At 61.1% G+C, this 115,343-nt stretch carries 95 protein-coding genes, 3 tRNA genes, 3 rRNA genes and 1 pseudogene (2 of these 102 only partly in view); 62 read left to right on the top strand and 40 right to left on the bottom strand.

Going from position 1 to position 115,343, the window contains the following annotated elements; all coding sequences use genetic code 11:
- The 5 genes from OH764_RS11030 to rrf all read left to right on the top strand — a co-directional run.
- A 16S ribosomal RNA gene (locus tag OH764_RS11030) occupies positions 1–1,454 on the top strand; it begins 79 nt to the left of the window's first position.
- Positions 1,455–1,529: 75 nt separating this feature from the next.
- Positions 1,530–1,606, top strand: a tRNA-Ile gene (locus OH764_RS11025).
- Positions 1,607–1,660: 54 nt separating this feature from the next.
- Positions 1,661–1,736, top strand: a tRNA-Ala gene (locus OH764_RS11020).
- 302 nt (positions 1,737–2,038) lie between these two features.
- A 23S ribosomal RNA gene (locus tag OH764_RS11015) occupies positions 2,039–4,917 on the top strand.
- 238 nt (positions 4,918–5,155) lie between these two features.
- Positions 5,156–5,269 (top strand): 5S ribosomal RNA (gene rrf, locus OH764_RS11010).
- The 16S, 23S and 5S rRNA genes sit together here with 2 tRNA genes alongside, the layout of an rRNA operon.
- Positions 5,270–5,369: 100 nt before the next feature.
- On the opposite strand, the pseudogene OH764_RS11005 reads toward rrf, so the two are convergent.
- Both OH764_RS11005 and OH764_RS11000 read right to left on the bottom strand, forming a co-directional pair.
- Positions 5,370–5,600: pseudogene (locus tag OH764_RS11005) on the bottom strand (lipocalin family protein); the annotation flags it as partial.
- Positions 5,601–6,006: 406 nt separating this feature from the next.
- Complete coding sequence (locus tag OH764_RS11000; RefSeq protein WP_498846827.1) at positions 6,007–6,906, bottom strand: LysR family transcriptional regulator; 900 nt, start codon at positions 6,904–6,906, stop codon at positions 6,007–6,009.
- A gap of 110 nt (positions 6,907–7,016) precedes the next feature.
- Here OH764_RS11000 and OH764_RS10995 point away from each other — a divergent pair, with 110 nt between their 5' ends.
- From OH764_RS10995 to OH764_RS10975, 5 genes are all read left to right on the top strand, one after another.
- Entirely contained in the window at positions 7,017–8,435 is a 1,419-nt protein-coding gene (locus OH764_RS10995) for an aldehyde dehydrogenase family protein (protein WP_498846826.1), read from the top strand.
- Positions 8,436–8,803: 368 nt separating this feature from the next.
- The gene (locus tag OH764_RS10990) at positions 8,804–9,859 is read left to right on the top strand and encodes a sensor histidine kinase (protein WP_498846825.1); all 1,056 of its coding nucleotides are present in this window, start codon (positions 8,804–8,806) and stop codon (positions 9,857–9,859) included.
- A gap of 337 nt (positions 9,860–10,196) precedes the next feature.
- Positions 10,197–10,580 (top strand): BON domain-containing protein, encoded by a 384-nt coding sequence (locus OH764_RS10985; RefSeq protein WP_498846824.1) that lies wholly within the window; start codon positions 10,197–10,199, stop codon positions 10,578–10,580.
- A gap of 117 nt (positions 10,581–10,697) precedes the next feature.
- The gene (locus OH764_RS10980; protein ID WP_498846823.1) at positions 10,698–11,141 is read left to right on the top strand and encodes a DUF3331 domain-containing protein; all 444 of its coding nucleotides are present in this window, start codon (positions 10,698–10,700) and stop codon (positions 11,139–11,141) included.
- 95 nt (positions 11,142–11,236) lie between these two features.
- Positions 11,237–12,415, top strand: coding sequence for an MFS transporter (locus OH764_RS10975; RefSeq protein WP_498846822.1), 1,179 nt, complete (start codon positions 11,237–11,239; stop codon positions 12,413–12,415).
- 27 nt (positions 12,416–12,442) lie between these two features.
- Here the strand turns inward: OH764_RS10975 and OH764_RS10970 are convergent, their stop codons facing one another.
- Complete coding sequence (locus OH764_RS10970; protein ID WP_498846821.1) at positions 12,443–13,831, bottom strand: aminotransferase-like domain-containing protein; 1,389 nt, start codon at positions 13,829–13,831, stop codon at positions 12,443–12,445.
- Between the two features lie 162 nt (positions 13,832–13,993).
- Between OH764_RS10970 and OH764_RS10965 the strand changes: the two genes are divergently transcribed.
- The 3 genes from OH764_RS10965 to OH764_RS10955 all read left to right on the top strand — a co-directional run bounded on the left by OH764_RS10965 (position 13,994) and on the right by OH764_RS10955 (position 17,497).
- Positions 13,994–15,280 (top strand): hydroxymethylglutaryl-CoA reductase, encoded by a 1,287-nt coding sequence (locus tag OH764_RS10965; protein WP_498846820.1) that lies wholly within the window; start codon positions 13,994–13,996, stop codon positions 15,278–15,280.
- 337 nt (positions 15,281–15,617) lie between these two features.
- The gene (locus OH764_RS10960) at positions 15,618–16,118 is read left to right on the top strand and encodes a hypothetical protein (protein WP_498846819.1); all 501 of its coding nucleotides are present in this window, start codon (positions 15,618–15,620) and stop codon (positions 16,116–16,118) included.
- A complete protein-coding gene (locus OH764_RS10955; protein ID WP_020070062.1) occupies positions 16,118–17,497 on the top strand; it encodes a tripartite tricarboxylate transporter permease in 1,380 nt (459 codons plus the stop codon). The genes OH764_RS10960 and OH764_RS10955 overlap by 1 nt, the downstream gene beginning before the upstream one ends.
- A gap of 541 nt (positions 17,498–18,038) precedes the next feature.
- Here OH764_RS10955 and OH764_RS10950 read toward each other — a convergent pair.
- Positions 18,039–19,238 carry a cytochrome P450 gene (locus OH764_RS10950; RefSeq protein WP_498846818.1) on the bottom strand — a complete coding sequence of 400 codons (1,200 nt, stop codon included), beginning with the start codon at positions 19,236–19,238 and terminating at the stop codon, positions 18,039–18,041.
- A 320-nt stretch (positions 19,239–19,558) separates the two neighbouring features.
- On the opposite strand from OH764_RS10950, the gene OH764_RS10945 reads away from it, so the two are divergent.
- The 3 genes from OH764_RS10945 to OH764_RS10935 all read left to right on the top strand — a co-directional run bounded on the left by OH764_RS10945 (position 19,559) and on the right by OH764_RS10935 (position 21,615).
- Positions 19,559–19,900: a DUF4148 domain-containing protein gene (locus OH764_RS10945; protein WP_498846817.1), complete on the top strand. Its 342-nt coding sequence runs from the start codon at positions 19,559–19,561 to the stop codon at positions 19,898–19,900.
- Between the two features lie 151 nt (positions 19,901–20,051).
- A complete protein-coding gene (locus OH764_RS10940) occupies positions 20,052–21,083 on the top strand; it encodes an alpha/beta fold hydrolase (RefSeq protein WP_498846816.1) in 1,032 nt (343 codons plus the stop codon).
- Between the two features lie 22 nt (positions 21,084–21,105).
- Positions 21,106–21,615 carry a cytochrome P460 family protein gene (locus tag OH764_RS10935; RefSeq protein WP_498846815.1) on the top strand — a complete coding sequence of 170 codons (510 nt, stop codon included), beginning with the start codon at positions 21,106–21,108 and terminating at the stop codon, positions 21,613–21,615.
- Between the two features lie 133 nt (positions 21,616–21,748).
- Here OH764_RS10935 and OH764_RS10930 read toward each other — a convergent pair whose 3' ends face one another.
- On the bottom strand, positions 21,749–22,717 hold the full coding sequence (locus OH764_RS10930) for a LysR family transcriptional regulator (RefSeq protein WP_498846814.1): 969 nt from the start codon (positions 22,715–22,717) through the stop codon (positions 21,749–21,751).
- A gap of 160 nt (positions 22,718–22,877) precedes the next feature.
- On the opposite strand from OH764_RS10930, the gene OH764_RS10925 reads away from it, so the two are divergent.
- The 4 genes from OH764_RS10925 to OH764_RS10910 all read left to right on the top strand — a co-directional run bounded on the left by OH764_RS10925 (position 22,878) and on the right by OH764_RS10910 (position 27,231).
- On the top strand, positions 22,878–24,167 hold the full coding sequence (locus OH764_RS10925; RefSeq protein WP_498846813.1) for an MFS transporter: 1,290 nt from the start codon (positions 22,878–22,880) through the stop codon (positions 24,165–24,167).
- A 117-nt stretch (positions 24,168–24,284) separates the two neighbouring features.
- Positions 24,285–25,793: a M81 family metallopeptidase gene (locus OH764_RS10920; protein WP_498846812.1), complete on the top strand. Its 1,509-nt coding sequence runs from the start codon at positions 24,285–24,287 to the stop codon at positions 25,791–25,793.
- 239 nt (positions 25,794–26,032) lie between these two features.
- The gene (locus OH764_RS10915; RefSeq protein ID WP_498846811.1) at positions 26,033–26,368 is read left to right on the top strand and encodes a DUF4148 domain-containing protein; all 336 of its coding nucleotides are present in this window, start codon (positions 26,033–26,035) and stop codon (positions 26,366–26,368) included.
- Between the two features lie 83 nt (positions 26,369–26,451).
- On the top strand, positions 26,452–27,231 hold the full coding sequence (locus tag OH764_RS10910) for an alpha/beta fold hydrolase (protein ID WP_498846810.1): 780 nt from the start codon (positions 26,452–26,454) through the stop codon (positions 27,229–27,231).
- A 92-nt stretch (positions 27,232–27,323) separates the two neighbouring features.
- Here the strand turns inward: OH764_RS10910 and OH764_RS10905 are convergent, their stop codons facing one another.
- From OH764_RS10905 to OH764_RS10895, 3 genes are all read right to left on the bottom strand, one after another.
- Complete coding sequence (locus tag OH764_RS10905) at positions 27,324–27,503, bottom strand: hypothetical protein (protein ID WP_498846809.1); 180 nt, start codon at positions 27,501–27,503, stop codon at positions 27,324–27,326.
- A gap of 532 nt (positions 27,504–28,035) precedes the next feature.
- Positions 28,036–30,543, bottom strand: a complete 2,508-nt coding sequence (locus OH764_RS10900) for a two-partner secretion domain-containing protein (RefSeq protein ID WP_498846808.1) — start codon at positions 30,541–30,543, stop codon at positions 28,036–28,038.
- A gap of 513 nt (positions 30,544–31,056) precedes the next feature.
- Positions 31,057–31,656, bottom strand: coding sequence for a LysE family translocator (locus OH764_RS10895; protein WP_498846807.1), 600 nt, complete (start codon positions 31,654–31,656; stop codon positions 31,057–31,059).
- A gap of 105 nt (positions 31,657–31,761) precedes the next feature.
- On the opposite strand from OH764_RS10895, the gene OH764_RS10890 reads away from it, so the two are divergent.
- Positions 31,762–32,628 carry a LysR family transcription regulator gene (locus tag OH764_RS10890; RefSeq protein ID WP_498846806.1) on the top strand — a complete coding sequence of 289 codons (867 nt, stop codon included), beginning with the start codon at positions 31,762–31,764 and terminating at the stop codon, positions 32,626–32,628.
- A gap of 272 nt (positions 32,629–32,900) precedes the next feature.
- Here the strand turns inward: OH764_RS10890 and OH764_RS10885 are convergent, their stop codons facing one another.
- A complete protein-coding gene (locus OH764_RS10885; RefSeq protein WP_498846805.1) occupies positions 32,901–33,851 on the bottom strand; it encodes a LysR family transcriptional regulator in 951 nt (316 codons plus the stop codon).
- Positions 33,852–34,002: 151 nt separating this feature from the next.
- On the opposite strand from OH764_RS10885, the gene OH764_RS10880 reads away from it, so the two are divergent.
- The gene (locus OH764_RS10880; protein ID WP_498846804.1) at positions 34,003–35,067 is read left to right on the top strand and encodes an Ldh family oxidoreductase; all 1,065 of its coding nucleotides are present in this window, start codon (positions 34,003–34,005) and stop codon (positions 35,065–35,067) included.
- A gap of 49 nt (positions 35,068–35,116) precedes the next feature.
- Here OH764_RS10880 and OH764_RS10875 read toward each other — a convergent pair whose 3' ends face one another.
- The 3 genes from OH764_RS10875 to OH764_RS10865 all read right to left on the bottom strand — a co-directional run bounded on the left by OH764_RS10875 (position 35,117) and on the right by OH764_RS10865 (position 38,962).
- Positions 35,117–36,469 carry an MFS transporter gene (locus OH764_RS10875; protein ID WP_498846803.1) on the bottom strand — a complete coding sequence of 451 codons (1,353 nt, stop codon included), beginning with the start codon at positions 36,467–36,469 and terminating at the stop codon, positions 35,117–35,119.
- Between the two features lie 925 nt (positions 36,470–37,394).
- Positions 37,395–38,105 (bottom strand): SDR family NAD(P)-dependent oxidoreductase, encoded by a 711-nt coding sequence (locus tag OH764_RS10870; RefSeq protein ID WP_498846802.1) that lies wholly within the window; start codon positions 38,103–38,105, stop codon positions 37,395–37,397.
- A gap of 104 nt (positions 38,106–38,209) precedes the next feature.
- Positions 38,210–38,962: an SDR family oxidoreductase gene (locus OH764_RS10865; protein WP_498846801.1), complete on the bottom strand. Its 753-nt coding sequence runs from the start codon at positions 38,960–38,962 to the stop codon at positions 38,210–38,212.
- Positions 38,963–39,150: 188 nt separating this feature from the next.
- Between OH764_RS10865 and pdxR the strand changes: the two genes are divergently transcribed.
- The 4 genes from pdxR (at position 39,151) to OH764_RS10845 (ending at position 45,991) form a co-directional block, all read left to right on the top strand.
- A complete protein-coding gene (gene pdxR, locus OH764_RS10860) occupies positions 39,151–40,680 on the top strand; it encodes an aminotransferase-like domain-containing protein (RefSeq protein ID WP_498848806.1) in 1,530 nt (509 codons plus the stop codon).
- Positions 40,681–41,216: 536 nt separating this feature from the next.
- Positions 41,217–43,553, top strand: a complete 2,337-nt coding sequence (locus tag OH764_RS10855; RefSeq protein WP_498846800.1) for a two-partner secretion domain-containing protein — start codon at positions 41,217–41,219, stop codon at positions 43,551–43,553.
- A 498-nt stretch (positions 43,554–44,051) separates the two neighbouring features.
- Complete coding sequence (locus OH764_RS10850; protein WP_498846799.1) at positions 44,052–44,978, top strand: PIG-L deacetylase family protein; 927 nt, start codon at positions 44,052–44,054, stop codon at positions 44,976–44,978.
- Complete coding sequence (locus OH764_RS10845) at positions 44,975–45,991, top strand: glycosyltransferase family 4 protein (protein WP_498846798.1); 1,017 nt, start codon at positions 44,975–44,977, stop codon at positions 45,989–45,991. The genes OH764_RS10850 and OH764_RS10845 overlap by 4 nt, the downstream gene beginning before the upstream one ends.
- Positions 45,992–46,825: 834 nt before the next feature.
- Here the strand turns inward: OH764_RS10845 and OH764_RS10840 are convergent.
- A complete protein-coding gene (locus OH764_RS10840) occupies positions 46,826–47,632 on the bottom strand; it encodes a phytanoyl-CoA dioxygenase family protein (RefSeq protein WP_498846797.1) in 807 nt (268 codons plus the stop codon).
- A 104-nt stretch (positions 47,633–47,736) separates the two neighbouring features.
- Between OH764_RS10840 and OH764_RS10835 the strand changes: the two genes are divergently transcribed.
- From OH764_RS10835 to OH764_RS10820, 4 genes are all read left to right on the top strand, one after another.
- Complete coding sequence (locus OH764_RS10835) at positions 47,737–48,645, top strand: LysR family transcriptional regulator (protein WP_408260921.1); 909 nt, start codon at positions 47,737–47,739, stop codon at positions 48,643–48,645.
- A gap of 564 nt (positions 48,646–49,209) precedes the next feature.
- On the top strand, positions 49,210–49,917 hold the full coding sequence (imuA, locus tag OH764_RS10830) for a translesion DNA synthesis-associated protein ImuA (RefSeq protein WP_027779232.1): 708 nt from the start codon (positions 49,210–49,212) through the stop codon (positions 49,915–49,917).
- Positions 49,847–51,328: a Y-family DNA polymerase gene (locus OH764_RS10825; protein WP_408476030.1), complete on the top strand. Its 1,482-nt coding sequence runs from the start codon at positions 49,847–49,849 to the stop codon at positions 51,326–51,328. Before imuA ends, OH764_RS10825 begins: the two co-directional genes overlap by 71 nt.
- 6 nt (positions 51,329–51,334) lie before the next feature.
- On the top strand, positions 51,335–54,484 hold the full coding sequence (locus OH764_RS10820) for an error-prone DNA polymerase (protein WP_498846796.1): 3,150 nt from the start codon (positions 51,335–51,337) through the stop codon (positions 54,482–54,484).
- 72 nt (positions 54,485–54,556) lie between these two features.
- On the opposite strand, the gene OH764_RS10815 is transcribed toward OH764_RS10820, so the two are convergent.
- Complete coding sequence (locus OH764_RS10815) at positions 54,557–55,477, bottom strand: dTDP-4-dehydrorhamnose reductase family protein (RefSeq protein WP_498846795.1); 921 nt, start codon at positions 55,475–55,477, stop codon at positions 54,557–54,559.
- A gap of 14 nt (positions 55,478–55,491) precedes the next feature.
- A complete protein-coding gene (locus tag OH764_RS10810; protein ID WP_498846794.1) occupies positions 55,492–55,710 on the bottom strand; it encodes a heavy-metal-associated domain-containing protein in 219 nt (72 codons plus the stop codon).
- A gap of 122 nt (positions 55,711–55,832) precedes the next feature.
- On the opposite strand from OH764_RS10810, the gene cueR reads away from it, so the two are divergent.
- The 4 genes from cueR to OH764_RS10790 all read left to right on the top strand — a co-directional run bounded on the left by cueR (position 55,833) and on the right by OH764_RS10790 (position 58,558).
- Positions 55,833–56,285: a Cu(I)-responsive transcriptional regulator gene (cueR, locus tag OH764_RS10805; RefSeq protein WP_498846793.1), complete on the top strand. Its 453-nt coding sequence runs from the start codon at positions 55,833–55,835 to the stop codon at positions 56,283–56,285.
- A gap of 273 nt (positions 56,286–56,558) precedes the next feature.
- Positions 56,559–56,705 (top strand): DUF3563 family protein, encoded by a 147-nt coding sequence (locus OH764_RS10800; RefSeq protein ID WP_020069992.1) that lies wholly within the window; start codon positions 56,559–56,561, stop codon positions 56,703–56,705.
- Positions 56,706–56,925: 220 nt separating this feature from the next.
- Positions 56,926–57,291 carry a hypothetical protein gene (locus OH764_RS10795; protein ID WP_498846792.1) on the top strand — a complete coding sequence of 122 codons (366 nt, stop codon included), beginning with the start codon at positions 56,926–56,928 and terminating at the stop codon, positions 57,289–57,291.
- 229 nt (positions 57,292–57,520) lie between these two features.
- On the top strand, positions 57,521–58,558 hold the full coding sequence (locus OH764_RS10790; protein ID WP_498846791.1) for a type 2 periplasmic-binding domain-containing protein: 1,038 nt from the start codon (positions 57,521–57,523) through the stop codon (positions 58,556–58,558).
- Positions 58,559–58,606: 48 nt separating this feature from the next.
- Here OH764_RS10790 and OH764_RS10785 read toward each other — a convergent pair whose 3' ends face one another.
- Together OH764_RS10785 and OH764_RS10780 are read right to left on the bottom strand one after the other, a co-directional pair.
- Positions 58,607–59,452: a 23S rRNA (adenine(2030)-N(6))-methyltransferase RlmJ gene (locus OH764_RS10785; protein WP_498848805.1), complete on the bottom strand. Its 846-nt coding sequence runs from the start codon at positions 59,450–59,452 to the stop codon at positions 58,607–58,609.
- 272 nt (positions 59,453–59,724) lie between these two features.
- Complete coding sequence (locus tag OH764_RS10780; RefSeq protein WP_498846790.1) at positions 59,725–60,696, bottom strand: potassium channel beta subunit family protein; 972 nt, start codon at positions 60,694–60,696, stop codon at positions 59,725–59,727.
- 243 nt (positions 60,697–60,939) lie between these two features.
- Between OH764_RS10780 and OH764_RS10775 the strand changes: the two genes are divergently transcribed.
- The gene (locus OH764_RS10775) at positions 60,940–61,737 is read left to right on the top strand and encodes a 3-hydroxybutyrate dehydrogenase (protein WP_013587820.1); all 798 of its coding nucleotides are present in this window, start codon (positions 60,940–60,942) and stop codon (positions 61,735–61,737) included.
- A 9-nt stretch (positions 61,738–61,746) separates the two neighbouring features.
- Positions 61,747–62,985 (top strand): DUF3734 domain-containing protein, encoded by a 1,239-nt coding sequence (locus OH764_RS10770; protein WP_498846789.1) that lies wholly within the window; start codon positions 61,747–61,749, stop codon positions 62,983–62,985.
- A 117-nt stretch (positions 62,986–63,102) separates the two neighbouring features.
- On the opposite strand, the gene OH764_RS10765 is transcribed toward OH764_RS10770, so the two are convergent.
- The gene (locus tag OH764_RS10765; protein ID WP_498846788.1) at positions 63,103–64,302 is read right to left on the bottom strand and encodes an amino acid aminotransferase; all 1,200 of its coding nucleotides are present in this window, start codon (positions 64,300–64,302) and stop codon (positions 63,103–63,105) included.
- Between the two features lie 337 nt (positions 64,303–64,639).
- On the opposite strand from OH764_RS10765, the gene uvrB reads away from it, so the two are divergent.
- From uvrB to OH764_RS10740, 5 genes are all read left to right on the top strand, one after another.
- Positions 64,640–66,733 carry an excinuclease ABC subunit UvrB gene (gene uvrB / locus OH764_RS10760; RefSeq protein WP_498846787.1) on the top strand — a complete coding sequence of 698 codons (2,094 nt, stop codon included), beginning with the start codon at positions 64,640–64,642 and terminating at the stop codon, positions 66,731–66,733.
- Between the two features lie 345 nt (positions 66,734–67,078).
- Positions 67,079–67,627: an iron transporter gene (locus OH764_RS10755; protein ID WP_498846786.1), complete on the top strand. Its 549-nt coding sequence runs from the start codon at positions 67,079–67,081 to the stop codon at positions 67,625–67,627.
- 118 nt (positions 67,628–67,745) lie between these two features.
- Complete coding sequence (locus OH764_RS10750) at positions 67,746–68,078, top strand: cupredoxin domain-containing protein (RefSeq protein WP_498846785.1); 333 nt, start codon at positions 67,746–67,748, stop codon at positions 68,076–68,078.
- Between the two features lie 79 nt (positions 68,079–68,157).
- Entirely contained in the window at positions 68,158–69,003 is an 846-nt protein-coding gene (locus OH764_RS10745) for an FTR1 family iron permease (protein ID WP_498846784.1), read from the top strand.
- A complete protein-coding gene (locus tag OH764_RS10740) occupies positions 69,000–70,406 on the top strand; it encodes a 4Fe-4S binding protein (RefSeq protein ID WP_498846783.1) in 1,407 nt (468 codons plus the stop codon). The genes OH764_RS10745 and OH764_RS10740 overlap by 4 nt, the downstream gene beginning before the upstream one ends.
- Positions 70,407–70,703: 297 nt before the next feature.
- On the opposite strand, the gene hemP is transcribed toward OH764_RS10740, so the two are convergent.
- The 4 genes from hemP to OH764_RS10720 form a co-directional block, all read right to left on the bottom strand.
- A complete protein-coding gene (gene hemP, locus OH764_RS10735) occupies positions 70,704–70,970 on the bottom strand; it encodes a hemin uptake protein HemP (protein ID WP_498846782.1) in 267 nt (88 codons plus the stop codon).
- Between the two features lie 229 nt (positions 70,971–71,199).
- Positions 71,200–71,682, bottom strand: coding sequence for an SRPBCC family protein (locus OH764_RS10730; protein WP_498846781.1), 483 nt, complete (start codon positions 71,680–71,682; stop codon positions 71,200–71,202).
- An 85-nt stretch (positions 71,683–71,767) separates the two neighbouring features.
- Positions 71,768–72,166, bottom strand: a complete 399-nt coding sequence (locus OH764_RS10725) for an OsmC family protein (protein ID WP_498846780.1) — start codon at positions 72,164–72,166, stop codon at positions 71,768–71,770.
- 201 nt (positions 72,167–72,367) lie between these two features.
- Complete coding sequence (locus tag OH764_RS10720) at positions 72,368–73,246, bottom strand: pirin family protein (protein ID WP_498846779.1); 879 nt, start codon at positions 73,244–73,246, stop codon at positions 72,368–72,370.
- A gap of 122 nt (positions 73,247–73,368) precedes the next feature.
- Here OH764_RS10720 and OH764_RS10715 point away from each other — a divergent pair, with 122 nt between their 5' ends.
- Positions 73,369–74,364, top strand: coding sequence for a LysR family transcriptional regulator (locus OH764_RS10715; RefSeq protein ID WP_498846778.1), 996 nt, complete (start codon positions 73,369–73,371; stop codon positions 74,362–74,364).
- A gap of 384 nt (positions 74,365–74,748) precedes the next feature.
- On the opposite strand, the gene OH764_RS10710 is transcribed toward OH764_RS10715, so the two are convergent.
- From OH764_RS10710 to OH764_RS10670, 9 genes are all read right to left on the bottom strand, one after another.
- Positions 74,749–75,168: an ExbD/TolR family protein gene (locus OH764_RS10710; protein ID WP_020069974.1), complete on the bottom strand. Its 420-nt coding sequence runs from the start codon at positions 75,166–75,168 to the stop codon at positions 74,749–74,751.
- Positions 75,169–75,196: 28 nt separating this feature from the next.
- A complete protein-coding gene (locus OH764_RS10705; protein ID WP_027779251.1) occupies positions 75,197–75,928 on the bottom strand; it encodes a MotA/TolQ/ExbB proton channel family protein in 732 nt (243 codons plus the stop codon).
- A 26-nt stretch (positions 75,929–75,954) separates the two neighbouring features.
- A complete protein-coding gene (locus OH764_RS10700) occupies positions 75,955–76,692 on the bottom strand; it encodes an energy transducer TonB (RefSeq protein WP_498846777.1) in 738 nt (245 codons plus the stop codon).
- Between the two features lie 289 nt (positions 76,693–76,981).
- Complete coding sequence (locus tag OH764_RS10695) at positions 76,982–77,218, bottom strand: (2Fe-2S)-binding protein (protein WP_020069971.1); 237 nt, start codon at positions 77,216–77,218, stop codon at positions 76,982–76,984.
- Between the two features lie 216 nt (positions 77,219–77,434).
- Entirely contained in the window at positions 77,435–78,319 is an 885-nt protein-coding gene (gene murI, locus OH764_RS10690) for a glutamate racemase (RefSeq protein ID WP_498846776.1), read from the bottom strand.
- A gap of 146 nt (positions 78,320–78,465) precedes the next feature.
- Positions 78,466–78,945, bottom strand: coding sequence for a bacterioferritin (gene bfr, locus OH764_RS10685; protein WP_020069969.1), 480 nt, complete (start codon positions 78,943–78,945; stop codon positions 78,466–78,468).
- 183 nt (positions 78,946–79,128) lie between these two features.
- Positions 79,129–80,652 carry a fumarate hydratase gene (locus OH764_RS10680; RefSeq protein WP_020069968.1) on the bottom strand — a complete coding sequence of 508 codons (1,524 nt, stop codon included), beginning with the start codon at positions 80,650–80,652 and terminating at the stop codon, positions 79,129–79,131.
- A gap of 52 nt (positions 80,653–80,704) precedes the next feature.
- Complete coding sequence (locus OH764_RS10675; protein ID WP_498846775.1) at positions 80,705–81,271, bottom strand: YqhA family protein; 567 nt, start codon at positions 81,269–81,271, stop codon at positions 80,705–80,707.
- 275 nt (positions 81,272–81,546) lie between these two features.
- On the bottom strand, positions 81,547–82,440 hold the full coding sequence (locus OH764_RS10670; protein WP_498846774.1) for a DMT family transporter: 894 nt from the start codon (positions 82,438–82,440) through the stop codon (positions 81,547–81,549).
- A gap of 433 nt (positions 82,441–82,873) precedes the next feature.
- Here OH764_RS10670 and acs point away from each other — a divergent pair, with 433 nt between their 5' ends.
- The 5 genes from acs (at position 82,874) to OH764_RS10645 (ending at position 88,473) form a co-directional block, all read left to right on the top strand.
- Positions 82,874–84,856: an acetate--CoA ligase gene (gene acs, locus OH764_RS10665; RefSeq protein ID WP_498846773.1), complete on the top strand. Its 1,983-nt coding sequence runs from the start codon at positions 82,874–82,876 to the stop codon at positions 84,854–84,856.
- Positions 84,857–84,994: 138 nt separating this feature from the next.
- Positions 84,995–85,426 (top strand): DUF4212 domain-containing protein, encoded by a 432-nt coding sequence (locus tag OH764_RS10660; RefSeq protein WP_498846772.1) that lies wholly within the window; start codon positions 84,995–84,997, stop codon positions 85,424–85,426.
- A complete protein-coding gene (locus OH764_RS10655) occupies positions 85,423–87,441 on the top strand; it encodes a sodium:solute symporter family protein (RefSeq protein WP_498846771.1) in 2,019 nt (672 codons plus the stop codon). The genes OH764_RS10660 and OH764_RS10655 overlap by 4 nt, the downstream gene beginning before the upstream one ends.
- Before the next feature lie 60 nt (positions 87,442–87,501).
- Positions 87,502–87,592, top strand: a tRNA-Ser gene (locus tag OH764_RS10650).
- Between the two features lie 359 nt (positions 87,593–87,951).
- The gene (locus tag OH764_RS10645) at positions 87,952–88,473 is read left to right on the top strand and encodes an abortive infection family protein (protein ID WP_498846770.1); all 522 of its coding nucleotides are present in this window, start codon (positions 87,952–87,954) and stop codon (positions 88,471–88,473) included.
- Positions 88,474–88,592: 119 nt separating this feature from the next.
- Here OH764_RS10645 and OH764_RS10640 read toward each other — a convergent pair.
- Positions 88,593–89,404 (bottom strand): IS5 family transposase gene (locus OH764_RS10640; RefSeq protein ID WP_498846769.1). Its coding sequence is split into 2 segments (ribosomal slippage): positions 88,593–89,065 and positions 89,065–89,404, totalling 813 coding nucleotides; the frame shifts between segments, so codons are not numbered across the junction.
- Positions 89,405–89,791: 387 nt separating this feature from the next.
- On the opposite strand from OH764_RS10640, the gene OH764_RS10635 reads away from it, so the two are divergent.
- The 4 genes from OH764_RS10635 to OH764_RS10620 all read left to right on the top strand — a co-directional run bounded on the left by OH764_RS10635 (position 89,792) and on the right by OH764_RS10620 (position 92,365).
- Positions 89,792–90,121: a hypothetical protein gene (locus tag OH764_RS10635; RefSeq protein WP_498846768.1), complete on the top strand. Its 330-nt coding sequence runs from the start codon at positions 89,792–89,794 to the stop codon at positions 90,119–90,121.
- Entirely contained in the window at positions 90,114–90,668 is a 555-nt protein-coding gene (locus tag OH764_RS10630) for a PAAR domain-containing protein (RefSeq protein ID WP_498846767.1), read from the top strand. The genes OH764_RS10635 and OH764_RS10630 overlap by 8 nt, the downstream gene beginning before the upstream one ends.
- Before the next feature lie 358 nt (positions 90,669–91,026).
- A complete protein-coding gene (locus OH764_RS10625) occupies positions 91,027–91,644 on the top strand; it encodes a type VI secretion system amidase effector protein Tae4 (RefSeq protein ID WP_498846766.1) in 618 nt (205 codons plus the stop codon).
- A gap of 508 nt (positions 91,645–92,152) precedes the next feature.
- Complete coding sequence (locus OH764_RS10620; protein ID WP_498846765.1) at positions 92,153–92,365, top strand: hypothetical protein; 213 nt, start codon at positions 92,153–92,155, stop codon at positions 92,363–92,365.
- Positions 92,366–92,730: 365 nt separating this feature from the next.
- Here OH764_RS10620 and OH764_RS10615 read toward each other — a convergent pair whose 3' ends face one another.
- The 6 genes from OH764_RS10615 to OH764_RS10590 all read right to left on the bottom strand — a co-directional run bounded on the left by OH764_RS10615 (position 92,731) and on the right by OH764_RS10590 (position 99,442).
- Complete coding sequence (locus OH764_RS10615; RefSeq protein ID WP_020069962.1) at positions 92,731–93,558, bottom strand: ABC transporter permease; 828 nt, start codon at positions 93,556–93,558, stop codon at positions 92,731–92,733.
- A 58-nt stretch (positions 93,559–93,616) separates the two neighbouring features.
- Positions 93,617–94,870 (bottom strand): ABC transporter permease, encoded by a 1,254-nt coding sequence (locus tag OH764_RS10610; RefSeq protein ID WP_498848804.1) that lies wholly within the window; start codon positions 94,868–94,870, stop codon positions 93,617–93,619.
- Between the two features lie 37 nt (positions 94,871–94,907).
- Complete coding sequence (locus OH764_RS10605; protein ID WP_498846764.1) at positions 94,908–95,954, bottom strand: ABC transporter substrate-binding protein; 1,047 nt, start codon at positions 95,952–95,954, stop codon at positions 94,908–94,910.
- 1 nt (position 95,955) lies between these two features.
- The gene (locus OH764_RS10600) at positions 95,956–97,137 is read right to left on the bottom strand and encodes an ABC transporter ATP-binding protein (protein WP_408130160.1); all 1,182 of its coding nucleotides are present in this window, start codon (positions 97,135–97,137) and stop codon (positions 95,956–95,958) included.
- A gap of 32 nt (positions 97,138–97,169) precedes the next feature.
- Positions 97,170–98,333: an SRPBCC family protein gene (locus OH764_RS10595; RefSeq protein WP_498846763.1), complete on the bottom strand. Its 1,164-nt coding sequence runs from the start codon at positions 98,331–98,333 to the stop codon at positions 97,170–97,172.
- 182 nt (positions 98,334–98,515) lie between these two features.
- Complete coding sequence (locus OH764_RS10590) at positions 98,516–99,442, bottom strand: LysR family transcriptional regulator (protein ID WP_027779271.1); 927 nt, start codon at positions 99,440–99,442, stop codon at positions 98,516–98,518.
- A gap of 209 nt (positions 99,443–99,651) precedes the next feature.
- On the opposite strand from OH764_RS10590, the gene OH764_RS10585 reads away from it, so the two are divergent.
- From OH764_RS10585 to argE, 4 genes are read left to right on the top strand one after another with little or no spacing between them, the layout of a single operon-like run.
- Complete coding sequence (locus tag OH764_RS10585) at positions 99,652–101,019, top strand: flavin-containing monooxygenase (RefSeq protein WP_498846762.1); 1,368 nt, start codon at positions 99,652–99,654, stop codon at positions 101,017–101,019.
- A gap of 44 nt (positions 101,020–101,063) precedes the next feature.
- Complete coding sequence (locus OH764_RS10580) at positions 101,064–101,501, top strand: RidA family protein (protein WP_498846761.1); 438 nt, start codon at positions 101,064–101,066, stop codon at positions 101,499–101,501.
- Between the two features lie 10 nt (positions 101,502–101,511).
- Positions 101,512–102,189, top strand: coding sequence for a DUF1028 domain-containing protein (locus OH764_RS10575; protein ID WP_498846760.1), 678 nt, complete (start codon positions 101,512–101,514; stop codon positions 102,187–102,189).
- On the top strand, positions 102,182–103,345 hold the full coding sequence (gene argE, locus OH764_RS10570; RefSeq protein ID WP_498846759.1) for an acetylornithine deacetylase: 1,164 nt from the start codon (positions 102,182–102,184) through the stop codon (positions 103,343–103,345). The genes OH764_RS10575 and argE overlap by 8 nt, the downstream gene beginning before the upstream one ends.
- Positions 103,346–103,623: 278 nt before the next feature.
- Here the strand turns inward: argE and OH764_RS10565 are convergent, their stop codons facing one another.
- Together OH764_RS10565 and OH764_RS10560 are read right to left on the bottom strand one after the other, a co-directional pair.
- A complete protein-coding gene (locus tag OH764_RS10565) occupies positions 103,624–104,139 on the bottom strand; it encodes a BLUF domain-containing protein (RefSeq protein ID WP_498846758.1) in 516 nt (171 codons plus the stop codon).
- A gap of 256 nt (positions 104,140–104,395) precedes the next feature.
- Positions 104,396–105,019 (bottom strand): nitroreductase family protein, encoded by a 624-nt coding sequence (locus OH764_RS10560; RefSeq protein ID WP_498846757.1) that lies wholly within the window; start codon positions 105,017–105,019, stop codon positions 104,396–104,398.
- Between the two features lie 302 nt (positions 105,020–105,321).
- Here OH764_RS10560 and OH764_RS10555 point away from each other — a divergent pair, with 302 nt between their 5' ends.
- The 7 genes from OH764_RS10555 to OH764_RS10525 form a co-directional block, all read left to right on the top strand.
- The gene (locus OH764_RS10555) at positions 105,322–105,555 is read left to right on the top strand and encodes an MbtH family protein (RefSeq protein ID WP_498846756.1); all 234 of its coding nucleotides are present in this window, start codon (positions 105,322–105,324) and stop codon (positions 105,553–105,555) included.
- 45 nt (positions 105,556–105,600) lie between these two features.
- Positions 105,601–106,407, top strand: coding sequence for a thioesterase II family protein (locus OH764_RS10550; RefSeq protein WP_498846755.1), 807 nt, complete (start codon positions 105,601–105,603; stop codon positions 106,405–106,407).
- Positions 106,408–106,506: 99 nt separating this feature from the next.
- Positions 106,507–107,943, top strand: coding sequence for a cupin domain-containing protein (locus OH764_RS10545; RefSeq protein ID WP_498846754.1), 1,437 nt, complete (start codon positions 106,507–106,509; stop codon positions 107,941–107,943).
- Positions 107,944–108,155: 212 nt separating this feature from the next.
- The gene (locus OH764_RS10540; protein ID WP_498846753.1) at positions 108,156–109,058 is read left to right on the top strand and encodes a YqcI/YcgG family protein; all 903 of its coding nucleotides are present in this window, start codon (positions 108,156–108,158) and stop codon (positions 109,056–109,058) included.
- Positions 109,059–109,159: 101 nt separating this feature from the next.
- Complete coding sequence (locus OH764_RS10535; protein WP_498846752.1) at positions 109,160–110,806, top strand: cyclic peptide export ABC transporter; 1,647 nt, start codon at positions 109,160–109,162, stop codon at positions 110,804–110,806.
- 17 nt (positions 110,807–110,823) lie between these two features.
- Positions 110,824–111,642 (top strand): ATP-binding cassette domain-containing protein, encoded by an 819-nt coding sequence (locus OH764_RS10530; RefSeq protein WP_498846751.1) that lies wholly within the window; start codon positions 110,824–110,826, stop codon positions 111,640–111,642.
- A gap of 225 nt (positions 111,643–111,867) precedes the next feature.
- Positions 111,868–115,343, top strand: the 5' portion of a protein-coding gene (locus tag OH764_RS10525; RefSeq protein ID WP_498846750.1) for a condensation domain-containing protein. 238 nt of this gene lie beyond the right edge of the window; the window shows 3,476 of its 3,714 coding nt (coding positions 1–3,476); its start codon is at positions 111,868–111,870; its stop codon lies beyond the right edge, outside the window.

The following is a 115,343-nucleotide window of genomic DNA, read 5'->3' as shown; positions in this document are numbered from 1 at the left end:
GCAACCCTGGTGGCGAGTGGCGAACGGGTGAGTAATACATCGGAACGTGTCCTGTAGTGGGGGATAGCCCGGCGAAAGCCGGATTAATACCGCATACGCTCTGCGGAGGAAAGCGGGGGATCCTTCGGGACCTCGCGCTACAGGGGCGGCCGATGGCAGATTAGCTAGTTGGTGGGGTAAAGGCCTACCAAGGCGACGATCTGTAGCTGGTCTGAGAGGACGACCAGCCACACTGGGACTGAGACACGGCCCAGACTCCTACGGGAGGCAGCAGTGGGGAATTTTGGACAATGGGCGCAAGCCTGATCCAGCAATGCCGCGTGTGTGAAGAAGGCCTTCGGGTTGTAAAGCACTTTTGTCCGGAAAGAAAACCTCGTGGTTAATACCCGTGGGGGATGACGGTACCGGAAGAATAAGCACCGGCTAACTACGTGCCAGCAGCCGCGGTAATACGTAGGGTGCAAGCGTTAATCGGAATTACTGGGCGTAAAGCGTGCGCAGGCGGTTCGCTAAGACAGATGTGAAATCCCCGGGCTTAACCTGGGAACTGCATTTGTGACTGGCGGGCTAGAGTATGGCAGAGGGGGGTAGAATTCCACGTGTAGCAGTGAAATGCGTAGAGATGTGGAGGAATACCGATGGCGAAGGCAGCCCCCTGGGCCAATACTGACGCTCATGCACGAAAGCGTGGGGAGCAAACAGGATTAGATACCCTGGTAGTCCACGCCCTAAACGATGTCAACTAGTTGTCGGGTCTTCATTGACTTGGTAACGTAGCTAACGCGTGAAGTTGACCGCCTGGGGAGTACGGTCGCAAGATTAAAACTCAAAGGAATTGACGGGGACCCGCACAAGCGGTGGATGATGTGGATTAATTCGATGCAACGCGAAAAACCTTACCTACCCTTGACATGTATGGAACCCTGCTGAGAGGTGGGGGTGCCCGAAAGGGAGCCATAACACAGGTGCTGCATGGCTGTCGTCAGCTCGTGTCGTGAGATGTTGGGTTAAGTCCCGCAACGAGCGCAACCCTTGTCCCTAGTTGCTACGCAAGAGCACTCCAGGGAGACTGCCGGTGACAAACCGGAGGAAGGTGGGGATGACGTCAAGTCCTCATGGCCCTTATGGGTAGGGCTTCACACGTCATACAATGGTCGGAACAGAGGGTCGCCAACCCGCGAGGGGGAGCCAATCCCAGAAAACCGATCGTAGTCCGGATCGCACTCTGCAACTCGAGTGCGTGAAGCTGGAATCGCTAGTAATCGCGGATCAGCATGCCGCGGTGAATACGTTCCCGGGTCTTGTACACACCGCCCGTCACACCATGGGAGTGGGTTTCACCAGAAGTAGGTAGCCTAACCGCAAGGAGGGCGCTTACCACGGTGGGATTCATGACTGGGGTGAAGTCGTAACAAGGTAGCCGTATCGGAAGGTGCGGCTGGATCACCTCCTTTCTCGAGCTAGACGTGTCAAACGTTGAGCGCTCACGCTTATCGGCTGTAGTAGTAAAGAAACGCAGACAGACTCAGGGGTCTGTAGCTCAGTCGGTTAGAGCACCGTCTTGATAAGGCGGGGGTCGATGGTTCGAATCCATCCAGACCCACCACTGTCTTGTCTGGTGCGCTGGGCGTCTGAATACCTCTGGGGTCACTGTATGACTGGGGGATTAGCTCAGCTGGGAGAGCACCTGCTTTGCAAGCAGGGGGTCGTCGGTTCGATCCCGTCATCCTCCACCAATCCTCAATGCGTAGGGTTCTGTGTCAGGTACACAGAGCGTTGTGCATTGGCGATTGAGCCAGTCAGTAAGGATACGCGGTTACAGCAATCGCGCTATCGGCTGAACGTTCTTTAACAATCAGGAAGAAGTAGTAAAGAGATTCACGAAAGTGTACTTAGAGATGGGTACATGAGTAGGTGAATCAGGGTTGTGATTGTATCGATGTATTTTTAAGTGATCGAAAGATTGCTTTGGAATACGGCGCAACACGAATACTCAACCTGTAACGATTGTGAATCGACAGAGACACACCCGTTATAGGGTCAAGCGAACAAGTGCATGTGGTGGATGCCTTGGCGATCACAGGCGATGAAGGACGCGGTAGCCTGCGAAAAGCTACGGGGAGCTGGCAAACGAGCTTTGATCCGTAGATGTCCGAATGGGGAAACCCACTCCGTATGGAGTATCCATGACTGAATCCATAGGTCATGTGAAGCGAACGCGGTGAACTGAAACATCTAAGTAACCGCAGGAAAAGAAATCAACCGAGATTCCCAGAGTAGTGGCGAGCGAAATGGGAGCAGCCTGTACTCTTTATCTTCATTGTTAGTCGAAGGCTCTGGAAAGTGCCGCCATAGCAGGTGATAGCCCTGTAGACGAAAACAGCGAGGAAGAACTAGGTGTACGACAAGTAGGGCGGGACACGTGAAATCCTGTCTGAAGATGGGGGGACCATCCTCCAAGGCTAAATACTCGTGATCGACCGATAGTGAACCAGTACCGTGAGGGAAAGGCGAAAAGAACCCCGGGAGGGGAGTGAAACAGATCCTGAAACCGCATGCATACAAACAGTCGGAGCCTCGTAAGGGGTGACGGCGTACCTTTTGTATAATGGGTCAGCGACTTACATTCAGTGGCAAGCTTAACCGATTAGGGCAGGCGTAGCGAAAGCGAGTCCGAACAGGGCGTTCAGTCGCTGGGTGTAGACCCGAAACCAGGTGATCTATCCATGGCCAGGATGAAGGTGCGGTAACACGTACTGGAGGTCCGAACCCACTAACGTTGAAAAGTTAGGGGATGAGCTGTGGATAGGGGTGAAAGGCTAAACAAACCTGGAAATAGCTGGTTCTCTCCGAAAACTATTTAGGTAGTGCCTCGTGTATCACCTTCGGGGGTAGAGCACTGTCATGGTTGTGGGGTCCATTGCGGATTACTACGCCATAGCAAACTCCGAATACCGAAGAGTGCAATCACGGGAGACAGACATCGGGTGCTAACGTCCGGTGTCAAGAGGGAAACAACCCAGACCGCCAGCTAAGGTCCCCAAATATGGCTAAGTGGGAAACGAAGTGGGAAGGCTAAAACAGTCAGGAGGTTGGCTTAGAAGCAGCCATCCTTTAAAGAAAGCGTAATAGCTCACTGATCGAGTCGTCCTGCGCGGAAGATGTAACGGGGCTAAGCCATATACCGAAGCTGCGGATGCACATTTATGTGCATGGTAGGAGAGCGTTCCGTAAGCCTGCGAAGGTGCACTGGAAAGTGTGCTGGAGGTATCGGAAGTGCGAATGCTGACATGAGTAGCGATAAAGGGGGTGAAAGGCCCCCTCGCCGTAAGCCCAAGGTTTCCTACGCAACGTTCATCGGCGTAGGGTGAGTCGGCCCCTAAGGCGAGGCAGAAATGCGTAGCTGATGGGAAGCAGGTTAATATTCCTGCACCATTGTTGAATGCGATGGGGGGACGGATCGCGGAAGGTTGTCCGGGTGTTGGAAGTCCCGGTCCTTGCATTGGAGAAGGCGCTTTGGCAAATCCGGGCGCGTAATTCAAGGGTGTGAGGCCAGTCACTTCGGTGACGAAGCAATCGGAAGTGGTTCCAGGAAAAGCCTCTAAGCTTCAGTTCAACAAGACCGTACCGCAAACCGACACAGGTGGGCGAGATGAGTATTCTAAGGCGCTTGAGAGAACTCGGGAGAAGGAACTCGGCAAATTGGTACCGTAACTTCGGGATAAGGTACGCCCCTGTAGCTTGACTGGCCTGCGCCAGGAGGGTGAAGGGGTTGCAATAAACTGGTGGCTGCGACTGTTTAATAAAAACACAGCACTCTGCAAACACGAAAGTGGACGTATAGGGTGTGACGCCTGCCCGGTGCCGGAAGATTAAATGATGGGGTGCAAGCTCCTGATTGAAGTCCCGGTAAACGGCGGCCGTAACTATAACGGTCCTAAGGTAGCGAAATTCCTTGTCGGGTAAGTTCCGACCTGCACGAATGGCGTAACGATGGCCACACTGTCTCCTCCCGAGACTCAGCGAAGTTGAAGTGTTTGTGATGATGCAATCTCCCCGCGGCTAGACGGAAAGACCCCATGAACCTTTACTGTAGCTTTGCATTGGACTTTGAACCGGTCTGTGTAGGATAGGTGGGAGGCTGTGAAGCGTGGACGCCAGTCTGCGTGGAGCCATCCTTGAAATACCACCCTGATCTGTTTGAGGTTCTAACCTTGGTCCGTAATCCGGATCGGGGACAGTGCATGGTAGGCAGTTTGACTGGGGCGGTCTCCTCCCAAAGTGTAACGGAGGAGTACGAAGGTACGCTAGGTACGGTCGGAAATCGTGCTGATAGTGCAATGGCATAAGCGTGCTTAACTGCGAGACCGACAAGTCGAGCAGGTGCGAAAGCAGGTCATAGTGATCCGGTGGTTCTGTATGGAAGGGCCATCGCTCAACGGATAAAAGGTACTCTGGGGATAACAGGCTGATACCGCCCAAGAGTTCATATCGACGGCGGTGTTTGGCACCTCGATGTCGGCTCATCTCATCCTGGGGCTGTAGCCGGTCCCAAGGGTATGGCTGTTCGCCATTTAAAGAGGTACGTGAGCTGGGTTTAAAACGTCGTGAGACAGTTTGGTCCCTATCTGCCGTGGGCGCTGGATATTTGAAGGGGGCTGCTCCTAGTACGAGAGGACCGGAGTGGACGAACCTCTGGTGTACCGGTTGTCACGCCAGTGGCATCGCCGGGTAGCTATGTTCGGAAGAGATAACCGCTGAAAGCATCTAAGCGGGAAACTCGCCTTAAGATGAGATATCCCCGGGGCTTCGAGCCCCTTGAAGGGTCGTTCAAGACCAGGACGTTGATAGGTCAGGTGTGTAAGCGCAGTAATGTGCTCAGCTAACTGATACTAATTGCCCGTAAGGCTTGATCCTATAACAGGTGTGTCTCGACCAGCGTTGGCGCTTCAGCGCCTACACTGGTCCGATCCCCGAAGGGGATGCGCATGAACTCCCAGTGAGTTCGCGCCAGACACCCAGGTTGAGAGATCAGTGTTGTGCCAGAAACAACACAACCCGCACGTGCTGAACGTGCAAAACGAGAGGCATCCTCTCAACTACTTCTTCCCGATTGGCTGTATTGCCCCACCGGCAGTACGGCAACCCGTCAAAGCCTGATGACCATAGCGAGTCGGTCCCACCCCTTCCCATCCCGAACAGGACCGTGAAACGACTCCACGCCGATGATAGTGCGGATTGCCCGTGTGAAAGTAGGTAATCGTCAGGCTCCCCAGCAGCATCAGAAACCCCACCCCAGCAAAGGTGGGGTTTCTGCGTTTACGCGGCCAAAAAACGCGACGATAAAACAGCGAGGCCACCTTACAGCCTCACCGCCTGCCGATCCGCAGCGCGTTCGCATAACCCGTCAGCTCCAGATAAGCCCGCCCGAGATCCGCGCCGTCGCGGCTCACGCGCACCGCGCCTTCCCGGTACACCGCGCCGGTAGACTGCCGCGGGTCCAGTTCCTGATCGTCCATCAGCGGATCGAGTTGCCATGTCAGCGCACCGGTTCGCACCGACATCGACACCAGGTACGACGCGTTCGTACGCGGCGAGCGCCGTGTGTTCATCTGTGGCACTCTGCGAATTCTTGCCAGAAGAGACGCTGCCTAAAAAGCGATTCGCAGCGGCCGTCGGAAAAAACGATCGACGAGCGACCGAACCGATTCAAATATCTGCCAGCCGTGGTCGCGAAACGCTCGCGAGGAGGCTTAGAAACAGTGATCGGTTCACTCAGCGGATCCCCCTCATAGCAACTCGGGCGCCTAACGGTCCTTCAACGGACCCTGACCTCGGAACGATCGTTCCTCCAATGGTTGTATCGCGGCGCCTCCGCTACAGCACATTGCTGCCGTTGGCTTATCCGGCAGGGCAATGCCTCGCGTAGCGACCAAAGACAAGCAATCACACTCCACCAAGCCCAAAAGCCCCACCCCATCCCCGCAAGACCAGATGGCTCCCAACCTATCCGAAATCGCTAACCTCATGAATAAAGTCAATAAGCGCGCGCAGCGCCGGCGGCAGATGGCGGTGACCGGAATAGTAGAGGCATAAGCCCGGCACGGGTCTCACCCATTCATCCAGCACGCGCTCAACACGGCCTTCGGCCAGGTCGTCCGCCACGTACCACTCGGCAAGTTGTGCCAGCCCCACACCTTGTCGTACGGCGTCGCGCATCAGAATGGGCGCATCGAGTACCAATGTGCCCGGCACGTCCATGTTGAACCTCTCGGTTCCCCTGTCGAATTCCCACGGCGACGGCACGCCGCTTGGCAGCCGGGCGCGTATGCACGAATGCTGCAGCAGATCAGCCGGCGACCTGGGCTTAGGATGCCTGATGAAATAATCAGCCGATCCCACTATGGCCATAGGCGTATCGGCTGTTATCGGCACACGGATCATGTCGCCAGGAACGCGCGAACTCGAGCGCAGCCCGGCGTCGAAGCCTTCCGCGATGATGTCCACCAGCCGTCCTTCAGTAACCAGATCGATGGTGATACCGGGGTAGCGGTGCAGAAACCCGACCATAACGGGCTGGAACGTCATGAGCGCCGCGCCAAGAGAACTGTTGATCCGAATGGTTCCCGTCAGCTTGCCCTCGCGCTCGCTCACCGCTGCCATTGCATCCTGGATGTGCGCCACCGCAGGTCTGATCTGCTCTACGAATCGCTGACCGGCCTCTGTCAGGGAGACGCTGCGCGTAGTACGGTGGAAAAGGCGCACGCCTAGTCTTGCCTCCAGGCCCGCCACGGCGTTACTCACGGCCGATGTGGACATGTCCAGATCGAGTGCGGCCGATCGGAAACCTCGCCGTCTCGCCACCGCCAGCACAACCTCGAGTTCGGTCAGACCGCTTCTGTTCATTGTTCTGGTTTCCGCGATAAGTCATCCCTGACTCCCCATATTATCAAATCAATGCGGCGCCCCCAGACTGTCCGTATCCGGGCAGCAGCCGGCGCTTTTGGGGAATCAAAATGTGGAACATCGACAAGGCGTACATAGACGGAACGTTCGTCCCGGTGCACGGTGGCGAAGTTATTGAAACGACCAACCCATCGACGGAGCGGGTCATCGGCACTGCGACGCTGGCTAACCGTGACGACGCCAGGCGCGCAATCGCAGCCGCCCAACGCGCCCAGCAGACGCTCGCGCGCACGAGCAAGGCCGAGCGCATCGACATGCTGATGAGACTGCAGACCGCGGTTCTTGCAAGTACCGAGCGGATCCGTGACGCCACGATCGACGAATACGGCGGTCCCGTCGCGCGCGCCCAATGGGTCAGTGAATACGCGTCGCAGTGCTTCGCCAATACAGCGAAAGCGCTCGACCATTACCCGCTGACACGCCGTGTGGGAGACGCCACTGTGTTCATGGCGCCGGTCGGCGTGGCTGGCCTTATCGCGCCCTGGAACAGCACGGCCGGCACGATTTGCAGCAAGCTGGCGTCGGCGATCGCGGCCGGGTGCGCCTCGGTCATCAAGCCTAGTGAATTGAGTCCCATCCAGACTATGGTGGTCGCCGAAGCGCTGCACGACGCCGACTTGCCTCCGGGTGTTTTCAATATTCTGCTTGGGCGGGGCGCGGACGTCGGCGATGAAATCAGCACCAATCCCGGCGTAGCGAAAATCTCGTTCACCGGCTCGACGCCGACCGGCAAGCTCATCGCCCGTGCCGGCCTCGAAACGATGAAGCGAGTCAGTCTGTCGCTAACCGGCAAATCCGCCTCCGTCTTACTGGACGACGCAGACCTCAACAGTGCAATTCCGCTCGCATTGAACGCCGCCTTCATGAACAACGGCCAGGCGTGCGTGGCCGGTACACGGCTTCTGGTGCCGCGATCGCGCCTTGACGAGGCAATTGAAAAGGTGAAGGCAACGGTCGCAACCATGCGCGTAGGCGATCCGCGCGACCCATCCACTGCCGTCGGGCCGCTTGTCAACCGTGCTCAGTACGATCGCGTGCAGCATTTCATCCGCCGAGGGATCGAGCAAGGCGCTTTGCTGGTGACCGGAGGCGAGGGCCGGCCGGCAGGGCTCGACAAGGGCTATTTCGTGAACCCGACGGTGTTCGCGGGCGTACGCAACGACATGGACATCGCGCGTGAAGAAATCTTCGGTCCGGTGTTGTCAATTCTGGAGTACGAAAATGACGACGACGCCATCCGGATCGCGAACGACTCGATCTACGGTCTTCAGGCGTACGTGTTCTCATCGCAGACTGGGAGGGCGGAGCGCGTCGCCTCGCAACTGGAAGCAGGCACGGTGTTGATCAACCGCATCAAGCCCGAACTTCTCGCGCCGTTCGGTGGGCTGAAGCAGTCCGGATTGGGGCGGGAGTTTGGCGTCTTTGGTCTGGAGGCATTTCTGGAGCCGAAGTCCATCGTCTTGGCGTAGTGAGGCAGAACGGGTAATACCACATATCCTCGCGGCGCCTCCGCAATTGCGTGTCTGGGAATCGCCGCTCTTCGAACAGTTGCGCGCAGTCGCTCGATCCTTCCGGAACGCAGTGCAAAAAACAGCGCGCTAAAGCGCTGCATTCGGCACTACATATCTACCTCACGCCTGTCCGCGAGCACAGCCCGACCCCGCGGACAGGCTTTTCCCAGCATCCAGGTTCATCTCTGCTGCATCGCAAACTTTAAAACTGTAGCGGGTACAGTTAATTGTCTGTAGTCGGTAACTGTACCTTTTAAAAGGGTACAAAACACCTATCATTCGCGCATCCGCTTCCGAACAGAATGAGAGCAACTGGAGAACGAAGAATGATTGCGTATCCGACTCAGTCAGGTAACGCGCTGCTCGAACGGCCGACGCGGGATCGCACGCAATCGGTTCGACATCCGCGGCATTCGGGAGGCCGGCAAGGCCGGGCGCGGCGCGTGGGCGCGGTGCTTCTGTTGGCGGGCCTCAGTGTCTATTGCGCACATCTGGGGGAAACCGTTGCGTGGTCATCGCTGAAAGGCGCCAGCTTGCTGCTGGTCGCAGCGGCCGTCGTCGGAATGAGCCTTGCCGTCGCGGCGACTCTTAAGGCGGCCGAACTGTTGAGCAGACTGCGGCAGCTCACTGCCGCGATCGAAGCAGACACCGGTGAAGGTACAGAAGCCATGTTGTCCGAGGACGGACCGCCGGCGATCGCCAGACTGGTTCGCGCGATCAACGCGGCCGCCCGCTATCGCGCCGGTCGTCAGGCCGAGCTGCTGCAAGTACTCGCTGCCTATGCGCACGATCAGCGCACGCCATTGACACGCATGGGCATGCGCTGCGAACTGCTCGAAGACGCAGTGGTACGCGAAGCATTGCAGCGCGATCTCGCCGAGATGGTCCAACTGGTCGAAGCCAGCGTGTCTTGCGCGAAGATGCAATGCAACGTCGGCGAGCGGACAGAGCGGGTCGATGCGGACAATCTGCTGGGCGCACTAGTTGGCGATTACTGCGACGCCGGGCGCACCGTGGCATTGGAGGGAAGCGTGGGGCGTCCGCTCGTCACCTGTCCGCATGCGCTGCGCCGTGTGCTGATGAACCTGATCGACAACGCGCTTCGGTACGGTGGCGACGCGCGCCTGTGTGTCCGCGTCGAAGCTCGCCAGCTTGTACTGGCCGTAGTGGACTCGGGGCCCGGCATTCTGCCTGAGCAAATGGACGCAGTGTTTGCGCCTTGGTACAGGTCTCCAGAGACATCCGCGCGTGTGTCGGGTTCAGGCCTGGGGCTCGCGATCGCACGGCGTCTAACGCTCGCCATGCGCGGCGAACTGCAACTGGAAAACCGTTGCGCAGGCGGCCTCGAAGCACGGCTCACCTTGCCACTCGCGACCGCCTGAATAACCTGGCATAAAACCCGCCGATCGTTTCTGCAGGCAGCGCTTGCATACTCAATCGACACGCGAAACAGGTACACCACGAACCCGGTTCGCACACGCACATCTCACGTCTTCGGAGACACGTTCCAACGGTGCGTCACCGGATACCTTCCGATACCGGGCCGACACATCCGGGATACATTTCGCGCTTCTAATGGATACATGGCGCGAGGTTAGCAACGTCGAGAAAGCACTCGACGCAATACGTGCCCAGGCACATCGTAGTTGCAGTGATGGTTCTTGCAGTGACAGTTCTATAACTCAAACGATTCTCTCTCATACTTCAAAGGATCAAATCATGAAACTTCGACATCTCGTCGTCAGCAGCGGCCTCGCGATCGCCGTCGCCGCATTCGCATACACGCCGGCCTTCGCGGCGGACGCGGCGGCTGCCGCGTCGGACAGCACCGCAGCGACCAGCAAACCGGCGCCGACGAAGAAGTCGGTTCGGGCAGCTAATCGCGCCTTCTCCAAGACGGTCCATAAGGCGATTTTCAAGACCAAGGGTCTCGAACAGTCGACGATCGCCGTCTTCGGCGATGCAAAGACGGGGCATGTGACGCTGTCCGGTCAGATCGAAAGCGAGGACCAGGAAGGTATCGCCGTCGACGCTGCAAAGAAGGTGCCGGGCGTGACCTCGGTCAGCAGCAAGCTGACGCTGCGCGAGCAAGGCGGAGGCTAATACACCAGGGCGACACATGGCACAGCGTCTGAACGGACAACTGCGCCGCACGTGTCGTCACCGGCAAGCCTCGAGCCGTTTCGCACTATGTCCACGCACGCTAATGGAGATGGATCGATGACCGTACCTTCCAAAGACCATATCGTGGTTCGCGCGCTGCTGAACGTGCTCGATCCGTCCGCCGAGCAGCTCGACGCGTGTGCGAAAAAACCGTTCGTGAAGCTCAAGAAGCGCGGCTTCAACGCCTGTGCGCCCGCCGCCGACGACAATCGCCGCGTGGTGGGACAGCCAGCCAGCATCGTAGTGGTCGAGCGCTTGTCGGCGAGCACGATCAGCGTCTCGTGGAGCGACGCGTGTTCCGGTCGCTACACCGAACAGATCTGGTGCAGCGGTCTCGCTCACGTCGCCGCCGTCTGCGCGCTGACGGGCCGCGCGATTCATCGCGGCGATCAGGTGTTTCGTCCGCGCACACGTGAAGTGCGTGTGCCGCCGAATCGCCATCAGATGATTCTTGCCGCGACGATCGGTCATCGCGCCGACCTCGCAATCGCGGGAACGTGACACTACTGGCTTTTTGAAGCTCGACGCTCGCGGCTCCCGTATTCGTGAGCGCAGCACAGCAAGCTTCGACTCAACCAGTCATGCGGATTCTCTCAATGCGCCCATTCAGCGCCTTTTTCGTGCTCATCGGCACCTTGCTCGCAGCGGGCGGGTACGGAGCAACGTTTTTCCTCTCGATGCATTTCCACTCGATGGGAGGAAACGACCTCGACACCGGACTGGCGCTTGCGGAAGCGACAGTCGGCACGCTCGTCGGAGTCCCGCTGGTGGGCTGGTTCGCTCAGCGCATCGGCGCCGCCCGCACGACCGCTCTCGCGGCGTTGTGCATCGGTTTGGGCGTGGCGGGGTTTGCGTTGATCGACCGCATGAGCGGTCTCAGCGTATTTCCAGGCTTTCTCGTGGGATTCGGCTGGGGCGCGTTCTGTCTTGCTGCGCCGATGGCGCTCGCGGAACGCACGAGCGATACGGACCGCGGCTTCTGGTTCATGCGTTTCGGCACGATCCAGATGGCCGGCATCGGCGGATGTCCTGCCGCGGCCGCGTTCGCCATTCGTTCATGGCATTGGCCGCTTACCAGCGTGCTCTATCTCGTCGGTGGTCTGTGCGCGCTCGCCGCGCTGATGCTCGAAGTATTCGGCCGGATCTCGCCGCATGCGTCGGCGTCGCCCGTGCAGGAGCGCTGGCTGCGACAGATCGGCGCAATTAGCCGTACGCGTGCGGCTTATCCGATTGTGATGATCTCGCTGTGCGCCTGCGTTTTCTCGGGCTTGATGACATTCCAGATGTCTTTCGTGCAAGGCACGCATGCACAGGCGGGTACCTTTTTCAGCCTGTATGCGGTGACCGTCGTGGCTACCCGCTGGCTGCTGACGCGCGTCGTGATCCGGCTACATCGCGCAGTCGCGACGAAGCTGCTGCTCGGCATCATGGTGCTCGGCATCGCAGCGATGTCCGCGGTGCCGTACTACACCGGGTTCCATGCGGCGAGCGCCGTGTTGCTCGGGACCGGTTACGGTCTCGTCTATCCGACCATTCAGGCGCAGGCGGTCAACGATTCCGCCGCTGTGCACCGGCCGGCCGCGTTGACGTGGTTCGTCGTCGCGTACTTTGTTGGCACGTTCGGCTTTCCGGCGATCGGCGGCTGGGTGCTCGTTCATCTGGGCAAGATCGCTTTGATTGGGCTGATCGCGACATGTGGCCTCGCGGCGCTCATGCTTGCAATCATGCGTGACAAGCACGACAGGCCCAGCATCCGCCCGCTTGCGGGGGCTTGAATAGGCGCGCGTTGCGCGTGTGCCGGCTTACGGCGCAAGCGCACGCAATGCACTGACGAATCGTTCGTCGCTGAGATAAGCGACGTTGAACCGCGAGTATGCCGAGACGCGCTCCGACGCGGGCGAGAAAACGGCGCCCGGCGCCAGAATCACGCCGCGCTCCAGCATTGCCTTCGCGAGTTTCATCGAGTCGTTCCATTCGGGCAATGACGCCCACAAGTACATGCTTTGTTCGCTTTCCTTGAAGATCTCTGCGCCCAGCTTTTTGAGCGCGGTTTTTGCGGTTGCGGTCGCGCGCTTCAATTTTTCCTGAAGTTGGTTCGTATGCCGAAGGAAATGGCCGTCACTGACAATGGCCGCGAGCGTCCTCTCGCTGTATTCCGAGCTGCTTACGTGGATGAGCATTTTTACATCGGCGAGATCGCTCGCGAGCGCCGCGTTGCACGCGAGAAAGCCGACGCGCAATGCCGCCGAGACCGACTTCGAAAAGCTGCCCACATAAATGGTGCGGCGCAGTTGATCGAGTGTGGCGATACGTGTCAATGATCGCGGGCGCAGGTCGGCGAACGCATCGTCTTCAACGATGACCGTGTCGTGTGTTTCGGCAAGTTGCAGAATGCGATAGGCCTTCGCGGCGCTCGTATCGGTGGCCGTTGGATTATGTCCGACCGATTGCGTGAAGAACAGCTTCGGCCGGTGCTCGATCATGCAACGCTCGAGTTCGGCGAGATTCGGTCCGTCTACTTCGCGCGGCACGCCGATGATATTCGCGCCGCTCAATTTCAGTTTGCCGAACAGCGGGTAGTAGCCAGGGTCGTCCACGAGCACGGTGTCGCCCGGTCGCACGAAATAACGCAATACGAGATCCATGGCCTGATTGGCGCCATGCGTGAGAACGATTTGTGAAGGCGCGGCCTCGATCTCGTAGCCAGAGAGCTTCTGTTGCAGCGACTGGCGCAGCGGCAGATAACCGTAGCGGCTGCCATAGCGAAATAGCGACGCGACGCCGGTGCGCACAACCCGCTGATGGTACTGATCGAGTCGAGTCGCTTCCAGCCATTCGATAGGCGGAAAGCCTTCGCCCAGATTGAGAACGTCGGGCTTGACCTGCAATTGCTCCCGCATTAACCAGACGGTGTCCATCGCGCGATCGAGCACGCCGCTTTCTTCTGTCTCGGTTGCGGCTCTTGCTCTTTGCGCGACATAAAAACCGGAGCCCCGCCGAGGCTCGATCAGTCCGCTCGCGGTGAGCATTTCGAATGCGCTGATCACCGTGTTCTTCGAGCAACCGGACGCATCAGCATATTCCCTGATCGAAGGAAGTTTGGCGCCTGCCGGAATCACGCCTTCTTCAATCTGTTTGGCGAGATTGTCTGCCATGGAACTCGACAGACTCGCACTTCTACGCAAGCTCATTAACGCGACTCCGGCGGGATATGAAAGTGTCACTGGTACAGCGGTGCAACTGTAAGCGCAAACTGTACCTTTTAAAGGGGTACGGTCCGCCTATTATTGATCCTTTAATTCATAGTGCGCAAGCACGAATGAACGCGGCGACCGTAACCCCAGGGACAGTACATGGCTATCGATTCAACGCTGCCGAATTTCCGTTCACTCAGCCCGCAGGAGCGTCTCGCTCACATCTGCAAAGAGGTCGGTCTGGATGACGCGCAATACTCGCAATTGGCAAAGCCCGGCGCGTTGCCGCTTGAAACGGCGAATGGAATGATCGAGAACGTGATCGGTACTTTCGAATTGCCGATGGCGGTGGCCGGCTACTTCCAGATCAACGGCAAAGACGTCATCGTGCCCATGGCAGTAGAAGAGCCGTCTATCGTCGCGGCCGCTTCGTTCATGGCGAAACTCGCGAGAGTAAGCGGCGGTTTTCAGACGTCGAGCACCGGACCGCTGATGCGCGCACAGGTACAGGTGGTCGGCGTGAGCGATCCCTATGGCGCGAGATTGGCGATCCTCAAACACAAGGACGAATTGATCGGCCTTGCGAATAGCCGAGACAAAGTACTCATTGGCTTAGGTGGCGGTTGTCGCGACATCGAAGTGCACGTGTTTCCGGACACGCCGCGCGGTCCAATGATAGTCGCGCATCTGATCGTCGACGTGCGAGATGCGATGGGCGCGAACACTGTCAATACGATGGCCGAGTCCATCGCAGAACGAGTGGAGCAGATAGCCGGCGGAAAGGTGCGTCTGCGCATTCTGTCTAATCTCGCCGACTTGCGGCTCGCGCGTGCTTCCGTACGCTATTCGGCGGACACGCTCGCTACAAAAGACTATTCCGGTGAGGAAGTGATCGACGGTGTGATCGACGCGTATCTCTTCGCCGCGCTCGACCCGTATCGCGCGGCGACGCATAACAAGGGCATCATGAACGGCATCGATCCGGTGATCGTCGCGACCGGCAATGACTGGCGCGCGGTGGAAGCGGGTGCGCATGCGTATGCGACGCGCGGCGGACGCTATACGTCGCTCACAACGTGGGAAAAGGCGCACAACGGCGACCTCGTCGGAACGATCGAAATGCCGATGCCGATCGGACTCGTCGGCGGCGCAACGAAGACGCATCCGCTCGCGCGTCTCGCACTCAAGATCATGGACGTGAAATCGGCACAGGAACTCGGCGAGATTGCAGTCGCCGTTGGCCTTGCGCAGAACATGGGTGCTTTGCGCGCGCTCGCAACAGAGGGCATTCAACGCGGCCATATGACCTTGCATGCACGCAACATTGCTTTAGGTGCGGGCGCAACGGGTAACGATGTTGACTGGGTAGTCAAGCAAATGATAAGTTCTGCGGACTTCCGCACTGACTTCGCAATAGAAGTTCTACAGCGTCCGCGAGATGCATGACATCTGCGCGGATAAGATTTTGCCGAGGCCGCAATCGACGGTCCTCGCAAAGCGAGACGGCGCTCTGCATGCACCGGCCATTCCGTTGTACCGGCGCGCCGCGAACATCGCGCCAATTCGCAACCATGCGGAGTACTTTCCCGCTATATGACTGAGCTGTCACTGTTGCGAGTGAGCCGCGCTTGCTTGAGTAGCGCAGACCATGCGTGACATCTTCGCTGATTGAATTAGACGGAACCTAACCGCAACTCGAAAGGCCCACGGCGATGTTCTCGCCGTGCATGAGGCGTCGCGAGGCGCACGCCCAGAATAAAACATCTTGGTCAGGAGACAGACATTGAAATCATCCAGTGCCAGTGCAGCGTCGGCCGCCGGCGACGGGTCGGGCATTCACGCGCACGTCGACGCGTCCACCTTCAGGCTTGCCGAAGTATGGGGCGATACCGTCGATCTCCGCCATCTGGCGTGGTCGGTGGCCTTAGGCGTGGCAATTAGCGTCGCCGCGTTCGAGGCCGGCAAGGCGGTGCTGTCGTCGGCTGTCAGCGACGCGGCCATCGTGCGTGCCTACGCAATGCTGATCGGCTTGGGCGGATGCCTCGCGGCGGGCGCGCTCAGTGCGTTCTTTTTCAAACCCAAGCGCGTGGTGACCGACCACACGGTTGGCGAATCGGACCGCCAGCATGTGTTGAAGCAACTCGCTGAAGAAGGAGGCGGCATCGGATCGATCGCCGATCTTCCGCCAAACGCTGCGGCCGAATTAAAAGAGTTGGGACTCTACGATCTGTTCGCCGCATACGAGTTATCCGAGCAAGCCGCGCAAGCAAAGGGAGAACGCTGATGGACTCGCTGATCCAACAGTTTCCGATGGCCTTGGCAATGGGACTGCTCGGCGCTGTCGTCTTCGCGGCGATCGGCCTTGTTTCCGGCACCGACGAAACGACCACGATCGCACCGTTGACCTTGCTGGTCGCATTGCTCGGCGTGCCGCCAGCCGGCGTGTTCACCTTCTTCATGGCGGGCGCGGTTGCCAAGCACATGACCCACGCCATTCCCACCGCATTGCTAGGCATTCCCGGCGACACGATGGCCGCGCCGCTTCTCCAGCAAGCCGCGATGCTGCGCTCGCTTGGTGTGCCTCATATCGCGTTGCGCAAGATGATCTCCGGCGCGATCGTGGCGGCATTCGTTGCATTGCCCTTCGCCGTACTGTTCGCCGTCATGCTCGCGCCTTTCGGCAGTCTGATCACGCGCGCGGCGCCGTGGGTGTTTCTGTTCGCGGCGGTTTGTATCGCGTACTTTTCGGCGGGACGGTGGGCTTCGGTGCTTCTACTGATTCCGTTCGTGTTGCTGATAGTCGGATTGCAAACGCTCACGCGCAGTCACGGCGTCAATCTGAGCGTCAGCTATTTTCTCGGCATTGCAATTGGCCCGCTGATTGCCGACCTGTTCTCGATACTCTCACCGGTCGAACGGCGACGCATGCGTCGCGACCACGTGTCGAACTTTGCGCTCGCGCCGGACCTGAAAGGGTGGAGCGGCTACTTTCCGAATCCACTGAAAGTACTCGACCGGCAACAGACGGCATACACAGTCGCGACGGCGGCGGTATCGAGCGCGACCTTCGTGTTCAGTCCCGTCGCAATGACGGTATTGATGGGCGAGATAGTCGGCGCGCGAATCCGTCATGCGTACCATCGTTTGACGACGGTCATTGCCGTGCGTAACGGCGTAACCGAAGCCACTTACATTGCGGAAGCGCTGATCCCGTTGATCGCGTTCGGACTGCCGCTGAGTCCGGTGGCCGCGGGTCCTGCCGCGCCGCTTTTCAATGCGCCGCCGCGCTTCACCGTGAACACGGCGACCGGCCACATCGACAACCTTCATACGCTGATGACGACGTGGCAGTTTCTCGTCTTCGGCCTGTTGTCCATCGTGCTGGCCGCGCTGATCGCTTATCCGCTCGCGATGAACTATGCACACCGCGCCGCATCTTTCGTCGCGCGCAAGCTGAGTCACGAGGCGATTATCGCGACGTTCTCCGGGCTGATCGTCGTGATCGGTCTTTGGGAAGGGCAGTTGCTGGGGCTTGCCGTGATCCTCACGGTCGGACTGTTTGGCGGATTGCTGTCGCGTCTGTTTGCGTTCAATGCGGGCGTCCAGTTCATGGGCTATTACGCCGCCGTGCTGAGCGTGCCCGCAATCATCAAACTCTTCTAACAGGACACGCGCTGCGCGCCTGCTGCGATGAATTCGAATTGCCAGCAGGTCAGCCGCGCCGGGCGCGCATCACGGTGACCTTGAATGGACGAATCTTGCTGTCGCCTGTGCGGCGAACACGGAGCCGGGAATCAGCCCCATGGCGCCGGCTGCGACCGATGCGGCGAGAACGTGACGTCGAGCGGGAGAAAAAGGTGTTGAAGACATGTTTGATTTCCTGACGCTATAAAGAGCCGGCGAGCCGTTCGCGGCGAACCGGAATGTTCACGAATAGAGCGCTCCACAGCGGAATTTGTCGATGCGACTAACCTGGCTGCGTTGATAGAGCTTGTTGAGTGCCGCGAGCTGACCGTCTTTCTCGGCGCGCAACAGTTTCTGGCGAACCAGCGAGGAAAGACGTGTAACGAAAGGCGGGAATGACGTTGCAGGATAGTAGCGGTCAGCTATACCGCGTTCTATGAACTGCAACGTCATCGGCGCGAATAGATAGCGCGGCAAACGCAATTAAATGAAGCCGACGCACCGCGTCGTATGCAATCGCTCAGATATGTATCCGCAACGATTGCACACCGCGCAGATTATTATGGCGGTGCCAGTTCAACTGGTCGAGATCATCGGGCTGCATCTGCGGAAAGCGCGCGAGAAGATCTCGCAGCGCCACCTCCATTTCGAGCAATGCGAGCCTTGCGCCGACGCAATAGTGAATGCCGCCGCCGAATGCGAGGGAAGGGACATTCGGACCACGGTCGAAGTCGAGTTGATCGGGATGCGAGAACACCGCGGGATCTCGATTCGCTGCGCCGGTCAGCATGAAGACGATCGTGCCGGGCTTGAGCGTCACGTCGTGAATCACCACTTCCTCCAGCGCAGTGCGTACCACCATTTGCACAGAACTGTCGAAGCGCATGCACTCGGCAACCGCCTTTGCGATAGTTGCCGGCTCGCGCCTGAGCGCTTCGAGTCGCGCCGGATGCCGAAACAGCGCGACCATTGCATTGCCGATCATGTTCGACGTGGTTTCATGGCCTGCAATGAACATCAGTATGACGTTGGAGACGATTTCGTCGTCGCTTAAAGTCGTGCCCTCGTCCTCGACATGGACCAGCGACGAAACGATGTCGTCGCCGGACCGCGCACGGCGCTGCTCGATGACCGTGCGGAAATAGCGTTCTAGCGCGAGCGCGGCTTCATTCGCATCGGCGAGCGCGGCCTCATCGAGCGGCGCGAGATCGAATGCGGCGACGAGGCGGCTCGCGGCCTCGCCGAGTTTGGTGCCGTCAGAAGAGGGAATATCGAGCAGGCGGCAGATGATCTCGACCGGCAATGGCAATGCATACTCGCTCACCAGGTCGAATTGGGCCGCAGAGCCGATGCGATCCAGAAGTTCACGACTCGTCGCTTCGACTATCTCTCTCTGCTTTTCAACTTGTCGCGCGTTGAACGCTTTCATCAGCAGCGTCCGCAGTTTGGTGTGCACCGGCGGGTTCATCATCAGAAAGGTGCGGCTGAGTGCCTGAAATACCGGTTGTTCAGTGGCCGCGTCGCCGTAACGTGCGCGTACACTTTGCAGATAGGTCTTGCCCATGCGCCGGTCGCGCAACAGCGCGTCGATGATCTCGAAGCGGCCCGTGACGAGCGCATTGGGCCCGACAGGCAGCAGCGGACCTGACTCCCGCAGCTTTTCGTACATCGGATAGGGATCGGTAAAGAAGGCGGGAGACGAGAAGGTCGCGAAATTCATCGTGCTGGGTGTTCCAGTAAGTCGGTGGACAGACGGCTACGCCGGTTTCAATCGATAACACCTGGCAGGCTTGTCTTATTCCATCCGCCGCACCGAATTCTGTCCATGCGGAGGAAGCTGAACGCGAGCCGTCTTCGTTTTGTATCCCAATGTGTCTGCATGCCGGGGCGTTACATAACGTTGCACCGGCGCGGATCGCCGACATACGCCAGATACCTGAAGAGCGTCTAATGATTCCATGCCAGCCGCACTGGCGCTTGCAGAACTCGAAAACGCAAACGGGCGTTTGCGTCGAAAGACATTCTCTTGAGGTGGATATCATGAAAGTCATTCAATCGCTGATTGCCGTCGCTTCCGTCGCCGCTTCCGTCGCCGCTGCCGTTGCACTGCCGTCTATATCGTTCGCGCAGTCGAACCAGCCGCTGACCCGCGCAGAAGTCCGTGCGCAACTGGTCGAATTGCAGAGCGCCGGCTATAACCCCGCAAGCGATCAAACGCAGTATCCGAAGAACATCCAGGCCGCAGAGGCGCGTGTCGACGCACAGAAGAATGTGCTCGCGTCATCGTATGGATCGTCCACTTACGGCAGTTCGGCTTCCGGTTCGCCGCATTCGTCCGGGTCGGATGTCATCGGCCTCGGCCCGATCTACGCCAAGCCGTAACGAAACACACCGCACATTTATCCCACTGCCTGTATTCATCTCGACGATTGACCTGTTCGTGCGCCGTTGATCGCGTGCGGACTCGTTAGAAATTTTTTACGCGAGTGCATGCAGGTCCTACCAGGTTTTCGTACAAGAAGAGGAAATAGCCATGTCTGAACAGGTCAATACGCGGCGGCGCCGTCTGCTCGGCACGACGGTCGCGGGCATCAGCCTGATGGAACTGGGTTTGAGCGGACTCGCGCACGCGCAGACGAGCGGCGCGAAATCCGGAACGGGCGCCACGTCGTTCGAGAACTTACGGCAGATCAACGCCGGCACGCTGAACATCGGTTACGCGGAAACAGGCCCGCAAAACGGCCCCGTCGTCATTCTGGTGCACGGTTGGCCGTACGACATCTATAGCTACGTGGAAGTCGCGCCGCTACTGGCCGCCGCCGGCTACCGCGTGATCGTGCCGTACCTGCGCGGCTACGGCTCGACGCGCATTCTCTCGGCGGATACGCCGCGCAACGGCCAGCAGGCGGTTATCGCGGTCGACATCATCAATCTGATGGACGCGCTGAAAATCGACAAAGCCATTTTCGGCGGCTTCGACTGGGGCGCGCGCACCGTGAACATCATCGCGGCACTGTGGCCGGAGCGCTGCAAGGCGATGGTGTCGGTGAGCGGTTATCTGATTGGCAGCCAGGAAGCCAATAAAGCGCCGTTGCCGCCGAAAGCGGAACTAGCCTGGTGGTATCAGTTCTACTTCGCGACCGAGCGCGGCGTAGCAGGCTACGATGCGAACCGTCACGAGTTCAACAAGCTGATCTGGCATACGGCCTCGCCGAAATGGAATTTCGACGACGCGACGTACGAACGCACGGCGGCATCGTTCGTCAATCCCGATCACGTCGCGATCGTGATTCACAACTACCGCTGGCGTCTCGGCCTCGCGTCCGGCGAACCGAAATACGACGACCTGGAGAAGCGGCTCGCAATGGGCCCGACCATCTCCGTGCCGACCATCACGATGGAAGGCGACGCCAACGGCGCACCGCACCCGGAGCCGTCGGCCTATGCGAAGAAGTTCACGGGCAAGTACGCGCATCGCAACATCGGCGGCGGCGTGGGGCATAACCTGCCGCAGGAAGCGCCGAAAGCTTTCGCCGACGCCGTCATCGACGTGGCCCGTTTCTGAACGGACGAGCGGGAGAGACGCAATGCGAAAGATCCGGCTTGCACAGGTTGCGCTGAATGCGGCGCTCCTGCTCGGCACGGTGGGAAGTCATGCGCTGGCGGAGCTCGCGAAGTCAGCGCCTTCGCCAATCTACGGGGTGACGATTCCCGATGGCTACCGCAAGTGGCAGATGATCGCGCCTGCGGAGGAGGCCGCGCCGCTCGACGAACTGCGCGTGGTGCTTGGCAATCCCGCCGCGATCAAGGCAATCGAGAAGTCGACGTTGCCGTATCCCGACGGCACCATCCTGGTCAAGCTTGCGTACAAGCGCAAGCAGTCGCCCGAGTTCGCGACGGCGACCATCCCCGGAGAGCCCACTACCGTTCAGGTGATGGTCAAGGACTCGCGCCGTTATGCGTCGACGGGAGGCTGGGGTTTCGGGCGTTTCGTCAACGGACAGCCCGTTGACGCCGCGCAGCACCAGACGTGCTTCGCGTGTCACGCGGCGAAGGTAAAGGATCGCGATTATGTGTTCACGCGATTTGCGCCGTAGTGCGCCGTAGCCGAGGCGGCGCGCGCACCGGGTGCGTGTGAGTGTTTCAAAAGGACGGGCCGCAGCGATGTGAATATCGCTGCGGCCCGTTCGAACGTTATGGCGTTCTTCGCTCCGCTATGAACGGCTGCGGCTAGCCACCGCTTGCGCGGCTGGATGCCCGTTTTTGCGGTTTGTGTCTCTGCGCCTTTCCGCGCGCGAACATCGGCATGCGTTCCTCGATCCATTTCAACAGTTCGAGCGGCCCCGCGGCGAGCGGCCGGTCGGCTTTGACCAGCACTCTAGCCTGTGCGCTTTCAAAGAGCGGATGGGCGACCGGAACGGTGGTGAACTCGTCGCTGGCGAGTTCGCGATATGCGGCAAATTCTCCGATCAACGTCATGAAATTTTCCGCCGTGACGAAGCGCTTGAGAGCGCTCAACGAATTGGTGGTCAAAGTGGGACGGATCGACACGTTCGCGGCCACCTGCGCCATCGACACGACATGACCGATGCCGAACGTAGACGGCATGAGCGCGAGCGGATAGGCCTGCAGATCCTCGAGACGCGCCGGGCCGCCACGTTTGACCAGAGGATGGTCCTTTCTCAGCAGCAGCACAACCGGCTGCGCGGAACTCGCCCGATACGCGATGCGCGCGTGCGGCGGTGGATTATAGGCGAGACCGATGTGGGCGCGATTCTCCACGACCTCGTCGAGAATCGCGTCTACCGCCAGCATCGTCATGCTGACTTCCAGACCGGGATAGCACGTGCAGAACGGCGCCAGCACGTCGTCGACGAAGGTATCGACGAAACCTTCGCTGACCGCCAGTTGAATTTGCCCGGTGCGCAGACCCCTCAGCGCGTGCAGCTGGTCTTCGAGCTTCTCCTGTTGCGAGCGGTAGCCGCGCCAGAACTCGAGCAGATGCATGGCGGCTTCGGTCGGTTTGACGCCGCGCGCCTGGCGCTCGAACAGCACGGCACCCAGTTCGTCTTCGAGCAGCTTGATCTGCCGCGTGATAACTGACGGCGACGTGTTGATGTGTTCGGCCGCGCCGCGAATCGTGCCGTGACTGAGCACCTCGTGGAAATAGCGTAGCCGCTGCTGGTTGATTTCTCGCATTTGATCGCTCCGACCGCCGGACCCCCGCTCACTGCAGGTTTGGCGTGTGTTGCCCATAAGACAACGATATGTGAACTTAGTTGCTCTTGCTAGTCCGTTTTTGCGCTGCCACCATCGACTCAACCCCTGCAACGGGCCAGCAAGGCATACGGAGACAACCATGTCAGCAATCCACCCCTCGGCCGCCGGCGATCCCGCCGCCGCGCTCTACAGCAAGCTCAACTGGCGGCTGCTGCCGTTCCTTGTGGCCTGCTACATGTTCGCCTATCTCGACCGCGTCAACGTCGGTTTCGCGAAATTGCAGATGCAGTCCGACCTCGGTTTCTCCGACGCCGCATACGGCGTGGGCGCGGGCATTTTCTTCATCGGCTATGTGTTGTTCGAATTGCCGAGCAATCTGATGCTGCCGAAAGTCGGCGCTCGCAAGACGTTCAGCCGCATTCTGGTGCTGTGGGGTATCACGTCGGCGTGCATGCTGTTCGTGCGAAGCGTGCCGGCGTTTTACGCGATGCGCTTTTTGCTGGGCGTGTTCGAAGCGGGCTTTGCGCCGGGCATGATCTATTACCTGTCGTGCTGGTACGGCCCGGCGCGCATGGCGCGCGCCATTGCGTTGGTGTTCGTTGCGGGACCGCTGGGCGGCATTGTCGGCGGACCTGTGTCGGCGTGGCTGATGACGAGCCTCGCCGGCGTCGGCGGCCTCGCCGGCTGGCAATGGATGTTCCTGGTCGAGGGTCTGCCGTGCATCGTGCTGGGCTTGCTGACGCTGCGCGTGATTTCCGATCGACCCGCCGACGCGCGCTGGCTCGATGACGGCGAAAAGGCACTGCTCGACGGCGAAACTGCGCCGACCCAGCATCGCGCGGATTCGTTCAAGGCGGTGCTGAAAAGCCCGCGAGTGTATGTGCTCGCGCTCGCTTACTTCAGCGTCATCTTTCCGATCTACGCGATCAGTTTCTGGCTGCCCACGTTGCTGAAGGAGCAAGGCGTGACGGATACGGTGCGCCTTGGCTGGTACACGGCGATTCCGTACGTGGCGGCTGCCGTCTGTATGTATCTCGCGGGCCGCAGTTCCGACCGTTTCGGCGAGCGCCGCTATCACTGCGCAATTCCCGCGCTGGGCGCCGCAGTCTGTCTGATCGCCACGGTCTTTGCCGACGGCAATCTCCCGCTCACGCTTCTCGCGCTGACATTGGGCACCGCGTGTTTGTGGATGGCCTATACGGTGTTCTGGGCGATTCCCTCGCAACTCGTCGAAGGGACGGCGGCGGCGGGCGGCATCGCGCTCATCAATACCGTTGGACTGTCCGGCGGATTCTGGGGGCCGGCGGTGGTCGGCTGGACCAAGGCGGGGACCGGCAGCATGCATGCGGGGCTTCTCGTGATGGCTTGCGCCGCCGCGCTGGCCGCCGTTCTGATCCTGAAGGGCAAGTTGACGATGAAACAGCAATAGCCATTTCAAAGCGGCTCCGCAGATCTGTATCACGATATGACAGATAGGTATCCGAATTAATGTGTCACTGCTGCGTCGCGATTTCGCGCAGCAGTGAAACACATCAAGGTGAACCACATGAAAATCCTGATTGCCGGTTTCCAGCATGAAACCAATACGTTTGCGCCGACCAAGGCGTCTTATGAGAGCTTCGTCCAGGGCGAGGGCTTCCCGCCGATGGTTCGCGGCGCAGACGTGTTCAACCTGCGCGACGTCAACGTGCCGATCGGCGGCTTCATCAAGGTCATGGAAGCGAACGGCCGCGAACTGAAGCCGGTGATCTGGGCGGGCGCGAGCGCGTCGGCACATGTCACCACGGATGCGTTCGAGAGGATCGGCGGCGAGATCATCGCGGCCGTCGAGCAGGGCGGCTTCGACGCGATCTATCTGGACCTGCACGGCGCAATGGTGACCGAGCAGCACGACGACGGCGAGGGCGAGTTGCTCGAACGCGTGCGGCGGATCGTCGGCGATCGCATGCCCGTGGTCGTATCGCTCGATCTGCATGCGAACGTCACGGCCCGCATGTTCGCTCATGCGAGTGCGCTCGTCGCGTACCGCACGTATCCGCACGTCGACATGGCGGAAACCGGCGAGCGCGCCGCGCGGATTCTCGAAGATCTGATGTGGGAGCAGCGCCCGTTGCATTGCGCGGTGCGCCGGGTTCCTTTCCTGATTCCGGTGAACGGCATGTGCACGCTCGTCGAGCCGGCGAGCGATATGTACCGCATGCTCGCCGATCTGGAGAAGCGCCCGGTCGTATCGGTATCGTTTGCACCCGGCTTCCCAGCGGCAGATTTTCCTGAATGCGGTCCGACTATCTGGGCCTATTCGTTCGACGAAGACGCGGCGACGCAGGCCGCCGACGCATTGTTTGCCAGGATCGTCGGCGAAGAAGCGCGCTGGGACGTGCCGTTTCTCTCACCCGACGAAGCCGCGCTCGAAGCGATCCGCGTGAGCGCATCCGCATCGCGCCCGGTCATCATCGCGGACACGCAGGACAACCCGGGCGTGGGCGGCGACTCGAACACCATGGGCATGGTGCGCGCGCTGTTGCGCAACGGAGCGAAGGATGCGGCAGTCGGCGTGATCTGGGACGCACAGGCGGCGGCCGCCGCACATCGCGCGGGCGTCGGGGCGCGCATTGCGCTGCGGCTCGGCGGCGGTGCGGGCGTGGAGGGCGATGCGCCGCTCGAAGCCGAGTTTGAAGTCGAGCACCTGTCGGACGGACGCTTCCGATTCGACGGGCCGATGCTCAACGGCATGGAAGGCGAGCTAGGTCCGGTCGCATGCCTGCGAATCGAAGGCGTGCGGATCGCGGTGAGCTCCGTGAAAATGCAGGTCTTCGACCGCAATCTGTTCCGCGTGGCGGGCATTGAACCCGAGCGAATGAAGATTCTGGTCAACAAGAGTTCCGTCCATTTTCGCGCAGATTTCGAAGCGATCGCAGAGGCGATTCTCGTCGCCAAAGCGCCGGGCCCGATGGCCGCCGATCCGGCTGATCTGCCGTGGACGCATCTCGATCCGGAAATGCGAGTGCGGCCACTTGGTCCGTCGTTCAGTGATTTCAATACGGTAGCGGGCTGATTCGCTTCACTGCGTTTTTGTATCGCAGTGTATCCAGGCCGTGCCCCGATAAACACGCTTGCATTAAACGGGTTCGCGAAAACATTCCAGATACGTCGGCGGGTTCAAATGTCGTCACGCAAGGTTGATTCGCAACACTGCGCCCGATTCGGGTGACACGCTAGCTCGTAGATATGGGCTACCGAGTGTTTCAACCGAACTTCTGACCTTTGAATGCCGTCGTTTTCTGGAGAATGCTCATGAAACTCGTTCAATCCCTTGTCGTTGCAGCACTCGTTGCCGTTCCCGCCGTTTCATTCGCCCAGTCGAGTCACGCGGTGACGCGTGCCGAGGTGCGCGCGGAACTCGTTCAGTTGCAGAAGGCCGGCTACAACTCGGCCAGCGACAGCACGCAATATCCGAAGAACATCGAAGCCGCTGAAGCGCGCGTTGCCGCGCAGAACGCCTCGGCCGCCGCGGCATATGGCGGCGTCGTACAAACCCGTTCAGCAGCGGGGTCGCGCGCACAAACGACCGGCGCATCGGCGCCGCAGCAGGACGTGGTCGGTCTCGGCCCGATCTACGCGCACTCGTGATTCACGCGGCGGCGCGCGTTCGCCGCGCGTCGTCTGCACAATAGCTCAATCAACGTCAACTCCATTCTGCCGGAAGAAAATCAATGACCAGGCTTCTCAAGAAATTCGTCGGTTCCGCTCTGCTGCTCGGCGGACTGTTCGCGCTGCAAGCATCGCACGCGGCACCGCCGCAGGACCTGAAGGGCAAGAACATCGTGCTGGTGCACGGCGCATTCGCCGACGGTTCAAGTTGGGAGAACGTGATTCCGCTGCTCGAAGCGCGCGGGGCACATGTGGTCGCGGTGCAAAATCCATTGAGCTCCCTGGCCGACGACGTTGCCGCGACGAAACGCGTGATCGAGCAGCAAAACGGACCTGTGGTTCTGGTCGGCCATTCGTGGGCAGGCGTGGTAATCAGCGAGGCGGGCAACGAAGACAAGGTGAGAAATCTGGTCTACGTGGCGGCGTTCGCGCCGGATAGCGGTCAATCGATCGAAGACATCACGAAGGGCAAACCGGCGCCCGTGTGGGCGAGCGAATTGCAGAAAGACTCGGCCGGCTATCTGACGCTGTCGACCAAAGCGGTGCTTGAAGATTTCGCGCAAGACGTGCCTTTGCCGCAGCGCCGTGTGATCGCCGCAACGCAAGGTCCGTGGGCTTCGGCATGTATCGGCGAGAAGGTCACGAAAGCAGCGTGGCATGACAAGCCGTCGTACTTCGTGGTGACCGAACGGGACCGCATGATCGATCCTGGTCTGCAACAGACCATGGCGAAGAACATCGGCGCGCACGTGACGTTGGCGAATGCAAGCCACGTCGCGATGGTCAGCCAGCCGAAGCTCGTTGCCGACACGATCATCGCCGCGGCGAAGGCCGCGCAATAAGCGGCAATCAGCGGCAAAACAGCAGCAAACTCGCTGCTAGCTTTATCAGTTATTCGCCTGCTTACCACGTGAGCGGGCGAATAACCCTTTGTTCAAACCGACACGTTAATCTGTCGTCCAGAAGCTTTCTGTTGTTGCATCTCTCGCTGTGTCTCCATCTCTTTCTTCAGCATTTCCCGGACTTTCGCCATAATCTTCTCGCGCTCTTCCGGTGACATCTTCTTCAGTTCTTCTTCTGTGACACCCGGCTTCGCCAGGATCATTTTTTCCATGCGCTCGCCGGGCTTTAGTTTCCGAAAGTTATGGGCTTTTTTCCGGACGCTAACCCCTGCTGTGCATGGTGAACGTCGCTCACTGCCTAAAATCTAGAATGATGGAATTTATGACTCAATTTTGATTTCGAGACCGATCTCTATCATGCGGCTGTGTCCCGGGTTTCCTTTGACTGGAATTCGGCCATTGCGGTCATTGGGCCGATCGTCAGCGAAGTGCAGTTGATGTTCGCTCTGCGGTCATTGGAACATTCGTCCCCTCGAACGACAGCTATCCTCCTGCGGGAGGACAGCACCCTTCGGCCAGATAACTTGCTCCAAACCGGTCACTCCGCCGAATTCGCGTTTGCGAGCTGGTGCGCCAATAAACGGCCGTTGGCGACCTCACCCCATCGGCCAACTAAGGCCGTTCGCCCATGCTTTCACGCAGACGTTCGAATGTCGGCTTTGCCCAGGCAATGGACATTTCCCCCGACGTCGTTTTCATTTCACTGTACAGCAACCTGTCGGGACCAGTGCGCCTCGGTCAGGTTCACTGCGCTAGCTGCCAGCGCAAAACAGGATGCGTTCCTTCCGGCGGCATAGCCCAGATCCCATGCGGGCTGAAATCGTACGTCGGGCCGAAGCTCGATGGCGTGCTCATCTGAGCGGTGGTCAGGCCTTGGGCGCCGCCCACAGACGCACCGAATGCCGTGGCGAGTACGCCGACAGGGGCGCCGGTCGTCTGCGTATTCCAGTACACGTCATTGCTAATGATGGGTTGGGGTGGAACACCATAGACGATATTCAGTCCGACGACGCCGGCCGGCCCATTTGCCGGTCCGGCCGGCTGATCAATCCTGCCGGTGGCAAACGACTGACTGATCGTGCCCGAGTTCGTGCCAACCAGACCGCCCCCGCAGTTAACGAGGCTGTTGCAGTTCGGCACGACGTGTACCGTAGCGGTCGAGTACGACTGCGTGATATCGCCAAAATTGTAGCCAACCAGTCCGCCGCCTTCGTTGCGGGTCGCAACGACGTCGCCTGACGCATACGACTGCCGAATCTCTGCTGGGGAGAAGGTCTGGCGGAGGAAGGCGTTTGTTCCGACGAGGCCTCCCACAGTTCCGTCGGAAATAACCTGGGCAATGCTGGATGATCGTGTGATGGTGCCGGAATTGATTCCGACCAGCCCGCCCGTTGCAGAAGCCTCGGTTGCGGTGATGACGCCGGCTGTGTGCGACGAGGCGATCGTACCTTCATTGTCGCCAACGAGAATGCCGGAGAAGGGACTGCCGAACTGCGTGGTGCTGACAGTGCCCTCCACCGTCAGGTTGCGCACGACACCTGTCGGCCCGAGGTACGCAAACAGCCCCAACGACGTTGATAACCTCAGGTTGGAAATCGTATGTCCCATTCCGTCGAACTGTCCGGAATAGGGGGCAAACGGATAATCGCCTAAGCCCGAGTTGAAGGCGCCGGGCCCGGAGGTAAAATCGACGTCCTTGCCCAGCGCATAGTTGCCCGCCAGATTGGACTGGATGGCACTCAGGTCGCCCGGTGAGTTGACGAGCGCGTAGTTTGTCACCTGGGTGACCAGGCCGGTGTCCTGCGGCGCAACCCATGCAGGGTTGACGAGAATGGTGCCCGGTACATAGGAACCGTTCATGTCATGGAGTGCACTCACGATGCCGGTGCTGCCCGACCAGTCGATCGTGCCGTGGTTGGCCACGCTGCCGCCGTTGTCGATGCCCGCCGCGTCGGCGCGCAAGGTCAGATTGCCCACGCCGTCGTTCGCGATCGTCGTGCCGCTCGTGACTGAGACATCGCGATAGGCTGCAAGCGTGAGCGAAGCCGGGCCCTGCCAGCGGAGGCTCGAAGCGATGCCCAGGTCGCCCGTTGCGCCGTTGCCCCCCGTGGTCGTCACATCGACCGAGGTGCCCGCGCTAAGACTGCGCTGCAACGTCCGTGCCGCAGCGTCATCGATCGTAAAAGCTGGCGTTGAAAGATTCCATTGGCCGGCGTGAACGGCTGCGTGCCTACCGAACGCCAGCTGCGCCGCGTGCGTATCGACCATGCCGCCGCTGCCGTCCGCATTCGTTGCCGCGATCTTGCCTTGCTGTCTGACGAGGCCGCTGTCCGCGATGAGCCAGACGTGTCCATCGCGTGTTGTCGTGCCGGTCGCGCGGATCCGGGTGCCGCTGCCTGCGAGCGCATAGACGTTGCCGTCGGCAGCCTGAAGACTGACCTGCGCGGCCTTGATGCGCCCCTCGTTGACGACGGTGCCGTGACTGCCTGCCTGCACGAACACCTGCCTGCTGCTGGCCGAGTCCTGCAACAGCACTGTCTCACCAGCCGCCAGTTCCACCGTGCCGCTGGGCGCTTTTACCGTGCCCGCGTTGACGACTGCCTGACGCGCGATCAGGAACACATCGCCGCCGCTGGAACTGATCCTGCCGAGGTTGACCACGCTCGCGTCCGACTTGCCCGACAGCGTCAGTGCGGCACCGCCGTTGACGAATGCGTCGTTGCAGACATCGAGAGTGGAAGCGACAAAACGTCCGCCGGTGCTGACAACGCCCGAGGGCCCAACGAGGACGCCTTGCGGATTGATCAGGTAGAGGCTGCCGGTGGCGGTGAGCTTCCCGAGAATCGATGACGGATCGCCGCCCGTTACTCGGTTCAGCGTCGCGCCCGCCCCGTTGTTGAAGGCGACGGTGTTGCCGTTACCGATCGAGAAGCTATGCCAGTCGATCACGCCGCGGGACGAGGACTGGTCGATCGTCAGCGAAGTCGCGCCGCTCGTCATCGCGCCCTGGCCCCGGACGAAGGCGCCGCCCTGCGGCAGCGGTCCGGCCGCGTAGGCCGTCGGCACGCACCACGCGGTGAGCGCGAGCGGCACCCATAGCGCAAGCGGCGGCGGGCGCAGAACACGCTTCCATGAAGAAGCCCGGGAACGAGACGCGATGAGTTCCGCGCCGGCATATGCCAGCGTAAAGGACAGCCCCTTGCGTGGGGTTGGGGGCGACTGGATCGCCGGTCTGGATGAATGACGCGACATGATCCCTCCCGAAACGTGGTTCGCGGAAAGTCGTTGTCGCGGAACGCAGATTGTTGCGACCAGGCAAGGCGCGAAAGCCGCCATACCGCACAACACAGACTAATGGTAGCAGCGCGTTTCGAAAGACAAACCGGTATTTGCGCATGCACCCAAGGCCTGCTCGTACCTGTTCTCGCGGAGGTGTGTGTCGGTCGCCGCGGCGGCAGGAATGGCGGTTCAACCCTCGAAACCTGCCGTTAAGCTAATGCGGGATCCAACGGCCGGATCGGGTCGGGCCATGTCAGTCCGGTCCTCGAACTCATCGCTCGAAAGCGGTCGCTGGACTTCAGCGGCCCTCAAGCGGCCAGTCGGCGGTGGGCACTCCCAACCCGATGTGGCCGGATGACCGGTGCAGCCTTTCGACCGCAACTCGATCGATAACCGACACTGAGCGTGGCTCCGTCGAGCCGCATTCTGCGTTCGCACAAGCGCAAGAGCAAACTGATGTGGCTTGAACACGGCTTGCGTCGAGATCTACGTGCGCCACATCGGGATGATCGACGTCACAAGAAGCAGCGCCAACGCCCCGTTAAGTAGCCGCCATTGCAGGTCAGTACGCAACAGACGGGCGAACAGGAGGCCTGCAAAGCACCAGACCGAAAGCGACACTACGGCGGCAATGCCGAACGAGACACCAAGCAACGCACCCAATCGAAGCGGATCAGGCGCAAGCGCTGCAAACGATGCTGCTGCTCCCAGCGTCATCGCCCAGCCCTTTGGGTTGTGCCACAACATCCATACACCACTTGCGAATCCGGTCGGCTTTCGCGGTTGAGCGTCGAGATGAGGGGCGCCGCTCCGTCCAATGCGCAAAGCGAGCCACATCAGATAAAGCGAGCCGATCGCTTTCATGCCGAGTTGCAGGGCTGGTAGGGCCAGCAAGATGCCGCCGAGCCCCGCAGCAGCGCAAGCGGCCATCGACGCCAGGGCGACCGCTATACCCGCGATGTAGGGCAATGATCGCTGATAGCCGAAATGGGCGCCTGAAGCTGTCGCCAAGGTCGTTGCTCCCCCCGGTGTGACAGTGGAGACGAAAACGAAGAGAAACAGCGGCAGGTAATCGTGTAACGGCACATCTGCTCCTGGTTATTACACAAGAAGACTGGATTTTTGCCCACACGCGCTGCATTAATACAGCGAATTCTTTTGATGCCTTTCATTAACGCTCATAATGTACGAATGGCACGTAATCTCGACATCGCTCTGCTCCGTGCGTTCGTCACGATCGCCGACCACGGGAGCATGACCGCGGCCGGTCACGCGTTACATCTGACGCAAGGTGCGGTGAGCCAACAAATCGCGCGCCTCGAAGCCCTGTCCGGTCCGTTGTTCTTTCGCGACCATCGCGACCTGCGCCTCACGTCTGCGGGAGAACGATTGCTGGGAGACGCGCGGCGGCTATTGGCCTTTCATGACGCGTTATGGACTGAGATGACCGCGGGTGCCGTGGAAGGCACGGTTCGCCTCGGCGCGCCGCAGGATCTTATTGGAACGCTCCTCGGCCCGATTCTGAAGGGCTACGCGCAAGCCCACCCGCAGGTGGAGCTCACTCTCGTGTGCGCGGCTTCGCCAGAACTGATGCGAACCCTCAAGCGGGGAGAGATCGATATCGCGTTGATTGAGGAGTTGCCGGGATCATCTCGCGGCGAAGGCCTCGCGATTGATCGCCTGGTCTGGGTCGGCGCAAGAGGGGGAGTTGCGCATCGCAAGAGGCCTCTGCCCATCTCGATGGTGTCAGAGACATGTGCGTTTCGCCCAACGGTGCTCGATGAACTTCGCAAGCACGAACTGCCATGGCGTACCGTGTTCGAAAACGGGAGTATCGATGCAACGGCCGCCACGGTGCGCTCCGATCTCGCCATTACGGCCTGGCTTGCATCCACCGTGCCGCCCGAACTTGATATCTTGACGTCCGATAGCGGGCTTCCCGAACTTCCTCGATTTGGAATCAACCTTCACTTGTCACCGGGACAAAAATCGCCTGCTGTAAGTGAACTTGCCCGCCATATCAGGGATGGACTGACTCGACGTCGCCAGCCCATGTGACTGGCGATCGTTGGTTCGATACGCGAAGCGTGAGAAACCTCCCAGCTACCTGTCTCGTCGCGCCGTATAGCTGTTCCTGGTCTATGACCGGTCATTGCGAGCGCGATGACCATTAGCTTTTCCTGGCCGAACCCGGTCCGACACCTCCGGCTCAGTTCGGACCCGTTTAAGCCGTTCGTGCCGGCCGCGCTTAATGATAGACGTCGATTGCACAACGGTCGTTGAATCGATTGATGAACTCGCCCGCTTCGTACATGACGAGGCATGGGCTTTCAGCGCTGGTATTGCGCGGCGATTACCTGGAGGATGGCAACGAATTCGTTCATCGCCTGCGAAGCAGCTTCGTCTTTCCGTGTAATGACACTGTAGTTCGACAATGTCCGACGTATCGGTACGTCCAGATAGCCTAGAAGGCCATGCGTGACGTACTTGTCCATCGCTGCTCTCGGTTGAAGGGACATCATGTCGGTTGCCTGCAGCAACTCTAACGTCGTAAAAATCGATGGCGTTTCCACGATGCCCATCGGCGCAACCATGCCAGCAGCCGCGAACGTTTCTTCGAACAGCTGCCGCATGGCGGTGCCTTGCGGATACAAGATCCACGGCCACTCGCCCAGGTCGGCGATCTCTATGCGTCGTTGCTTCAGCAACGGATGATGCTTCCCGACGACCGCACGCGCCGGCTCCGCCAATAAATCGACCACATCGAAAAGCGCCTCGTGTCGTGGCTCGGTCGGGCGCCCAATCATCACATCGAGCTGCCTTGCCTCAAGCCACGTCGCGAGCTGATCACTGCTTTGCTCGACCAGTTTGATGATGAGCCTAGGGCGCCGGCGCTGGATCTCCTTGATAGCCGCGGTGACGAGTTGCGCGGCGGAAGCCGGAATGAAGCCGACCGTGAGATGACCATAGCCGCCATCTTTCAATGTCGCAAACTCGCTCGAAAACTTGCCCAGATTGGACAGTGTCGTGCTGGCGTAGCGCAGCGACAGCGTACCGAGATCCGTCGGCCGCATTTCGCGCGGCAGCCGTTCGAACAGCGGCGCGCCTAACATCGCCTCCAGGTCGCTCAGGATCTTCGTGGCGGCCGGCTGAGTGATGTGCATCTGCTCAGCCGCGATACGAAGGTTGCGGGTACGACCGAGCAGTTCAAGCAACTGGAGATGTCTGAAACGCAGCTTGGTCAGCACTTGCGCGATGGAGAGACTGGAATCTTGCGACATAGGGTAAACGCGAGCCGATTTATAACCAGATGGAATTGATTTTACTCAATTTGCAATTGGACGGTTATCGCAAGCTCGAACGACAATCAAAGCGCGTCGGGCATTGCCGGTCCGACTGTCTTCGAACAATCTTCCTCACTGACGCCCACCCATGAATACACAAATCCGATACTCCGCCGATGAACTGCAAGCCTTCGCACGGCGTCTACTGGTCAGGGTTGGAATGGAGGACGTCAAAGCGCTCGCGATCGCTCGCACGCTCGTCGACGGCGACCTGATGGGACACGACACGCACGGCCTCGCGTTGCTGCCCGCCTATATCGGTGAGATCGAAAATGGCGCGATGACCTGCTCCGGCGAGCCGGAGGTCGTATCAGACCGGGGCGGCAGCGTGTTGTGGGATGGTCGGCGTCTTCCTGGCCCCTGGCTGGTTCTCAGCGGGATCGAAACACTGGCACCGCGCGCGAAGAAGTACGGCACGGCGACATTGGTGATTCGGCGCAGCCACCACATCGCCTGCCTTGCCAGTTATCTCGAAAGAGCTACTGCGGACGGATTCATGATCTTGCTCAGCAGTTCCGACCCGGCGGGGCAAAGCGTGGCCCCTCACGGCGGCACGCGGTCCGTATTTACACCGAATCCGATCGCGGCGGGCATTCCGACCTCGGGCTCACCGTTTCTGATCGATATCTCTTCATCGATGGTGACGCAGGGGATGACCGCGCGCCGACACAAAGCGGGACAACACTTCGACGAAGCATGCTTCCTCGATGCGGATGGGCAGCCCAGCGGCGATCCCGGTGTGCTCTGCACGGATCCCCCGGGATCCATCCTGCCGATCGGGGGCATGACGGGGGGACATAAAGGCTTCGGGCTGGCGTTGCTGATCGAGGCGTTGACGGGGGGGCTGGCAGGCCACGGCCGGGCCGATCCCGCCGATGGATGGGGCGCTACAGTGTTTCTTTCGCTCTACGATCCGGCGGCTTTTGGCGGTCTCACGGCGTTCGTGCGGCAGATGGACTGGCTCGGCGATGCATGCCGCGATAATCCGCCGCGTCCAGGAACCGCGGGCGTGCGCATGCCGGGCGATCGCGGACTGAACCTCAAGCGCGAGCAACTGCGCGATGGAGTCGCTCTGCACTCGACAATCGCGCCGGCACTTGAAGCCTGCGCGCGGCGCTATGACATCCCGCTGCCGTCCGCACTACCCGGCTGACAGCAGGAGCGAGAGCCCAGACTCTCGCCGAGGCAGCATTGTTTTGCTGTTACACGTCGCGAGTGAGCGCGACCGGCGGAATCGGGCCGCGCACGAGCAACCAGTAGCCGATCACCGCGACGGCGGCAACGGCCGCTCCGACGAACAGCGCGGGCTGGAACGAGTGGGTCTGCTGCACGATGAAGCCCGTGACCACCGGTGCCAGCGCGCCGCCGAAGTAGCCGCCGAAATTCTGCATGGCGCCGATGGAAGCGGTGCAATTGGCGGGCGCGGCAACGGACGCGGTCGCCCAGGCCGCACTGCTCGAAACATACAGCAGCAACATCGAGATCGAAATGAAGACGACCGCCAGCGTCACATTGTGCGTGAGGCCGGTCAGTACCGTGAACACGGCGACCCCGAAAAGCGAAGCCGCCATCGGATACTTCCGGCTGTTGATCGCCGACACGCCTCGCCGTGCGAGCACGTCGCAAATCTTTCCGCCAGAGAGACTGCCCACCACGCCAAAGAGATAGGGAACCGCGGCCACCCATCCCGACTTCGCAATAGTCAGGTGAAGTTCCATTTGCAGGTAAGACGGCAACCACGCGTTGTAAAGCCACAAGACGTAGATCGTGCCGAAGAATCCGAGCAGCATGCCCCACGTGGTGCTGAACTCGAACAGACGGCGCCACTCGCGCCATGTCGGACGGCTCTGCGCCTCCCCATCGACGTCCGACAGATACGCGCGCTCGCGTTGCGTCAACTCGACCTGATGCGGGTCGCGATGCAGGATAAAAAAGCCGAGCGCCACGAGGAGGCCGGCGATTCCCATGACGCCGAACATCCATCGCCATCCCACAGTCAACATTAAGACCGTCAGCAAAGGCGCTGATATTGCAGTACCAAGCGTCGACGAACTGTTCCAGATGCCGGTCGCGGCGCCGCGCTCTTTTTTGCCGAACCAATCGCGAACGACTTTGGCGGCCGTCGGAAACTGCGGCGCCTCGCCTATTCCCAGCACCATGCGAGCAGCGAAGAACTGGCCGAAGTTGCTCACCACACCGCCGAACGCTTGGGCCACCGACCACGTCGCCAGGCTGATGGACAGCATGACGCGCGCGCCGAAGCGATCGACCAACGCGCCCGCGGGCAGTTGCGCGAATGCGTAAGCCCATAGAAACGCCGACAGCAACAGGCCCATTTCCGCGACGGAGAGTCCGAGATCCTGCCGGATTAGCGGATTCGCGATAGACAACGTCGCGCGGTCGATGTAATTGATGACCCCACTCAGGAGAAGCAGAGCAAGCGCGGTCCGCTGAATTCGCCGCACCCGTGGGGAAGCCTGGTCGCTGGAAGCGATGTTCTGAGCGTTACTGCTGCCCGACTCTGGCACACGCGGCGCCGTAGAGGATTGCTCCATGGGTAAGTCTCCTAAATATTTTGTTCTATCGGCGAGGGCCAGTTTCCGATGCAAACATGCGCATTACAGCATTGGATTGAGCGACGATATGCCCGCGTCAGTTGGAAATCCAATCAATATTCCTCGCAAAGCAATTCCATTTGTTTATGGCGAGGTAGGGGCAAACCCGAGCGAAACCATCGACGGACGGATGAGATCGAAACCAGAATCCAGGCTCTCCATGAACGCCATAAGTAACTGCACGGCTGTCAGTGCTTTAAGGCGACGATTCGGCTGGTAGGGCAAGCGATCGACAAGTAGACGGCCAGATCTCAGCAAAAAAGCGAAGCTATCGATTAGCGCCAACGGCGTCGCTGACTTCCCCTTCGAGAGGACAAAGGCGAGATGTGTCGACCAGCTTCTTCCGGTGCGGCGGCCCCTCTTTGACGAGCAGCGGCCCAACGACCGATCTCGAACGCGCTGCAGTCGCATAGATGGCGGTAGTGCAGCCGCGACGTATGACGCTTGTTGGCCGGTTGGGAGAGGTCGCCAACGTCCGCTTCATGGCGCTCCAGTCCGCAACACGCTGATTCGGCTGACTGACCGCTTTGGAGCGGGTCGTCTGACCGGAGTGGGTCGACCACGGAAGCACGCAGATCGACGGGGCCGCAGTGATCATCGACGCCCGGCTGACTTCCGGGCTCGGCCACAAGCGGAACTTCATCCCGACTGTTGCGCAGGCATTGGGGCGTCGGTTCGATCGTGTATAGCGGCCGTTCGCCGGACCATACCATATGGCGATACCCAAAGTTGTTCACGGGAACAACCTGGTATTGCGCATCGGACGTGGATTTCGCCCGAAGAAGCTTGACGCGTGCAAAGCGTGATGCCCGAAACTCCCGAATGATGCAATTTCTGGGCACCGGATGACGGTGCCAGAGGAATTTCAGTGACCGGCGCTCTGGCCGCCGTCGACGTGCAAGATTTCTCCCGTGATGAACGGTGCGGAGTCAAGGAACAGAATCGCGTCGGCGATATCGCTCATCTCTCCCATGCGCCCGAGCGGATGGAAAGCGCCCAGCGCTCCGTGCGTCTCTGGCGCGTGCATCGGCGATTTGATGATCCCTGGCGCGACGGCATTCACGCGAATACCTTTCCTGGCGTACTCGATCGCCAGCGACTTCGTGGCGGCGTTCAGACCGCCCTTCGTCAAGGCTGCCAGTACCGAATACACGCCGCTGATCGCTTGATCGACGGCGCTAGAGGTCACGCTAACCACGTGGCCGCTCGAATGCTTTTCCATCTCGGCGATGGCGAGTTGCGTGACGTAATAGAAGCCCGAGACATTCACATTCATCACGGCGGCGAAGTCCTGCGCGGTGTGTTCGGTAAAGGGCTTCCCGATGTAAATGCCAGCGTTGTTCACCAGCGTGTCGATCCGGCCAAACTTTTCAATGCCTTCGGAAATGACACGGCGGGCGGTTTCCGGCTCGCCAATATCACCGGCGACGGTCACGATGTTCTCGTCGTCCGAGGGCTTGATCGAACGCGCGGTCGCAACGATGCGGTAGTCGAGCTTGCGAAATGCCTTGACGACCTCGGCGCCTATGCCTTGCGATGCGCCGGTAACAACGATGACCTTTTGTGAATTGCTCATGCTTTATCCAGAAAACTCTTGTTCGACTTCAACGCCGATCGAGCCGATGGCCCCGATCAAGGCAAATGTAGATGCGTTGATTCAGGTTTTGCCTAAACCTGCAATCACCCCTTTTTAGCCTGCGCCAGCCAGTGGTCGAGACTGATGCGGCCGATCCGCGCGTCGCCGAGCGGCACAAGCGACTGTTCCTCGACACGGCCGCCGTAGTACCGCGCCTCGCGATCCGTCACCACTGCGCGTCCGTCGCCTGCCGACTTCAAAAAACGCGCGACGATCTCCGCGAACGGCGCACGGTCCGGTCCAGCGATCTCGACGATGCCGTTCTGCGCCGCGCCAAGCGCGATCTGCGCGAGGAACGCCGCGACGTCGTCTGCGGCGATCGGCTGAAACAGTCCGTCGCCAAGGCGCACGGTTCCACTGTCCGTGCTGAAATCGGCGATACCGCCGATGAACTCCATGAACTGGGTCGCGCGCACGATCGTGTACGGCACGCCCGCCGCGTCGATCGCCTCTTCCTGCGCGACCTTGGCAACGAAATAGGCGTTCTCCGGCGTGCGATCGCATCCGACGATGGATAGCGCGACGTGATGGCGTACTCCCGCGGCTACCTCAGCCTTGCCGAGGTTGCGCGCCGAAGTGCGGAAAAAGTCGAGCACCGCCTGCGGCTCCCATGACGGCGCGTTCGTCACGTCCACTACGGCGTCCGCTCCGGCCAGTGCCGTGCTCAGTCCTTCGCCTGTAACGGCGTTGACGCCGGTACGCGGCGACGCGGCGAGCGCCTCGTGGCCCGCTTCCTTGAGCAGGGTGACGACACGCGACCCGATCAGGCCGGAACCACCAATTACGACGATCTTCATGGCAGATTCTCCAGAGAAAAAAGACGAACGCGCAGGCTCGCATGGCGGGTGTCGTACTGTTGAATGTGTTCGCCGACGTCCCATCGCGTGGGACTATTGTGGAACAATGATGACCCACCGATAAGTGACAAGAATTGTCGGCCCGACTAGTCCATGTCGTTTCCGCTCCTGTTGCCCGCGAGACCGTCATCATCGTGCCGACTTCCACCTTGAGCATCGAAATCGACCGGCAGCAGCCGGTGCCGATCTATCTGCAGATCTGCGAGCGTTTCAGGATCGCGATCGCCTCGGGGCATCTGCGTCCCGGCGATCGCGTGCCTGCGCTACGCAGCCTGGCCACGCAGCTGAGCGCGGCGCGCGGCACAGTAGAGCTGGCCTACACCATCCTCGTCGACGAAGGCTACCTGCAGATGCGCGGTGCGGCGGGCACATTCGTATCGCCATCGCTGCCGGCATCGGCGATGCGCTCGTCGCGTGGGCAGGAGCTTCAAGACAAGCAAAGCCGGCTGAGCCATGAAGGAACGGGCGCGCCGAACACGCCAGACGCATCGCGCGGTGGTCAAGCTGCGCCGCGCCAGTCGGCCGTCGCTGTCGCCATGAGCGGTGAGCCCCGGCCGTTGCAACCGGGGCTGCCCGCGCTCGACGCGTTTCCGAGCAAGGTGTGGCACCGGCTCGTTTCGCATCGCGCGCGCAGCGGCGAGCCCGCGATGTTCGCGTACCCGGATCCGGCCGGCTACCAGCCGCTGCGCGAACATATCGCCACCTATCTCGGATTGTCGCGCGGCGTGATCTGCTCGCCCGAACAGGTGTTCGTCACCGGCGGCTACCGCGCGGCGCTCGAACTCGTGTTGCGCAGTCTCGCGCGCCCGAACGATCGCATGTGGTTCGAGGATCCCGGCTATCTGCTCGCGCGCGGTTTTCTGTTCGAGTCCGGCGTGCAACTCGTGCCGGTGCCGGTAGATGGCGAAGGGATCGATGTGGAGCGCGGCACGCAACTAGATCCGCAGGCGCGCTTCGCACTGGTCACGCCGTCGCATCAGAGCCCGCTCGGGTGCACGCTGTCGCTCGCAAGACGCATTGCGCTCCTGGATTGGGCAGAGAAAGCGTCCGGCTGGATCATCGAAGACGACTATGACAGCGAGTTCCGTTATGCGGGCCGGCCATTACCGGCGTTGAAGAGCCTCGACCGGCGCGATCACGTGATCTATTGCGGCACGTTCAGCAAGGTGATGTTCCCCGGTTTGCGGCTCGCGTATGCGGTGGTGCCGGAGCGGGCCGTCGAGCGTGTTAGGCGGGTGGCGCACAGCATGAACGCGGGTTCGCCGACAATATTGCAGGCGGCCGTGGTCGATTTCATTGGGAAGGGGCATTTTGCGCGGCATCTGAAGCGGATGCGTGCGTTATACGGCGAGCGGCGCGTGCTGATCGTGCACGCGCTAGAGCAGGCGTTTGGCGAACGGCTGATTGTCGATTTACCGCCGGGCGGAATTCAGTTCGCGGTGCAGTTCGCCGAAGGCCCCGGTGGCCCGGTCGACGATGTCGCCGTCGCAGCGCGCGCCCGCGAGGCGGGGCTAGCGGTGCTGCCACTTTCGATCTGGTACGCGAACGGCCACGCGCGGAGCACGTCGCGTGGCCTCGTGCTCGGCTTCGCGAACATCGCCGATGCGGGTGAAGCAGGCCGTCTCGCGCGAACGTTGCGCGTGTGTCTTGACGGCTGAGGTGCGTAGCAGATGTCCCGCTCTCGAATAAGCGCAGCGCGGTACCCCTTCGCACGACAGACACCAGACGTGTTCCCCGCAGCTTGGCCTCACTTCAGCTTTCTGAGGTCTCCTTCGCCTCAGGAAGAGCCATTGATGTCGCTTAATCTTGACAGTCGGTTTCGGGGTCGGGTGCGGAAGCTCGTGCCGAGGTCGCCGGGGATGCGCGGCCCTCGAACCCGATCTTCGCCAATCGGCCAAAGCCGGTTATCAACGTGATCCGCTTACAGGCGCGCCAACGTCGCGTGTTACCGGCGTAACGCGGCGGTCATCGGCCGCCGTCAGCGTGCGAGATGTCAACGCAGTAACGGTCAAGTTGCCGGCAAGCATGCCGGGTTGTACCTGCCGTTCATATTGATTACAGGGCGGAAAACGCAGAGGTATCGGCATGCATTGGCGACTTGAATGTCTATTCTTCAGACGCCGCGAGTAACGCGCTTCCGGCCGGCTCCGCGGGTCGTTGGCAGCCGTTCCGCGTCCGTGAGAAAGAGGAATGTATGACACGTCCACGACTACGTCGGCCTGCGGGACGCGCACTGCACCGTCTGCAGTCAACCGCAGCCCTCTGGCTCGCCATCGGCATTTCGCTCAGCGGGATGTCGTTAGCACATGCGGCGCCCGCAGCGGGCGTCCTTCCCCAAGGTGGTAGTTACGTGGCCGGCGCGGGCGCGATAGCAAGCCAGGGCAACGGGCTCGTAATCACGCAGCCGGGTTCGACGCGCGGCGTGATCGCATGGAACAGTTTTTCGATTGGCAGGCACAACAGCGTGACGTTCGACAACGGCTCGGGCGCGACGCTGAACCGGGTGACGGGCGGCTCGCCGTCCGAGATCATTGGCCGGCTCAGTGCCACGGGCAGCCTCTATGTGATTAATCCGCAGGGCATCGTCGTGGGATCGTCGGGCGTGGTGACAACTGGCGGTCGTTTCGTCGCGTCCACCCTGGATGTTTGCGACGACGCGTTTATGAAAGGCGGCGGTGCGCTCACGCTGTCGGGCGACTCGCGCGCAAGTGTCACCAACCTCGGCAGGATCAATTCGAGCGGCGGCGATGTATTCCTGATTGCCCGAGACGCGGTCATCAACGATGGCACCCTGGCAGCGCCCAACGGCACGGCGGAACTGGCCACAGGCTCGCAGGTGTTGTTGCAGGATTCGGGCACCAGCAGACAGGTGTTCGTGCAGACAGGCAGTCAGGGCACCGTCGTCAACCAGGGGCAGATAAAAGCGGCGCAGGTCAGCCTGCAGGCCGCCGATGGCAACGTCTATGCCCTCGCGGGCGGTGGCACGCGCATTCGTGCAACCGGGACCGCCAGCCGCGATGGCCACGTCTGGCTCGTCGCCGACGGTGGCACAGTTGACGCCCGTGGCCCGATCGACGCCGCGAGCGCCGACGGCAAGGGCGGCACCGTCGACACGATTGCGGACCGCCTGCGCGTCGGCCGCGTGGACGTGCACGCGGCGCAGTGGAACCTGGCCTCGCCCGTCTTCAGTATCGACCCGGAGACAGCCGCATCGCTCTCGCGCAATCTGTCGCGAGGCACCTCGGTCACGGTCAGCGCCACCGATCCAGCCGCAGGCGATCTCACGGTGAGTTCCGGCATCCGCTGGACGGGCAACGCCGCGCTCGCGCTCGACGCCGCGCACTCGGTCTCAATCGCTTCACGCACGACAGTCGCTAACAGCGGGGCGGGCAATCTCACCTTGCGCGCCGATTCGGCGGGCGCGAACAACGGCGGCAGCGTATTGAACAAAGGCACCATCGACTGGTCGGGGAGCACGGGAACGGTCACGGCGCTCTACGACATGAACGGCAGCTACAGCCCGGGGACGATCCGGAGCAACGCCGACTGGAGCGCCGCAGCATTCAGCGGACTGAAGACGCAGGTCACCGCGTATGAACTCGTCAACAGCCTGGCGGATCTCGCGAGCGTCTCGGCGAATCTCGCGGGCAACTACGCGCTCGGCAAGGACATCGGCGCATCGCAGGCCTCGGCCTTTGCGCCGATCGGCGCGACGGCCACGCCCTTCACCGGCGAGTTCGACGGCATGGGCCAGGTGATCGACGGCATCGTGTTTGCCCCGGGGAACGTGGGCCTGTTCGCGGCCATCGGGACGACGGGCGTGGTACGTAATCTCCGGTTGCTCAATGCGAGCGGGTCGACGTTCCCGCCCAAGCCAGCCGGCCTCGTCGCGGCTCTCAATGCGGGGCTCATCACCAATACCTACTCAAGCGGGGCGATCTCTCTCGTGGGCCTCGAAGGGGTAGTGGCGGGCGGGCTCGTTGGGCAAAACGATGGCTTGATCGAACGCTCGTCGAGCAGCGCGAATGTCCATGTGCCAGCGGGTACGGGCGGCGGGCTCGTCGGCGTCAATAACGGCAGCATCGTGCAGTCGTTCGCGAGCGGCACCGTGGGCGGCTCCTCGCGCGCGGTCATGGGCGGCCTGGTCGGGGTCAACAGCGGCACCATTGCGCAGTCGTACGCTACCGGCAGCGTCTCCGGCATGACCCGTGGCGGACTGGCCGCCTCCAATTCGGGAACTATCCAGGAATCGTTCTCGACCACCGCGATCGGACCCCTCCCTACGTCTGGCCCCCACGGCGGCGTTGTCGGCAGCAACAGCGGCTCGGTGGCCAGCAACGTGTTCTGGGACACCGAGACGAGCGGCACGCTCGATGGCGGACCGGGCGTATCCGCCTCGAACGGCCTGACAACCGCACAGATGAGCACGCCGGCAAGCTTCGGCCCCACCTGGGACTTCAGCCCGACCGGCATCTGGGCCATTCCAGCGGGCGCGACGCATCCGGTTTTGCTCTGGCAGCTCCGGCAATGATGGCACTGCGCCGCTGTATCAATGGTTTCCGCGCGCGTCGGGCAGCCCAATGGCTGAATGAAAACCCTGTGACGTCAGCGTCCGTGGCCTGCCGGCGCCTGGTCGGCTAGCCATCTGATCGCGGCTAGCGATGCGATTGACGGGCAGGTGGTGGGGTCTGAAGAACCTGTCCTTTCTACAGATGAGCTCGACATGCATACAACACGGACCGTATTGCAAGTCAGATCGCCGGAAAGCATCTCAACACGGCGTTCATACACCGTCACACTCGAAGCGCAGACCGTTAGGTCTGTGCTTGGCTTTTTGCCCGCGACGGTACACGTACGAGTTGGAGGGGTTGATCTCCGGTCAGTACTTCATAGGCGCCGACTTCGTCACAATGTTTCATTCCCTATATCCGGAGCGGAGCTTCTGACTGGAATCCACGTCGCTGCTTCGCCCCAGCTGGAATCCGTTGAGATCGCGCGCATCGACGAAAGACAATGTCTGGGCAAGATCATGATTGTCTCGCCGCATCCAGACGACGCAGAGTTGGGAGCGGGAGGCTTATACATGGATCACTGCTGCGACGTCTCGATCGTCACCTTGGCGGCTGGGGACTGGATCAACAAAATGACATCGCAGTACGTGAAAAGACTCGATAACAACCTTGCTGACGCTAGTACGCACAAAGCGACCATCCGTGCATGGAACTCTGTACATACGCCGAGCCTGGGCGGTGTGCCCGTCGAGCGATGCGTGAACCTCGGATTGCCCGATTTGCACCTGATGCATATTGCGACTGAGCAGACGCCTACCGTGGCCGACGCAAAGAAGAAATCAATCTGCCGGTCTTTCAACCAGGTTCCGTTGCCTGGTGACAGGGATGGCGCGATCACGCGCACGGGCACAATCGGTGACCTGTGTCATTTGATCGAGAGCTGGCGACCCACCACGCTGGTCCTGATGGATCCTGAAATTGACGTTCATACGGATCATCGTGCATGCTCGCTTTTGGTGGCGGATGCGCTTGAGCGCAGCGCGCATCAGCCTACAACGGTATTGTTATGTTCAATCCATCACCGCCACCGTCTTTTTTCGCATCCCGGCCATGCCTTCGATGCCGGGTACACCTCATGCGATGCCGACCGCAACCAGCACATCTTCACCGACGTCGAGAATTACGTTCACGTGTTAAGCGACGAGTCAGTCCGAAGAAAAGCTCTCCTATTCGAATCGATGTGCGAACTCTCGCACCATAGAATGCGCTGCTTGAACATTGCACTGAGCTTAATGCGGATCGACTTACCATTCGCATGGACGATCGTCGGTGGTAATCGACATGTATATTACAACCGCTTCCTTCGAAGAACGGAATTCTTCAGATTGGTGAGCGCCGCTGACTTCATCGATGGAATAAAGTCGAATCGCTCAAAATTCCAATGACCCTATTTATCAACGGAAGCTTTCTTGAGAGGAGGATGTGTGGCGTCCGGCGATTCGCTGAGAACGTCACCATCGAGCTAGCGAAATCTGGAGCCGATGTCACATTACTCGCGCCAGCAGGACTGGGAAAGGTCTGCGAGGGGCACATTCGCGTTGCTCCGGTCGGCAATAGCCGCGGAAGCTTCTGGGAACAGGTCGAACTCCCGCAATATCTAAATAAGATTGGCACACCTAAGCTACTCTCTCTGACGAACAACTGCCCCGTCTACTATCGGAACAACGTCCCGACCCTTCATGACCTGGTCTTTTTGGCCCATCCAAGAAGCTTCCCGCGATTCAGGCTACCAATCTATCGTGCTGCGGCAGCACGCATCGTGAAAGGCGCGAAACATATCATCACCGTCAGCGAGTTTTCCAGGAAAGAGATAGCTGCGTATTACAACGTTGCGCCGGAAAATATCAGCGTTGCCTATAACGCCTCGTCCTTTCCTCGTCGACATGATTCGATCCACGAACCAAACCATTCTGTAGAACCGTATTTGTTGTCGTTTCATTCAGAATGTGAGTACAAGAATCTGGCGTTTCTTCTGCGGGTTTTCAACCGGTTGAAAAAGGAACGTTTACACTTGAAGCTAGTCGGTGGACGCGCCGGTATATCTGGAAACGTTCATACGCTTGGGCGCGTGACAGATTCAGAATTGCAACGACTCTATAGCAACGCCATTGCGCTTGTTTTCCCGTCGCTGTATGAGGGGTTCGGACTGCCACCTTTAGAAGCGCAATCGTTGGAATGCCCGGTTGCAGCTGCGCGCATTCCCGCATTGCTAGAGGTGCTTGGAAACGGTGCTCTTTTCTTTGACCCGCGGGACGAGAGCGGCGCATTGACGGCACTGTCCGAGTTGCAGACCAACCTCGCAACGCGCAATAAACTGATCGTGGAGGGTGCGGCTAACGCGGCAAGATTTTCCTGGCAACGCACGGCCAGACGCATACGCGATGTGACAGAGGTGTAGACAGCGTTACGGGTTCAACCCCTTGCAAGTCCACCGCCCCGATGCTGAAACGGACGGCTGCAGAAGCGGTCTCTTGCAGGTCCCGCCAGTATCGAGGTCAATCGCCATGCCCGGCGTGCGAAGACAGATCTACTGCGGCCCGGCGCATCCCGGCGCCCGGAGAGGAAGACGAACGACGTTTTGCATTGCGAGTTCGAGCGAGTGCGCCACGAACGTACTGCGCACACGAACCCTATCCACCGGTCGCTAGTGCTGCACGACACGGGCGTCTTACGAGCCGTCTTGTTATGGTGCCAGGCAAAAGCCAAGTTCTCGAAGCGCTCGTAAATCGTTTCCATCCGAAATTTTGACTGGTTCGCGTGCGGCAATCTTGCGCCAGAGGTTTCAATACTTCGACGACCTCAACCTGACTGATAACCCTCAACTTACGACCTTGATCGAAGAGAGGAGGGGGGCATACGTTCACATGCATGTTTAGTTGAGAAGAACCGCGCCAATTTAGTCTCCACTGACATACACGTGTCCAACGTTAGCGTTGTGGACGACGAGGCCAATGGTCTTGTCAATGCGGTGCCCACACGGAGCGTATCGATCGACACCCTTCAGATCCGGGCGTCGAAAGACTGGTCACGTCGCTCCGACTGTTGTGACCTCACGTGCCGCAGCGACTGCGATCTCGGTCTGCAGCACATTGGCGTCGGCGTATTCACCGATTACATCGTTGCTATCCGACGGACTCACATTGGGTCGCCAGTGTTCGTCGGCCACCCTGTTGATGTGACTTGCCGCTGCTCGCCAGGTACATGCGTCCCGGCGAGCGACGCGCGCGCAAGTTCAGCCGATCTGAACTCTGTCGAGAATCTCGTCTGAGCCAACCTCGAGAGGAACGAAATTGGTCGAGCGCACATAATCCGGTCGCGGCTGCTCGACCTGTTCAGGCTTGTTCTTCACCTGGTTGTAGACGACATAGGCCTGCCATCGATCGTCACCGGACAGGTTGTGACCCGAGGAATGCACGATGTTGGCGTCGAAGAACACGACTGTTCCCGGGCGGCCGATGATAGGCACGGCCTTGGGATGACTGGACAAAATATCGAGCATCGTCGGCTTGGGTACAACGTAGAAGCGGTAACCGGTTGCCTCATCGAACGTCGGATCGAGTGAACCAAGCTTGTGGCTTCCCGGGATGAAGTAGAGACATCCGCCCATTTCGGTCGGCTCGTCGAGCATGACCAACGCGGTTGTCATCTGCGGTTCTTTCACGCCGTCGATGTGCCAGGTGCCGAAGTCCTGATGCCATTGCCAGACGGAGCCGTCGATAGCCGTCTTCAGATTGCACTTCGTGTGATAGACGTAGAGTTCGGGATCGTCGATCAGTTGTTGTGCCGGCTCGAGCAATCTGGGGGAGCGCACTGCGGAGTGAAAGACCGCCGATGCCGTCGGACTTTCTGTTTCGTGAACTTTGTAGATCGTCTTCGCGATGCCGCCCGTTTTTTCACGGACGAGATGGTCGGTGTCGATCTTCTGGATCCGGCGCAACTCGCTCTTCATTTGCTCGACTTCTTCTTCCGAGAAAAGCTCCGGCAGAACAACGAATCCATCGCGCTCGTACGCTTCCAATTGTGACGCGGTAAGTTTCATGAGGGCATCTCCTGACTTGTTGGTGTGATGTCATGATCCTAAGACCCGTCACGTCCAATGTAAAAGATATAATTAGTTGCGCATCGATACCTGAAAGGTTCCGAATGGAGCTGCGTCATCTTCGCTACTTTCTTACGGTGGCACGCACACTCAACTTCACGAAGGCGGCGGAGGAACTGCACATGGCCCAGCCGCCGTTGAGCCGGCAGATACGGGAACTGGAAGAAGAACTCGGCGTGGCGCTTTTCGAGCGCCGGGGCAAACGCGTTTTCCTTTCATCGGCGGGCCAGGTTTTCGAAGAACGGGCCAGGCGAATTCTGGCGGACACGAACTCCGCGATCGTGGATTCGCAACGCGCCGCAAGAGGGGAAATCGGCCGGGTGGCGGTCGGGTTCTTTGAGCACATCGCGTACACGCTGCTGCCGCCGCTCTTGCGTGAATTCCAGCAGCGTTACCCCGCGGTGACAGTCGAACTTCGATGGTTTTCCTCTGCGGAACAGATCAATGCGCTGGATCGAGGGGACGTCGATCTGGCCTTCGTTCGCTCTTTGCCGCCGGATACCCAACTAAACAGCGTCTTGTTGCTTCAGGAGCCGTTTTACGTTGCCATCGCGAAGGACAACCCTCTCGCAGCGAAACGGCAGATTTCCATCAAGGACTGTATGCACCTGCGCGTCATCAATTACCGGAAAGATGTCGCGCCGGACTATCACGCCACCATCAACCAGTTGTGCGCCCTGGCGGGCTTCTCTCCTTCCACGAGCTTCGAAATGGGACAGATCTACGCGTCCCTTGGCCTCGTAAGCGCCGGGTTTGGTGTGACGCTCGTACCTGCGTCGGTTCAACGAACGCACATGGACAACGTCGTTTATCGTCCACTGCGCGAACAGCACGCGCAAAGCGAACTCTACCTCGCGTGGAAGGAACCCAACCCGCCCGCTGCGCTAGGCTCTTTTGTTCAGCTCGCGTGCGAAATAGCCGCGCGCGCACCGGGCAAAGCGAAGGTCGAGTAAGGCAAACGGTACGACCTCAATTGCGATGAACAGGCTAGTTTTCCGGTTGAACTGTCAGCACAACTGCTTTGATTCGTGGCCGCCGTATGTAGCGTTGATTTGACTGCTTTTGCTGTCGCGTTAGAAGGCAGTGTGAAGCCGCTGAAGCAGCTCATCTAACGTCATGTCTCGCTTTGGCACGATCCGTATCAGCTAGGACAGCGGCCAAATTTATCGGGGGATATAGTCGACGCACGGAGATGTCTTGATCACAATAGCTGGGTGACGGACAGCTATACGGTGCAAAGCCGCCGTTCAACTGTCCTTTCATGCCGTGGAAACCAACGACTGCACATGGCCGATTGGGTGAAGCCGCCAACGGCCGCTCATGCGCAGTCCGGTTCCGCACACCGCCGCAATGGCGGTGTGCGTCGGGAAGTGCCTGCTGTATGGCGTTTTCTCTGGAAGGGATGCCCCAGGAGTTGGGCGCAGACCTGTTCCTCTATTCGCTCCCAAAAAAAGTGCCTGTTCCCCGTCGCGAAAATCCGTGTAGGATACTGTACATCCATACAGGTTTTTTCGTCCATGACTGCCTCTTCTCCACCGCCCGAAGCGATACACCCGTCCCTGTGGCGGGCGTCCCAGCTTGCGCGTGGCCGGGGGCAGGTGGTCGACACCGGCTACCCGGCGCTATCGGCTGAACTGCCCGGTGGCGGCTGGCCAGTGGGCGCACTGGTCGACCTGCTCGTGCAGCAGCCGGGTGTAGGCGAGCTGCGGCTGCTGCGTCCGGCACTTAGTGCAGCGGGCAACCGGCCCATTGCGTTCGTCCAGCCCCCGCATACGCCGGACGGCCTCGGGCTCAGCTACATCGGCTTGTCGCTTGAGCAGGTGCTGCGCGTTAAGGCGCAGAAAACGGCGGACGCGTTGTGGTCGGCAGAACAGATTCTGCGTGCCGGCAGTTGCGGTGCGCTGATTTTCTGGGCGCAGTATGCGCAGGCTTCGTCGCTTCGGCGCCTGCATCTGGCGGCGCAGTCGTCGGAGACGCTTTTTGTCATGGTGCGGCCGCTCGCGAGCGCTCAGGACGCGTCGCCGGCGCTATTGCGGCTGGCGCTCAAACCATCTGCCGACGGCCTGACCGTCGACATCGTGAAACGACGAGGGCCCTCGCGCGCGGAGCCCCTGTCGATTCCCCTTCAACCCACTCCTGTTCTGCTGTCACGACATGCGCGTCTTCCTCGCCGTTCACCTGCCGAAGTTGCCGCTCGAAGTTTTCAGGCCGAAGTGGTCGCCTGAGCCCGCTCACGGCAGTGTCGTGCTCGAGAAGGACAAGGTCGTGATTGCGGACAGCGTCGCGCGCGCGGCCGGAGTGAGGCTCGGCATGAAACGCGGGGGCGTGCTCACGCTGTCGCCCGAGACGGACATGCACGAACGCGACTTCGCCCGCGAGCAGTCCGCACAACGCGAGGTCGGTATCGCGCTAATGCGCTTTTCGCCCGAGGTCGCGCTGCTCGATGAAGCGACCGTCGTCGTGGAAATAGGCGCGAGCCTGCGCCTCTTTGGCGGCCTGCTTGCGCTGTGCCGCGAGGCGAAGGCGCTGCTTGCCACGCTCGGTCTCACCGCGCGCGTGAGTGCCGCGCCGACCGGCCAGGGCGCGTGGCTGCTGGCGCGATATGCGAAGGGGCGGGGCGCGCGGCGCGTGCTGAAGCTGTCCACGCTCGAGCAGCGTCTTGCCGCGCTGCCCATGATCGCGGTCCCCGAAGTGCGCGAGTTCGCCGACTGGTTCGCGGGGCTCGGCTGCGAAACTATCGCCGACATTCGCCGGCTGCCGCGCGCCGGCTTGCAGCGGCGTTGCGGCGAGCACCTGCTCGATTCGCTCGACCGCGCATTCGGCACCGCGCCGGAACTCTTCGACTGGCTCGAACTGCCGCCCACGTTTTCCGCGCGCATCGAAATGCCTGACCGGCTCGAACATGCGGACGGCGCCGTGTTCGGCGCGCATCGGCTGATCGTGCAGTTGTGCGGCTGGCTCTGCGCAAAGCAGTTGGCGGTCACCGCAATACGTTTGTTGCTGGAGCACGAGCGGGGGCGCGACGCCATTGAACCCACCACCATCGACATTGCCCTCGGCGAGCCAACGTGGCGTGAAGAACACCTGGTGAGGCTGCTCAAGGAACGCTTGCATCGCATCGAGCTCACCGCGCCGGTTATCGCATTGCGTCTGGATGCCTCGAAAGTGGAGTCCGCTGCGCCGGCTTCGGATACGCTTTTTCCTGAGCCCGGCGGCTCAAAGGAAGATCATGCACGGCTACTCGAACTGCTGGTCGCCCGCCTGGGTGACGAGAACGTGCTGCGGCCCGCGCCGAGTCCCGACCATCGGCCGGAAGTCGCCAACTGCTGGGTGCCGGTGACGCAACCGGTGAAGCCCGCAGTCATACCGGAAGGCTTGCCGAGGCCCACGTGGATGCTCGATACGCCGGTGCGCTTGATAATGCGCCAGCATCGTCCGTTCTATGGCTCGCCGCTGCGCATGGTGTCGCCGGGGGAGCGTATCGAGGCGGGCTGGTTCGACGGCGAACTCGTGACGCGTGACTACTTTGTCGCTCAGGCCGACGACCAGAGCTGCTACTGGATTTACCGCGAACGTGTCAGCAGCCGCGACGCCGAAGAAGACCAGCGGTGGTTCCTTCATGGCCTTTTCGGATGACGCGCCATGGACACCACCTTCAGCATGCTGCCGGCGTATGCCGAGCTTTTCTGCCTCTCCAATTTTTCGTTTCTGCGTGGCGCGTCGCACGCCGAGGAACTCGCTGAGCGCGCCGCGCAACTGGGTTATTCGGCGCTTGCCATTACCGACGAGTGCTCGCTTGCCGGTGTGGTGCGCGCGCACGTCGCGGCGAAAGAAGCGAAGCTGCCGTTTATCGTCGGCTCCTACTTTCGTCTGGTGAACGCCGACGGCTCGCCGGCATTCGGACTCATCCTGCTGGCAAAAAATCGCGAGGGCTATGGCAATCTGTCCGAACTCATCACACTGGCGCGTACGCGCGCGCCGAAGGGCGAATACCGGCTCACGCCGCAGGACCTGTCGCGACCGGAGAAGGAATACCGGCACCTGCTGGGCCTGCCGGACTGCCTGGCCATTCTCGTGCCGACCTTCCCGGCAAAAGAAGAAGTGCTCGATGCCCAGGTCGAATGGCTGGACGAGACCTTTCCCGCACGCGCGTGGGTTGGCCTGGTGCTTCATCAGCGGGCGATGGACGACATGCACCGCGGCGCGGTCGAATTCGTCGCGCGCAACCGGGACGTGCCGGTGGTCGCACTCGGCGAAGTGGTCATGCACGTGCGTTCAAGAAAACCGCTGCAGGACACGATAACCGCCATTCGCGTCGGCAAGCCGGTTCATGAATGCGGATACGAGCTTGCGCCGAATGCGGAGCAGCACCTGCGCTCGCGGCTGCGGCTGGCCAATCTGTATTCGCCGGAGGCACTTGCCGCGACCGTCGATATCGCCGCGCGCTGCACCTTCTCGCTCGACGAACTGCGCTACGAGTATCCCGACGAACTGATACCGCCCGGCTTCACGCCGACTGCCTATCTCCGGCAGGAGACGTACATCGGCGCGCAACGGCGCTTTCCGTCGGGTATTCCGCACCACGTGCAGGAACAGATCGAGCACGAACTTGAACTGATTGCCGACCTGCAGTATGAGCCGTACTTCCTGACGGTCTACGACCTGGTCCGCTTTGCGCGCAGTCAGCACATTCTGTGTCAGGGACGCGGATCGGCAGCCAATTCGGCCGTCTGCTATTGCCTCGGCGTGACGGAAGTGGACCCCGCGCGCGGCAACATGCTTTTCGAGCGCTTCATCTCGAAAGAGCGCGGGGAGCCGCCTGACATCGACGTCGACTTCGAGCATCAGCGGCGCGAAGAAGTGATTCAGTACATCTATCGCAAGTACGGTCGCGATCGCGCGGCGATTGCCGCTGCGGTCTCGACGTATCGTGCGCGTGGCGTCTTGCGCGAAACGGGTAAGGCGCTCGGCGTCGATATGCAGATAGTCGATGCGGTCGCCAAGTCGCATCACTGGTTCGATAACAGTGCGGACCTGCTGAAGCGCTTCGAGGAATGCGGGCTGAACCCGCAAACGCCGCTCATCCGCGCGTGGGCCACGCTCGCCGCGCAACTGTATGGCTTTCCGCGGCATCTGTCGCAGCACTCGGGCGGGTTCGTCATCAGCCGTGGCAAGCTCACCCGCCTCGTTCCCGTTGAGAACGCCGCGATGGCAGAGCGCAGCGTCATCCAATGGGACAAGGACGACCTCGAATCGCTGGGGCTGCTCAAGATCGACGTGCTTGCGCTCGGCATGCTGTCGGCCATTCGGCGCACGCTCGACCTCGTATCGGAGCAGCGCGGCGAGCGCTTCGAGATGCAGGACATTCCTTCAGAAGACGATGCGACCTACGACATGATTTCCGCCGCCGACACGGTGGGCGTCTTCCAGATCGAGTCGCGCGCACAGATGTCGATGCTGCCGCGCATGCGGCCTCGAACGTTCTACGACCTGGTGATCGAAGTGGCCATCGTGCGGCCGGGTCCGATTCAGGGTGGTGCGGTTCATCCTTATCTGCGCCGTCGCCAGGGCTTTGAGCCGGTCACCTATCCGAGCAAGGATTTGGAGACCGCGCTGGGCCGCACGCTCGGTGTGCCGATTTTTCAGGAGCAGGTGATGCAGGTCGCAATTCTCGCCGCGGGCTTTACGGCGGGGGAAGCCGACCAGTTGCGGCGCGCAATGGCGGCGTGGAAACGCAAGGGTGGTCTCGGCAAATACTATGACCGCATTGTGCTCGGCATGCAGGAGCGGGGCTATGACCTTGCGTTTGCGGAAGCCATCTTCGAACAGATAAAAGGTTTTGGCGAATATGGTTTTCCGGAGAGTCATGCCGCGAGCTTCGCGCTGCTCGTGTATGCGAGCAGTTGGCTCAAATGCCATGAGCCCGAGGCATTTCTGGCCGCCATGCTCAACAGCCAGCCCATGGGCTTTTACTCGCCATCGCAACTCGTGCAGGATGCGCAACGGCATGGTGTCAGCGTACTGCCAGTCGATGTGACTATCAGTGGGTGGAACTCGTCTCTTGAGCGTATTGGGGATGCCGCACGGCCTGCGGTGCGTCTGGGTCTGTCGCTGCTACGTGGCATGAAGGAGGGCACAGCCGAGCGGATTGAGAATGCGCGTGCGGTGCGCCCGTTCGCAAGCGCGAAAGACCTCGCGCGTCGCGCGGCGCTCGATCGCCGGGACCTGCATATCCTGGCGGACGCCAATGCGCTGGTCTCGCTTGCCGGCAACCGGCGCGAGGCGCTCTGGCAGTCGGTCGCAGCCGTGCCGGACAAGGACATGCTTGCAGTCGCGGCCGTCGAGGACGAAACGCCCGAACTCGGCGCGCCCTCCGAAGCACACGACATCGTGGCGGATTACCGCTCGGTGGGTCTGACGCTCGGGCGCCATCCGCTGGAACTTTTGCGCCCGCAGTTGCTGGCAAACCGGTTGATGCCGGCTGCGACGCTGCGCACTTATCGCGACGGCCGGCTTGCGCGAGGCTGCGGTATTGTCACCGTGCGGCAGCGTCCCGGCACCGCGAAAGGCGTGGTGTTCGTGACGATCGAAGACGAAACGGGCAACGTGAACGTCATCGTGTGGCCAAGCCTTCTCGAGAAGCAACGCAAGGAAGCGCTCAGTGCGTCGCTGCTGGCTGTTTATGGAGTATGGCAATGCCAGGGCGAGGTCCGGCATCTGGTGGCACAACGGCTTGTCGATATGTCGCATCTGCTGGGCGGGCTGCATTCCGTTAGCAGGAATTTTTGCTGAGACGTTGGTGCGCTTCGAGCGGTCGTCAACGTTGAGCGCATGCTTGCAGAGGCAAAAATCGCGATATCCGGTTCAGGCGGATGTATCGCCGCGCCACGGAAAGGCGGCCAACACCTCGCGTATCGCCGTATCGAACGGCGTGCGGCGGCCAATCCCGAGTTGCTCCAGCCGGTCCGACGCCAGGTGGCAATTATGCGGACGCGGCGTCGCATCGGCCGGCGTGTGTTGCGGCACGAGCCGCGCGTCGAGTTGCAGCGCTTGCGCGAGGCGCATGGCGATCTCGTACTTGGTCATCGGTTCGTCGCCCGACCATTGCACGATGCCGCGAATTGCGTCACCCGCGGCGTGACGCTCGAGCATCTGCCGGATCACGAACGCGACGTCCGGCGTGAAGGTCGGATAGCGGATCGCCCATGCGTCCATGCTGGCCGCTTTTCCCTGCGCCGATGCCGACGCGGCAATGGCCGGCACGAGACTCGTCACGGCGGATTCCGCCCAATCGACAATCGGCCCATACAGCAGCGGCAAGCGCAGCACGCAGCCGCGGTCGGTCGTGTCGGTCAACGCCTGCTCGCCGTCCAGCTTGCTGCGCCCATATGCATTGAGCGGCGCCGGTGTGGAATCCGGCCGATAGGGCGGATGAGTGCCGTCGAAAACGTAATCGGTGGAAATGGACAGCGTCCATGCGCCTCGCCGGTGCGCGGCGGCGGCGATCGCGCGCACGGCATCCACATTGAGCGCGCGGGCCACTTCCGGCTGACGCTCGCACACATCCGGTCGACGCTCGGCGGCGGCAATCACGAGTGCATCCGGCGCTTCGCGCTCCACGAACTGCTCGACTGCACGCGGATCGCGGACATCGAGCGTGACGGTGTTCGGCGCTGGCCGGCTGAAGGCAGTGCCGACGACTTGCCACGCGGGCTGAGCCGCCAGTTCGTCGACGACAGCGCGACCGAGCAGGCCAGAAGCTCCTATGACAGCGACCTTAAACATAATCCGCGTTCCCCTTAGCTCGTTGCGCCGGGCGACACGCCTTTGACCGTGTAGCCGGCCTCGTCGATGGCGGCTTTCAATGCGTCGACCGATTGCGTCGACTCGACCGCGACCCGGCCCGCCGCGAGATCCACCTGCACTTGCGCAGCTTCGTCGTGCTCGCGAATAGCGTTGGTGACGGCCGCCACGCAATGCTGGCAGCTCATGCCTTCAACCTGGAATTCGGTTTTCATCGGAATTGCCTCGGGGAAATGTCGGTTTAGATGATTGAATTATGCCTTCCCGACCAGATTTAGGTGACTGACCTTCCCATCATGGGAAGGTGTACGATCGACGCATTCAGTGGGGAACAGTGATGAACATTGGTGAAGCGGCCCGCGCGTCGGGCGTCACGGCGAAAATGATTCGCTACTACGAAAGCGTCGGCTTGCTCGCGGCGAAATCCCGAACGACTGCCGGCTATCGTGTCTACGGTCCGCAGGAGGTGCATTCACTGCGCTTCATTCGCCGGGCGCGCCGGCTCGGCTTTCTTGTGGAAGACATCCGGCGGCTGCTCGCGCTGTGGCACGACCGCACGCGCGCGAGTGCCGAAGTGAAGGCAATCGCGCTAGACCACGTGGCCGAACTCGATCGACGCATCGCCGAACTCACCGATATGCGCGACACGCTGGCGCATCTTGCCAACCATTGTCACGGCGACGACCGTCCGGAATGTCCAATTATCGAGGGGCTTGCGGACGCCGGCATGGTTTCGGCGGAGAGCGGGAACGGTTGCAAGGGGTTTTCGAAGGCGGACGTTAACGCGTAGCGATGCGGGCTGGCGATTTGGGGCTTTATGCACCTAATTCGTGCATAAAGTGAGTCTCCCTCATACTTTTTGGTCTACGGGCGTTTCTGCCTCTCAATCAAATCAACGTGCTTTATGCACCTATGGAGTGCGTCATTCCATTTTGGAATGCACATCATGCGAGCATTTCACTAGCGCGGTTGCACCATCGGCCTATAATCAGGGTTAACCCTTTTACGGGAAATCCCTGATGCCCGATCCACCGGGGATTCAATCTGATCCTTGGAGAACATCATGTTTGCATACGTCCTTGAAAAACTGAGCACCTGGTTTGAAACTGCAGAGCGCGACCGCCGTGAAGCGTATCTGGCTTCGTCGTCGGATATCGTCCAGCTCGAACAGCGCATCCGCTCGCTCGAAGCCAACGGCTATTCGCTGTAAGTTTTTTGGCGAGCGTCTTTTGCCGCCACAGTACTTCAGAAGTAGCTGTTAAGTGTGAGCCCCGTCTTTGCGGGGCTTTGTCACATCTGGGCGCCGCGTTGTCCTTCAGGCGTCGCAAAACTCGAGATGGCGAATATCGACTAGCGGCGAAGTCCGCGTCGCGGTAAGGTAAAGCGTTTTTCAGCGCAATCCGGCCTTCGCGGCTCAACCGGTCCGCCCCATGTCTTCGATCCATTCGTTCAAATTCTCTCTGGCCGCCATTGCAGTTTTGTTTGCCACGGCTTGCGCCGTGTCGAGCGCGTCTGCTGCGTCGAGCAATAGCCGCAAGCCTGTGATTCTCGACTCGCAGAATGGAATCAGCGACGGGCAGAGCGGAACCGTCCTGCAGACAGCGCCGCTGTCGCGGCAACCCATCGTCGAAGCACAACCTATCGCTACGCCTACCGAGCTGGCACCGAATTCGTCCGTGCCGATCGTCGTCGCGCCGTATATCCAGTTGCCCGTCGGGGGCGGTGGTGTCGCACCGCAACCTCAACCGTACCCTCAACCGTATCCCGTGCCTCGGCCCGCGCCGCGTCCGCAATAGCCGACTCGCGCCGATCCTGCCCGTAGCTTGCTGCCCAGACTTACGCGCGAGACGCGGCGCCGCGAATTCGTGCGCCCGCGCCTGGCCATTGGGGTTTGGGCGCATGGCGCGCCACCAGTCGGGCGACGACAATCCTCAAGCGGTCTCTGCCGCAAAGTCGCGCCCATAGCCCCCGCAGGGGCGGCACGGCAACCAGACTGAACGAGAACATACAAAAAGGAGACGTCAAATGCCCAATCACTGGATGCGGCGTGCCGCCGTTTGCGCCACGTTGTTCGCCGTTGTTGCACTGCAGGGCATGGCGTCCGCGAAAGACGTGCCCGAAAAGCCGGCACTGACAATGGCCGTTGGCGGTCTGCCGGGTCTTTACTACCTGCCGGTACTCACGGCTCAGCAGTTGGGCTTTTTCAAGGACGAGGGGCTCGAGGTCACGCTCGAAGACTTCGCGGGCGGCTCCAAAGCACTCGAAGCGGTGGTGGGCGGCAGCGCGGATATCGGCGCCGGGGCATTCGAGCACACACTATTCATGCAGGCGAAGGGGCAACGCTACCGGGCTTTTGCGTTGATGGGCCGCGCGCCGCAGATCGTCGTCGCCGTATTGACATCGAAGGCGGACAAGATCAAGACGCTTGCCGATTTCAAAGGCGCCAAGGTCGGCGTGAGCGCGCCGGGGTCATCGACCGATCTCGTGCTGACTGTCGCCTTGCGCAAGGTCGGCGTGCAAAGAAGCGACATTGCGGCGATCGGTGTAGGCAGCGGCGCAACCGTGCTCGCGGCGGTGAGCAACGGTCAGATCGACGCGCTATCCAACGTCGACCCGATGATGACGAAGCTCGCACGCAGCGGCGCAATCAAGGTGCTTGTGGATACGCGCACCGTGAAAGGAACGCAGGACGTGTTCGGCGGAACGATGCCGGCGGCCACACTCTATGCGCCGGAGAGTTTCATTCAGAAATACCCAAAGACGACGCAGGCGCTCGCCAATGCCATCGTGCGGGCGGATCACTGGCTGCAAACCGCGAGCGATGCCGATCTGCTGAAGATGGTGCCGCCAGCCTATCTGCTCAACGACTCCTCGCTCTATGTCGAGGCGTTCCACAATGTGCGGGACGCCTATTCGCCAGACGGCCTGATGCCAGCCGACGGCCCGGAGACTTCGTTGCGCGCACTGGCGTCGTTCGATAACCGGCTCGACCCGAAAAAGATCGACCTGAACGCGACTTATACCAACGACTTCGCACGCAAGGCCGCGGCACAACTCAAGTAACAGCGCGGCGAGGGGGCGCTATTCGACTATGCGCGGCCTCGCCCGGCGTCAATCGCCGCGGTATTCGACCTTGAACTGCGCGGCCTTGTCCTCACCGAGCGCTTTCACCAGCCAGGGCATCTGGTCCTTCAGCATCTTCGGCAGTGTGTACGGCGGATTCAGGATAAACATGCCGCTGCCGAAAAGCCCAAATCCGTCCGCGGGCGGATTGCTCACCGTGAGGCTGACGTGCAGCCAGTTGCGCTCCTGCAGCTTTTTCAGCTGGTCGGGAAAGCGTTGTGACTCGAGGCGCTTCACTTGCGGATACCAGACCGCGTAGGTGCCGGTGGGGAAGCGCTTCAGGCTCTCTTCGACGCACCGCAGCGTGCGCGTGTAGTCGCGCTTGTCCTCATAGGAAGGATCGAGCAGTATCAGCGCACGGCGCGGCGCCGGCGGGAGCAGTGCGAGAATTCCGTCGAAACCGTCGCCCGCGTACAGCATCGCGCGCCGGCCCGCATCGCGAAAGTTGTGACGCAGCACGTCGATCTCAGTGGTGTGCAACTCGAATAAACGCATACGGTCCTGCTCGCGCATCTGGCGCCAGGCGATATACGGCGAGCCGGGGTAGAAGCGCAGCTGGCCGTCGGGATTGAGCGCGGCGACTTCATCGACATAATCGGAGAAGAGCGACGGGAGATCGTTGCGCTCCCACAGCCTGGCGATGCCTGTCTGAAACTCTCCGGTCTTGACCGCATAGCCTTCCTGCAGCGAATAGACACCTGCGCCGGCATGCGTGTCGATATACCAGTAGGCCTTGTCCTTCTGACTGAGATAGCGCAATAGCTGCAACAAGACCGCGTGTTTGAGAACGTCGGCGTGATTGCCTGCATGAAAGGCGTGGCGATAGCTGAGCATGATGAGGAGATGCAGAAAGAGGGCGCGCCGTTCCCGGCTGGAGTCGGCGATGCGGATGCATTGCGGCGGCATGCCGACACAGAACGCCGATGTGCCGCGCGGTCGCGTATTGTACGCGACGCCGCGCGCGGCGCAGTGAGTTGCCGCGGCGTCACCGTGCGCGTTGTCGGATTGCGCGGTTCCCTGCGCGGCCACGACCACGACCGCGACCGCAAGCACGACCACCAGCGCGATCTTGCCGCGGCCTTACCCAGACGTCCGACAGAGCGGCGTTAGTCGTACACGTCTCCGAAAATACCTTCGATTCTCTCTTTGATCTCCGGCGTGATCTGCTCGGCGATCTCAGCGGATTTCATATTCTCGCTAATCTGCTCGACGCGCGATGCGCCTGTAATCACGGTGCTGACATGCGGATTCTTGAGAATCCATGCAATCGCAAGCTGGCCGACGGTGCAGCCCAGTTCGTCGGCCACTTCGCCTAGCTTGCCGACCACATTGTTTTTGCCTGCGTCGGTAACCTGTTTGCGCAGCCAGTCGTAGCCCTGCAACTGCGCGCGGCTGTCGGCAGGCACGCCGTTGCGATACTTGCCGGTGAGCAGGCCGGACGCGAGCGGGCTCCAGGTAGTCAGCCCGAGACCGATATCTTCGTAGAGACGCTTGTATTCCTGTTCGACGCGCTTGCGGTGAAACAGGTTGTACTGCGGCTGTTCCATGACCGGCTTGTGCAGATGGTGCCGCTCCGCGATGTCATAAGCGGCGCGGATTTCGTCGGCGCTCCACTCGGACGTGCCCCAGTACAAGGCTTTGCCGCGCGTGATCATGTCACTCATTGCCCATACGGTTTCCTCGACGGGCGTGTTCGGGTCTGGCCGATGGCAGAAGGCCAGATCGACATAGTCGAGTTGCAGACGCTTGAGCGACGAGTCGATTGCGTTCAGCAGATATTTGCGGTTCAGCGTGTGGTACTGATTGGGCGCTTCTTCCAGGCCCCAGAAGAATTTCGTCGACACGACGTAACTCACGCGTGGCCATGCGAGTTCCTTGAGCGCCTGGCCCATGATTTCTTCCGACTTGCCGCCTGCGTACACCTCCGCGTTGTCGAAGAAATTGACCCCCGAATCGCGCGCGGCAGCGAGCGATTCACGTGCCGCGCGATGGTCGACCTGATTGCCGTACGTAACCCACGAGCCGATGGACAATTCGCTGACCTGCAGGCCCGAGCGGCCTAGACGCCGATAATTCATGCAATTCTCCTCGATAGTGAAGCGACCGGAATCCTGCCAGAACGCCTAGTTTAAATAGATAAGCCAAGGCGTGCTTTTTACCGATCGATTCCACACGGTTCATGCACAATAGCAGCATTGGCCGCAGTGCAACATCGCCTGAACGGTATAGGACAGCGCCTATGCGCGCCTATGCCATTCGGTCTACTTCTCGTTGCGCGCGGCTCGTGGTCTCATTGCTCATCAACTGCATGGAGGTTCTGGATGTCGTCACTGAACACAAATTTGAATGGCAAGGTCGCAGTCGTCACCGGCGCGGCGAGCGGCATCGGCAAGCAGATTGCGTTGACCCTTTCGGCTGCGGGCGCGGCTGTCGCAATTGCCGACCTGAACCAGGACGGCGCGAATGCCGTCGCTGAAGAAATTACAAAGGGCGGGGGCAAGGCAATCGGCATCGCAATGGACGTCACCAACGAAGACGCGGTGAACCAGGGCATCGACAAAGTGGCGGCGGAACTCGGTTCGGTCGACATCCTCATTTCCAATGCCGGCATTCAGATCGTCAATCCGATTGAAAACTACTCGTTTTCCGACTGGAAGAAGATGCAAGCCATTCACGTGGACGGAGCGTTCCTCACCACCAAGGCGGCGCTCAAGCACATGTACAAGGACGATCGCGGCGGCATCGTGATCTACATGGGTTCGGTTCACTCGCATGAGGCGTCGCCGCTCAAGTCCGCTTACGTGACGGCCAAGCATGCGCTGCTCGGTCTCGCTCGCGTGCTCGCCAAGGAAGGCGCAAAACACAATGTGCGCTCGCATGTCGTGTGTCCGGGTTTCGTGCGTACGCCGCTCGTCGACAAGCAGATTCCGGAGCAGGCCAAGGAACTGAACATCAGCGAAGAAGAAGTGGTCAAGCGCGTCATGCTGGGCGGTACGGTCGACGGCATTTTCACCACCGTGGAAGACGTTGCGCAAACCGTCCTGTTCCTGTCGACTTTCCCCACGGCTGCACTGACGGGCCAATCGTTTATCGTAAGTCACGGCTGGTACATGCAATAAGGAGGTGGCATGGCGCAACGCAATCTCAAACGGGCGCGCGTCGGCGCGGCCGGTAATGAGGAAGGCGCAGGCGCCAGCGCGGCGTCTTCGTCGGCTCGCGGCAAGCGCGTGCAATTGCCGGCCTACGAAACCGTCGCGCTCACACTGCAAGGTGGCGGCGCGCTGGGCGCATATCAGGCCGGCGTTTTTCAGGGGCTTCATGAAGCAGGCGTCGAGCCGAACTGGCTCGCAGGCATTTCTATCGGCGCGTTGAATACGGCGATCATCGCCGGCAATCCGCCGGAAAAGCGGGTCGAACGGCTGCTGCAATTCTGGGAAACCATCTGCCAGCCGGCATTCGGTCTGCCGCTGCCCGCTTTTATCGAGCACGCGTTCTTCAATTCGAGCGACGCAGTGCGTAAAGCTTTCACGGCAACACAGGCCGTTGGCGCGCTCGTGGAAGGGCAGAAGGGCTTCTTTGTGCCGCGCTTCCCGCCGCCTTTGCCGACGGTGTCGGGACCGCCCCAAGCGGCCAGCTACTACGACACCGCGCCGCTCAAAGCGACGTTGGAAAGTCTGTGCGACTTCGACCGCATCAACTCACGGGAAATGCGCGTCTCTGTGGGCGCCGTCAATTGCGGCACGGGGAATTTTGCGTACTTCGACAACACGCAGACCACGCTGAGGGCTGAGCACTTCATGGCATCCGGTGCTTTGCCGCCGGGCTTCGCAGCTGTAGAAATCGACGGCCAGTATTACTGGGACGGCGGCTTGATGTCGAACACGCCGCTCTACGAGGTGATTCAAACCACGCCGCGGCGCGACACGCTGGCGTTCCAGGTCGATCTGTGGAGCGCGATCGGGCCGGTGCCCGACAACATCACCGACGTGCAGGGGCGCATGAAAGACATCCAGTATTCGAGTCGCACGCGTCTTGTGACCGACATGCTGCAACGCTCACAGCGTTTCCGGCACGTGCTGCGCGAGGTGCTGGACCGGGTCTCGCCGGACCAGCGCGACGATCCATGGTGCAAGCTAGCTGAAGACCTGTCGTGCTCGAAGCGGTACAACGTGATTCATCTCATCTACAGGCAAAAGGAATACGAAGGGCACTACAAGGACTTCCAGTTTGGCCTCTCGACCATGCGGGAGCACTGGGAAAGCGGACTGGCAGACATCCGCCATTCGCTCGCGCAGCCGGATTGGCTCGCCATGCCGAATAACGACGCGGGCTTCGTCACGCACGACATTCATCGCGAATCGCGCTGACATCATCCGCAACGCGGAGTCCAAAAGAGAACGGCGCCCTCAAAGGGGCGCCGTTCTCACATTCGGCTTCAACCGAATCAACCAGAGCGCGCGGCATCGCGCGCCTTGGAAAAGGCTTTACTTCAACACGTGTGCAATCGCGTTGGCCACCACGTCGAGGTTGCGCGTATTCAATGCAGCGACGCAAATGCGGCCCGTGCTGACGGCGTAAATGCCGAACTCTTCGCGCAGACGGTCCACTTGCGGCGCGGTCAGGCCGGAGTACGAGAACATGCCACGCTGCGCATTCACGAAGCTGAAGTCGCGATCCACACCGCTTGCCTTCAGGCGTTCGACCAGGCCATTGCGCATTGCGCGAATCCGGTCACGCATTTCCGCCAGCTCCGTTTCCCACGTGGCGCGCAGTTCCGGCGACGCGAGCACCGCGGCGACCACCGAACCGCCATGCGTCGGCGGGTTCGAGTAGTTCGTTCGAATCACGCGCTTGAGTTGCGACAACACGCGGGTAGCTTCTTCCTTGCTGCCCGTGATGATGGACAGCGCGCCGATACGCTCCCCGTACAGCGAGAACGACTTGGAGAACGACGACGACACGAACACGTTCAGTTCGGAGGCCGCGAAGAGTCGCACGGCCGCTGCGTCGGCTTCGATGTTGTCGCCAAAGCCCTGATAGGCGATGTCGAGGAACGGAACCAGATTGCGCGCCTTGACGACCTCCACGATCTGTTTCCATTGGTCGACGGTCAGATCCACGCCCGTCGGGTTATGGCAGCATGCGTGCAACACGACGACGGTGCCCGCGGCGTAGCTGTTCAGCGCGCTCAGCATGCCGTCGAAATTGACGCCGTGAGTGTGCGCGTCGTAATACGGATACGACACGACTTCGAAGCCCGCGGCTTCGAACAGTGCACGGTGGTTTTCCCAGCTCGGGTCGCTGATTGCGACCTTGGCGCTCGGATTCAGACGCTTCAGGAAGTCCGCGCCGATCTTCAGCGCGCCCGTGCCGCCCAGTGCTTGCGCCGTCACGACGCGGCCCGCGGCGATCAGCGGCGAATCGTTGCCGAGCAGCAGCTTTTGCACGGCTGCGTCATAGGCGGCAATGCCTTCGATAGGCAGATACCCGCGCGGCAGCGCGGCTTCGACACGTGCCTTTTCCGCTTCGCGCACAGCGCGCAGCAGCGGAATCTTGCCTTCTTCGTTGAAATACACGCCAACGCCGAGGTTGACTTTGGTGGGACGCGTGTCGGCGTTGAAGGCTTCGTTCAGGCCCAGAATCGGGTCGCGGGGAGCAAGTTCGACGGCGGAGAACAGAGACATGGTGGGTGGGCAGCAGTAGTGAAAAGAGGGCAGCTACGAGCATGCGCGACCGTGCCGACTGCGTTTCATGCAAAACGCAAACGCCGGATGATGCAGAACGCGGACAGCCGCAAGCGAGCGCAACTTCGCATTGTAACGAATCTACGAACGTTTTTCGGACGAGAACGCCCTTTGGCTGACTTATTTGCTTGAAAAACGGGCAGGCCGTCGCTAAATGTCCAAAACCGACCGCATCACTCAGCGCTGCCAGCCTACGCAGGATCCGCTTTGTCCGTCGCCGGTCCATCTCGATGCAACCCGTTAGAATAGTTTTTTGCCTAAGGCCGCTGCCGCCCCCATGTCCGAACAACATTTGACCGAAGCCGACGACGCGCTCGACGAATCCCGATTCGTCCGCTTCGAAGGCTCGCCGTTCCAGCTTTATCAGCCCTATCCGCCCGCCGGCGACCAGCCAACGGCGATCGAGACGCTCGTCGAAGGCGTCGAGGACGGCCTCTCGTTCCAGACGCTGCTCGGCGTGACGGGGTCGGGCAAGACCTTCACGATGGCCAACACGATCGCGCGGCTTGGCCGTCCGGCCATCGTCTTCGCGCCGAACAAGACGCTCGCTGCGCAGCTTTACTCGGAATTCCGTGAGTTCTTTCCGCGCAATGCGGTCGAGTACTTCGTTTCGTACTATGACTACTATCAGCCGGAAGCCTACGTGCCGCAGCGCGACCTGTTCATCGAGAAAGACTCGTCGATCAACGAACATATCGAGCAGATGCGCCTGTCGGCCACGAAGAGCCTGATGGAGCGGCGCGATGTGGTGATTGTCGCGACCGTGTCGGCAATTTACGGCATCGGTAATCCGTCCGAATACCACCAGATGATTCTCACGCTGCGCACGGGCGACAAGCTCGGCCAGCGCGACATCATCGCGCGGCTCATCGCGATGCAGTACAACCGCAACGAGGCGGACTTCCAGCGCGGCTCGTTCCGCGTCCGAGGCGATACCATCGACATCTTCCCGGCCGAACATGCGGAAATGGCGGTGCGCGTGGAATTATTCGACGACGAAGTCGAAACGCTGCAGCTCTTTGACCCGCTCACCGGACGGGTGCGTCAGAAAATTCCGCGTTTTACCGTCTATCCGTCGTCGCATTACGTGACGCCGCGCGACACCGTCGTGCGCGCGGTCGAAACGATCAAGGCCGAGCTGCGCGAGCGGCTGGAATTCTTCTATAGCGAAGGCAAGCTGGTCGAAGCACAACGGCTCGAACAGCGTACCCGGTTCGACCTGGAGATGCTGCAGGAGCTCGGTTTCTGCAAGGGCATCGAGAATTATTCGCGGCACTTTTCGGGCGCGGCGCCCGGCGAGCCGCCGCCCACGCTGGTTGATTACCTGCCGTCGGACGCCATCATGCTGCTCGACGAATCGCACGTGCTGATCGGCCAGTTGAACGGCATGTACAACGGCGACCGGGCGCGCAAGGAAAACCTGGTGGATTACGGTTTCCGTCTGCCTTCCGCGCTCGACAACCGGCCGCTGAAATTTAACGAGTTCGAGCGCAAGATGCGCCAGGTCGTGTTCGTGTCGGCCACACCGGCAGATTACGAAAAAAAGACCTCGGGTCAGGTTGCGGAGCAGCTCGTGCGTCCAACCGGACTCGTCGATCCGGAAATCGAGGTGCGCCCCGCGCGCAGCCAGGTCGACGACGTGCTTGCCGAGATCAACGAGCGCGTCAAGGCGGGCGATCGTGTGCTGGTGACCGTACTGACCAAGCGCATGGCCGAGCAATTGACGGAGTTTCTCAGCGACCATGGCATCAAGGTGCGCTATCTGCATAGCGACATCGACACAGTCGAGCGCGTCGAGATCATCCGCGACTTGCGGCTCGGCACTTTCGACGTGCTCGTCGGTATCAACCTGCTGCGCGAAGGTCTGGATATTCCCGAAGTGTCGCTCGTCGCGATTCTCGACGCGGACAAGGAAGGCTTTCTGCGCGCCGAGCGCTCGCTGATTCAGACCATTGGCCGGGCGGCGCGCAACGTGAACGGCAAGGCCATTCTGTACGCGGACAAGGTGACGGATTCAATGCGCCGCGCCATTGACGAGACCGAGCGGCGGCGCGCCAAGCAGATTGCGTTCAACCTCGAACGCGGTATTACGCCGCGCGGCGTGGTGAAGCGCATCCGCGACATTATCGACGGCGTGTACAACGTCGACGACGCCCGCGCCGAGCTGAAGGAACAGCAGACGCGCGCCAAATTCGAGGACATGTCCGAGAAGCAGCTGGCTAAGGAACTCAAGCGTCTCGAAAAACAGATGATGGAGCACGCGAAAAACCTCGAGTTCGAGAAGGCCGCGCAAACGCGCGACCAGCTGGCGTTGCTGCGTCAGCGCGTGTTCGGGGCGAATGTCGGCGACCACGTCTCAGGCGTCGATTAAATCGGCAGGACCATGCAGCGGGGAAGCAGTGCGGTTCCAACGCAAAGGGCGCGGCAATGTGCCGCGCTTCTTTTTGCCGGTACGCGGACAAGACCATAAAAACTGCCCGCCGCCCGCCGCCCGCCGCTTCAAGCCCACACCCTCTTTCTTAAGACATCCTTAAGCCCCTGCTGCCATAAGGCTCGCCGTGCGTCCGTAATTGTTCCAGCGGGCGAGAGATGATAAACTCGACCAATAGTGAGAATGGTTCGCATTAACGTTCATCTATGCGATCTGCTTCGGTTCCTCGCCCGACGCACTGTTCCAATGGGATCAAATCGAGTCTGATAAAAACAAGGAGTTTCAATGCGGATTTCTTCATTTCTGCGTGGCGGCTTTGCCACGGCCGCGGCGGTGGCGGCTCTTTCGGCAACGGCCGCCGAATATCCGATCGGCAAGCAGCAGATTCAGGGCGGCATGGAAATTGGCGCGGTGTATCTGCAGCCGATCACGATGGAGCCGGAAGGCATGATGCGCAAGGCGTCGGATTCGGACATCCACCTCGAAGCGGACATCCACGCAGTCAAGAACAATCCGACAGGCTTCGCGGAAGGCGACTGGATGCCGTATCTGCAGGTGCGCTACGAACTGACGAAAGCCGGTTCGAAAGAGACGCAAAAGGGCGACATGATGGCGATGGTGGCCAACGACGGCCCGCATTACGGCGACAACGTGAAGCTGCAAGGCCCCGGCAAGTATCACCTGAAGATGATCGTCGAAGCGCCGATGCAAACCGGCCACATGGCGTTTGGTCGCCACGTCGACAAGGAAACCGGCGTGGGTCCGTGGTTCAAGCCGATCACGCTTGAATACGACTTTACGTTCGCCGGCATCGGCAAGAAGGGCGGTTACTGATCTCCACGATCGTCGCAACTCGTCACCTGGCAGTATGCGAGCAAGCTGTGACAGGTGAATGAATGCAGCAGGCGGCGCGCGGACTCCACGCCTCGCGCCGCGTTTTCTGGAAACGCCAATGAGAATCAACCGAAAGATCGCTGTGCTTGCGTCGTCGATTTTGCTGACGGGCGCGGCCCATGCGGCCGATCTGCCCACGTTCAAGCTCGAAATGAACGACGGCAAGCTGAACCCGGCCCGCATCGAAGTGCCGGCGGGGCAGCGCATCAAGATCGAGGTGCGCAATACCGGCAAGGGCGCCGCCGAGTTCGAAAGCGTCCAGTTGCGCAAGGAAAAAGTCCTCGCGCCAGGCGCGGATTCTTTCGTCGTGATCGCTCCGCTGGAACCCGGCGAGTACAAGTTTTTCGACGATTTCCACCAGCAGGCGCAGGGCGTGATCGTCGCGAAATAGCAGTGGTTTTTGAGGCGGGCGCGAAGGCCTCGGGCCGCCGCGCTCGCAAGAGCAGTTGCAGAGCAGAAGGGAGTCCTTGATGGGTCAGATTCTATTCATCGTGTGGCGGGAAAGTGTCGAGGCATTGCTGGTCGTCGGCATCCTGTACGCGTGGCTGAAAAATGGCGACGACGATGCGCGCCGCGGTCTGCCGTACCTGTGGGGCGGCGTCGTGGCGGGCCTGATTGCAGCGGTGGCGCTCGGCGCAGCGCTCGTCGGCTTCACCGAGGTGCTCTCCGGCGACGCGCAGGACTATTTCCAGACCGCCATGGTGCTGGTTGCCTGCGTGCTGATCGTGCAAATGGTTCTGTGGATGAAGCAGCACGGCCGCTCGCTCAAACGCGACATGGAACGCTCGCTGCAACAGAGCCAGCGCGACTCCAACTGGTGGGGCGTGGCGGTGCTCGTGGCGCTCGCGATCGCCCGCGAAGGCAGCGAGACCGTGATTTTCCTGTACGGCCTCGGCTTCGGTCAGTCCGGTCATGTGGACACCAACCAGATGCTCGCGGTCGTGATCGGCCTCGGTCTCGCATTGCTCACGTTCTACGTTTTGCAGCTGGGCGGCAAGTTCTTCTCGTGGCGGCTCTTTTTCCGCGTGACCGAAATCATGCTGCTGTTCCTCGGCGCGGGGCTCTTTCAAACGGGCGTCGATAAGCTGATCGACAAGGAATTCCTGCCGACCATCGTCGACCAGGTGTGGAACACGTCGGCTGTGCTCGATGACTCGAGCACTTTCGGCTCGCTCGTCGCGACGCTCACCGGTTATCGCGCGCATCCGGCACTGATGAATCTGATTGCGTACGCGGTGTACTGGGCGGTCGTCTATCTGCTGCTGCGCCGTGCCAACCGCAAGCCGGCGCAACAAGCGGCAGGGCGTGCAGCATGAGTACGGTCATAACCCGGCCGGGGCGTCTCGCCGCGGCCGGGCAGTGGATGCAGCGTCACGGTTCCGCAATTCGCGGCATCCAGTGGGTCGTGGTGACGGTGTACGCATTGCTGATCCTCGTTCCGGCTGTGATGCCGTTGCCGGACGACAGCGCGCATTTGTGGAACAACCTGACACTTGCGGCCCAATTCGTGTTCTGGGGTATCTGGTGGCCGTTCGTTTTGCTGTCGATGGTTATGCTCGGCCGCGTCTGGTGCGGCGTGCTGTGTCCCGAAGGCGCGCTCGCGGAGTTCGCGAGCAAGCACGGTCGCGGCAAAGCGATTCCGCACTGGATGCGCTGGGGCGGCTGGCCTTTTGTCGCGTTCGGCATTACGACCATCTACGGTCAGATGGTGAGCGTCTACCAGTATCCGAAAGCGGTGCTGCTGGTGCTCGGCGGCTCGACGTTGGCGGCCATTGTCATCGGTCTGCTGTATGGGCGCGAGAAGCGCGTCTGGTGCAAATACCTGTGCCCCGTCAACGGGGTTTTTTCGCTTCTGGCGCGCCTCGCGCCGTTCCATTACAAGGTCGATGAAGACGCATGGCGCCGCTCGTACAAGAACGGCGAACACGGGCATCGCGTGATTCCGATCAATTGCGCACCGCTCGTGCCGTTGCGCAATATGAAGGGGGCGTCCGACTGCCATATGTGCGGCCGTTGCAGCGGCCACCGCGACGCGATTGCGCTCACGTGGCGCGCGCCGTCGTCCGAAGTCGTGCAACTCGGCGACAAGCAGGCGAATGTGTGGGACACCGCGCTGATCCTGTACGGCCTGCTCGGTATCGCAATTGGCGCATTCCACTGGACGGCTTCGCGCTGGTTCGTCGACCTGAAGATGTTCTTCGCCACGTGGCTCGTCGATCACGACATTACCTGGCCGCTCGATACGAACGCGCCGTGGTTCCTGTTCACGCATTACCCGGAACAGAACGACGTGTTCTCGTGGCTCGACGGCACGATGGTGATCGGCTATATCCTCGCGACGGCCCTCGTCTACGGTACTGCGCTGCTCGTTCTGATGACGGGCGCGACGCGCATGCTCGGGCGCTTTAGCGCCGTGCGTCTGCATCACCTGACGCAAGGGCTGATTCCGATCGCAGGCGCGGGCGTGTTCCTTGGCTTGTCGGCCACCACGTTGTCGCTGTTGCGTGCAGAGCACGTGCCGCTGTGGTGGGCTTCGGACCTGCGCATCGCGATTCTGGCGATCGCCAATCTCTGGAGCGCATGGCTCGCGTGGCTCGTCACGCGGCGCTACAGCGAGCGCTTCTTTCAACGCGGCCTCGCAATGCTCTGGTTCGCCGCTGCGCTCGCCGTGGTCGACAGCGCCTGGTGGCTGATGTTCTGGGGCTGGGCCTCGAAGTAGGCGGGAAATCGGGCGACTACGTTGCTGGGCATTCGCGTGCCCGAGCCGCCCGACACAAAAACAGAAGCCGTGTAGACGACATCGTCTGCACGGCTTTTTCATTGGCATGACGGTACACGGCATTTCGTGTCCGCATGGGCGGGAACCAAAAAAGCGGCCTGGCTGGCTGCGACGGCTGGCTTGGTGTCTGCACGAAGGGGTCTAGTTCTCACGTGCAAGCCGTCGTGGCTGGCTAATGCCTAACACCTCTCTGGGAGGTGGTCCCCACAATACCCGGTACTGAAATCTCGTTCGTCGTTACTTGGTCAGGATCAGCTTGCCCAAACGGGTGGCGCGCAGTTGATACGTTTCCCCGTTATGCAAAATGCTGATGTGACTATGTCCTTGCAGCAAAGCGTCGCTGCGCACCACCCGTTCGGCCGTTTCGCCGGAACCGTTCGCACGCTCGGCAGCAGGCTTGGCGGCGGTTGCCAATGCCGTCGCTGCTGAAGCCTTCGGGCGACTGGTCAACGCGGCAGCGGGGCGGCGCAGGCTGAGCGTGCTGGTACGAGTGGTATCGGTCATTCGTCTTCGCTGTTGTTTGATTCGATGGATGAATTCTAAATGATAACCATTCCTATTTACAAGGGGCGGAAATTCATCGGTTGAGACTTTCGATAGGCGCAGCGAAATCGAGACTAAAGGCGTGACCGGGAGACGGCGCAGGGTGCTACGCAGCGCGGTCCGACGCCGCCCCGGTCAGGTGATTCACCCGGGCGGCGGGGCGGTGCTATGTAGATCAGAGGCAGATCGCTCAATGCAACGAGCCCGGCTCCTGTTTCGTCTGCACATATTGGCGGATCAGCCGCACCGTATCGATGTCGTTCTCGCGGTAAGCGGACTTGACGATCTCCTGCGTCTGCACGGCGTCCTGGTCGTCGGAGACGGGCAGCGTGGTCGCGTATTCGAAGCGCAGGAACAGTTGCAGTTCATCCGGCTGTTCGATGGTCATCGTCAGCGAGCCGCCTACATAGTCCGCTGTCGGCAGGATGTCGTAGCGCACCGCCTGGCTCTCGTGGAGTGTCACGCGATCTCGCACGGTGGCTTGGCCATAGTGCAGTTCGCGCTCGATTGTATTGCCTTCGCGCGAGAGGATCGTGCAGCTGTCGAGTCCGATCACGAACAGTTGCGGCTGTTCGGCGCGCAGCACGAGACCTTCCCACAACTGCTCGCGGGTCATGGAGTCGACAAACGGATTCAACGGGTCGTTGATCTGGATAAGGTGTTCGAAATTCAAGACGACGGCATCCTATGAAAGCGTTGCAAGCGGTGCGGTAACGCGTCCCGGACAGCTTCGCGCTCGTGCCGGGCCGTTCCCTGCGTCACGCGACGGTCAGACCCGAGCGGATCGTGATGGAGCGCGTGAGAATCTTGTGAACTGGGCATGCATTGGCAATTTGCAAGAGCCGTTCCCGCTGTTCATCGGATAACTCGCCGAGCAGCGTGATTTTGCGGTCGATGGTCGAGCCCTCGCCGCCCTGTTCGATACCCAAGGTCACATGCACCTCTTCAAGCGGCCAGTCCTTGCGCCGCGCGTACATCTTGAGCGTGACCGACGTGCATGCGCCGAGGCTGGACAGCAGCAGCGAAACTGGAGTGGGGCCGCGATCGCCGCCGCCGAGCGATTCGGGTTCGTCGGCAAGCCACGTGTGCTTGCCGTCGTCGAGACGGACCTGGTAATTTGTCGAACCGATATGCGCGGTGACGGTGGCTTCTGCCATGCGGGCTCCTGAGCAGGACGGAAAACGCCGCGCGCGGCGGCTCGACAGCGTCAAGACGAGGGCGCGGCAGGAATTGCTATTGTGAACGAAGTCGGCGGCATTTGCGCCGCGAGTGCGCGCGGCCTCGCGGGCGGCGGCAACCTGGCATCGCGCGCGGTTTAGCAAAAATCTGCGGCCCGACGCGCTGGCTCGGCAGATTGCTCAGTGGGTGATCGAACCCATACGGCCAGCCTGATAATCGACGACGGCCTGACGGATTTCGTCTTCCGTATTCATGACGAACGGGCCGTAGCGCACGACGGGTTCCTTCAACGGTACGCCGCCGAGCAGCAGTACCTCGAGCGGCTCGGCGCCGGCCGTGAGCGTCACCGAGTCGCCGTCGTTCTTAAACACGACCATCTTGCGCGGCTCGATTTCCTGACGTGCGTCGCCTTCGCCGTAAAAGCCTTTGCCCGACAGGCCGTATGCAAATACGCGATAGTCAGCCGGCACCGGCTGCCGGATCGTCGCGCCCGGTTGCAACGAAAAGTGCTGGTACAGAATCGGCGTGCGTGTTTCGACAGCGGCTTTCACGCCGAGCGCCTCGCCGGCGATCACCTTCACGCGAACCTTGCCGTCGGTCGAGGTCGCCACCGGAATTTCCGACGACGGCATCTCCTGATAACGCGGCGCGATCATCTTGTCGCGGCGCGGCAGATTCACCCACAGTTGCAGGCCATGCACGCGTCCGCCTGTACGCACGAACGACGGGTCGGGCATCTCGCTATGCACGACGCCCGCGCCCGCGGTCATCCATTGCACGTCGCCGGCATGCAGGGTGCCTGAGTGGCCCGCCGAATCCTTGTGGCCGAACTGGCCTTCGAGCACATAGGTGACCGTTTCAAATCCGCGATGCGGATGGTCGGGCGCGCCCTTGGCCTCGCCGGGCGCGTAATCGACCGGTCCCATTTCGTCGAGCAGAAGAAACGGATCGAAGTCCATCAGCATGCGCGTGGGAAACGGGCGGTGGACGACGAAACCGCCACCTTCAGTCGTGCGAACGGCAGGATAAGTCCGTTCGATCGTGCGTGTCGCGGTCATCAATGTCACCTCGAAAAATGGGGAATAGCGTTATTTTTGAAACATGGAGCTATTATAGGGACCGTTTTTTCGGGTGCCAGCCGCCGTCACGCAATGGATTGTTCTATTACTGGAACGATGAGATGAAGATCGATTCACACAATCTGAATGACCTGATGTATTTCTCGCAGGTCGTCGAACATGGCGGTTTTTCCGCCGCCGAACGCGTGCTGGGTATCTCCAAGTCGCGGCTGTCGCGCCGCTTGACGGAGCTCGAAGCGTCGCTCGGCGTGAGGCTGTTGCAGCGCTCGACACGCAAGCTCGCGCTCACAGAGGCGGGCCAACTTTTCTACCAGCATTGTCAGGCGATGTTGAGCGAGGCGCAGGCGGCCGTGAACGTCGTGCAGCAACTGCGTTCGTCGCCGCGCGGCACGGTGCGCGTCAGCGTGCCGGTCACGATTTCGCAGACGATACTGTCGACCATCCTGCCGGAATTCATGCATCGCTATCCGGAAGTGCGCGTGGTCATGCGGGTGACCAACCGCGTGGTCGATCTGTTCGAAGATTCGATCGACGTCGCATTGCGTGTGCGCTCCGATCCTCCGGAAAACGCCAATATCGTCGTGCGTCCTCTGTGGCGCACGCAGCAGATGCTGGTCGGCGCGCCGAGTCTGTTGCAGCAGAATGCGCCGCCGCTGCAACCGGGAGATCTGTCGCGCTTCGAAACGCTCGACGTACCGACGGGCGACGGACGACACGTCTATAACCTGATCGCGCCGGACGGCACGCGTCACGTACATGAACACGAGCCGCGTCTCGTGACCGCCGATCTGTTGACGATTCGCGAAGCCGTACTCCGCGGTGTGGGTATCGCCGCGTTGCCCGAGATGATGTACGGCGCCGCATTGCGCGCGGGCCAGTTGTCGCCGGTGATGCCTGGCTGGACTTTTCCGATGCCCCAGTTGTACGCCGTTTTCCTGTCGCGCCAGGGAATGGTCCCTGCCGTACGCGCTTTCGTCGACTATCTGGTCGAGATGCTCGATCCCGATGAAGGTAAGCACATCATGGGCGAATGCCCGGCGTCCGAAACGCGCCAGCAGCCCGTACCCGTGCGCGCGACGGCCGCTGTAGCGTCCTAGCAGATCGCGAGCTTCGCGGCATCGCTTTTAGCATTGAAGCGCGGGCTGTCATGAGTACTTTCAATGGCCGTTTGCTTGTGTGCGCGAGCTCATGGGGCTATATTGAAATCCCTTCGCTAAGGAGTCTCTTATGCGAAAACTCATGGCCGCTATCATAGCCGGCCTGATAGGGCTGACCGCGCTGTCCGTGTCGAGCACGGCTGTCGCATGCGGTGATTCGAGTCAGCAGTCTTCGACTGATGGCAAATGATCCCGCCGCCCGAAGGCGCCAAGCGCGCACAAAAAAAGGCCTTCATCAAACGATGAAGGCCTTTTACTTTTCGGCCCTTGTTTCAAGGGCCTTTCTTCACTTCCGGGTACTGCGCCCAACCGAATCCGGCAAGGTCACTTGCCTTTAGGCTGCGTGACAAAACCGATTTTCGTCAGGCCACCCGCCTGCGCTGCGGACATCACCTGCGCGACCTTTTCGTAAGGCACTTTACGATCTGCATCGAGATGCAATTCGGGTTGCGGATTCGCCTGCGCGGCCTCTGCAATTTTCGCGCTCAGTTCGGCCTCGTCCACTTTTTTGTCGTTCCACAACACGTTACCGTCAGCGTCGACCGCGACCGTGACCTGAGCAGGCTTGGTGTCTTCCTTCTGACTGCTTGCATGCGGCAGATCGATTTTCACCGCATGACGGATCACCGGAATCGTCACCATGAAAACGATCAGGAGAACCAACATCACGTCGACGAGCGGCGTCATGTTGATTTCGTTCATCAGGCCGTCGTCATCGTCGCCGGCGAAGGGGCTCATTGCCATCTGTATGCCTCGTCGTTCAGTTGGCGCTTCAGTTGGCGCGAGTCGCGAGACGCAGGCCGTCGCCGCGCTTGGACGACGACAGGCGTGCGCCCGTCACGAAGAACGCGTGCAAGCCATGGGCGAAACGGCTCAGCTTGGCGACGATCGCCTTGTTCGCTCGCGTCAGTGCGTTGTAGCCCAGCACGGCCGGAATTGCAACGAAGAGACCGAATGCGGTCATGATCAGCGCTTCGCCGACCGGGCCCGCCACCTGGTCGATCGACGACTGGCCGCTTGCGCCGATAGCTAGCAGCGCATGATAAATGCCCCACACCGTGCCGAAGAGACCCACGAACGGCGCCGTGCTGCCGATCGACGCGAGAATTGCGAGTCCGCTTTGCATGCGCGCAACGCTTTCGTCCATCGTGTCCTTCAAACAGCGCGTGACCCAATCGGACACGTCCATGCGGTCGTGCAGATGCGGCTGCGTCTGGTGATGATGATCGGCCGCTTCCTGGCCCGACAGCGCGAGCGCGAGGAACGGATTGTCGTGCGGTGTCGACGATCCGGCGCCGAGCTTTTTCACGCCGTCAGCGAGATCGTCGGAATGCCAGAACGCCTGCTCGGCGTTTTTCGTGAGGCGGTTCAAACGCATCACGTTCCAGCCTTTAATGACGATCACGCTCCACGACATCACCGACATCACCAGCAGCGCGAGCGCGATGCCGCGCGTGACGAAATCCCCTTGCGCCCACACGTGCGCCAATCCGTAGTTTTGCATTGCAATTCCTTTTTTTGAAATCCGCTTCAATCTTCGAGATTGAAGTTGTAAGGCTGGGTGTACGCGGCCCGAACGGGTTGGCCGTCTTCGAGATAGGGTTTGCATGCGCTCGAATGCGCGGCGGCTAGCGCGGCGTCGTCGAGCCGGCTGAAGCCGCTGCTTTTCTTCAACTCGATGTTCTCGAGCTTGCCGGTGAGGCCCACCACGAACTTCACGTACGCGGTGCCGCTTTCCCCACGGCGGCGCGAGAGGGCCGGGTAGTCCGGCTTGGCAATGTTGCAGTCGAGGTGCGAGACATTTTTGGGCGCGGTGATGTCCATTGTCTGACGGCCGATTGCCGGAGCAGCCGGTGCCGGGGGCGCCACCGGAGCGGGCGGTGCGGCCGGCGTCGGTTCGGCGGCCGCTACGGGCGTTGGCGACGGCGCGGGTGCCTCGTGAAGCGGCGCTGGCGTTGGCTTCGGGGTGGGCGTCGGCTTGGGCTGGACCTTCGGCTTGCCGCGAACCGGCGGCGCCGGCGTGGGCGGGGGCGGCGCGACCGATTGCATCGCGACCGGCGCGGCAACCGGCGCCGGCGGCAGCAACTGCGCGGTTATCACGCGCGACTCGATGGTTGCCTCGACCGGATCGTGACGCAGCGTCAGGACGACGGCCAGCAGCGCGACGTGAACCGCCGCAACCATGGCGGTCGCCGTCAGGACGCGAGGATTCATTCGGAGGGACGAAGCCGGTGCGGCACCGGCTAAAGCGGTATGCGAAGCCTGCATGTTAGCGTGGCGGTGCGCTGTCGAGGGACCGCGGCTGACAAAACATCGTCATGTTCGGAAGATCACCAGCGAAATACACATTGTGGTCACGAAACCAATCAGCAATTCCATCTCGAACTCCATTAATGGGTGAGCGGGTAGCTGGCTGGCAGGGATACTGGCTTGCTGACGGCAGTGCGATTAACTGAAAGCGCTGAATCGGCACCAGAAAAAAGGGAGCAGCGGCTAACGATACGGAGCAGGCACTCATACGTGCCTCGCGTCCTCGCGCCGGGTTTGGAACGGTACGTTATGCCGCCTTGCGCTCGTAAAACATCATGGGCACAGCTTGCGGTTGGTGCTCGAAGCCGCAGCGGCTTGCGCACACGCCGCTTTGCATCATCACGTCACGCACCGAATCCGCGCACTTGCCGCAGCAGGACGCAACGCCGAGCTCGAATTGCAGTTCGTCGAACGAATCGACGCCTTCCGCGATCGAGGCACGGATCTTTCGGTCAGAAACAGACTTGCAGACACAGACAATCATGGCAGGGCGTCATAGCTAACGTTAATGCGAATTATTATCATTATGTTTGAGCCGTTTGGCAAGCGTCCCGCGCGGTTTTTTGTAACAAAACCAGACTCTTAGAAGGGTTTCGACTATGCGGACGGCGGCTAGGGAGCCGCGTCCGGCCTCGGCGAACACGCATCGAAGGTACACATAGACGCGCCAGAAAATCTCTGGAATGGGCGCCCGGGGCTGTCAGGCAGGCTGCGAGGACGGTGCAGTGCGGCGTGAAGGAATGAGCACGCGCTCGACCTGCGCGTCGATTTGCAGCAGCGTCGCGACAAGTTGCCGCAGATGGGTGCCGTCGCCGGTGGAATAGAAGCGCGGAAGCGCGGCGTCCGCCGTTTCCGGCGCTGCGCGCACGCCGTGTTGTTCGAGCACGCGCTCCAGCTGGCGAGCAATAGCCACGCTGGTGTCGATAAGCGCGAGCCGGTCGCCGACGATGTCGCGAATCGCGGCGTCGAAGAACGGATAGTGCGTGCAGCCAAGCACCAGCGTGTCGGCGCCCGCGTCCAGCATCGGCTGAAGATAGCCGCGCAGCAGCGCGCGCAGCTCGGCTGAACCGACGTCGCAGCGCTCGACAGCCTGCACGAGCCCGTGGCCGGGCTGGCACAGAAAGCGGCAATCCGCGGCGTAGCGTTCCAGCAGCGCCTGAAAGCGCGCGCTGCGCAACGTGACTTGCGTGGCGAGCACGCCGGCGACTCGGGTTTTCGATTGCAGCGCGGCGGGCTTGATGCCCGGCTCGACGCCGACGAGCGGAATGGACAGTTTCTCGCGAACCAGCGCGATGGACTGCGCGGTTGCCGTATTGCAGGCCACGACGAGCGCTTTCGCGCCCTGTTTGACGAGCCACTCGCCGATAGCCAGCGTGCGGTCGGCGATGAAGTCGTCGTCGCGCTCGCCATACGGCGCATAAAGCGAATCGGCGACGTAGAGCAACGCCTCGTCAGGCAACTGCGCCCGAACCGCTCGCAACACCGACAGCCCGCCGAGGCCCGAGTCGAAAATGCCGACGGGCGCCCGCGAATCCGCGCTCAGGGAGCCAATTGATGTGTTCGGAGACGACGATTGTTCGGGCATAAGCGATCGGGGCGGGCGGCGCGGCGTTCAGGACAAGCAGGGGAAGCGAAGCGAGCAAGTATATCGCCAACGCGGCGCATGCTATCCCGTATGAGACGGGGCCTGCGCCAGCGCTTGAGTGTGTCCAGCGGAATAGCGCGATCCGTTCAGGACTCCACCGAGCCCATGGCGGTTTGCTGATAGTTCTGAATGCCGACCTTGTCGATCAGGTCGAGTTGCGTTTCGAGCCAGTCGATGTGCTCTTCTGTGTCGTCGAGAATCTTCACGAAGATTTCACGCGAAATGAAATCTCGAACCGATTCGCAATAGGCAATGGCTTCCTTGCAGGTGCTCTGCGAGATTTGCTCGAGCTTCAAATCGCATTCGAGAATTTCTTTCGTTTCCTCGCCGATCAGCAGCTTGTGCAGATCTTGCAAGTTCGGCAGACCGTCGAGCATGAAAACGCGTTCGATCAGCCAGTCGGCATGCTTCATTTCGCCGATCGACTCATCGTATTCATGCTTGCCGAGTTTCTCGAGGCCCCAATGCTTATACATCCGCGCGTGCAGGAAATACTGGTTGATCGCGGTCAGCTCGTTTTTCAACTGCGCGTTGAGATACTCGATAACTTTCTTGTCGCCTTGCATGATCTTTCCTTTTTCGGGGGACTTCAATTTTCCAACAACAATAAACGCCATGCCTTAAAAAGCCAAGAGAACAGAACATCTTTCGACGTCGGTCCCGGCATGCGCGTAATGCGCGGCATCCATGAAAAAAGCCGGGACCGTGGCCCCGGCTTCTCAAGACACGCTGTGCGCGTCAGCGGCGAATCAGACGGTCGCGACCGGAATCTTGCCGATCTTTGCCTGCCATTCCTTCGGGCCGGTCTGGTGCACCGATGTGCCGCTCGAATCGACTGCCACTGTGACCGGCATGTCCTGCACGTCGAACTCGTAGATCGCTTCCATGCCGAGGTCTTCGAATGCCAGCACCTTTGCGCTGCGAATCGCCTTCGACACCAGGTAAGCCGCGCCGCCCACGGCCATCAGATACGCGGCCTTGTGCTTCCTGATTGCCTCGATCGCGACCGGTCCGCGCTCGGCCTTGCCGATCATCGAGATGAGACCCGTTTGCGACAGCATGGTCTCCGTGAACTTGTCCATGCGGGTTGCGGTGGTCGGGCCTGCGGGGCCGACAGCTTCGTCGCGCACCGGATCGACCGGGCCGACGTAGTAGATCACGCGGTTCGTGAAGTCCACCGGCAGCTTCTCTCCCTTGGCCAGCATGTCCGCGATGCGCTTGTGCGCGGCGTCGCGGCCCGTCAACATCTTGCCCGACAGCAGCAGCGTCTGGCCCGGCTTCCACGAAGCGACTTCTTCCGGCGTCAGGGTGTTCAGATCGACGCGCTTGCTGGTCTCCGTGTTCGGCTCCCATTGCACCTTCGGCCATGCGTCGAGCGACGGCGCTTCGAGCTTGGCGACGCCCGAGCCGTCGAGCGTGAAGTGCGCGTGACGCGTGGCCGCGCAGTTCGGGATGATCGCGACCGGCTTGGACGCGGCGTGCGTCGGGGCGGCCATGATCTTCACGTCGAGCACCGTGGCGAGGCCGCCCAAACCTTGCGCGCCGATGCCGAGCGCATTCACCTTCTCGTGCAGTTCGACGCGCAGTTCCTCGATCCAGTCTTTCGGGCCGCGTGCGATTACGTCCTGAATGTCGATCGGGTCCATCAGCGATTCTTTCGCCATCACCATGGCTTTCTCAGCCGTGCCGCCGATGCCGATGCCGAGCATGCCCGGCGGGCACCAACCCGCGCCCATGGTCGGCACCGTCTTCAGAATCCAGTCGACGATGGAGTCCGACGGATTCAGCATCGCGAACTTCGACTTGTTTTCCGAGCCGCCGCCCTTGGCCGCGACTTGCACGTCGACTTTATCGCCCGGCACGATCTCGTAGTGAATCACGGCCGGCGTGTTGTCTTTCGTGTTCTTGCGCGCACCTTCGGGCGGGCTCACGATCGACGCACGCAGCACATTGTCCGGGTTCAGGTAACCGCGGCGCACGCCTTCGTTGATCATGTCGGTAACGCCCATCGTCGCACCGTCCCAACGCACGTCCATGCCGACCTTCACGAACACTGTGACGATGCCGGTGTCCTGACAGATCGGACGCTTGCCTTCGGCGCACATGCGGCTGTTGGTGAGAATCTGCGCAATCGCATCTTTCGCGGCCGGGCTCTGTTCGAGTTCGTACGCGCGGCCCAGGGCCTGGATGTAGTCGAGCGGATGGTAGTAGCTGATGTATTGCAACGAATCAGCAATGCTCTGAATCAGATCTTCCTGTTTGATGACGGTCATGGCTAAGCTCAGTGGGGACGGTAGCGCTTTTTTCTGTTCGCAGGGTGTGCGGTCAGTCGTGCGCTTTCAGGGGAGTGGAACCGCTGGAACCCAGCGGCTGCAGACCCGCGGGTTCCTGAAAATGAGTCGGATGCGTGTGCGTGGTCAGCCGGTCGACCAAGGCCATGATCAGTGCCGAGACGAGGAACGCGACGTGGATGATGACCTGCCACATGATGGTGTGCGTCGAGTTCTGGTCCGGGCTGATAAACGTTTTTAGCAGATGGATCGACGAGATGCTGATGAGCGCCATGGCGAGCTTCACTTTCAGCACGCCGGCGTTTACGTGGTCGAGCCATTCCGGCTCGTCGGGGTGGCCTTCCACACCGAGACGCGACACGAACGTTTCGTACCCGCCGATGATCACCATGATCAGCAGGTTCGAGATCATGACCACGTCGATCAGACCGAGCACGACCAGCATGATGTTGGTTTCGTCGAGCGTCATCGACGCTGTGACGAGATGCCAGACTTCCTTCAGGAACAGCACGACGTATACGGCCTGCGCGACGATCAACCCGAGATACAGCGGCACCTGCAGCCAGCGGCTCATGAAGATGACAACGGGCAGCGGGCGCATGGGACGGCGTTGGGGCGGGGAATTGATTCGCGAAGCGGACATAGACAGAAATCGGATCGAACGCAGGTGACGGAACGTGGAGCAAATGAGCCCGACAGCGTGCGAATCACGCGCGCGGATCGGCACGCAAAGCGAAGTGCGCAAGGCGCGGCACGGGCGCGAGGCGAGCCCATTCTGGGCCGGCCGCGGTCCGGCAACGCCGGCATCAGCGCGCGCTATTGTACAGCGTTGGGCGGATTTGCTGCGGCGCGGCGGGCACGGTCGAGGCCCAGCGCTTACGATGCAACCGGCGGTACGCGCTTCACTTTCAGACTCGCGAGTCCAATGCCCGCAATCACGCACGCGAGCGCGACGCCGTGCGCAAGCGTCGGGCGCTCGCCGAGAAACGCAATGCCGTAGATGGCCGCGGCCACCGGCAGCACGGCGCTGAATACGCCCGCAAGACTGCCGGGCACATGCCGGATGCCTTTCATCCAGAGCCAGAAGGAAAAGATGCTTGCGGACAGTCCATACCACAGCACCAGTGTCCACACGCCAGGCGGCACCGCGCGATAGTCGAAATCGACGAGCGCTGTCGCGCCCAGCGGCAGCATCAACAGCAGGCCGAAAAGATGCGTGTATGCACAGATGTCGATAGGTGCGAGCGTTTGCGTGAGGCGCCGCGACAGGATGATGTAGAGCGACTCGCAGCACACTGCGCCGAGCACCATCAGGTTGCCCGTGAACGAAGTCTCGCCGTGCGCGCCCGCATCGACGTGCGCGAGATTGATGACCACCACGCCCGCAATGGCCAATGCAATCGATGCAAGCGCGCGTCCATTGGGACGCTCCTTGAGAATGAGCCACGACAGCAGCGCGACGACGGCCGGAATGGTGCTCGTGATGACGCCCGCCGCCACCGCACTCGTGCGTTGCACGCCGCTGAGCATGAGTAGCGTAAACCCGAAGGTGCCGAAGAGCGCCTGCAGAAACAGATTGAGCCATTCATCGCGCTTCACGTGACGCAGTTTCGCGATGCGCAGAAGCGGCCATAGCACGGCCATAGCAATCACGAAGCGCAGCAGCGCGAACAGCGGAACGGGGACGAACTCGACAATCGATTTACCGATACCGACATTGGTGCCGACGAGCAGCATCGAACTGATAAGGAGCAGGGCGTAGCGATTCAAACTGGAATCCGGGCAGCTAGTTCAGTTAGCATTGTATTAGGGCTCGCAAAGCAACGTAAGGAAAGCAGGCTTAACGAGCCAAGCCTGCATAGCGTGCGCGAATGGCGCAGCATGCGAGGCTCGTTGAAAGCGTCGTACGAATTGGGTTAGGGTTTTTGCGGGCAAGCCGATGCCGCTCGCGTAAGTGGCCGGTAAGTTGCACCGCTTATGGTTGAACACGAGAGCGGGCGTTGTCCCGCCTGCCTTTATGTTGCGTTGCGGCATGAAGCAGGCTGACGGAAAACGTTCCGTGGCGCGGCGACCTCACGCGGTCGGTGCGCGAGGCGGGAGACACGCGCCTGCAATCGCGTCTGATTGCGGCGTCCACATGACACGGCGCGCGAACGTTGCGCCGGCACAGGTTTTACGTTTCATCTTCACCAAGGGGTTGTCGATGTCTGCGATTGAATCGGTTCTTCAGGAACGCCGTGTTTTCCCGCCCTCCGCCGAAGCAGCGGCCGGTGCCACGATCTCCGGCATGGACGCTTACCATGCGCTGACCGCCGAGGCGGAACGAGACTATGAAGGCTTCTGGGGGCGCCTCGCTCGCGAGACGCTAAGCTGGAACAAGCCCTTCACGAAGGTGCTCGACGAATCGAAAGCGCCGTTCTACACGTGGTTCGAGGACGGCCAGCTGAATGCGTCGTACAACAGCATCGACCGTCACGTGGAAGCGGGCAATGGAGAGCGCGTCGCGATCGTTTTCGAAGCCGACGACGGCACCGTCACCCACGTTACGTATCAGGATCTGCTGCAACGTGTGTCGCGCTTTGCGAACGCGCTGAAAGCACGCGGCGTGAAGAAGGGCGACCGCGTGGTGATCTATATGCCGATGTCGATTGAAGGCATCGTCGCCATGCAGGCATGCGCACGGATCGGTGCGACGCACTCGGTGGTGTTCGGCGGCTTCTCGTCCAAGTCGCTCAACGAGCGGCTCGTCGACGTGGGCGCGGTCGCGCTCGTCACGTCGGACGAACAGATGCGCGGCGGCAAGGCGCTGCCGTTGAAGAACATCGCCGACGAAGCGCTCGCAATGGGCGGCTGCGAAGCCGTCAAAAGCGTGATCGTCTACCAGCGCACCGGCGGCAAGATTGCGTGGAACGAAAGCCGCGATCTGTGGATGCATGAGATCTCACAGGCCGAGTCGGATCAATGCGCGCCCGAGTGGGTCGGTGCCGAGCATCCGCTTTTCATTCTCTATACATCGGGTTCGACCGGCAAGCCGAAGGGCGTTCAGCACAGCACGGGCGGCTATCTGTTGTGGGCCGCGCAGACCATGAAGTGGACCTTCGACTGGAAGTCCGGCGACGTGTTCTGGTGTACCGCGGACATCGGCTGGATCACGGGTCACAGCTACATCACTTATGGTCCGCTGACGCTCGGCGGCACCCAGGTCGTGTTCGAAGGTGTGCCGACCTATCCGAACGCCGGCCGCTTCTGGGACATGATCGCGAAGCACAAGGTCACGCTGTTCTATACGGCGCCGACCGCGATCCGCTCGCTGATCAAGGCCGCGGAGGCCGATGCGAAAGTGCATCCCAAGAGCTACGACCTGTCGACGCTGCGCATCATCGGTACGGTCGGCGAGCCGATCAATCCGGAAGCGTGGGTGTGGTATTACGAGAACGTCGGCGGCGGACGCTGCCCGATTGTCGATACGTGGTGGCAAACGGAAACCGGCGGCCACATGATCACGCCGCTTCCGGGAGCGACGCCTCTCGTGCCGGGCTCTTGCACGCTGCCGTTGCCGGGCATCATGGCGGCGGTCGTCGACGAAACCGGCCAGGACGTGCCGAACGGGCAGGGCGGCATTCTGGTGGTGAAGCGGCCTTGGCCTTCCATGTTGCGTAACGTGTGGGGCGATCCGGACCGTTACAAGAAGAGCTATTTCCCCGAGGAACTCGGCGGCAAGCTGTATCTCGCCGGCGACGGCGCGGTGCGCGACAAGGAAACCGGCTACTTCACGATCATGGGCCGCATCGACGACGTGCTCAATGTGTCGGGTCACCGTCTCGGCACGATGGAGATCGAATCGGCGCTGGTGTCGAATCCGATCGTCGCGGAGGCCGCCGTGGTCGGTCGGCCAGACGCAACGACCGGCGAGGCGGTTTGCGCGTTCGTCGTGTTGAAGCGCGCGCGTCCGGAAGGCGAGGAGGCGGTCAAGCTCGCCAACGAATTGCGCAACTGGGTCGGCAAGGAAATCGGTCCGATCGCGAAGCCAAAGGACATCCGCTTTGGCGAGAATCTGCCGAAGACGCGTTCAGGCAAGATCATGCGCCGTCTGTTGCGTTCGCTCGCAAAGGGCGAGGAGATCACGCAAGACGTATCGACGCTGGAGAACCCGGCGATCCTCGATCAGCTCGGCGAGTCGCTTTAAAAAGCATGCGTCTGCCTGCACGTTGCAGGTGAAAAGGCAGGAGCGCATCGGACGATGCGCTCCTCGCCGAACGCCAGATTCAGCCGTCGGGCGGACAATCCCGATTGCCTGAGCGGTGCCTTTTTGATACATAGGCGCATGGCCGCGCCTCACCACTCCTCTCACGCTACGCAGAACCCCGCGCCCGAACCGCCGGCGGTGTCGGCGGCGCTTGCTCGCGCACATCAGAGGTACTGGCGCTTCAATCTCGCGCTCATTGCGGCGTTGATGTCGGTGGGCTTCGCCGTATCGTTCTTGTTGCCGCTCGGGGCACCCGCTCTCGCGCATCTGCGTTTCGCCGGCTTCAGATTGCCGTTCTACTTCGGTGCGCAGGGCGCGATCCTGATGTATCTCGCGCTGATCGTGGTGTATATCGTGTCCATGCAGCGCGCCGACCGCCAATTGCAACGTGCGTTCGAGGCCGACACTCATACTGCAGCCGACACCGGTGCCGCTTCAAGCGCAGGTGCTGCAAGCCCGACTGCCGCCGATGCCGCCGATGCCGGCGTGCGCGGGAACCTGATCCGATGAAGCTGACGAACAGGCTGGTTCGCTCATATGCGTTTTACACGCTTGGCTTCCTGCTGTTCATCTATGTGATGTGGCGCATCGAGCGCACGACCGGGCCGGGCATGTGGATCGGCTATGTGTTCCTGTTCGTGCCGATTGCCGTGTACGCGGTGATCGGCTTGCTGTCGCGCACGTCGGATCTCGTCGAATACTACGTCGCGGGACGGCGCGTGCCGTCCGCGTTCAATGGCATGGCGACCGCGGCGGACTGGCTTTCGGCGGCTTCGTTCATCGGCCTCGCCGGTTCGATCTACGCAACTGGCTATGACGGCCTGGCCTATCTGATGGGCTGGACGGGCGGCTATTGCCTCGTTGCGTTTTTGCTCGCGCCATACGTGCGCAAGCTCGCGCGCTACACGATTCCCGATTTCCTCGGCACGCGTTTTTCGAGCAACGCCGTGCGCGGCCTCGCGGCGTTGTCGGCGATTCTGTGTTCGTTCGTTTATCTGGTCGCGCAGATTCAGGGCGTCGGCCTGATTGCGACACGCTTCATTGGTGTCGACTTTGCCGTGGGCATTTTCTGCGGACTCGCGGGGATTCTCGTGTGTTCGTTTCTCGGCGGCATGCGCGCGGTGACGTGGACACAGGTTGCGCAATACATCATTCTGATTTCGGCGATCCTGATTCCTGTGTCGATGATCGCGCATAAGGACGGGCTCGGCTGGGTGCCGCAACTGAGTTACGGCCGGTTGATGGAGCGTATGGAGAGCCTCGAGAAACAGGTGCGCGACGAGCCGCTCGAGCAAACCGTGCGCGACGATTATCGCCGCCGGGCCGCGCTGATGCAGCAGCGGCTCGACATGCTGCCGAATTCATTCGTCGCGCAAAAGCTGAAGCTCACACAGGAGGTGGCGGATCTGCGCCGCCGCAATGGTCCGCTGCGCGAGATCAAGGAGCGCGAGAAAGCGCTCGAGCAGTTCCCACGCGATGCCGCTGCCGCGCAAATCGTTTGGAGCCAGCAGCGAGACGAGATGCTGATGCGTGCCGCCGCGCCGCTGCCGATGCACGAGCCGTTCCCCGCAGCGAGCGATGACGACCGGCGCATGCACGAGCGCAACTTTCTTTCGCTTTTACTGTGCCTGTCGCTCGGCACGGCGAGCTTGCCGCATATTCTGACGCGCTATAACACGACGACTTCGGTCGCGTCCGCGCGACGCTCGGTCGGCTGGACGCTCTTTTTCGTCGCGCTGTTTTATGTGACCGTGCCGGTGCTCGCGGTACTGATCAAGTACGAGATGTTGACGAACCTCGTCGGTCATCACTTTTCCGATCTGCCGCAATGGCTCACGCAATGGCGCAAGGTCGAGCCGAGCCTGATCACGCTCGCGGACACCAATGGCGACGGCATCGTGCGATGGAGCGAGATTCAGATGCAGCCCGACATGGTGGTGCTTGCCGCGCCGGAGATCGCGGGATTGCCGTATGTGATGTCTGGCCTGATCGCGGCGGGCGCATTGGCCGCGGCGCTTTCGACAGCTGACGGTTTGCTGCTCACTATTGCGAATGCGTTATCGCACGACGTGTATTACCACATGGTCGACCCCGGCGCGTCGAGTCAGCGGCGCGTGACCATTTCGAAGATTCTGCTGCTCGGAGTGGCGCTGTTTGCGTCGTATGTGGCGTCGCTCAACACGGGCAACATTCTGTTTCTGGTCGGCGCGGCATTTTCACTGGCGGCGTCGAGCCTGTTTCCGGTGTTGGTGCTGGGCGTGTTCTGGAAGCGAACGACGCGCCTCGGCGCGGTGGCGGGCATGCTGGCGGGACTACTCGTGTGCATCTACTACATCGTCTCGACCTATCCCTTCTTCGCGCAGATGACGGGCTTTGCGGGGCCGCGGTGGTTCGGCATCGAACCGATCAGTTCGGGCGTGTTCGGCGTGCCGGCGGGCTTTCTGGTGGCGATCGGCGTGAGCCTTTTCGACCGCAAACCAGATGCTTATACGACGGCGCTGGTGGACTATATCCGTCATCCATAGAGCGGTTTGCGCGAGGGTGTAGCGGACGGTTCGAAGTTTGCTATAATTCGGCTCCCCGCCGGAGAGATGGATGAGCGGTTTAAGTCGCACGCCTGGAAAGCGTGTATAGGTTAATAGCCTATCGGGGGTTCGAATCCCCCTCTCTCCGCCAGAATACCTTTGTGCCTATAAATAACTGATTTATAAGGCCGTATCGTGTGGGCGAATTCTCGATAACCACACATCTTTACCACGCATTCCCCCACATCTAGGCAATCGTCAGGAGACGGTTCGTGAGCCAATCAACGTCCTTTCTGGATGAAGTTGAGCTGCTACAGAACATCCTTGTGTCACACGCGACTAACGGCCCTACGCACGATGGCGACTATGTGACACTGAGAGCTTCCCTGCTGGCGCGCGCGGACTAAGCGCCGCTTGTCCCGAGATTCGTGCGTACCCGTCGCGACCTAAGCCAGTTCTGGCAATTTATGAAACACAAGTTTCCGAGTTACGTAGAGCGGCGGTCCGTTCTTGTGGGATGAGTTCAGGCCTCTCCTGGAGCGAATCGAAGGGGCCGGGACCAGTCCCGCCGATTCGGCAGTTACGGCGGCCATCGCGAAGTTCGATAGCGAGCATGTGCTGGCTGCATGGAACAAGGCATTGGAGAGGAAGCAGGCGGACCCAGAGGGCGCGATAACGATGGTGCGTACTCTTCTTGAGAGCATGTGTAAGCATATTCTCGACGAGCGCGACGTATCTTACGGGGAATCGCCTGACCTGCCGGAACTCTACAGGCTCACATCTAAGGCATGGAACTTGGCTCCCAGTCAGCACACTGAGGGAGTCTTTAGGCAGATGTTGGGCGGCTGTCAGTCGGTGGTGGAAGGGCTGGGTGCCCTCCGAAACAAGCTTAGCGATGCGCACGGCACAGGCAAGCGCGCAGTAAAGCCCGCAGCAAGGCATGCTGAACTCGCAGTGAACCTGTCGGGAGCACTAGCCCTCTACCTGTTGGCCACACTAGACGCTACGGGCCAGACTCCATCCAGGCAATAAGACCGAAGTAGATAGTCTGCCAGGTCATTGGCAAGAGCCGTACTTGTCGCGTCATATACGCGCTTAACGGGCATAGGTAAGTGCCATACATCCTCAGCTATTTAGAAGCTGTTGCGAAATTAGTTAAACATTGGCCTGAGTCGCGTCCAGCAAATCAAGGCGCAAGCCAGGGACAGAAAGGCTTCATGGACATGGGCATAACGTTCGTAGCGAATCTTCAGGCGTCGAAACGAGTGAAGCCATGCAATCGAGCGCTCGACTGGCCAACGCGTTTTGCCCAGACCACTGCCATGGGGCGAGCCAATCTTTGCGAGCACCGGCGTGATGCCGCGCTCTCTCAAACGCTGTCGATGTGGTTCCGAGCTGTAGCCCCGGTCGCCCTGAACGATTTGCGGTTTATGCAACGGGCGTCCCCGCTTGCCTCTAATGTGTGGAATGGCATCGACGAGTGCATCAAGCTGGGTGACGTCGTGGCGGTTCGCCCCGCTCAGAATGACCGCGAGCGGGATGCCTTTCGCGTCGACGATGAGGTGGTGTTTGCTGCCGAGCTTGCGCCGGTCCGTGGGATTCGGGCCGGTTTTTTTCCCGCCAGCATCGCGCGAATCGACGAGCTGTCTACAAGCGCTCGTGACAAGTCGATTTCGCCACGGCGACGCAGTTCGGCCAGCAGCGTTTCGTGGATGCGTTGCCAGACTCCTGCTTCTTGCCATGCCACGAGCCGCCGCCAGCAGGCGGTGCCCGAACCGCATCCCATCTCCTGCGGTAGCAGATTCCACGCAATGCCGGAGCGCAGTACGAACACAATGCCCGTCAGCGCGGCACGGTCGGGAGTCGGCTTGCGGCCCGCATACTGGCGATTGCGCGGTGCCCGAGCAGGTAAAAGCGGTTCGATGAGCAACCACAATTCGTCGTCGATGAGTTCTTTAGGCATCGCTTCCTGTTGGACAAAACAAGACAGGAAGTTAACACCAAGTCAGAAAAGTTAACAGGCCCAGAACTTAATTTCGCAACAGCTTCTTAGTCATGGTCTGGCCAGTCAGCTGCGACATCGACCGACGCGCCGACCTGGTGAGCGGCTTTTTGTTGACAGGATCACACGGATGATACGCATACCGAATTAATGCATCGTGATTATCCCACTGGAATGCGAGCGGGAAAAATACTGTTCCACGTCACTAAACAGCAGCCCGTCACCTGTTTTCAGAGTTGTCCGATATGGCGGTCAGCGCGTCATGCGAGGTAATGCCCCTTGTCGCGTCAGCCGACCAGTTCCCGCGCAATGCGGCGGGGTGACTTAACCGGGACAGGAGACGTAGAAATGCCGGAACAGCAGAAAAACCAACCGATAAACCTGTTTGCAATTATTGGTACTCGTACCGGGCCCGGCGGATACGCGGGCCGGGTAATGACCAGCGCCGAGTATGAAGGCAACGCACTTGCCCGCGTCGGAGGGATCGCCGCGTATGACGACGGCGGTCAAACTACCGTTATAGATGGCGCGGCTTATGCCGCCACATGGAAGGGTAAGCCGCCTGCGCTGATCGGTTCGCGTCAAAGTAACGGCGAAACGACTCACCTCCCGTTCAATTCCGGATACGTGCCGCCTGCCGCTGAGCCTGCCGATGCGAGAGGCGACACCCATGCGTAAGGCGCTCGTCGTGCAAGGCAGCCCGACGACGACAGGTGGCGTTGTAACCGGTGGGTCTGCTACTCACATGACGGATCACGGCAGGCCATTCGCGCTGCACGGTGACGAAGCAACGTGTGGCAAGTGCAAGGGCGCATTCAGGATATCCGGTACGGCTACACGCAGATGTTACCGAGGAAAGCCCGGCGTCGTCGAAGGCGATCTGGTGCTGTGTCCCTGCGGACAGAATCGCGTGATGGCTAGTCCCAATCCGGGTTGCTTCTACTGGACCGACGAAAGCACAGCGGGCGTAAGCAGCGAGGCGGCTGCTGCGATCGCCTCATCGGTAGTAGATGCGATATACGACGAACAGGTCCGCGCCGCTGCTGCGGGCATGACGCTCGAAGGGTATCCGTATCTGATCGAGACGCCAGACGGCCAGATGCGCGCGGGACGCCTCGATGCGGATGGACTGCTACCTCGCATTCACACCGGCGAGAGTCGCGGCGACTACACAGTGTATTGGGGCGATGAAGCGCTCGCACGCGATGACATGGCGCGCATCTAGTACCACATGGAACACGAATCGAATTCATGATGCTTCGAATCGCCGTAGTCGGCGACAGGCTGGAACGCGGCGGCGAGATACTGCCCTATACGGGTCCGGCCCTGACTATTGGCGAGGCAGTTCGCCAGCTCGCCCTCATCGGCGGAACGGCTGACGGTGAAGCCTGCAAGAGCGCTGGCACGATTGCGAAGGCTGGCGGTCCCCGGCGTATTGACTTCATGCGTGAGACTGCCGCTGACCGCGATATCGTCCTTTGGAAGTGCCCGTCGCCGCCACCTGCCGCGTGTCCACACACGCCGCCGATAGTTACACCGTTCATTGAGGCGATGAAGCCCTCGCAACACAGGAAGTCTGGATAATGCCGAACACGAAGACAATAGTCAGAACCAACTCGGCGCCGAACTCCATCAAGGAAGTGCAGTTGACAGTACTGACCTTTCGCAAGCTTTGGAGCGCTTATCCGTCGGGAAATCCGTACGATAACCCTGCATACAAGGATCAATGCGCGATTCGCATGAGCGTTAGTTTCCATCGCGTCGGCATCGAAATGAGGTCGTTTTCTTCGAGGCTGGTGCGTCCACTATCGGGCCAGTCCACCATTGGGCGAATTATTCTCGATGGCAAACCAACAGCAACTCGCGCAGATGAGCTTGGTGAATGGTTGAAGCTGCGCCCCTTTGCCGGTCTGCCGAACGCCGGGGATATTACCGGGCCAGATTGGGAATCGAAGGTCAAGGGGCGAACTGGCATCATCCAGTTCTCCCGATATTGGACGCGGGACGGTGAAAGCGCAGCAGACGCGAGCGGCGGACACATTGACCTTTGGAACGGTTCGCGATTAACGATCAGCGGCCCAGAAGACACCATTGCAACGCTCGGGCGAATGATTGGGATGAACTCTCTCTTCGCGGGTACTTCGTTCGGCTTCTCTGATTTACGCAAATCAAAAGAGATCCTTTTTTGGGAGATCAAGTGAAACGGTTCGTCGTTAGCCTTGGAGGAATTGGATACGGACTTGCTATTACATGGGCGAGCCTGGCTACACTGAGTAGATACGACTGGTTTCGCGATCCACACAAGATTGCGCACGGCTGCCACGAACTGGGCAAATGCGCATTTCCTTGGTACAACTGGCTCATTCTGTACCTGCTCATATTCGGCCCCGCCACTTTAGCGGCTGGCGTCAATGCGTACGCGTGGCAACGATGGCCCTTGATGCGGTGGGCGTACTGCACTGGCGGCGCGATGATCCTGTGCGTGGCTCTCTATTTTGTCGGTGCGATTATTCTTGAGCGTTAGCGGAAAGCCCGGCTTCAGCGGGGCTTTAGATTGCTGACAAAGTACCGCCCAAGTCTGGCCAGACGCCGGGCTTTGTCGTGTAATGAGCCTCATGCTCAACCGACCATCTCGAGTTCGTGCTGCATCGGTGTCAGCCGCGCAATTCGCATGAGCGCAACTTTTCATACGGTCGGCATCGAGATGAAATGATTTTCTCGGAACTCGTTAAGCCGATGGCTGGAAAACCCGTCCTCGGCCGTATTCTGCTCGACGGCGAGGCGACGACAACCCGCGCTTACAAACTGGCCGAATGGCTGAAACTACAACCCTTCGCACGCTTCACATTGAACATGCGAACCGGACCGGGCTATTCAGATTTGGGTAAGTCGCAGCAAATCCTCTTTTGGGCACTGAAATGAGACGACTGTCGGGTGTCATTTCAGCAATGGGTCTTGGGCTTCTCGTGGCATGGTTCTTTGGTTACGTGACGAGTCACATCGATTGGCCGCGTGGAAAAGGCGCTATCCACGGGTGCTATGAGATCGACCATTGCGATGTACCCTGGTGGCTGTTGGCCGTCTTCATTCGTGGTTTTTTGGTCCGGCACTCGTCTGTGGCGGCGTTGCCTTTGTTGGGATTGGGAAACGCTGGTCATTCGCACGATGGACAGTGACGCTCTCCGCTCTAACACTAGCCACTGCCTGCGCGTATTTTTCCTGGTACGCTTTTCGGTTCTTGGGTTAAGCATGAAGGTTGGCATCGGCCCGGCAACAGCCTCCCTTCCTCAAACAAGAGCATTACTAGCAGCCGCCGCCCGCCCGCGCAGCCACGTGATGCTCGCAAAGAGCAGCACTGCGAACACGATCAGCATTGTCGCGACGGCGAGGATCGACGGGTCGATCGAGTCGCGTATCCCACTCCACATCTGCCGCGGCACGGTTGTCTGATCCGGGCCGCCGATGAACAGAATGACAATCACCTCGTCGAATGACGTCGCGAACGCGAAGACGCTGCCCGTGGCGATCGCCGGCATGATGAGCGGCAACGTCACGCGCCTGAATGTCACCCACGGCGGCGCGCCGAGCCCTGAAGCGGCACGCAACAGGCTGTGGTCGAACGAAAGCAACGACGCGGTCACGGTAATCACGACGAATGGCGTGCCGAGCGCCGCATGCGCAAGCACCACACCGGGATACGAGTTCACGAGTCCGAGCGGCGCGAAGATCAGATAGAAGCCCGCTGCGACCACGACGATGGGTACGATCATCGGCGAGATGATGAGCGGCATGATCAGCGAGCGCAGCGGAAACTGCGAGCGCGACAGCCCCAATGCGGCGAGCGTGCCGAGACACGTGGCAATCACCGTCGACGCCGCGCCGATACCGAGGCTATTGAGCAGCGAGCGTTGCCAGTCCGCGCTCGTGAGCGCCTGCTCATACCAGCGCAGCGAAAAACCCTGCATCGGGTACGAAAAGTAGGATCCCGAATTAAAAGAAAGCGGGATGATCGCGAGAATCGGCGCAATCAAAAAGAACAGCACGAGTGCGGTATGCAGCCGCACCCAGCGCGCGGCGACGCGTTCGGTCAGCATCTTGTTGCGTTGATCTTGCATATCGTTCCTTCGTGGTGTCCCTTCGTCGTACTTCGTCGCGTGTGCGTTCGAACGGTGCTTACCCGAAGCGCAAGCGGTCAATGCCTACGATCCGGTTAAAGAGAAAATAGAAGATCGCCGTAAAAATCACGAGATAGGCCGAGAGCGCACCGGCGAGGCCCCAGTTGAGTTGCGTGTTCGTCTGCATCGCAATGAGCTGGCTGATCATCTCGTCGCCGGCACCGCCGAGCAACGCGGGCGTGATGTAGTAGCCGAGCGCGAGCACGAATACGAGGAAGCAGCCGGCGCCGACGCCCGGCAGCGTCTGCGGCACGTAGATCCGCACGAACGCGGTGAACGGATGGGCGCCGAGCGATTGCGCGGCGCGCATATACACCGGCGACACACTTTTCATGACCGAGTAGATCGCGAGAATCATGTACGGCAGCAGCACGTGTGTCATGCCGATCAGAACGCCTGTCCGATTGAAGATGAGCGGCAGCGGGTGAGTGGCGAGGCCGAGACCCGTCACGAGACTATTGATGACGCCGCCCGGTTGCAGCAACACATACCACGCTGTTGTGCGCACGAGCAGCGAAGTCCAGAACGGCACGATCACGAGAAGCATCAGCCGGTTGCTGCTTTTCGCGGGCAGGTTCGCAAGCAGCCACGCGACAGGATAGCCGAGCACGAGGCACAGCAGCGTGACCGTCGCGCTGATCGAGATGGTCCGCACGAATGCTTGCCGATAGACCGAAGCGTTATCCGCGACGAACGCGAGCGTGCCTTGCGGCGTCACCTGCGCATCGACTGCGGCGAGCAGATAGTCGGGCGTCGGCGACGCGGCGGCTCGCTTCAGCAAGCGCCAGGTCTCGGGCGAGTTCCAGCGTTCGTCGAGTTCGACGAGCGCCGGCTTCCACGCCGGCGGCGCATCGCCCGACAGCTGACGCGCGGTGCGCATGAGCAGGCTGCGAAACTCCGGCTGTGCGAAATTCAGCCGCCGCGCCACGGTGCCGAGCTGTCCGCTTTGCTGCGCCTCCTTGAGCCCCGCGGCGAGCAGGGCGAACGTTGCTTCGTTCGGCACGCCGCGACCGTCCCATGCATCGAGCGCACGCGTCAGTGCGGGCATGCTGTCCGGCACTTCGCGGTTCTCGACGCTGCGCGCGAGCAGCAGCATGATCGGCGCAATGAACGTCGAAAGCAGAAACACGAGCAACGGCAGCGCAAGCAGCAACGCCTGCAACGATGCGCGGCGGCGCGCCTTCTGAAACGACGCGCGGCCTTCGGCTCTCGTCGGAGAGCCCGGGACCGTGCCTTGGGTGGAAGCGGGCATGCTGGTAGTCAAGTTGGGCTCTCGTCGAACGGTGGCGTTACTGCGTCAGCCACACCTGGAAGCGCTTGTTGATCTGGTCCGCGTTGTCGGCCCAGAAGTTCGCGTTGATCTGCAGCGCGCGCTTGAAGTTTTCGGGTGCGGTCGGCAGATCGGCAAGACGCTGCTTGTCGATGAGCGCAATCGCGTCCTTGCGCGGCGGTGCGTAGGCGATGTACTTCGTCAGATCCGCGTAGGCCTTGGGTTGCGAAGCCGAGGCGATGAATTTCGCCGCGGCGTCGGCGTGCTTCGCTCCCGTCGGCACGGCCCACCAGTCGAAGTCGTAGACCTGCGCGTCCCAGACCGCCTTGAATGGCTTGTTGTCCTTCTTCGCGGCATCGGAGATGCGGCCGTTGTAGGCCTGTGTCATGACGACCGCGCCGTCCGCGAGCAACTGCGGCGCCTGCGCGCCCGACTCCCACCACACAATGCTCTTCTTGATCGTGTCGAGCTTCTTGAACGCGCGATCCACGCCGGCGGGCGTGCCGAGCACCTTGTAGACATCTTTAGGATCGACGCCGTCCGCGATCAATGCCCATTCCATCGACACCTTCGGCGACTTGCGCAAGCCGCGCTTGCCCGGGAATTTCTGCAGGTCGAAGAAGTCGTTGACGGTGGTCGGCGCGGTCTTGAGCTTGCTCGCGTCGTACGCATAGACCGTCGACCACACCATGCTCGCGACCGCGCAATCGCTGATCGAGCCTGGAATGAAGTCGCTCGTCTTGCCGATCGTCTTCTTGTCGAACTTCTGCAGGAGGCCTTCGTCGCAGGCGGTGATCGCATCGTTGGTTTCGAGGTCGATCAGGTCCCACGTGGTGTTTTTGGCCTGCTCCATCGCGGAAAGCTTGGCGAGACCGCCGTCATACGATTCGGTCGAGAAGCCGATTCCCGTGGCCTGCGTGAACGGTTCGAAGTAGGCCTTCTTGGCCGCCGCTTCGTACGCGCCGCCGAAGGTCACGACGGAGAGTGTCTCCGCTGCGTGGGTGGTCACGGTGGCGAATGCGGCTACGGCGAGTGCAGCGCATTGTGCTTTGATGAGGGTGCGCATGTCAGTTGGCTCCTGCTGGTGCGGTCGTGATTATGGAAGGTGAGGGCGGTGTGGTTACGTTGATTGCGGGCGTGCTTCGCGGCGCAGGTGCGGCGAGTATCTTGCAGTCGTCGTGGCGCCACGCGACGTCGATGGTGCTGCCGGGCGAGGGCAGCGCATGGCGCTGGGTGTTGGGCACTTTCACGACAATCGAATCGCGCGAGCCGAGCGTCAGATGTACACGGTGATGATCGCCGCAATACACTAGTTCGTCGACGCGCGCACGCACTACGTTGTCGTGTTCGGCGGCGAGCGTGCCTTCCGCGCTCGGGATATGCGCGCGTTCGGGGCGCAGCGCGAGCATCGCTTCGTCGCCGGCCCGCAGGCCTTCTTCGCAACGGCCGCGAATCATGCTGCCGTCCGAAAGTGCGAGCGTTGCCGAGCCGTCGCCCGTATTCGCCACGCGTCCGGTCAGTCCATTGTTCTCTCCGACGAAGTTGGCGACGAACGCGTTCTGCGCATTTTCGTAAAGCTCGCTCGGTGTGGCGGCCTGCTGGATGCGGCCATCGGAAAACACGGCCACGCGGTTCGACATGGTCAGTGCCTCCGCCTGATCGTGCGTCACGTAGACGATCGTGAGCGACAGTTCGCGATGCAGGCGCATGATTTCGTATTGCATCGTTTCGCGCAGGCGCTTGTCGAGCGCGCCGAGCGGCTCGTCCATCAGCACGACACTCGGCTCGAACACGAGCGCACGTGCGAGCGCGACGCGCTGCTGCTGTCCGCCGGAGAGTTGCGCAGGACGCCGGTTCGCCAGATGCGGAAGTTCGATCATGTCGAGCGCACGCTTCACACGCACCTTCTGCTCGGCGCGGCTCACGTGCCGCACGGAAAGCGGAAAAGCGACGTTCTCCGCAATCGTCAGATGCGGAAAAAGCGCGTAGTTCTGAAACACCATGCCGATGTCGCGCTGATGCGGCGGCTTGTCGTCGAGGCGGCGGCCGTCGAGGCGGATCTCGCCGTGAGTGGGCGTTTCGAATCCCGCGAGCATCATCAGCGTGGTTGTCTTGCCCGAGCCGGAGGGCCCGAGCAGCGACAGAAATTCTCCCTTGCCCACCTCGAGATTCAAGTCATCGACGACATATTGGGCGCCGTCATACGATTTGCTCACGCGCGAGAGCGAAATGAAGGAAGGGTTTGACATCGTGATCGCGTCCTGTCGATGGTGCGTCGTAATCAATGTGTACCGGGCCGTATCGCGGTGACTTTGCTGGCAAGGTAGCGCGCGAAGTCATAGTTGGGGCGTTCGAGATGGCTCAAATGGCCCGGTTTCGCGAGCGGCGCGTGCACGCCGCGAAAGACCGCTTCCACGCCGCGTTTGTCTTCGGCGTTCACGTCGTCCAGCAGTTTCTTCAGCGTCGCCATGTGCGCGTTCGCCTCGGGGTCCGCGATGAACTCCGGCGCAAGCCCTCCGCCGAAGCGGATATGCACGCGCCCTACGCCCTGAGGTTGCAGCACGAGATACCAGAAGTAACCTGGGGTAAGCGTGACCAGATGCGTCGGGTAGATCGCGAGCAGCGCGGTGGTCTTGCGCCAATGCCCGGTAAGTCGCGTGTTCTCCGGATGCGCGTTGCCGATCGGCAAAGACGCTTCCTTCGTAATCCAGTGATAGTTGAACGCGGGATAACCCGGCGGGCATTCCATTTCTTCGAGCCGCGAATGCGGTCCAACCGTCGCGCGATGCAACATGGGCAGGTGATAACTTTCCATGAAGTTTTCCGCGAGGATCTTCCAGTTCGTGTCCCACACGTGCTCTTCATAGAACGTTTCAATGTAGTCCGACATGCCGTATGCGCCGATCAGTTCGCTCAGGTCGGCGAGCTGCTCGCGCACGGGCGGTGTATTCTGGTCGAGCGTCACATAGAGCCAGCCTTGCCATTCTTCGCAACGCACTGCGGGCAGCCGGTAGCTTTCCTTGCAAAAGCCCTGTTGCCGGTCCATGAGCGGCGCGCCGAGCAATGCGCCGTCCAGTGAATAATTCCACGCGTGATACGGGCAGACGATGCGGCGCACGTTTCCGCGTCCTTCGAGCAATACCGACATGCGATGCAGGCACACGTTCGACATGGCCCTGAGTTGCATCTGTTCGTCGCGTAGAACTACGACGGGTTGCGCGCCGATGCGCGCGCTAAGGTAATCACCGGGGGCTTTCAGTGCGCTAGCGCGGCCGACGCATTGCCATTCCCGCGAGAAGATCGCCTGCTCTTCCAGTGCCAGAAATTCGGGCGACGTGTACACACCGGGCGGCATTGCATGCGCATCGCCGAATGGCCGTTCGCAACCCGTCTGCAGGCTTTCAACCAGTGCATGCACTGCAGTCGTCGTTGGCAGGTCGGTCATGCATCCCCCTCGATTCGTGACGGCCAGAGCGAGCCGGCGTAAAGCCTACGCGGCGTAGCGCTCAACATGGCCACCAATCTATCAAGCCAATTTGCAAGCCAAAATATTGTTTTCAGATACAAAGCAAAGGTTTTGTCTATGCAGCGAACGCAATCTGAAAGCAGTCGACCAACCGCGATGAATCATTCGTCTATATGCAGTCGCCGGATGTAGTTCTCGCAGAACGACGCGAAACGATGCACGACCTGGCGAGGCTTCATCGTGCGCGATTGCGCGATGCCGAGCATCGTTGCGTTGACGTTGTCTTTGAAGCGTTTAATGACGAACTCTTCGCCATCCACCGTGCGGTTGGACTTGAGCGGGAAGTTAAGCAGGCTATAGCCGAGACCGTTGGCCACCATGCCGCGCACGACCTCGGGCTGCGACGAGCGAAACGCCGGCACCGGCCGGCTGCCCACTGCGTCGAAGAGCGCGGCGAAGTACTCGCGGCTGTGCGGCAAGTCGAGCATCACATAAGGCTCGGGCAATAAGTCGGCGAGCGAAACCTTGCGCGCGCGGGCGAGCCGATGCGTGCGCGGCAGGATCGCGTAAGGCGGCAGCGAAAGCAGCGGCGTGAAGGCAATGTCCTCAGTCAGGTCGAGGCTGTACGTGAGAGCGATGTCGAGCGAGCCGTCGTGCAGGCCGCGCAAAAGGCCGTCCTGATGCGCCTCGACGGTGCGAAACGAAATACCTGCGTGCTCGCCCGTGAAGCGGCTGATCAACCGCGGCATGAGCGGCGGCGCGAGCGAGACGAGGCAGCCGAGCGCAATCGCACCCGTCATGCCGCCGTCCATTTCCTTCGCGGTCGTTTGCAGTTCCTCCGCGATCTTCAACAGATTGCGCGCCTGGCCGAGCAGATCGCGTCCGGCCTGCGTGAGCGAAAGACCGCTCGCGTGATGTCGTATGAAGAGTTGCACGCCGAACGAGACTTCGAGATCCGCAAGCGCCGTCGAGATCGACGGTTGCGAGATATGCAGGCGCTTTGCCGCCGCCGTAAAAGACAGCGCTTCCGCCGTGACGACGAAATAGCGCAACTGGCGCAATGAATAGCGCAACGGGTGACTTTCCATCGACGACGCTCCATCTTCAAGGTCTTCAACGAGCGGCATTGTGAGGCGGTCAAAAAGCGCTGCATAGGAAAAACCGATGCGCTGCATTTTTTTAATATGTTTTTCGGATTCGGAACGGGCGGGTAGATTTTGACGGGAGACGAACGGCCCGGGCGGCACATGCCAACTGCAGGCACGATTCGCTATAGCCTCTTCTGAAGGACACAGTCATGACACTCGAAACAACGTCGATCGATACGCTGGTGGTCGGCGCCGGCCAGGCCGGCGTCGCGATGAGCGAACACCTGACGAGGCTCGGGGTGCCGCACCTCGTACTGGAGCGCGCCCGCATTGCCGAGCGCTGGCGCACCGGGCGCTGGGATTCGCTGGTTGCGAACGGTCCTGCGTGGCACGATCGATTCCCCAACCTGGAGTTCGCGGACGTTCACCCGGACGCTTTTGCGCCAAAGGAACAGGTCGCGGATTATTTCGTCGCATACGCAAAGAAGTTTGATGCGCCGATCCGCACTGGTGTGGAGGTGAAGCACGTCGTGCGTAATGCCGTACGTCCGGGCTTTACGGTCGAAACGTCGGAGGGCACGATCGAGGCTAATCGCGTGGTCGTTGCAACGGGACCTTTCCAGCGCCCCGTGATTCCGCCGATTGCGCCGCAAGACACGCGTCTCACGCAAATTCATTCCGCCGACTATCGCAACCCCGGGCAATTGCCTGAAGGAGGCGTGCTCGTGGTGGGCGCGGGATCGTCAGGCGTGCAGATCGCGGACGAGTTGCAGCGCGCGGGCAGGCGCGTTTATCTGTCGGTCGGTGCGCACGACCGTCCGCCGCGCGCTTATCGCGGTCGCGATTTTTGCTGGTGGCTCGGCGTGCTCGGCGAATGGGATGCGGAGGTCATGAAGCCGGGCAGAGAACACGTGACGATCGCAGTAAGCGGGTCACGCGGCGGTCATACGGTGGACTTCCGGCGTCTCGCGCATCAGGGCATTACGCTCGTGGGTCTCACGAAGTCTTTCGACAATGGCGTCGCTGTCTTCGAAGACGATCTGGCGGCCAACATTGCGCGCGGCGACGAGAACTATCTGTCGCTGCTGGACGCGGCCGACGCGTATGCCGAGCGCAACGGTCTCGATCTTCCCCAAGAACCGGAGGCGCGCGCCATTCCCGCCGACCCCGAGTGCGTCACGCATCCGCTTCGCGCACTCGATCTGGCAGAAGCCGGCGTGACGTCGATTGTGTGGGCGACCGGTTATGCCGTCGATTTCGGCTGGTTGGACGTGAACGCATTCGATGAAAAAGGTAAGCCGTCGCATCAGCGCGGCGTATCGAAGGAGCCGGGCATCTATTTTCTCGGACTGCCGTGGTTGTCGCGTCGCGGCTCTGCATTTATCTGGGGCGTGTGGCACGACGCGAAGCACGTCGCCGATCACATCGTCACCCAGCGCAAATATCTGGCGTATTACGATGGACCGCAACGCGACGCAGCTAGCCCCCGCGACGAAAGCCCAGCAGCTACTGAGGCCGCCGACGGCTCGTCCGCCGGTTCAAAGGTTCATAAAGTAAGCGAAATGGGCGTGAACTGATTCACGCGTCTCCCCATCTTTCTCCCCATATAAATGGTGCACTCATGAGCCAACCTACACATACCCGTATTCGCATGTTCAACACAAAGGACACGTATCCGAACCAGACGCTCGACAACGACCTCTGTCAGGCCGTGCGCGCAGGCAATACGGTTTATGTACGCGGCCAGGTGGGGACCGATTTCGAAGGACGTCTGGTCGGCTTGGGCGATCCGCGCGCCCAGGCCGAGCAGGCCATGAAGAACCTCAAGCAATTGCTCGAAGAGGCGGGCAGCGACTTGTCTCACGTCGTCAAGACAACGACGTATCTTACCGACGTCCGTTATCGCGAGCCCGTGTACCAGGAAGTCGGCAAGTGGCTGAAGGGCGTATTTCCGATTTCCACCGGCCTCGTCGTGATTGCGCTGGGTCAGCCGCAATGGCTGATGGAGATCGACGTAATCGCCGTCATTCCAGACGGATGGACGCGGCCGCAAGCGTGAGGAGCGGGACATGACATTCTCCATTGTCGGACGCTGCGCGCAGTCGGGCCAGCTAGGGGTTGCGATCAGTTCTTCGAGCATTGCAGTGGGTGCCCGATGCCCTTGGGTGCGTGCAGGCGTCGGCGTGGTCGCGACGCAAAACGTCACGTTGCCAGCACTGGGACCGCAGATTCTCGATCTTCTTGAAAGCGGGCAATTCGATCCCGCCGCCGCGTTGGATCGTGCGCTAGGGGCAAGCGACTGGAGCGAATATCGTCAGGTGACGGTGGTCGATAGCCAGGGCCGCACCGCGTTCTTCAGCGGCAAGGAAGCGTTGGGTACGTATCACGCCGTCGCGGGCAAGCAATGCGTGGCAGCGGGCAATATGCTCGCCGGCCCCGAAGTGATCGAGGCAATGGTCCCTGCGTTCGAGCAGACCGCAGGCCCGCTTGCCGATCGGCTCCTCGCGGCCATGCATGCGGCGATGGCCGCGGGCGGTGAGGCGGGGCCCGTGCATTCGGCGGCGCTCAGAATCGTGGGCGATGTGAGCTGGCCGATCGTCGACTTGCGTGTCGATTGGGCGGACGACGATCCCATCGGCCAACTCGATGGTTTGTGGCGCGCATATCAGCCGCAAATGCAGGACTATCTGACGCGCGCTTTGAATCCGACCGCCGCGCCGAGCTACGGAGTGCCCGGCAATGAGTGACAGGTCCAGCCGCGCGCTGCTCGCCACGTTGATCGGCTTTGCCACGGTCAGCCGCGAGTCGAATCTGGACATGATCGGGTTCATTCGACATTACCTGGACGAACTGGGTGTGAAGAGCGAACTCTTCTACAACGCCGAGCGTACCAAGGCGAACCTGTTTGCGACGATCGGTCCGCGTGAGCGAGGTGGCATCGTGCTGTCAGGCCATACCGACGTGGTGCCGGTCGAAGGACAGGCGTGGAGCGTCGACGCATTCCGTCTTACCGAACGCGACGGGCGGCTGTATGGCCGCGGAACGGCCGACATGAAAGGCTTTATCGCATCGGTGCTCGCGGCGGTGCCGGGCTTCGTCGAACGCGATTTGAAGCTCCCCGTGCATCTCGCCTTTTCATACGACGAGGAAGTCGGCTGCCTTGGCGTGCGACCGATGCTCGCTGAACTCGAACGGCGTCCGCATAAGCCGGTACTGTGTCTGATCGGCGAGCCGACCGAACTCAAGCCGGTGCTCGGACACAAGGGCAAACTGGCGATGCGCTGCCAGGTCAAGGGTGCGCCGTGCCATTCGGCCTATGCGCCATATGGTGTCAACGCCATTCAGTACGCGGCGCGCATGATCAACCGTCTGGAAGAGATTGGCGACCATCTCGCGCGGCCCGAGTACCGCGACGAACGGTTCGATCCGCCGTTCTCGACCGTGCAGACGGGAGTGATCAAAGGCGGCCGTGCGCTGAACATCGTGCCCGCAGAATGTGAGTTCGATTTCGAAGTACGGGCGCTGCCGGGTTTCAACGCCGGTCAGGTAGCCGACGAGTTGCAAACGTACGCCGAAGCCGAGCTGCTTCCCAGAATGCGGGCCGTGAAGTCCGACGCCGATATCCGCTTTCAGTCACTCTCTGCTTATCCGGCACTGGCTACGTCACCCGACAGCGAAGCGGCGCGTCTTCTAACGTTGCTGACCGGTTCAAATGAATTTGGCACCGTGGCGTTCGGCACCGAAGGCGGGCTCTTCGAGCAGGCGGGCATTCCCACCGTGGTCTGCGGACCAGGCAGTATGGACCAGGGGCATAAGCCAGATGAATTTCTCACCAGCGAGCAATTGAGCGATTGCGATGCAATGCTCGCTCGTCTGGCGGATTACCTTTCGGCTATTGATTGAAACGCATGCGCTGGCAACAGCGCGCGTCGCGATTTAACCTTTGTTTTGAGCGCCGAAGCCTCGTTCTCGGTACACAGAGCACTCGCGGCGCTCGCCGCGCCAGGAATTCAGCGCGCAGCAGAATGTCGTGGCAGGGCAGGCCGAGTTGCTGAAGGACTTCGTGTCGCTGCAAAAGATCCTTGGCATTGGGTGGGAAGCGCCGCAGGGGTAGTCCGGTCGGGCGTTGGCGTAGTGTGGCGCAAAGCGCGAGGGGATCACCAGCGACGCGAAGGCGCCGTTCATTTCGCACCGCGTCGCAGCAGAACGTCGAACCGGCCTGCTACGAGATGCGATTCGCTCACTTCCGGCAGCGTTTTGGCAGCCTGGGTAATGCGCCAGACTTCCTCGAGAAGCGAACGGTCCGTGCCCGACCAGCTCGTCAGCACATCTTCGATGCGCTCGGAGCCGTGAATGTCGCCGGTGAAATACCCCATCGACCACTCGGCGAAGTGCCTGTTTTCGAGCGAACCAATCGCGACGATCCGCATGTCGTAGTGACGGCGGTCATTGCCGATACGGCGCAGGCATTCCCTCACTGCCACCGGATCGCCTTCAAGGTACTGGACAAAATTACGGCCCGCGTGCACGAGAAAACCGGTCAGTGCATCGGCGCGATTGAGCACGCGAGACACCGACACGATCGATTCCACGTCCGATATGCCTACGCCCGACGCGACATTGCTGATGTACACCGCGCCGAATAACGTTTCATCCTGGTCCCGCGTTTCGAGACGTTTCGATTCGTCTGAGAACATAGGGACACCTCTACAAAGACGTTTCGCGTTTCCACTTTAGTACAGGGCCGGCTGTCTAAACTCGACCAACGTTAGACGGCTGCGCCCATGCGGCGAAAATTGACGGCACACGTTATGCCGTTGTCCGATTAGTGCGGGGCTGACGGTGGCTGATCGCGTCGCGTGTTTCAACACGTGTTGAGAAATCGCACTTTCTGCCGCGTTTCGCGGAGCTTTTAGTGAAGCGCGGTGGTCGGTTCAATCGCTGCAGACATCTTCAAACCGATGCGCGCCCCAACCACTCGCGCACATACAGCGAATGCGGTGGGCGCATCGCCGATCGTTCACGAGATTTCGGTGTGCCAACAAATAAAAAGCCCAGCACGCGCTCCGCTGGCTCGAAGTCGAGCGCGGCCTGAAGATTGGGGTCGTACGCGTCGGCGCCCGTCGCCCAGAAACCGCCGTAACCGAGGGCGTGAATTGCGTTGAGCATGTTCATGACCGCCGCGCCGACCGCGAGCAGTTGCTCCGATTCCGGAATGTGCGAATTGGGAATCGGCGCCGCGGCTATGACGATCACGAGCGGCGCCGTGTACGCGAGTTGCCGGCGTTGCTCGTGATCTGCACGACGCGTTGCGGGCTCGCGTCGCGCGGCGACATCGACGAGCACTTCGCCGAAGTCAGCGCGCGCGTCGTCGCGAATCAGCGCGAAGCGCCAAGGGCGCAGCGCACCATGGTCCGGTGCTCGCATGGCCGCGTCGAAGATCAGGCTTAACTCGATGTCGCCCGGTCCCGGCTCGGCCAGCGGCCAGTGCGACTGGCGCGAGAGCAGCGTTTCGAAGAACGCTCGTTGCTGCGGCGAAATGGTGTGGTCGATCTGACGGATCTGAGAGGTATCCATGACGGTGTGATTGAGTTTTCTGTCGGATGGATGATGACGACAAACCGACGTTAATGCAAATGATTCCTATTTGCTTGTCTGATGAATGGTTTTGTTTTAAGCTGTGCACTCATTGCCAATGAGACAAAAGAGGCAGGCCCTAGACCTTGACATGCATTGAGATCAACGAGTAAATTTGAATGCAAATGATTCGCATTTAAGTCGACGGATTCAAAATCTGCGGGGCAAACTGCCGCCCGTCTGCGAGGTCTGCCCGGCATGAACAGCTGCACACCGACGTACAACTTCATTCAGGAGCCGCGATGAGCTGGGGTGACGAAAACACCAACTTCGTTGTCGTTGTAAATCACGAAGAGCAGTATTCGATCTGGCCTGACTACAAGGCGATTCCAGCCGGCTGGCGTGAAGCCGGTAAGTCGGGCAAGAAGGACGAATGCCTGCAATGGATCGACCAGGTCTGGACGGATATGCGTCCGCTGAGCTTGCGCAAGGCCATGGCCGAAAGCGCTGCGGCCGAAAGCGTCACCAATGCGTGATCAACGGGCGTCCAGCCGATGACCTCGTCGAATGGTCTGCCGCGTATGTCAGACCCGCTAATCCTCGTGTGTCTCGCGCATGCAGGCGGCAGCGTGGCGTTGTACCGGGACTGGCAGCCACGGTTGCCGTGGTTCGTGCAGGCGCGCTTGCTCGAGCTGCCCGGTCACGGTATGCGCCGGTCCGTATCGCCGCATACCGAATGGCCCGCGCTCATCGCGCAACTCTCAGATGAACTACTCGCGCTGGTCGGCGGCGCTTCGTTTGCGTTGTTCGGACACAGCATGGGCTCGCTCGTCGCATTCGAACTGATGCACGCGCTGCGCGAGCGCGGCGAGCGCGCTCCTGTCTGGTTCGGTGCGTCAGCAACCATCTCGCCCGCGCGTCGTAAGTACGAAACGCATTGGCTTAACTGTTCGCAGAGCGAAATGATTGCCTGCCTGCGGGAGCGCGGCGGCACGCCCACCGAGCTGCTCGACGACGCTGAGTTCGTTGACTTCATGTTGCCGATGCTGCGCGCCGATTTCCACCTGTGCGGCATGCATCCGGCGCATATTGCGACGCGCGCTAACGCCTATCGCGCGATGCTGCCCGGAACGTCGAATACATCGACCATGCTCGACTGTCCGATCGACGTGTTCATCGGCCGCGATGACCCCGCCACGGCAAACCGCGCGGACGTCGACGCCTGGGCACACGAGACACGCGGCGCATGCGCAGTGCACTGGTTCGACGGCGGGCACTTCTTCATCGACACGGCCCGCGAAGCCGTACTTGCAGCCGTGGCCAAAGCGCTCTTGCTGCATGGACAACCGGCGCAACGGGCGCAACCGGTGCGAGGCGTCGCGGCATAACGAACCCGTGGCGCGGAGTGCTCGCGTGATCGCTGACTTCGCGCACGCCGTAATCATCAATTGCAGTATTGGGGCAACCCGGATAAGGAACGAATGACCATGAGCCAGGCTTCGCTGCCGATCTTCGATTTCTCGCCGTTCGTTGGGCACAGCGAGCGCTATGTGGCGCTCATCAAACAGTTTGCTGCGGCCGGGCCGTTTCGCAGCGCGACGGTCGGCGAACTGCTGCTCGACGACGACTTTCATCGACGCCCGCTGCGGCCAGAGGACTTCGACTTCCTCAAGTTCATGAAACCCGTGCGCGAACACAACGTCAGTCGTCTGCCGGCGCTTGCGTCCGGGCGCACGCTGATATCGATCTACGAGCTCGACGTCGCGCGCCCGCCGGTAAGTAACGAGCCCGCCGACTGGCAGCGTTTTGCCGATTTCTATCGCGAAGACACGCGCGAACTCGGGGCGCAGATTGCGCCGTTCCTGGAAGCGTACGCGTTCGAATACCTGACAAAGGACGTCGATATCCGCGAAGACACCGGCGCCGTGAGCGCGCGCCTGACGCGCATCGTCGATGAGGAACTCGCATTCTGGAGCGCCACGTTCGAGCGGTTAATGAGCAACGACTACCTCGAACAAGGGCTGCGTTTCATCATGGTGCAGCGCTGGGCGCTCGCGGTATCGAAGCGCCGCGCGCTCGCGCGAGCGGGCGCAAGCGGCTTCTTCGACATGCTCGCGCCCGACGAGCGCCCGAGCCTCCACCGTCAAGTGCCTGACGACGCACTGTTCGAACGCGTCGCCGAGGTGAGCTGCATTACGCGCCGGCAGCATGCGTACTGGCAGTTTTATCTGCCGACGAGCATCGCAAAATGCAATCTGCTCTATGCGCTTGCTCGCCGTCCGGACCGCGCCTTCGGGCTTGTCGGCGCGGCGTTCGCGGCCGAGGCGGAGTGGCTTGCGTTCGGGCTCGCGCTCGAACGGGCTTGCGCGCATCTGCAACAGGCCAGCCGCGGCCCGGCCGATTCGGACGCACTAAGGGCTGCGCTGCAGCAGCGCTGCGCACGTGCGCTGGAGCGTGTTGCACAAGGTTTTGGCGACGTGGCGCGCGCTCAATGCGTGCAAGGCGTTGTTGCAGGCGAGCGCCTCGCGGAACGCGGGCGTTGGGATCTTGGCGAACAGTTGCGCTGGCTGTCGTCGATTGGCGACTATATGAGCTTCGCGCATCGCATCAGCTCGCGCATCGAAGCGGAGTGTCCCGGCATCGACCGCGAGACCTTCGTCGAGCCTCAAGAAATGTGTTCGACCACGCACGTGCACAACGATCACCGCCTCGTCACGATCGAGGAGGGCGACATGCTGTTCTGGGGCAACGTCGGCATGCAGCTTTCGATGCACAAAGGCGACATGGTGCTGATTCCGGATGGCAGGCTGCACGGCTCGACGGTCGTATCGAACGAATGCACGTATCACCAGCCGATCATTCCGAACGAGTGGGTCGACGCCCTCGTGGCCGAGCTCGATGAGCCGGCGGCGGCTTCAACATGACAGCACCATCACGCGGTACATCCGTAACCGATTGGCAACAGGTGGTAACAAGGTAGCAACGAGCCGGCGGCACCGTGTAGGCGCTAGTGGCGGAGATCGACAAAAAATGCGCCTCTTCCCCACGACAGCAATATCGACGTTCCGGCCACGCAGGCTGGGATGCCTCGCGCGTTCGACGCGCGCAACAGTGGGTCAGGAAGAGAGAGCGAACGATGCAAGCAGGCAACAGTGCTATCGCAGAGGCCGATCGGTTCGAGGTCAGCGACTGGAAGAGCCGGATCATTGCCGGCAGAGCGACGGGCGCGGCGGTGTCCGCGCCTGCGTGGCTGGACGCTTCGTATGCCACGCTGCGCGAGCAGGTAATCGATCCGGCATATCCATGCTTTTTCGGCACGATGGCCGAGCGGCGCGGCGAGATGTTCTACTCGTTCGTCAACGGGCGTGATTTGCGCGACCTGCCCGCGACGATGCAAACGTTCGCGGAGTTGGCCGTGCAGCCCGAGTACAGGAGAAACAACATCGCGGTATTTTTCGAGCCGGACCCGCAGCCGCTTACGCACGATGCGTACCGGACATTGTTCTGGAGCATCCTGCAGCAGCTGCACGACGGCGATCCCGATCCGGCAGCCGACCAGCAGCCGGACCCGATGGACGAGGCGTGGGAGTTCTCGTATGCGGGCGTGCAGATGTTTGTGGTGTGCGCGTGCCCGTCGTTTCGGGCGCGCCATAGCCGCAACCTGGGCCCGGGCATGGTGCTGCTGTTTCAACCGCGCTCGGTGTTTGTCGATACGATCACGAACAAGGTCATTGGCCGCGAGGCACGCAATCAGGTGCGCAAGCGTCTGGAAACATGGGACGAGATTCCCGCGCATCCCGATCTCGGCTTTTATGGCGATCCGGGCAATCTCGAATGGAAGCAGTACTTTCTCGACGATGCAAACGCGCCGGTCGACGAGCGCTGCCCCTTTCTGAAACGCCGCGCGCAGGCACGCGACAAAACGTCGGCGCAAGTGCAGTCCATGCAGGCCCGCCGTCAGGTGGCTCCGCAAGACGCGCGCAATGAATACGAAAGAGGCTTCGCGCAAAAAGACCCTGCGCGAGGCGCCGATAACTGACGCGGCCGGCGCACGAGGACTTCCGCATGACGCTCATGGCATTCGCTAGTGCGAGCCGGCCTGCCGTCCTACTGCTCTCATGTCGCAACGAAAGGAGATTCATGTCCGTACTTTTGCAACTGGTCAGCAAGTCACGCTGGATGGTCGCTGGGGCGCTCATCGCAAGTGTGCTCGGCGGCCTCGGCAATGCGGCGCTGCTCGCCCTCATCAACCAGGCGCTGGTCGCGACTCCGCAGGGGCTTGCGCGCCTCGGCTGGCAGTTCCTTGCGATCGGCCTGGGCGTTCTGGCGATGCGCGCGCTCGCACAGTCGCTCTTCATGTGGCTCGGCCAGCAGGCGAAGGCGACGCTTCGCATGCGCACCATTCGTCGTATCGGCGACGCTGCGTTCGCGCAGTTGGAGAAACAGGGCGCGGCGAAGTCACTCGCGGTGCTGACGCAGGATCTCGACACTATCGTGGTTTTTTTCGTGAGCATGCCGTCGCTCGCGATGCAAAGTGCAGTGATAGTCGGCTGTCTTGCGTATCTCGGCTACATGTCGTGGCCGATTCTGCTGGTCGCGATCGTGACTATCGTGCTGGGCATGGCAGGCTTTCGCTACGCGCACAGCCGCGCAATGTTCCATCTGCGCGCGTCGCGCAAGCGCGAGGACGATCTGGTCAAGCACTTCCGCGCGCTCTTCGACGGTGCGAAGGAACTGAAGCTGCACCGTGCCCGCAAGCGCGCGTTCGTCGAGGACACGCTCGCAAGCAACGTCGAGGCGGTGCGTGTGCAGCGCACGCGCGGCTACATGCTGTATGCGGCTGCGTCCAGTTGGGGCAACTTCATTCTGTTCGCATTCATCGGCCTCACGCTGTTCGTGTTCGCGCGCTACATCAAGGTCGATCCGCATGTCATGTCCGGCTACGCGATCGTGTTCGTCTACATGATCATGCCGATAGAAGCCGTGCTTTCGGCGATTCCGAGCCTCAGTTCGGCGCGCGTCGCGCTCGAACGAATCGAGCAGGTCAACGCGGAACTGCCGCGCGAAGTCATGCTTGAACCGCCCGTCGCCGCATCGTTCGACACCATCGCGCTCGACGGCGCCACGCACCGTTACTTTCGCGAGAGGGAGAACGAGGTATTCACGCTTGGGCCGATCGATCTCACGTTCCGCCGTGGCGAGCTGGTTTATCTGATCGGCGGCAACGGCAGCGGCAAGACCACGCTCGCGAAGATGCTGGTCGGCCTGTATGTGCCGGAAAGCGGCCGGGTGCTGCTGAACGGCGAGCCTATCGACGAAGCGCGGCGCGATGCGTACCGCCAGCATTTCTCGGTCGTGTTCAGCGACTTCTTCCTGTTCGACACGCTGCTCGGCATGCACGCAGAAGGACTCGACACGCTTGCGCAGCAATTGCTTGTGGATCTGCAGCTCGACCACAAGGTGAGCGTCAAGGACGGCAAGTTCTCGACGCTCGATCTCTCGCAAGGGCAACGCAAGCGGCTCGCGCTCGTCGTCGCGTATCTGGAGGACCGGCCGTTCTATGTGTTCGACGAATGGGCCGCGGATCAGGACCCGCTCTTCAAGGACGTGTTCTATAAGCGTCTGCTCCCCGAACTCAAGGCGAAGGGCAAGACCGTGCTCGTCATCACACATGACGACCGCTATTTCCATCTTGCAGAGCGTTTCATCAAGCTCGATTTCGGCCAGATCGTCGAGGACGGGCCGGGCGCCGCGCGTGCGGCGAACCTCACGTCCGTTGATAACTGATCAGGATGCCTACGAACATGAATGCCAATCTATCCATTGATTCCGCGCGAGCCGTGCAAGGCGAGCCGATGTACGAAATCGATGACGTGTCGTTTCGCATCGGTGAGCGCGTGTTGTTGCATCCACTTGCGCTCGCTCTGCCGAGAGGGCGCGTGTGCGGCCTGATCGGTCACAACGGCTCGGGAAAATCGACTCTGCTCAAACTGCTCGCGCGTCAACAGTCGCCCACGGCAGGCACGCTGCGTTTCGCGGGCCGCCCACTGCGCGAGTGGGAGAACCGTGAGTTCGCGCGACAGGTGGCCTATCTGCCGCAGCAACAACCGGCCGCGAGCGGCATGACGGTGCGTGAACTGGTTGCGCTCGGCCGCTATCCATGGCACGGCGCGCTTGGCCGCTTTACCGGCGTCGACGGCGAGAAGGTCGATGAGGCGATGGAGCTGACCGACATCACCCGATTCGCGGATCGTGCAGTGGACAGCCTGTCGGGCGGCGAGCGGCAACGCGCGTGGATCGCGATGCTGGTCGCGCAGGATAGCCAGTGCCTGTTGCTCGACGAACCGATCTCCGCGCTCGATATTGCGCATCAGATCGAAGTGCTCGATCTCGTGCGCACGCTGAGTCAGCAGCGCGGTCTTGGCGTGGTCGTCGTGTTGCACGACATCAACATGGCCGCGCGTTTCTGCGACGATCTGATCGCGTTGAAGAACGGCCGCCTGCTAGCAAGCGGCACCGCGCCAGAGCTGATCGAGGAAAAGATGCTCGGCGCGATCTACGGCGTGCCGATGGGCACGGTCGCGCATCCGCGCGGCGGCATGCCAATCAGCTTCGCGTATTGAACGCCATGCGCATGCCGGCTCTCGCATCGTCACGATGCGTCGCTGCCGGCATTGCATGACCGACAGCAGATAACGGCGCTCCCAAGAGACGCCTTGCTTTCCCCGCAATGACGAAATTCAGGTTGTCGACGCAAGCATGCGTCGGCGACGGTCTGCGTGTGCCGCGCTGATGTGGTGCGTGGCGAGGACGACCGCGCGGCGCGCGGTAAATCTCGGGAGGCGAGGATGTCTGTTATCAATACGCCGCGCCAGCATGGCGTGAACCTGCATGCGGCGGGTGCGGCCGCTGCGGAAAACGCGGCAGAAGATAGGGCGGATAGTGGCGCAAATCACATTGCGGCGATTACGGCTGCCGATTCCGCGGCCGGTAGTGCAACGAGCGCAACGGCCGCCACAGCCCCCCACACCGCGAACTGGGCCGCAGCGCCAGCAAACGACCTCGTCTCGGTGATGAAGTTGCACGTCGGACAGCGCCCCGATCAATTGGCGGTGCGATTTCTCGCCGACGGCGACGCCGACGCACGCGAACTCACGTACGCGGCGCTCGACGAGCGCGCGCGGCGTCTCGCAGCCGTTCTTCGCCGGCACGGCGCGCCGAACGATCGTGTGCTGCTGATGCTGCAAAGCGGGCTCGATTACATCGTGTCGTTCTTCGCCTGCCAGTACGCAGGGATGATCGCGGTTCCCGCATATCCGCCCGATGCGCCGCAAAGCGCGCACCTCGCGCGGCTGCGGCGCATCGCCGGCGATTGCATGGCGCGCATTGCGGTACTCGATCGGGCATCGCATCAGTCTTCAGCAAACATCAGCGCCGAGCTTGATTTGCACGGCGCGACGTTGTTATCGCCCGGCGTCGCCGATATGGACGTTCACGGCGACGGCTTTTGCATCGACAGCGCGGCGCCCGATGCAGTTTCGTTTTTGCAATACACGTCCGGCTCTACGTCGTCGCCGAAAGGGGTGATCGTTGGTCATGGGAACATATGCGCGAACGTCAGCGCGATGTCGCGAGGGATGGGTTGTCGTGCCGGCGACAGAATGTTCTCCTGGCTGCCGCTTTATCACGATATGGGCTTGATCGGCAGCGTGCTGATGCCGGTCTTGTGCGGCTTCCAGGTCACGCTGATTTCGCCGTTGCATTTTCTGGAACGCCCGGCGCGCTGGCTCGCCGGCATCGCACGTGAACGCGCGACGGTGACGGGCGGACCGGACTTCGCGTATCGGCTGTGCGCCGACCGCGTGCGCGATGCGCAACTCGCCGGGCTCGACCTGTCGTCGCTGCGCGTCGCGTTCTGCGGTTCGGAGCCGATTCGCCAGACTACCCTCGACGGCTTCGCCGCGCGTTTCAGCACGCACGGCCTCGATCCGCGCGCGATGTATGCGTGCTACGGGCTTGCCGAGGCGACACTGTTTTTCACAGGCGTCGAGGTCGGCTCGGGCGCACCCGAGACGCGCTTCTGTGCATCGGCGCTTGCGCGGCGCGTGCCGGTCGCGTTGCCGGTCGTCCGCGGAAACGACAACGAAGCGGATGGTGAAAAAGATAACGAGATCAACGACGACACCAAGGCCGTGGTCGGCTGCGGCGTGACCGCGTTGGGCCATACGCTCGTAATCGTCGATCCGGATACCTGCGAGCGTTTGCCGGATCGACACGTCGGCGAAGTGTGGTGCAGCGGCCCGAGCATCACTCGCGGTTACTGGCGCAATCCCGAAGCGACCGCTGCGGTGTTTCTCGACGACGCGCCGGGTTTTCCGGGACGTTGGCTGCGCACCGGTGACCTCGGCTTCGTCGAGCGCGGCCAGTTGTTCTTTTGCGGACGCCGCAAGGACCTGATCGTGCTGCGTGGTGAAAACATCTATCCGCAGGATCTCGAAACAGTGCTGGCCGATCGCGTCGAATGGCTGAGGCGCGGGCGCGTCACCGCGTTCCCCGTTGAAGCGGCCGACGGTGCCGAGGCCATCGGCGTGGCCGCCGAAGTGGCGCGCGGCAGGACGCGGCAGGTGGCACCCGAGACGATCTTCGCCGCGATCGCCGATGCGCTCGGCGACGCGTTCCATCATGAAGCCGCGTTGATCCTGTTACTCGAACCGGGCGATTTGCCGCGGACGTCGAGCGGAAAACTGCAGCGCAGTGCATGCGTTGCCGCGTGGCAGAGCGGCGCGCTCGTGCCGTTCGCAGTGCGCGACGCCAGGTCCGAACGGTCGCAACGCATCGAGACGGACACAGCCCCGGTGGACGCAATCTCGGCACCCGGTTGCGGCGACACGCTGACGCCCACCGCGCGCGCTATCGCACAAGTATGGAGCGAGGTGCTCGACGTGCCGACGCCCTGTGCATCGGATGATTTCTTTGCGCTCGGCGGCCGTTCGCTGCTGGCCGCGAAGGTCGCGTCGCGGCTGCGCGCGCGGTTGGGTCGCGACGTGCCAGTCGGTATGTTGTTCAGCCACCCGACGCTCACGGATCTTGCCACGGCGCTCGATGCTCGCTGGGCGACGCCGTCGATCGCGGTCGCTCCGCTTGCGCCGCTCGCGCGCCGCGCCGAAAGCCAACGCGGCGAGGCGCCGCTATCTTTGCCGCAGGAGCGTTTATGGATGCTATGGCAACTCGATCCGGACAGCTCCGCCTACAACATCTCGGCCGCACTTTCATTGATGGGTCCGCTCGATGCGCACGCCGCGAGAATGGCGCTCGACGCCCTGGTACGCCGCCACGAGATGCTGCGCACGCGCTTTGCCGAAATCGACGACGTGCCGCGTCAACTGATCAGGCCCGTCGCCGACACCGCCGACACGTGGCGCTGGGAATGCGTGAACGCAATGGAACTAACCAGCGGCGACTTCCACGCGCAGTTGCGTCGACGCGCTCGCGAGCCCTTCGATCTGACGCTCGGCCCGCTCTTTCGCGCGGCGCTGTTTGTCCGCGGTCCGGAGCAGTATGTGCTGCATATCGTGATGCATCACATCGTCTGCGATGGCTGGTCGATCAATGTGCTGCTGCGCGATTTTGCGGCTGCGTATCGCGCGGCGCGGCTCGGCGAGATGCCGGCTTTGCCGGCGCCGGCGGTCCAATACGCGGATTACGCGGCATGGCAACGCGCGCGATTTTCCGACGACGACCACGGCGGCGTGGAACTCGCTGCGCAACTCGATTACTGGCGCAACCGTCTGGCGGGCTACGACGCGCTGCTCGATCTGCCGACCTTGCATGAGCGCGGCCGTCCCTATGAGCCTCGGGCCGAGCGTGTCGGCGCCGATATACCGGCTGTGCTCGCGAGCCGTTTGGACGTGCTCGCGCGCGAGCACAACGCCACGCTGTTCATGGTGCTGCTCGCTGCATTCGCCGCGCTGCTGTCGCGTTACAGCGGCGCGCACGACGTGGCGATTGCGGTGCCCGTCGCCGGCCGCGACCGGATCGAAACGGAGGAGCTGATCGGTTTCTTCATCAACACGCTCGCGATGCGCGCGTCTGTGAAGGGCGCGAGGTCGTTCACGACGCTGCTGCGTGAGGTACGCGGCGACAGCATCGACGCGCAGACGAACGCCGACGTGCCGTTCCAGCGCGTCGTGGCCGCGCTGCAGGTCGGCCGGCGCGCGGGCGTCAGCCCGCTTGCGCAGATCAAGTTCGTGCTGCACGACGAGTTCGAACGCGCGCTCGATCTCGATGGCGTGCGTTGCGCGCTGGTCGACGCCGACGCGAGCGA

Origin of the sequence: Burkholderia sp. M6-3 (assembly GCF_050858985.1) — a bacterium.
GTDB classification, from domain to species: Bacteria; Pseudomonadota; Gammaproteobacteria; order Burkholderiales; family Burkholderiaceae; genus Paraburkholderia; species Paraburkholderia caledonica.
The sequence above is the reverse complement of the archived record's forward strand: the minus strand, read 5'-3'. Positions and strand labels throughout refer to the sequence as shown.

Coding starts and splice junctions, on each gene's coding strand:
- OH764_RS11000 (WP_498846827.1), bottom strand. CDS start 6,906: ATGAACAGAAGCGGTCTGACCGAACTCGAGGTTGTGCTGGCGGTGGCG.
- OH764_RS10995 (WP_498846826.1), top strand. CDS start 7,017: ATGTGGAACATCGACAAGGCGTACATAGACGGAACGTTCGTCCCGGTG.
- OH764_RS10990 (WP_498846825.1), top strand. CDS start 8,804: ATGATTGCGTATCCGACTCAGTCAGGTAACGCGCTGCTCGAACGGCCG.
- OH764_RS10985 (WP_498846824.1), top strand. CDS start 10,197: ATGAAACTTCGACATCTCGTCGTCAGCAGCGGCCTCGCGATCGCCGTC.
- OH764_RS10980 (WP_498846823.1), top strand. CDS start 10,698: ATGACCGTACCTTCCAAAGACCATATCGTGGTTCGCGCGCTGCTGAAC.
- OH764_RS10975 (WP_498846822.1), top strand. CDS start 11,237: ATGCGCCCATTCAGCGCCTTTTTCGTGCTCATCGGCACCTTGCTCGCA.
- OH764_RS10970 (WP_498846821.1), bottom strand. CDS start 13,831: ATGAGCTTGCGTAGAAGTGCGAGTCTGTCGAGTTCCATGGCAGACAAT.
- OH764_RS10965 (WP_498846820.1), top strand. CDS start 13,994: ATGGCTATCGATTCAACGCTGCCGAATTTCCGTTCACTCAGCCCGCAG.
- OH764_RS10955 (WP_020070062.1), top strand. CDS start 16,118: ATGGACTCGCTGATCCAACAGTTTCCGATGGCCTTGGCAATGGGACTG.
- OH764_RS10950 (WP_498846818.1), bottom strand. CDS start 19,238: ATGAATTTCGCGACCTTCTCGTCTCCCGCCTTCTTTACCGATCCCTAT.
- OH764_RS10945 (WP_498846817.1), top strand. CDS start 19,559: ATGAAAGTCATTCAATCGCTGATTGCCGTCGCTTCCGTCGCCGCTTCC.
- OH764_RS10940 (WP_498846816.1), top strand. CDS start 20,052: ATGTCTGAACAGGTCAATACGCGGCGGCGCCGTCTGCTCGGCACGACG.
- OH764_RS10935 (WP_498846815.1), top strand. CDS start 21,106: ATGCGAAAGATCCGGCTTGCACAGGTTGCGCTGAATGCGGCGCTCCTG.
- OH764_RS10930 (WP_498846814.1), bottom strand. CDS start 22,717: ATGCGAGAAATCAACCAGCAGCGGCTACGCTATTTCCACGAGGTGCTC.
- OH764_RS10925 (WP_498846813.1), top strand. CDS start 22,878: ATGTCAGCAATCCACCCCTCGGCCGCCGGCGATCCCGCCGCCGCGCTC.
- OH764_RS10920 (WP_498846812.1), top strand. CDS start 24,285: ATGAAAATCCTGATTGCCGGTTTCCAGCATGAAACCAATACGTTTGCG.
- OH764_RS10915 (WP_498846811.1), top strand. CDS start 26,033: ATGAAACTCGTTCAATCCCTTGTCGTTGCAGCACTCGTTGCCGTTCCC.
- OH764_RS10910 (WP_498846810.1), top strand. CDS start 26,452: ATGACCAGGCTTCTCAAGAAATTCGTCGGTTCCGCTCTGCTGCTCGGC.
- OH764_RS10905 (WP_498846809.1), bottom strand. CDS start 27,503: ATGGAAAAAATGATCCTGGCGAAGCCGGGTGTCACAGAAGAAGAACTG.
- OH764_RS10900 (WP_498846808.1), bottom strand. CDS start 30,543: ATGTCGCGTCATTCATCCAGACCGGCGATCCAGTCGCCCCCAACCCCA.
- OH764_RS10890 (WP_498846806.1), top strand. CDS start 31,762: ATGGCACGTAATCTCGACATCGCTCTGCTCCGTGCGTTCGTCACGATC.
- OH764_RS10885 (WP_498846805.1), bottom strand. CDS start 33,851: ATGTCGCAAGATTCCAGTCTCTCCATCGCGCAAGTGCTGACCAAGCTG.
- OH764_RS10880 (WP_498846804.1), top strand. CDS start 34,003: ATGAATACACAAATCCGATACTCCGCCGATGAACTGCAAGCCTTCGCA.
- OH764_RS10875 (WP_498846803.1), bottom strand. CDS start 36,469: ATGGAGCAATCCTCTACGGCGCCGCGTGTGCCAGAGTCGGGCAGCAGT.
- OH764_RS10870 (WP_498846802.1), bottom strand. CDS start 38,105: ATGAGCAATTCACAAAAGGTCATCGTTGTTACCGGCGCATCGCAAGGC.
- OH764_RS10865 (WP_498846801.1), bottom strand. CDS start 38,962: ATGAAGATCGTCGTAATTGGTGGTTCCGGCCTGATCGGGTCGCGTGTC.
- OH764_RS10855 (WP_498846800.1), top strand. CDS start 41,217: ATGACACGTCCACGACTACGTCGGCCTGCGGGACGCGCACTGCACCGT.
- OH764_RS10850 (WP_498846799.1), top strand. CDS start 44,052: ATGATTGTCTCGCCGCATCCAGACGACGCAGAGTTGGGAGCGGGAGGC.
- OH764_RS10845 (WP_498846798.1), top strand. CDS start 44,975: ATGACCCTATTTATCAACGGAAGCTTTCTTGAGAGGAGGATGTGTGGC.
- OH764_RS10840 (WP_498846797.1), bottom strand. CDS start 47,632: ATGAAACTTACCGCGTCACAATTGGAAGCGTACGAGCGCGATGGATTC.
- OH764_RS10835 (WP_408260921.1), top strand. CDS start 47,737: ATGGAGCTGCGTCATCTTCGCTACTTTCTTACGGTGGCACGCACACTC.
- imuA (WP_027779232.1), top strand. CDS start 49,210: ATGACTGCCTCTTCTCCACCGCCCGAAGCGATACACCCGTCCCTGTGG.
- OH764_RS10825 (WP_408476030.1), top strand. CDS start 49,847: ATGCGCGTCTTCCTCGCCGTTCACCTGCCGAAGTTGCCGCTCGAAGTT.
- OH764_RS10820 (WP_498846796.1), top strand. CDS start 51,335: ATGGACACCACCTTCAGCATGCTGCCGGCGTATGCCGAGCTTTTCTGC.
- OH764_RS10815 (WP_498846795.1), bottom strand. CDS start 55,477: ATGTTTAAGGTCGCTGTCATAGGAGCTTCTGGCCTGCTCGGTCGCGCT.
- OH764_RS10810 (WP_498846794.1), bottom strand. CDS start 55,710: ATGAAAACCGAATTCCAGGTTGAAGGCATGAGCTGCCAGCATTGCGTG.
- cueR (WP_498846793.1), top strand. CDS start 55,833: ATGAACATTGGTGAAGCGGCCCGCGCGTCGGGCGTCACGGCGAAAATG.
- OH764_RS10800 (WP_020069992.1), top strand. CDS start 56,559: ATGTTTGCATACGTCCTTGAAAAACTGAGCACCTGGTTTGAAACTGCA.
- OH764_RS10795 (WP_498846792.1), top strand. CDS start 56,926: ATGTCTTCGATCCATTCGTTCAAATTCTCTCTGGCCGCCATTGCAGTT.
- OH764_RS10790 (WP_498846791.1), top strand. CDS start 57,521: ATGCCCAATCACTGGATGCGGCGTGCCGCCGTTTGCGCCACGTTGTTC.
- OH764_RS10785 (WP_498848805.1), bottom strand. CDS start 59,452: ATGCTCAGCTATCGCCACGCCTTTCATGCAGGCAATCACGCCGACGTT.
- OH764_RS10780 (WP_498846790.1), bottom strand. CDS start 60,696: ATGAATTATCGGCGTCTAGGCCGCTCGGGCCTGCAGGTCAGCGAATTG.
- OH764_RS10775 (WP_013587820.1), top strand. CDS start 60,940: ATGTCGTCACTGAACACAAATTTGAATGGCAAGGTCGCAGTCGTCACC.
- OH764_RS10770 (WP_498846789.1), top strand. CDS start 61,747: ATGGCGCAACGCAATCTCAAACGGGCGCGCGTCGGCGCGGCCGGTAAT.
- OH764_RS10765 (WP_498846788.1), bottom strand. CDS start 64,302: ATGTCTCTGTTCTCCGCCGTCGAACTTGCTCCCCGCGACCCGATTCTG.
- uvrB (WP_498846787.1), top strand. CDS start 64,640: ATGTCCGAACAACATTTGACCGAAGCCGACGACGCGCTCGACGAATCC.
- OH764_RS10755 (WP_498846786.1), top strand. CDS start 67,079: ATGCGGATTTCTTCATTTCTGCGTGGCGGCTTTGCCACGGCCGCGGCG.
- OH764_RS10750 (WP_498846785.1), top strand. CDS start 67,746: ATGAGAATCAACCGAAAGATCGCTGTGCTTGCGTCGTCGATTTTGCTG.
- OH764_RS10745 (WP_498846784.1), top strand. CDS start 68,158: ATGGGTCAGATTCTATTCATCGTGTGGCGGGAAAGTGTCGAGGCATTG.
- OH764_RS10740 (WP_498846783.1), top strand. CDS start 69,000: ATGAGTACGGTCATAACCCGGCCGGGGCGTCTCGCCGCGGCCGGGCAG.
- hemP (WP_498846782.1), bottom strand. CDS start 70,970: ATGACCGATACCACTCGTACCAGCACGCTCAGCCTGCGCCGCCCCGCT.
- OH764_RS10725 (WP_498846780.1), bottom strand. CDS start 72,166: ATGGCAGAAGCCACCGTCACCGCGCATATCGGTTCGACAAATTACCAG.
- OH764_RS10720 (WP_498846779.1), bottom strand. CDS start 73,246: ATGACCGCGACACGCACGATCGAACGGACTTATCCTGCCGTTCGCACG.
- OH764_RS10715 (WP_498846778.1), top strand. CDS start 73,369: ATGAAGATCGATTCACACAATCTGAATGACCTGATGTATTTCTCGCAG.
- OH764_RS10710 (WP_020069974.1), bottom strand. CDS start 75,168: ATGGCAATGAGCCCCTTCGCCGGCGACGATGACGACGGCCTGATGAAC.
- OH764_RS10705 (WP_027779251.1), bottom strand. CDS start 75,928: ATGCAAAACTACGGATTGGCGCACGTGTGGGCGCAAGGGGATTTCGTC.
- OH764_RS10700 (WP_498846777.1), bottom strand. CDS start 76,692: ATGCAGGCTTCGCATACCGCTTTAGCCGGTGCCGCACCGGCTTCGTCC.
- OH764_RS10695 (WP_020069971.1), bottom strand. CDS start 77,218: ATGATTGTCTGTGTCTGCAAGTCTGTTTCTGACCGAAAGATCCGTGCC.
- murI (WP_498846776.1), bottom strand. CDS start 78,319: ATGCCCGAACAATCGTCGTCTCCGAACACATCAATTGGCTCCCTGAGC.
- bfr (WP_020069969.1), bottom strand. CDS start 78,945: ATGCAAGGCGACAAGAAAGTTATCGAGTATCTCAACGCGCAGTTGAAA.
- OH764_RS10680 (WP_020069968.1), bottom strand. CDS start 80,652: ATGACCGTCATCAAACAGGAAGATCTGATTCAGAGCATTGCTGATTCG.
- OH764_RS10675 (WP_498846775.1), bottom strand. CDS start 81,271: ATGCGCCCGCTGCCCGTTGTCATCTTCATGAGCCGCTGGCTGCAGGTG.
- acs (WP_498846773.1), top strand. CDS start 82,874: ATGTCTGCGATTGAATCGGTTCTTCAGGAACGCCGTGTTTTCCCGCCC.
- OH764_RS10660 (WP_498846772.1), top strand. CDS start 84,995: ATGGCCGCGCCTCACCACTCCTCTCACGCTACGCAGAACCCCGCGCCC.
- OH764_RS10655 (WP_498846771.1), top strand. CDS start 85,423: ATGAAGCTGACGAACAGGCTGGTTCGCTCATATGCGTTTTACACGCTT.
- OH764_RS10635 (WP_498846768.1), top strand. CDS start 89,792: ATGCCGGAACAGCAGAAAAACCAACCGATAAACCTGTTTGCAATTATT.
- OH764_RS10630 (WP_498846767.1), top strand. CDS start 90,114: ATGCGTAAGGCGCTCGTCGTGCAAGGCAGCCCGACGACGACAGGTGGC.
- OH764_RS10625 (WP_498846766.1), top strand. CDS start 91,027: ATGCCGAACACGAAGACAATAGTCAGAACCAACTCGGCGCCGAACTCC.
- OH764_RS10620 (WP_498846765.1), top strand. CDS start 92,153: ATGATTTTCTCGGAACTCGTTAAGCCGATGGCTGGAAAACCCGTCCTC.
- OH764_RS10615 (WP_020069962.1), bottom strand. CDS start 93,558: ATGCAAGATCAACGCAACAAGATGCTGACCGAACGCGTCGCCGCGCGC.
- OH764_RS10610 (WP_498848804.1), bottom strand. CDS start 94,870: ATGCCCGCTTCCACCCAAGGCACGGTCCCGGGCTCTCCGACGAGAGCC.
- OH764_RS10605 (WP_498846764.1), bottom strand. CDS start 95,954: ATGCGCACCCTCATCAAAGCACAATGCGCTGCACTCGCCGTAGCCGCA.
- OH764_RS10600 (WP_408130160.1), bottom strand. CDS start 97,137: ATGTCAAACCCTTCCTTCATTTCGCTCTCGCGCGTGAGCAAATCGTAT.
- OH764_RS10595 (WP_498846763.1), bottom strand. CDS start 98,333: ATGACCGACCTGCCAACGACGACTGCAGTGCATGCACTGGTTGAAAGC.
- OH764_RS10590 (WP_027779271.1), bottom strand. CDS start 99,442: ATGGAAAGTCACCCGTTGCGCTATTCATTGCGCCAGTTGCGCTATTTC.
- OH764_RS10585 (WP_498846762.1), top strand. CDS start 99,652: ATGACACTCGAAACAACGTCGATCGATACGCTGGTGGTCGGCGCCGGC.
- OH764_RS10580 (WP_498846761.1), top strand. CDS start 101,064: ATGAGCCAACCTACACATACCCGTATTCGCATGTTCAACACAAAGGAC.
- OH764_RS10575 (WP_498846760.1), top strand. CDS start 101,512: ATGACATTCTCCATTGTCGGACGCTGCGCGCAGTCGGGCCAGCTAGGG.
- argE (WP_498846759.1), top strand. CDS start 102,182: ATGAGTGACAGGTCCAGCCGCGCGCTGCTCGCCACGTTGATCGGCTTT.
- OH764_RS10565 (WP_498846758.1), bottom strand. CDS start 104,139: ATGTTCTCAGACGAATCGAAACGTCTCGAAACGCGGGACCAGGATGAA.
- OH764_RS10560 (WP_498846757.1), bottom strand. CDS start 105,019: ATGGATACCTCTCAGATCCGTCAGATCGACCACACCATTTCGCCGCAG.
- OH764_RS10555 (WP_498846756.1), top strand. CDS start 105,322: ATGAGCTGGGGTGACGAAAACACCAACTTCGTTGTCGTTGTAAATCAC.
- OH764_RS10550 (WP_498846755.1), top strand. CDS start 105,601: ATGTCAGACCCGCTAATCCTCGTGTGTCTCGCGCATGCAGGCGGCAGC.
- OH764_RS10545 (WP_498846754.1), top strand. CDS start 106,507: ATGAGCCAGGCTTCGCTGCCGATCTTCGATTTCTCGCCGTTCGTTGGG.
- OH764_RS10540 (WP_498846753.1), top strand. CDS start 108,156: ATGCAAGCAGGCAACAGTGCTATCGCAGAGGCCGATCGGTTCGAGGTC.
- OH764_RS10535 (WP_498846752.1), top strand. CDS start 109,160: ATGTCCGTACTTTTGCAACTGGTCAGCAAGTCACGCTGGATGGTCGCT.
- OH764_RS10530 (WP_498846751.1), top strand. CDS start 110,824: ATGAATGCCAATCTATCCATTGATTCCGCGCGAGCCGTGCAAGGCGAG.